This window comes from Leptospira sanjuanensis (assembly GCF_022267325.1).
GTDB classification, from domain to species: Bacteria; Spirochaetota; Leptospiria; order Leptospirales; family Leptospiraceae; genus Leptospira; species Leptospira sanjuanensis.
In genome coordinates this window covers 3,684,274-3,798,746 of sequence record NZ_JAIZBG010000001.1, presented here as the reverse complement: position 1 = coordinate 3,798,746, position 114,473 = coordinate 3,684,274, and the positions used below count along the sequence as shown (strand labels likewise).

General features: G+C 44.4%; 111 protein-coding genes and 3 pseudogenes (2 of these 114 only partly in view). 61 read left to right on the top strand and 53 right to left on the bottom strand.

The features are described from left to right. The 8 genes from gltX to LFX25_RS17215 all read left to right on the top strand — a co-directional run. Positions 1-1,250, top strand: partial view of a glutamate--tRNA ligase gene (gene gltX, locus LFX25_RS17250; RefSeq protein WP_238731335.1) — the 3' portion only. 313 nt of this gene lie to the left of the window's left edge; 1,250 of the gene's 1,563 nt are visible here — the last part of the coding sequence; its start codon lies off the left edge, out of view; it ends in the stop codon at positions 1,248-1,250. 72 nt (positions 1,251-1,322) lie between these two features. Continuing rightward, positions 1,323-1,910 carry an ATP-binding protein gene (locus tag LFX25_RS17245; RefSeq protein WP_238731334.1) on the top strand — a complete coding sequence of 196 codons (588 nt, stop codon included), beginning with the start codon at positions 1,323-1,325 and terminating at the stop codon, positions 1,908-1,910. A 2-nt stretch (positions 1,911-1,912) separates the two neighbouring features. Next, a complete protein-coding gene (locus tag LFX25_RS17240; protein ID WP_238731643.1) occupies positions 1,913-2,755 on the top strand; it encodes a DUF455 family protein in 843 nt (280 codons plus the stop codon). A gap of 112 nt (positions 2,756-2,867) precedes the next feature. Beyond that, complete coding sequence (locus LFX25_RS17235) at positions 2,868-4,010, top strand: LIC13341 family surface-exposed protein (RefSeq protein WP_238731333.1); 1,143 nt, start codon at positions 2,868-2,870, stop codon at positions 4,008-4,010. Further along, positions 4,007-4,657, top strand: coding sequence for an FFLEELY motif protein (locus LFX25_RS17230; RefSeq protein ID WP_238731332.1), 651 nt, complete (start codon positions 4,007-4,009; stop codon positions 4,655-4,657). The genes LFX25_RS17235 and LFX25_RS17230 overlap by 4 nt, the downstream gene beginning before the upstream one ends. Further along, positions 4,654-5,382, top strand: a complete 729-nt coding sequence (locus tag LFX25_RS17225) for a flagellar motor protein MotB (protein ID WP_238731331.1) — start codon at positions 4,654-4,656, stop codon at positions 5,380-5,382. Before LFX25_RS17230 ends, LFX25_RS17225 begins: the two co-directional genes overlap by 4 nt. Positions 5,383-5,392: 10 nt before the next feature. After that, on the top strand, positions 5,393-5,821 hold the full coding sequence (locus LFX25_RS17220; protein WP_238731330.1) for an LA_2478/LA_2722/LA_4182 family protein: 429 nt from the start codon (positions 5,393-5,395) through the stop codon (positions 5,819-5,821). Positions 5,822-5,823: 2 nt separating this feature from the next. Beyond that, positions 5,824-6,816: a M14 family zinc carboxypeptidase gene (locus LFX25_RS17215; protein ID WP_238731329.1), complete on the top strand. Its 993-nt coding sequence runs from the start codon at positions 5,824-5,826 to the stop codon at positions 6,814-6,816. 123 nt (positions 6,817-6,939) lie between these two features. Here the strand turns inward: LFX25_RS17215 and LFX25_RS17210 are convergent, their stop codons facing one another. The 5 genes from LFX25_RS17210 to LFX25_RS17190 form a co-directional block, all read right to left on the bottom strand. Then, positions 6,940-8,169, bottom strand: a complete 1,230-nt coding sequence (locus LFX25_RS17210; protein ID WP_238731328.1) for a pyridoxal phosphate-dependent aminotransferase — start codon at positions 8,167-8,169, stop codon at positions 6,940-6,942. Continuing rightward, complete coding sequence (locus LFX25_RS17205; protein ID WP_238731327.1) at positions 8,166-8,405, bottom strand: DUF2905 domain-containing protein; 240 nt, start codon at positions 8,403-8,405, stop codon at positions 8,166-8,168. Before LFX25_RS17205 ends, LFX25_RS17210 begins: the two co-directional genes overlap by 4 nt. Before the next feature lie 87 nt (positions 8,406-8,492). Then, entirely contained in the window at positions 8,493-9,218 is a 726-nt protein-coding gene (locus LFX25_RS17200) for a hypothetical protein (protein ID WP_238731326.1), read from the bottom strand. A 98-nt stretch (positions 9,219-9,316) separates the two neighbouring features. Next, positions 9,317-10,867: an FAD-dependent oxidoreductase gene (locus tag LFX25_RS17195; protein ID WP_238731325.1), complete on the bottom strand. Its 1,551-nt coding sequence runs from the start codon at positions 10,865-10,867 to the stop codon at positions 9,317-9,319. Further along, positions 10,864-11,433, bottom strand: coding sequence for a hypothetical protein (locus LFX25_RS17190; RefSeq protein WP_238731324.1), 570 nt, complete (start codon positions 11,431-11,433; stop codon positions 10,864-10,866). The genes LFX25_RS17195 and LFX25_RS17190 overlap by 4 nt, the downstream gene beginning before the upstream one ends. 87 nt (positions 11,434-11,520) lie before the next feature. On the opposite strand from LFX25_RS17190, the gene LFX25_RS17185 reads away from it, so the two are divergent. The 3 genes from LFX25_RS17185 (at position 11,521) to LFX25_RS17175 (ending at position 13,992) form a co-directional block, all read left to right on the top strand. Beyond that, the gene (locus tag LFX25_RS17185) at positions 11,521-11,754 is read left to right on the top strand and encodes a ferredoxin (RefSeq protein ID WP_238731323.1); all 234 of its coding nucleotides are present in this window, start codon (positions 11,521-11,523) and stop codon (positions 11,752-11,754) included. Positions 11,755-12,062: 308 nt separating this feature from the next. Next, entirely contained in the window at positions 12,063-13,601 is a 1,539-nt protein-coding gene (locus LFX25_RS17180; protein WP_238731322.1) for a PAS domain-containing sensor histidine kinase, read from the top strand. A gap of 1 nt (position 13,602) precedes the next feature. Further along, positions 13,603-13,992, top strand: a complete 390-nt coding sequence (locus tag LFX25_RS17175; RefSeq protein ID WP_118955159.1) for a response regulator — start codon at positions 13,603-13,605, stop codon at positions 13,990-13,992. On the opposite strand, the gene LFX25_RS17170 is transcribed toward LFX25_RS17175, so the two are convergent. The 8 genes from LFX25_RS17170 to LFX25_RS17135 form a co-directional block, all read right to left on the bottom strand. Then, positions 13,974-14,972: an NAD-dependent epimerase/dehydratase family protein gene (locus LFX25_RS17170; protein WP_238731321.1), complete on the bottom strand. Its 999-nt coding sequence runs from the start codon at positions 14,970-14,972 to the stop codon at positions 13,974-13,976. The two genes, LFX25_RS17175 and LFX25_RS17170, sit on opposite strands and share 19 nt — an antisense overlap. Continuing rightward, positions 14,969-16,435 (bottom strand): NADP-dependent isocitrate dehydrogenase, encoded by a 1,467-nt coding sequence (locus LFX25_RS17165; RefSeq protein ID WP_238731320.1) that lies wholly within the window; start codon positions 16,433-16,435, stop codon positions 14,969-14,971. Before LFX25_RS17165 ends, LFX25_RS17170 begins: the two co-directional genes overlap by 4 nt. A gap of 619 nt (positions 16,436-17,054) precedes the next feature. Further along, positions 17,055-17,237, bottom strand: a complete 183-nt coding sequence (locus LFX25_RS17160; protein WP_003005890.1) for a hypothetical protein — start codon at positions 17,235-17,237, stop codon at positions 17,055-17,057. A gap of 214 nt (positions 17,238-17,451) precedes the next feature. Further along, positions 17,452-17,865, bottom strand: a complete 414-nt coding sequence (locus LFX25_RS17155; RefSeq protein ID WP_238731319.1) for a nucleoside-diphosphate kinase — start codon at positions 17,863-17,865, stop codon at positions 17,452-17,454. 9 nt (positions 17,866-17,874) lie between these two features. Then, complete coding sequence (gene coaD / locus LFX25_RS17150; protein WP_238731318.1) at positions 17,875-18,357, bottom strand: pantetheine-phosphate adenylyltransferase; 483 nt, start codon at positions 18,355-18,357, stop codon at positions 17,875-17,877. Further along, on the bottom strand, positions 18,354-19,565 hold the full coding sequence (locus LFX25_RS17145) for an argininosuccinate synthase (RefSeq protein ID WP_238731317.1): 1,212 nt from the start codon (positions 19,563-19,565) through the stop codon (positions 18,354-18,356). Before LFX25_RS17145 ends, coaD begins: the two co-directional genes overlap by 4 nt. Before the next feature lie 55 nt (positions 19,566-19,620). Continuing rightward, the gene (locus tag LFX25_RS17140) at positions 19,621-21,024 is read right to left on the bottom strand and encodes a DUF2779 domain-containing protein (protein ID WP_238731642.1); all 1,404 of its coding nucleotides are present in this window, start codon (positions 21,022-21,024) and stop codon (positions 19,621-19,623) included. 158 nt (positions 21,025-21,182) lie between these two features. Then, on the bottom strand, positions 21,183-22,340 hold the full coding sequence (locus LFX25_RS17135) for an ACP S-malonyltransferase (RefSeq protein WP_238731316.1): 1,158 nt from the start codon (positions 22,338-22,340) through the stop codon (positions 21,183-21,185). A 101-nt stretch (positions 22,341-22,441) separates the two neighbouring features. On the opposite strand from LFX25_RS17135, the gene LFX25_RS17130 reads away from it, so the two are divergent. From LFX25_RS17130 to LFX25_RS17085, 10 genes are all read left to right on the top strand, one after another. Continuing rightward, complete coding sequence (locus LFX25_RS17130; protein WP_238731315.1) at positions 22,442-23,671, top strand: AraC family transcriptional regulator; 1,230 nt, start codon at positions 22,442-22,444, stop codon at positions 23,669-23,671. A 42-nt stretch (positions 23,672-23,713) separates the two neighbouring features. Next, on the top strand, positions 23,714-25,618 hold the full coding sequence (locus tag LFX25_RS17125; protein WP_238731314.1) for an AMP-dependent synthetase/ligase: 1,905 nt from the start codon (positions 23,714-23,716) through the stop codon (positions 25,616-25,618). Between the two features lie 259 nt (positions 25,619-25,877). Then, entirely contained in the window at positions 25,878-26,807 is a 930-nt protein-coding gene (locus tag LFX25_RS17120) for an ABC transporter ATP-binding protein (RefSeq protein WP_238731313.1), read from the top strand. A gap of 6 nt (positions 26,808-26,813) precedes the next feature. Next, positions 26,814-27,542, top strand: coding sequence for an ABC transporter permease (locus LFX25_RS17115; RefSeq protein ID WP_238731312.1), 729 nt, complete (start codon positions 26,814-26,816; stop codon positions 27,540-27,542). Then, positions 27,539-29,581, top strand: coding sequence for a motility-associated ABC transporter substrate-binding family protein (locus tag LFX25_RS17110; RefSeq protein WP_238731311.1), 2,043 nt, complete (start codon positions 27,539-27,541; stop codon positions 29,579-29,581). The genes LFX25_RS17115 and LFX25_RS17110 overlap by 4 nt, the downstream gene beginning before the upstream one ends. Then, positions 29,578-30,675, top strand: a complete 1,098-nt coding sequence (locus LFX25_RS17105) for a DUF4340 domain-containing protein (RefSeq protein WP_238731310.1) — start codon at positions 29,578-29,580, stop codon at positions 30,673-30,675. The genes LFX25_RS17110 and LFX25_RS17105 overlap by 4 nt, the downstream gene beginning before the upstream one ends. Beyond that, positions 30,672-31,289 carry a hypothetical protein gene (locus tag LFX25_RS17100; protein WP_238731309.1) on the top strand — a complete coding sequence of 206 codons (618 nt, stop codon included), beginning with the start codon at positions 30,672-30,674 and terminating at the stop codon, positions 31,287-31,289. Before LFX25_RS17105 ends, LFX25_RS17100 begins: the two co-directional genes overlap by 4 nt. Then, positions 31,286-32,683 (top strand): UDP-N-acetylmuramate--L-alanine ligase, encoded by a 1,398-nt coding sequence (locus LFX25_RS17095; RefSeq protein WP_238731308.1) that lies wholly within the window; start codon positions 31,286-31,288, stop codon positions 32,681-32,683. The genes LFX25_RS17100 and LFX25_RS17095 overlap by 4 nt, the downstream gene beginning before the upstream one ends. Then, positions 32,680-33,705, top strand: coding sequence for a phenylalanine--tRNA ligase subunit alpha (gene pheS / locus LFX25_RS17090; protein ID WP_238731307.1), 1,026 nt, complete (start codon positions 32,680-32,682; stop codon positions 33,703-33,705). Before LFX25_RS17095 ends, pheS begins: the two co-directional genes overlap by 4 nt. A gap of 1 nt (position 33,706) precedes the next feature. Then, a complete protein-coding gene (locus LFX25_RS17085; RefSeq protein ID WP_238731306.1) occupies positions 33,707-34,129 on the top strand; it encodes an acyl-CoA thioesterase in 423 nt (140 codons plus the stop codon). Positions 34,130-34,345: 216 nt separating this feature from the next. Here LFX25_RS17085 and LFX25_RS17080 read toward each other — a convergent pair whose 3' ends face one another. Then, on the bottom strand, positions 34,346-36,385 hold the full coding sequence (locus tag LFX25_RS17080; RefSeq protein WP_238731641.1) for a gamma-glutamyltransferase family protein: 2,040 nt from the start codon (positions 36,383-36,385) through the stop codon (positions 34,346-34,348). 255 nt (positions 36,386-36,640) lie between these two features. Between LFX25_RS17080 and LFX25_RS17075 the strand changes: the two genes are divergently transcribed. Next, positions 36,641-37,255: an MORN repeat-containing protein gene (locus tag LFX25_RS17075; RefSeq protein ID WP_238731305.1), complete on the top strand. Its 615-nt coding sequence runs from the start codon at positions 36,641-36,643 to the stop codon at positions 37,253-37,255. Here LFX25_RS17075 and LFX25_RS17070 read toward each other — a convergent pair. The 3 genes from LFX25_RS17070 to LFX25_RS17060 are packed head-to-tail and all read right to left on the bottom strand — an operon-like array spanning position 37,252 to position 40,289. Continuing rightward, positions 37,252-37,689: a hypothetical protein gene (locus LFX25_RS17070; protein WP_238731304.1), complete on the bottom strand. Its 438-nt coding sequence runs from the start codon at positions 37,687-37,689 to the stop codon at positions 37,252-37,254. The genes LFX25_RS17075 and LFX25_RS17070 overlap by 4 nt on opposite strands. A 2-nt stretch (positions 37,690-37,691) precedes the next feature. Then, complete coding sequence (locus LFX25_RS17065) at positions 37,692-38,957, bottom strand: acetyl-CoA acetyltransferase (protein WP_135590091.1); 1,266 nt, start codon at positions 38,955-38,957, stop codon at positions 37,692-37,694. Between the two features lie 21 nt (positions 38,958-38,978). Next, positions 38,979-40,289 carry a 3-hydroxyacyl-CoA dehydrogenase family protein gene (locus tag LFX25_RS17060; RefSeq protein ID WP_238731303.1) on the bottom strand — a complete coding sequence of 437 codons (1,311 nt, stop codon included), beginning with the start codon at positions 40,287-40,289 and terminating at the stop codon, positions 38,979-38,981. Between the two features lie 273 nt (positions 40,290-40,562). On the opposite strand from LFX25_RS17060, the gene LFX25_RS17055 reads away from it, so the two are divergent. Further along, positions 40,563-41,102: a DUF1564 domain-containing protein gene (locus LFX25_RS17055; RefSeq protein WP_238731302.1), complete on the top strand. Its 540-nt coding sequence runs from the start codon at positions 40,563-40,565 to the stop codon at positions 41,100-41,102. A 144-nt stretch (positions 41,103-41,246) separates the two neighbouring features. Here the strand turns inward: LFX25_RS17055 and LFX25_RS17050 are convergent, their stop codons facing one another. The 3 genes and pseudogenes from LFX25_RS17050 to LFX25_RS17040 all read right to left on the bottom strand — a co-directional run bounded on the left by LFX25_RS17050 (position 41,247) and on the right by LFX25_RS17040 (position 44,326). After that, positions 41,247-43,229 carry a M48 family metallopeptidase gene (locus LFX25_RS17050; RefSeq protein WP_238731301.1) on the bottom strand — a complete coding sequence of 661 codons (1,983 nt, stop codon included), beginning with the start codon at positions 43,227-43,229 and terminating at the stop codon, positions 41,247-41,249. A gap of 215 nt (positions 43,230-43,444) precedes the next feature. Continuing rightward, positions 43,445-43,747 (bottom strand): annotated as a pseudogene (locus LFX25_RS17045) (DUF4269 domain-containing protein); the annotation flags it as partial. A 45-nt stretch (positions 43,748-43,792) separates the two neighbouring features. Further along, positions 43,793-44,326 carry a helix-turn-helix transcriptional regulator gene (locus LFX25_RS17040; protein WP_238731300.1) on the bottom strand — a complete coding sequence of 178 codons (534 nt, stop codon included), beginning with the start codon at positions 44,324-44,326 and terminating at the stop codon, positions 43,793-43,795. Between the two features lie 260 nt (positions 44,327-44,586). Between LFX25_RS17040 and LFX25_RS17035 the strand changes: the two genes are divergently transcribed. The 3 genes from LFX25_RS17035 to LFX25_RS17025 all read left to right on the top strand — a co-directional run bounded on the left by LFX25_RS17035 (position 44,587) and on the right by LFX25_RS17025 (position 46,807). Beyond that, positions 44,587-45,123, top strand: a complete 537-nt coding sequence (locus LFX25_RS17035) for an ankyrin repeat domain-containing protein (protein WP_238731299.1) — start codon at positions 44,587-44,589, stop codon at positions 45,121-45,123. Further along, complete coding sequence (locus LFX25_RS17030; RefSeq protein WP_238731298.1) at positions 45,120-45,509, top strand: hypothetical protein; 390 nt, start codon at positions 45,120-45,122, stop codon at positions 45,507-45,509. The genes LFX25_RS17035 and LFX25_RS17030 overlap by 4 nt, the downstream gene beginning before the upstream one ends. Before the next feature lie 164 nt (positions 45,510-45,673). Then, positions 45,674-46,807 carry a sensor histidine kinase gene (locus tag LFX25_RS17025; protein ID WP_238731297.1) on the top strand — a complete coding sequence of 378 codons (1,134 nt, stop codon included), beginning with the start codon at positions 45,674-45,676 and terminating at the stop codon, positions 46,805-46,807. Positions 46,808-46,909: 102 nt separating this feature from the next. On the opposite strand, the gene cyoE is transcribed toward LFX25_RS17025, so the two are convergent. Together cyoE and LFX25_RS17015 are read right to left on the bottom strand one after the other, a co-directional pair. Continuing rightward, positions 46,910-47,776, bottom strand: coding sequence for a heme o synthase (cyoE, locus tag LFX25_RS17020; protein WP_238731296.1), 867 nt, complete (start codon positions 47,774-47,776; stop codon positions 46,910-46,912). A gap of 14 nt (positions 47,777-47,790) precedes the next feature. Beyond that, positions 47,791-48,744 carry a COX15/CtaA family protein gene (locus LFX25_RS17015; RefSeq protein WP_238731295.1) on the bottom strand — a complete coding sequence of 318 codons (954 nt, stop codon included), beginning with the start codon at positions 48,742-48,744 and terminating at the stop codon, positions 47,791-47,793. A 177-nt stretch (positions 48,745-48,921) separates the two neighbouring features. Between LFX25_RS17015 and LFX25_RS17010 the strand changes: the two genes are divergently transcribed. The 6 genes from LFX25_RS17010 (at position 48,922) to LFX25_RS16985 (ending at position 53,830) form a co-directional block, all read left to right on the top strand. Next, a complete protein-coding gene (locus LFX25_RS17010) occupies positions 48,922-49,071 on the top strand; it encodes a hypothetical protein (RefSeq protein WP_118954732.1) in 150 nt (49 codons plus the stop codon). Positions 49,072-49,104: 33 nt separating this feature from the next. Then, complete coding sequence (locus tag LFX25_RS17005) at positions 49,105-49,944, top strand: SCO family protein (RefSeq protein ID WP_238731294.1); 840 nt, start codon at positions 49,105-49,107, stop codon at positions 49,942-49,944. 10 nt (positions 49,945-49,954) lie between these two features. After that, positions 49,955-50,956, top strand: coding sequence for a cytochrome c oxidase subunit II (coxB, locus tag LFX25_RS17000; protein ID WP_238731293.1), 1,002 nt, complete (start codon positions 49,955-49,957; stop codon positions 50,954-50,956). Positions 50,957-50,965: 9 nt separating this feature from the next. After that, positions 50,966-52,570: a cytochrome c oxidase subunit I gene (gene ctaD, locus LFX25_RS16995; RefSeq protein ID WP_238731292.1), complete on the top strand. Its 1,605-nt coding sequence runs from the start codon at positions 50,966-50,968 to the stop codon at positions 52,568-52,570. Continuing rightward, complete coding sequence (locus LFX25_RS16990) at positions 52,557-53,207, top strand: cytochrome c oxidase subunit 3 family protein (protein ID WP_238731291.1); 651 nt, start codon at positions 52,557-52,559, stop codon at positions 53,205-53,207. The genes ctaD and LFX25_RS16990 overlap by 14 nt, the downstream gene beginning before the upstream one ends. A gap of 314 nt (positions 53,208-53,521) precedes the next feature. After that, entirely contained in the window at positions 53,522-53,830 is a 309-nt protein-coding gene (locus LFX25_RS16985; RefSeq protein WP_238731290.1) for a hypothetical protein, read from the top strand. Here the strand turns inward: LFX25_RS16985 and LFX25_RS20870 are convergent. After that, positions 53,765-53,953: a hypothetical protein gene (locus LFX25_RS20870; RefSeq protein ID WP_319937428.1), complete on the bottom strand. Its 189-nt coding sequence runs from the start codon at positions 53,951-53,953 to the stop codon at positions 53,765-53,767. The genes LFX25_RS16985 and LFX25_RS20870 overlap by 66 nt on opposite strands. Between LFX25_RS20870 and LFX25_RS16980 the strand changes: the two genes are divergently transcribed. The 5 genes from LFX25_RS16980 (at position 53,918) to LFX25_RS16960 (ending at position 58,617) form a co-directional block, all read left to right on the top strand. Next, on the top strand, positions 53,918-54,601 hold the full coding sequence (locus tag LFX25_RS16980; protein WP_238731289.1) for a hypothetical protein: 684 nt from the start codon (positions 53,918-53,920) through the stop codon (positions 54,599-54,601). The genes LFX25_RS20870 and LFX25_RS16980 overlap by 36 nt on opposite strands. A gap of 85 nt (positions 54,602-54,686) precedes the next feature. Continuing rightward, positions 54,687-55,235, top strand: a complete 549-nt coding sequence (locus LFX25_RS16975) for a CarD family transcriptional regulator (protein WP_010573325.1) — start codon at positions 54,687-54,689, stop codon at positions 55,233-55,235. A 39-nt stretch (positions 55,236-55,274) separates the two neighbouring features. Continuing rightward, on the top strand, positions 55,275-56,309 hold the full coding sequence (locus tag LFX25_RS16970; protein ID WP_238731288.1) for a PIN/TRAM domain-containing protein: 1,035 nt from the start codon (positions 55,275-55,277) through the stop codon (positions 56,307-56,309). A gap of 61 nt (positions 56,310-56,370) precedes the next feature. After that, a complete protein-coding gene (gene pckA, locus LFX25_RS16965) occupies positions 56,371-57,963 on the top strand; it encodes a phosphoenolpyruvate carboxykinase (ATP) (protein ID WP_238731287.1) in 1,593 nt (530 codons plus the stop codon). 333 nt (positions 57,964-58,296) lie between these two features. Beyond that, positions 58,297-58,617 carry a phasin-related domain-containing protein gene (locus LFX25_RS16960; protein ID WP_118954740.1) on the top strand — a complete coding sequence of 107 codons (321 nt, stop codon included), beginning with the start codon at positions 58,297-58,299 and terminating at the stop codon, positions 58,615-58,617. 216 nt (positions 58,618-58,833) lie between these two features. Here the strand turns inward: LFX25_RS16960 and LFX25_RS16955 are convergent, their stop codons facing one another. From LFX25_RS16955 to LFX25_RS16940, 4 genes are all read right to left on the bottom strand, one after another. Further along, a complete protein-coding gene (locus tag LFX25_RS16955) occupies positions 58,834-59,520 on the bottom strand; it encodes a hypothetical protein (RefSeq protein ID WP_238731286.1) in 687 nt (228 codons plus the stop codon). 6 nt (positions 59,521-59,526) lie between these two features. Then, complete coding sequence (locus tag LFX25_RS16950) at positions 59,527-61,356, bottom strand: CHAT domain-containing protein (protein ID WP_238731285.1); 1,830 nt, start codon at positions 61,354-61,356, stop codon at positions 59,527-59,529. Between the two features lie 142 nt (positions 61,357-61,498). Continuing rightward, positions 61,499-62,227, bottom strand: a complete 729-nt coding sequence (locus LFX25_RS16945; protein WP_238731284.1) for a hypothetical protein — start codon at positions 62,225-62,227, stop codon at positions 61,499-61,501. Between the two features lie 35 nt (positions 62,228-62,262). Beyond that, on the bottom strand, positions 62,263-63,168 hold the full coding sequence (locus LFX25_RS16940) for an RNA polymerase sigma factor (RefSeq protein ID WP_238731283.1): 906 nt from the start codon (positions 63,166-63,168) through the stop codon (positions 62,263-62,265). A gap of 37 nt (positions 63,169-63,205) precedes the next feature. On the opposite strand from LFX25_RS16940, the gene LFX25_RS16935 reads away from it, so the two are divergent. After that, entirely contained in the window at positions 63,206-64,105 is a 900-nt protein-coding gene (locus LFX25_RS16935) for a M23 family metallopeptidase (RefSeq protein WP_238731282.1), read from the top strand. Between the two features lie 212 nt (positions 64,106-64,317). Here the strand turns inward: LFX25_RS16935 and dnaE are convergent, their stop codons facing one another. Together dnaE and gatB are read right to left on the bottom strand one after the other, a co-directional pair. Then, a complete protein-coding gene (dnaE, locus tag LFX25_RS16930) occupies positions 64,318-67,836 on the bottom strand; it encodes a DNA polymerase III subunit alpha (RefSeq protein ID WP_255717869.1) in 3,519 nt (1,172 codons plus the stop codon). 257 nt (positions 67,837-68,093) lie between these two features. Beyond that, positions 68,094-69,554, bottom strand: coding sequence for an Asp-tRNA(Asn)/Glu-tRNA(Gln) amidotransferase subunit GatB (gene gatB / locus LFX25_RS16925; protein WP_238731281.1), 1,461 nt, complete (start codon positions 69,552-69,554; stop codon positions 68,094-68,096). Positions 69,555-69,673: 119 nt separating this feature from the next. Here gatB and LFX25_RS16920 point away from each other — a divergent pair, with 119 nt between their 5' ends. The 4 genes from LFX25_RS16920 to LFX25_RS16905 all read left to right on the top strand — a co-directional run bounded on the left by LFX25_RS16920 (position 69,674) and on the right by LFX25_RS16905 (position 72,474). After that, positions 69,674-70,450 carry a ParA family protein gene (locus LFX25_RS16920; protein WP_238731280.1) on the top strand — a complete coding sequence of 259 codons (777 nt, stop codon included), beginning with the start codon at positions 69,674-69,676 and terminating at the stop codon, positions 70,448-70,450. Then, complete coding sequence (locus LFX25_RS16915; protein ID WP_238731279.1) at positions 70,443-71,303, top strand: hypothetical protein; 861 nt, start codon at positions 70,443-70,445, stop codon at positions 71,301-71,303. The genes LFX25_RS16920 and LFX25_RS16915 overlap by 8 nt, the downstream gene beginning before the upstream one ends. A gap of 66 nt (positions 71,304-71,369) precedes the next feature. After that, positions 71,370-72,236, top strand: a complete 867-nt coding sequence (locus tag LFX25_RS16910; RefSeq protein ID WP_238731278.1) for a toxin-antitoxin system YwqK family antitoxin — start codon at positions 71,370-71,372, stop codon at positions 72,234-72,236. A gap of 4 nt (positions 72,237-72,240) precedes the next feature. Further along, complete coding sequence (locus LFX25_RS16905; RefSeq protein WP_238731277.1) at positions 72,241-72,474, top strand: hypothetical protein; 234 nt, start codon at positions 72,241-72,243, stop codon at positions 72,472-72,474. 185 nt (positions 72,475-72,659) lie between these two features. Here LFX25_RS16905 and LFX25_RS16900 read toward each other — a convergent pair whose 3' ends face one another. Both LFX25_RS16900 and LFX25_RS16895 read right to left on the bottom strand, forming a co-directional pair. After that, positions 72,660-73,664: an LIC_10230 family protein gene (locus LFX25_RS16900; RefSeq protein WP_238731276.1), complete on the bottom strand. Its 1,005-nt coding sequence runs from the start codon at positions 73,662-73,664 to the stop codon at positions 72,660-72,662. 7 nt (positions 73,665-73,671) lie between these two features. Beyond that, entirely contained in the window at positions 73,672-74,688 is a 1,017-nt protein-coding gene (locus tag LFX25_RS16895) for a hypothetical protein (RefSeq protein ID WP_238731275.1), read from the bottom strand. Positions 74,689-74,812: 124 nt separating this feature from the next. Here LFX25_RS16895 and LFX25_RS16890 point away from each other — a divergent pair, with 124 nt between their 5' ends. The 7 genes from LFX25_RS16890 to mtaB all read left to right on the top strand — a co-directional run bounded on the left by LFX25_RS16890 (position 74,813) and on the right by mtaB (position 83,056). Further along, a complete protein-coding gene (locus LFX25_RS16890) occupies positions 74,813-76,186 on the top strand; it encodes an ABC transporter permease (protein WP_238731274.1) in 1,374 nt (457 codons plus the stop codon). Position 76,187: 1 nt separating this feature from the next. Continuing rightward, positions 76,188-76,865 (top strand): ABC transporter ATP-binding protein, encoded by a 678-nt coding sequence (locus tag LFX25_RS16885; protein ID WP_118954754.1) that lies wholly within the window; start codon positions 76,188-76,190, stop codon positions 76,863-76,865. Between the two features lie 128 nt (positions 76,866-76,993). Next, on the top strand, positions 76,994-77,833 hold the full coding sequence (locus LFX25_RS16880) for an ATP--guanido phosphotransferase (protein WP_238731273.1): 840 nt from the start codon (positions 76,994-76,996) through the stop codon (positions 77,831-77,833). Positions 77,834-77,969: 136 nt separating this feature from the next. Beyond that, positions 77,970-80,516: an ATP-dependent Clp protease ATP-binding subunit gene (locus tag LFX25_RS16875; RefSeq protein WP_135570876.1), complete on the top strand. Its 2,547-nt coding sequence runs from the start codon at positions 77,970-77,972 to the stop codon at positions 80,514-80,516. A 2-nt stretch (positions 80,517-80,518) separates the two neighbouring features. Next, positions 80,519-80,944, top strand: a complete 426-nt coding sequence (locus tag LFX25_RS16870) for a hypothetical protein (RefSeq protein ID WP_118954756.1) — start codon at positions 80,519-80,521, stop codon at positions 80,942-80,944. 32 nt (positions 80,945-80,976) lie between these two features. Continuing rightward, positions 80,977-81,762: a tetratricopeptide repeat protein gene (locus LFX25_RS16865; RefSeq protein ID WP_319937427.1), complete on the top strand. Its 786-nt coding sequence runs from the start codon at positions 80,977-80,979 to the stop codon at positions 81,760-81,762. Further along, a complete protein-coding gene (mtaB, locus tag LFX25_RS16860; protein WP_238731271.1) occupies positions 81,743-83,056 on the top strand; it encodes a tRNA (N(6)-L-threonylcarbamoyladenosine(37)-C(2))-methylthiotransferase MtaB in 1,314 nt (437 codons plus the stop codon). The genes LFX25_RS16865 and mtaB overlap by 20 nt, the downstream gene beginning before the upstream one ends. A 106-nt stretch (positions 83,057-83,162) precedes the next feature. On the opposite strand, the gene LFX25_RS16855 is transcribed toward mtaB, so the two are convergent. Next, entirely contained in the window at positions 83,163-85,265 is a 2,103-nt protein-coding gene (locus LFX25_RS16855) for an ATP-binding protein (RefSeq protein ID WP_238731638.1), read from the bottom strand. Beyond that, positions 85,262-86,011 carry a response regulator transcription factor gene (locus tag LFX25_RS16850; protein WP_238731270.1) on the bottom strand — a complete coding sequence of 250 codons (750 nt, stop codon included), beginning with the start codon at positions 86,009-86,011 and terminating at the stop codon, positions 85,262-85,264. Before LFX25_RS16850 ends, LFX25_RS16855 begins: the two co-directional genes overlap by 4 nt. A gap of 114 nt (positions 86,012-86,125) precedes the next feature. Here LFX25_RS16850 and LFX25_RS16845 point away from each other — a divergent pair, with 114 nt between their 5' ends. Further along, a complete protein-coding gene (locus LFX25_RS16845) occupies positions 86,126-87,430 on the top strand; it encodes a sugar transferase (RefSeq protein ID WP_406600508.1) in 1,305 nt (434 codons plus the stop codon). Here LFX25_RS16845 and LFX25_RS16840 read toward each other — a convergent pair. Then, positions 87,425-88,087 (bottom strand): class I SAM-dependent methyltransferase, encoded by a 663-nt coding sequence (locus LFX25_RS16840; RefSeq protein WP_238731268.1) that lies wholly within the window; start codon positions 88,085-88,087, stop codon positions 87,425-87,427. The two genes, LFX25_RS16845 and LFX25_RS16840, sit on opposite strands and share 6 nt — an antisense overlap. 109 nt (positions 88,088-88,196) lie before the next feature. Between LFX25_RS16840 and LFX25_RS16835 the strand changes: the two genes are divergently transcribed. Both LFX25_RS16835 and LFX25_RS16830 read left to right on the top strand, forming a co-directional pair. After that, complete coding sequence (locus LFX25_RS16835) at positions 88,197-89,753, top strand: hypothetical protein (RefSeq protein ID WP_238731267.1); 1,557 nt, start codon at positions 88,197-88,199, stop codon at positions 89,751-89,753. Continuing rightward, positions 89,750-90,886: a tetratricopeptide repeat protein gene (locus LFX25_RS16830; RefSeq protein ID WP_238731266.1), complete on the top strand. Its 1,137-nt coding sequence runs from the start codon at positions 89,750-89,752 to the stop codon at positions 90,884-90,886. Before LFX25_RS16835 ends, LFX25_RS16830 begins: the two co-directional genes overlap by 4 nt. A gap of 25 nt (positions 90,887-90,911) precedes the next feature. On the opposite strand, the gene LFX25_RS16825 is transcribed toward LFX25_RS16830, so the two are convergent. After that, complete coding sequence (locus LFX25_RS16825; protein ID WP_238731265.1) at positions 90,912-91,880, bottom strand: metalloenzyme; 969 nt, start codon at positions 91,878-91,880, stop codon at positions 90,912-90,914. 63 nt (positions 91,881-91,943) lie between these two features. Here LFX25_RS16825 and LFX25_RS16820 point away from each other — a divergent pair, with 63 nt between their 5' ends. The 5 genes from LFX25_RS16820 to LFX25_RS16800 are packed head-to-tail and all read left to right on the top strand — an operon-like array spanning position 91,944 to position 96,232. Then, entirely contained in the window at positions 91,944-92,876 is a 933-nt protein-coding gene (locus LFX25_RS16820; protein WP_238731264.1) for a hypothetical protein, read from the top strand. Then, positions 92,873-95,005 carry a hypothetical protein gene (locus LFX25_RS16815; protein WP_238731263.1) on the top strand — a complete coding sequence of 711 codons (2,133 nt, stop codon included), beginning with the start codon at positions 92,873-92,875 and terminating at the stop codon, positions 95,003-95,005. Before LFX25_RS16820 ends, LFX25_RS16815 begins: the two co-directional genes overlap by 4 nt. 14 nt (positions 95,006-95,019) lie before the next feature. Further along, positions 95,020-95,625 carry a hypothetical protein gene (locus LFX25_RS16810; RefSeq protein ID WP_238731262.1) on the top strand — a complete coding sequence of 202 codons (606 nt, stop codon included), beginning with the start codon at positions 95,020-95,022 and terminating at the stop codon, positions 95,623-95,625. Next, the gene (locus tag LFX25_RS16805; RefSeq protein ID WP_238731261.1) at positions 95,625-95,819 is read left to right on the top strand and encodes a CopG family transcriptional regulator; all 195 of its coding nucleotides are present in this window, start codon (positions 95,625-95,627) and stop codon (positions 95,817-95,819) included. Before LFX25_RS16810 ends, LFX25_RS16805 begins: the two co-directional genes overlap by 1 nt. Beyond that, positions 95,816-96,232, top strand: a complete 417-nt coding sequence (locus tag LFX25_RS16800) for a hypothetical protein (protein ID WP_238731260.1) — start codon at positions 95,816-95,818, stop codon at positions 96,230-96,232. Before LFX25_RS16805 ends, LFX25_RS16800 begins: the two co-directional genes overlap by 4 nt. On the opposite strand, the gene LFX25_RS16795 is transcribed toward LFX25_RS16800, so the two are convergent. The 4 genes and pseudogenes from LFX25_RS16795 to serC form a co-directional block, all read right to left on the bottom strand. Then, positions 96,194-98,083: a glucanase gene (locus LFX25_RS16795; RefSeq protein WP_240009058.1), complete on the bottom strand. Its 1,890-nt coding sequence runs from the start codon at positions 98,081-98,083 to the stop codon at positions 96,194-96,196. The genes LFX25_RS16800 and LFX25_RS16795 overlap by 39 nt on opposite strands. 10 nt (positions 98,084-98,093) lie before the next feature. Further along, entirely contained in the window at positions 98,094-98,531 is a 438-nt protein-coding gene (gene rpiB, locus LFX25_RS16790) for a ribose 5-phosphate isomerase B (protein WP_118954770.1), read from the bottom strand. Between the two features lie 148 nt (positions 98,532-98,679). Further along, on the bottom strand, positions 98,680-99,285 hold the full coding sequence (locus LFX25_RS16785; protein ID WP_238731259.1) for a hypothetical protein: 606 nt from the start codon (positions 99,283-99,285) through the stop codon (positions 98,680-98,682). 74 nt (positions 99,286-99,359) lie between these two features. Next, positions 99,360-100,486 (bottom strand): annotated as a pseudogene (gene serC / locus LFX25_RS16780) (3-phosphoserine/phosphohydroxythreonine transaminase). Between the two features lie 125 nt (positions 100,487-100,611). On the opposite strand from serC, the gene LFX25_RS16775 reads away from it, so the two are divergent. Then, positions 100,612-102,285, top strand: a complete 1,674-nt coding sequence (locus LFX25_RS16775) for a P83/100 family protein (RefSeq protein ID WP_238731258.1) — start codon at positions 100,612-100,614, stop codon at positions 102,283-102,285. 276 nt (positions 102,286-102,561) lie between these two features. On the opposite strand, the gene LFX25_RS16770 is transcribed toward LFX25_RS16775, so the two are convergent. The 4 genes from LFX25_RS16770 to flgB all read right to left on the bottom strand — a co-directional run bounded on the left by LFX25_RS16770 (position 102,562) and on the right by flgB (position 104,958). After that, positions 102,562-103,095, bottom strand: a complete 534-nt coding sequence (locus LFX25_RS16770; RefSeq protein ID WP_238731257.1) for a hypothetical protein — start codon at positions 103,093-103,095, stop codon at positions 102,562-102,564. Between the two features lie 516 nt (positions 103,096-103,611). Continuing rightward, the gene (gene fliE / locus LFX25_RS16765) at positions 103,612-103,995 is read right to left on the bottom strand and encodes a flagellar hook-basal body complex protein FliE (protein WP_238731256.1); all 384 of its coding nucleotides are present in this window, start codon (positions 103,993-103,995) and stop codon (positions 103,612-103,614) included. A 2-nt stretch (positions 103,996-103,997) separates the two neighbouring features. Then, positions 103,998-104,459 (bottom strand): flagellar basal body rod protein FlgC, encoded by a 462-nt coding sequence (gene flgC / locus LFX25_RS16760; protein ID WP_003001718.1) that lies wholly within the window; start codon positions 104,457-104,459, stop codon positions 103,998-104,000. Positions 104,460-104,526: 67 nt separating this feature from the next. Next, complete coding sequence (flgB, locus tag LFX25_RS16755; RefSeq protein ID WP_118954774.1) at positions 104,527-104,958, bottom strand: flagellar basal body rod protein FlgB; 432 nt, start codon at positions 104,956-104,958, stop codon at positions 104,527-104,529. Between the two features lie 123 nt (positions 104,959-105,081). On the opposite strand from flgB, the gene LFX25_RS16750 reads away from it, so the two are divergent. From LFX25_RS16750 to LFX25_RS16740, 3 genes are all read left to right on the top strand, one after another. Further along, positions 105,082-105,372, top strand: coding sequence for an STAS domain-containing protein (locus LFX25_RS16750; protein ID WP_118954775.1), 291 nt, complete (start codon positions 105,082-105,084; stop codon positions 105,370-105,372). Positions 105,373-105,448: 76 nt separating this feature from the next. Further along, positions 105,449-105,796, top strand: coding sequence for an LIC10301 family lipoprotein (locus tag LFX25_RS16745; protein ID WP_238731636.1), 348 nt, complete (start codon positions 105,449-105,451; stop codon positions 105,794-105,796). A 29-nt stretch (positions 105,797-105,825) separates the two neighbouring features. Continuing rightward, positions 105,826-106,887 (top strand): tetratricopeptide repeat protein, encoded by a 1,062-nt coding sequence (locus LFX25_RS16740; RefSeq protein WP_238731255.1) that lies wholly within the window; start codon positions 105,826-105,828, stop codon positions 106,885-106,887. A gap of 180 nt (positions 106,888-107,067) precedes the next feature. Here LFX25_RS16740 and LFX25_RS16735 read toward each other — a convergent pair whose 3' ends face one another. The 10 genes and pseudogenes from LFX25_RS16735 to LFX25_RS16690 form a co-directional block, all read right to left on the bottom strand. Further along, positions 107,068-107,490, bottom strand: coding sequence for a YbaN family protein (locus LFX25_RS16735; protein ID WP_238731254.1), 423 nt, complete (start codon positions 107,488-107,490; stop codon positions 107,068-107,070). Between the two features lie 113 nt (positions 107,491-107,603). After that, on the bottom strand, positions 107,604-108,212 hold the full coding sequence (locus LFX25_RS16730) for a hypothetical protein (protein WP_238731253.1): 609 nt from the start codon (positions 108,210-108,212) through the stop codon (positions 107,604-107,606). A 732-nt stretch (positions 108,213-108,944) separates the two neighbouring features. Next, positions 108,945-109,142 (bottom strand): annotated as a pseudogene (locus tag LFX25_RS21005) (WGR domain-containing protein); the annotation flags it as partial. A gap of 96 nt (positions 109,143-109,238) precedes the next feature. Further along, on the bottom strand, positions 109,239-110,276 hold the full coding sequence (locus LFX25_RS16720) for a dienelactone hydrolase family protein (protein WP_238731251.1): 1,038 nt from the start codon (positions 110,274-110,276) through the stop codon (positions 109,239-109,241). Positions 110,277-110,749: 473 nt separating this feature from the next. Then, the gene (locus LFX25_RS16715; protein ID WP_238731250.1) at positions 110,750-112,150 is read right to left on the bottom strand and encodes an NAD(P)(+) transhydrogenase (Re/Si-specific) subunit beta; all 1,401 of its coding nucleotides are present in this window, start codon (positions 112,148-112,150) and stop codon (positions 110,750-110,752) included. Between the two features lie 4 nt (positions 112,151-112,154). Continuing rightward, complete coding sequence (locus LFX25_RS16710) at positions 112,155-112,439, bottom strand: NAD(P) transhydrogenase subunit alpha (protein WP_000434762.1); 285 nt, start codon at positions 112,437-112,439, stop codon at positions 112,155-112,157. A 67-nt stretch (positions 112,440-112,506) separates the two neighbouring features. Next, positions 112,507-113,259, bottom strand: coding sequence for a 7-cyano-7-deazaguanine synthase QueC (gene queC / locus LFX25_RS16705; protein ID WP_238731249.1), 753 nt, complete (start codon positions 113,257-113,259; stop codon positions 112,507-112,509). A 15-nt stretch (positions 113,260-113,274) separates the two neighbouring features. Continuing rightward, entirely contained in the window at positions 113,275-113,655 is a 381-nt protein-coding gene (gene queD, locus LFX25_RS16700; protein WP_238731248.1) for a 6-carboxytetrahydropterin synthase QueD, read from the bottom strand. Positions 113,656-113,741: 86 nt separating this feature from the next. Continuing rightward, positions 113,742-113,888, bottom strand: coding sequence for a hypothetical protein (locus LFX25_RS16695; protein ID WP_046690929.1), 147 nt, complete (start codon positions 113,886-113,888; stop codon positions 113,742-113,744). A gap of 342 nt (positions 113,889-114,230) precedes the next feature. Beyond that, positions 114,231-114,473 carry the final stretch of a hypothetical protein gene (locus tag LFX25_RS16690; protein WP_238731247.1) on the bottom strand. 1,518 nt of this gene lie beyond the right edge of the window, so only the last 243 of its 1,761 coding nucleotides appear in the window; its start codon lies beyond the right edge, outside the window; its stop codon occupies positions 114,231-114,233.

The window sequence follows — 114,473 nt, the reverse complement described above, 5'->3', positions numbered from 1 at the left end:
AAAAAGCCTACCGTTGTTTTTGTACTCAGGAAGAATTAGAGGCCAAGAAAAAACAAGCCGAGGCGATGGGAGTTCCGTACGTCTACGACGGACTTCACGCGAACATGTCCGACGAAGAAGTGGAGGAAAAACTCAAACAGGGAAGTCCTTATTCGGTCCGTTTTAAAACTCCCGCCAAAACTCTGATCGTCAACGACATCATTCAGGGAAAAGTGAAGTTCGAAACGAAACTGATCGGCGATTTTATCATCGTAAAGTCGGATGGATTTCCCTCCTACAACTACGCGGTCGTTGTAGACGACGCGTTGATGAAGATTACGCACGTCATTCGAGGCGTAGGACATCTTTCCAATACACCGAGACAAATCCTGTTATACGAAGCGCTCGGCTACGAGGTTCCCGAGTTTGCGCATGCCTCCGAGATCGTCGGGATGGACGGAAAAAAACTTTCCAAGCGTGCGGGCGCGACTTCCATTCTTGCGTTCCGGGACTTGGGTTATCTTCCGGAAACGTTCCGAAATTATATGGCGCTTCTCGGATGGACTTCCGCGGACGGAAGAGAATTTCTTCCCGGCGACGAGTTGGAAAGAATCTTCGACGTACATCGTTGTTCCAAATCTCCGTCCACGTTCGACGTATTCAAAAAACCGAAAGCGGAAGACGAGGTTGTAACGAACTTTTCCGACCTCGCGCAAATCGCCGAAGCGATGAACCCGAAATCCAAACTCAATTGGTTATCCAATCGAACGATTAGAGAATTAGACTTACCGAAAGTCGTAGAAAACCTTCTCCCTTTTCTAAAAGACAGAAAGGATATTCCGGAAGAAGTGAAAAATGTAGGTAACCCCGTGCTTACTTCGATCGTCGAATCTGTAAGAGTATATCTGGACAACCTGACCCAGGCTCCGGATTACATCGCGGAATTCTTCGTAACGGACCTAAGGATTCAGTCGCCGGAAGCGGCCGGATTTATGAAGGACGGGGACGGGCCGAAAGTGGTCCGAGAATTCTACGGAATGCTGAAGAATGGAAATCCGAAGACCGATGAGGACTATAAGAACCTAATGTCCAAGGTCGGAGAAACAACCGGACAGAAAGGAAAAACTCTCTTTATGCCGATTCGGGCTACAACCACCGGAAAGTCAGCTGGGCTGGAGTTACCGATATTATTCCCCCTTTTAGGGAAAGAAAAACTCCTACAGAGAATTGAAAAAACAGCCGGAGAAGCAGGAATTTCGTTGTCGTCCTGAAAAAAACCGGTATATTTTGCTCAAATCGCCTGCTTTAGGCTGTTATTTTTGAAAGTGGGCGCTGGAACGGAGATGAGAGATTCTGACGAATCATTACTGGTAAAACACAATGGCGGGTCGTACGTTATGTTTCTTCCCACCGATTTAACCAGCATCAAAGAACTTAGGTTCGCTTTGAGAAACTCCCTGTCGGAAAACCGTTTCTCAACCAAAGACATTACCAATATAGAATTGGCCGCCGACGAGGCTCTCACCAACTCCATTTCCGCTAACGTCAAAGTCAGTTCGGATGAAACGATCATTTGTCGTTGGGTAATCAAAGATAGTAAATTTACGATGTGGATCATGGACTACGGTTCCGGTCTCAAATCCGAAAAGTTAGAATCCATCATGAACGATTCACGAATTTCAAATCTCAAAGACTATCTCAACTGTATCAAACAACATCAAGAAAAGAAGTGCGAGATTCTCCCTTGGAAAGGATCTCAAATCCCTCACAGAAATATCGGAAGAGGACTTCAGATCATCCAGTCGTTGATGGACACTTTTAAAATCATGTATCACTGCGGAGAAGGTAAAATTTCTTCGAATCCCGACGAGAAGAACATTCAAGGTTCGATCATTGAACTCGGGTTCGACGCTTCCAAACATCCCGCTTGACCATGACCTTAAACGAGTTCGCCAGACAGGTGCTTCTCGGCCCGAGCCTCGAAGATAAACTTTTTTCACCTTCCGTTCCTCCGATCGATATTCGTTCTTTAGAATATACTGATTTACCGTCATTGCCGGTCCGCGGACAAAAGATCGCGATCTCCGATCATAAAAGCAAGATTCCGAGACTCGAGCAGTTGTTTAACGAAGAGAATCGAATCGTTACCCTCCATCATTTTGCCAATCACGAGCTCATGGCGATCGAACTCTTCGCATACGCCCTTCTAAAATTTCAAGACGCGTCGTCCGGCGTGCGTTTCGGATTGTATCGAACCCTTTTGGAAGAACAAACCCATCTGAGGCTCTATCTTTCCGAAATGAAAAAAGGAGGAATGGAACTCGGAGACCGACCGCTGAATTATATCTTTTGGAAACAGATTCCAAGAATGCAGACGCTCGAAAAGTTTTACGCGATCATGGCGATTTCCTTTGAAGGAGCCAATCTTGATTTTTCAAAAATTTATACGATGGCCTTTGAACGATTCGGAGATTTCGAAAAGGCGGACATTATGAGGAAAGTCTACGAAGACGAAATCAAACACGTTCGGCGCGGGGTTCGTTATATCAAAAAAAGAATGTCTGATTCCGAAAACGAATGGGACCACTACCTTTCGTTGATCGAGTTTCCGTTTACTCCAAGAAGGGCAAAGGGGTATCATTACTTTCCCGAGACCAGGATTGAGGCCGGTTTTTCCCAAGAATTTGTAACGAAATTGGAACTTTACGAAGACGAATATACCGGACGAGTCAATTCACGGATCTTAAAGGAAGTCTTGGATAGAACCTATCCTTAAAAAACTCAGCGCCTTCGCTCTCTAAGGATCGCTCGGCAGGTCTTGAACCTAAGTTAGGCTCCTCGGAAAATCATAGACAGGCCGTTTTCCCTCCCGGATTCTGTAATCGAACATGAATCCAATCTCATCTCGTTTTCGGAAAATTCTTTTCGGTCTAATCGCGCTCGTGTTAGCCGTGGGCTGTTCTGCAAAGACCCCTTCCGATTCTCAAATCCTAGATCTGTTATTGCCTGCCGGTGATCGAAAGAATCCGGATGTCGTTTTAAAAAAAGTAGGGAACTTGGACGAAGATCCCGAATTGGAATCCTTTGCCTTGGTCCGCAACGGAACCGAAGAGGTTCTCGGAGTTTTTAAAAGGAAAGGAGGGGAATGGTCCTTGCTCGGTAAATTCTCCTTTGCGCTTTTGAATATCGGACCGCTTCACTACGACGCTTCCAAATCGGCTTGGCTCCCCGGAGAAGGCGACACTCAGACGAGAGAGGCGGGTTACGTAGTTAAGAGAATTCTAATGGACGAACTTCCCGGCGACGGATTCAATTCCCTCTTTTTGGAGGTGTTGAGCGAAGAACCTCCTCTCGGACTATTTTCCGTTCCGTATACGATCCGAAAGGGACAAAAGATTTTGGACGGCTTGGTTTCATTAAAAGATCATGAATTTCTAATTAAATCCAAACGGATCGATTTCGATTATAACAAGGGCGAAAAGAATATCACCATTTTTCCGTCAAACCGAAGTTATGCGCAGAACTTCATCTTCAACGGCTGGGAAATGGTTCCCGATATTCCGAGAGTCGCGGTTCCTTCTCTTCTTTCTTTGGAAGCTCCGAACGAATGGAAAAAGGGAGTTCCGGGAGAAGCGGTTCTTTGGTTTAAAAATCGGGGCTCTTACGCGGGAGTCACGTATCTTTCCCTTTCGTTTCCGGACGGAGGAAAGGTTGGCATCGATACGACTAAGGAAGGACAAAGAATTTATTCTCCGGGTTCGAGCGTTTTTTCTTCGACCGGAAAATATATCAATTCCTCCGTTCCTCTCGTTGAAATCACGAAAGAAGGTTGGGGAAGGAATCATAAATACGGAATTCGATTTACTTTAACGCCGGATAAGGACGGAACTCCGAGCGTCCTGTTTCGATCCTCGACTCGAATGGGAAGAGATGTCGTCAATCTTCCGAATCAATTCGGATCGATTCAAAAACAAACCGATCAACAAGGATTCGTTTCCTACAAATTGGAACTGGTTTCGAAAAAAGAATGAGCGATCTCGCGGGTAAAAAACTAAAAGCGGCCCGAGCCGAAGTCGTCCGAGCGCAAGTGGAACGATTCCGCGTTTTTTACGCGAGTTACTTTCATTTGGAAGAAACCATTCCTATGGTGGAATATTTTTTCGAGAAGATCTACAATCTCGAAGGAAGGGAAGTTTGGCTTCAGCTCGCGATGGATACATACCAAAAAGTAAAAGGAATGATGAAGGAAACTTCCCGCGAGAATATCGAATATTTGATCGAACTCAACAATCTTACCGAAGAGATGGACACGATTCTCGCAAAACATCTCGTAGACGGAGGTTGGGACGGAAAAAAACTCAGCAGGGAAGAATACGATCTTTACTACAGTCAAATGGGTCATTATCATGAAAGAATGAGACAGCTCGAAATCGTATTAAGAAATTTGAAAGTATTTTACGAGCTCGCGCACAAGCCCATCAGCGCTTATCTGATCAAGCCGGCCCGTTTTATGGCCTCTTTGCTCGGAGTTTCCGCTTTGTTTCAAAGCGTGGAAGAAGCGTATAACGCGACTCTTCCGGTTTCCGCGAACATCTTCAATTCTTTTTACGAAGAAGTGGAAAAACGGGAAACGGAGTACATTCATAGTTTGCTCGGAGAAAATCGTAAGGAAGCATGAGCCGACTTCGCAGACAGCTTCTGGAAAGAGGTCGCCGCAAGGAAGAATCTCACGAAAACCGAGAGCGTTGGCTTTTGACGTACGCCGACATGATCACTCTGCTGCTCGGATTATTCATCATCATGTATTCCATTTCTCAAGTGGACCAACTCAAATTGAAGCAGGTCGCGGACGTGATTCGAGGCGGCTTCGGTTTGGGAGAATCCTTCTTTCAAGGAAGCAATGTAACGATCGAGGAAGATCCTCTTCTTCAACCCAGAACTTCTTTGTATCGGTTTTGGGAAAGAATCAGCTACGCTTTGAAGCGGCTGAAAGAAAAAGCCAAGCTCAATATCGGAATCCAGGAAACGGAAGAGATTAAAATCATTCTGTTCGGTTCTTCTTTGGGAGAAGGTCGGTTTCAGCCGGACGAGGAAATGATCTTCGCCTTCCAGAAAATTTCGGAGTTGTCGGCCGCAATGGATGTTGATATCACTCTGAAGGTTCAGATTCCTTACGGAGACGAAGCGGCGCAGAAAGGGTTCCGAAACGCATGGGAATACAACGCCTTCCGCGCAGAATTGATTGCGGATTCCTTATCTAAGAATTATAAAATCCCTAAGGAAAAAATTTCCATCGAAGCCTCCAGCGGTTTTAAACCGGTGGAATCTTCCGCGGCGACGCCGGAAGGAAAAGCCTCCGGAGAAAGAGTCGAAATCTACATTCGCAAAAAAACGGAACATTGAGCGGACCAATATGAAACTGAAAAAAACAAACATAACATTCTTACTTTTTGGAATATTATTTTTTTTGAATCTATCATTTTGCAAAAAAACAAGCAGTCCCGAGGGAATCGTGGATGAAAAATGGAGAGAGGAATCTTCCGAACTTGTTTCCGCATATTGTCAAAAAATCGCGACCTGCGCAGAAGAAACTTCTTCCGAGCTCAAAGATTCTGCAAAATCGTTGGTTCAGGAAAGATTGAATCCGGCGAACTGCGCGGAAAAATTCCGCAAGTCGAACGCGTATCTGCTCGCGAACGAAAATCCGGAAACGATCAAACAAGCGGTCCGCGGTTGTTTTCAGGCCGCGGCATCCGAATCTTGTGAAAGAATTCGAAAAGGCGTTTTGAAACTTTCCGAAAATTGCAATCGATTGCAGATTATACAATCCAAACGTGAATAAAAATGCTGCGCGGTCTTAAACGGCTCAATCGTTACGATAAGAAGATTCTGAAAATTCTTAAATTGGGAGGCAAACTCGCGTCCTTAAGCCAAATCGGATTTTCCAGAAAAACCTCGGAGGGTTTTCGTTTTCCGATACAAGCCTTGCGAATCGGAACGGAGAAAGGCCTGAAAGAACATCCGGTCGGGATCGTTGCAGGAGTTCACGGTTTGGAGACGATCGGAATCTTGATCCTTCTGGATTTTTTGGAATACATTCTTCATCCCGATTCCACGGGTTATCTTTCGGAACTGAAAAAAGGAAAGTTAGGAATCGTAATTCTTCCGATCGTCAATCCCGGCGGCGTCGCTTTAAAACAAAGATCCAATCCGGCGGGAGTGGATCTGATGCGTAACTCCGGAATCGACGCGGTAAAACCGTTGCCCTTTTTCGGAGGTCAAAAAATTTCCAAACGTCTTCCTTACTTTCGGGGAAACGGATTGGAGCCGGAATCGAGAGCGTTGTTTCGCCTTATTCAAGAATCGTTCTTCGGGGTCGAGAACGCGGTCATCCCCGTTTTAGATTTGCATTCCGGTTTCGGAACCATCGACAACGTTTGGTGGCCGTACGCTTATACGAAAGAACCTTGTCCCGATACGGCTTTGTATCGAAAGATCGGAGATCATCTCAAAAATCATTGCGGTCATATCCATTTTCAATACGGACCCCAGAGCGAGACGTATACGACTCACGGAGATTTGTGGGATAAGTTTTACGATCACTATAGAAATTTTCATGCTGAGAATTCAGCCAACTGGAAATCGAAACTTCTTCCTTTGACTTTGGAAGTGGGAACTTGGTCGGACATAAAGGAAGACCCGTCAAAGCTTTTCCGCAAACGCGGCATTTTCAATCCCGCTTCGTTTAACAAAATCGAGACGGTCGGAAGGTATAGAGGATTTTTGCGGGACTTTGTCCGGCTTGCTTTGACCAGACCGAAGGATTGGGAAAGTTGATTCGGGCGCTTCTGCGCCAACATTTCGTATAACAAAAGTGCTACGATCGACGCGCAGACCAGGCTTGTTTCGGGCTTCGGCTAACGCCTTCGGTTGTCTCTCGCGAGACAACTGCTTTGCACCCTACACATCCTTAGCGCGGGGATCGTACAAGAAGAATCCGGCGGAACAAAACGAAACGATCTTTTGAATTCCGGATTCGAACGTTTCCGTTTCGGTCAAAAGACTGAGGACGATTCTTCCGCTATTCTTTTCTTCCGGAAAACCGAACATTTCTCCCGGATGAACATAAACTTTTCCTTCTTTTAATAAACGAAGTGAGACTTTTTCTTCGGGGAAGAATGTTTCGCTTTCTAAAACGCAATACCAACCTGAACTCGGAAAATCGCATCGAATCTTGGAAGAACGTTCAGGATCGCTCAAGGTTTGTTTTAAAAACGCGAGATTTCTTTGAATTCGTTTTAGGATCTGCGATTGAATCAAATTCTTCCATTGAAGCAAATCGGAAAGGACGTTTTGAACCGGGGTATTTACGGACAAATACGTATCCGATATCAATTCCAAATATTCTTTCGCTTTTTGTTTCCAAATCGGGGGACCGCTCAGTAGAATCCAGGAAAGTTTCATTCCGGGCAAACCGAGAATTTTGGATAAACCGTTTACGCTGATCGCGGGAATTTCCGAATCTAAAATCGTTTTATGAGATTCTTGGCCGTAAACGTAATCCGAAAAAACTTCGTCTATTACGATCGGTAAATTATAATTTTTGAATGTGTTTTTCATCGAAGCAAAATCGGATTCTCCGAAAATTGCTCCCGTGGGATTGTTCGGACTGACTACGAGTAAAAGTTTCGCCTTTGCCAGGTCTTGCGCTTTTAGATCGGCTTCCTTAAGTTTCCAGGCGTTTTCCTTTTTCGTAAAATAGGAAATCGTTTCAAGACCTTCCATCACGGAAAGAAATTCGAAGAGGGGATATCCGGGAGCGGGAATCAGAATCGAATCTCCGGGATCACAGAACAACTTAAACAAATAAGAATATGCCTCGGAAGAGGAGGAGGTTAGAAATAGATCTTCCGGATCGATTTCCAGCCCTTTCGACCGGTAGTAGTCGACGATTTTTTTTCTCGCTTCGAGATTTCCCTTCGGATCAGGGTGATAGGCGATCAAATCCGCCGTATAAAAGCTATGTCGAATCGCATCGGTAGGATATTGGAAACCGGCTTGCGTAGGATTCGACGCGGTTAGATCGAAATAGGAAATTCGATTTTTCTGATAATGGGAAAGAACTTCCGCAAATTCGTTTTCTCCTTCCTGAAATGAAAACCGCGAACTGAAAGAGAACGGCTCTTTCATGGGGAACCGCTTTTGAACTTTTGGATCAGAAATAGAATCAAGGAAATCAGAACACTGATCAAGATGGACGTAGTGAAAGGAAAGTAGAACTTAAAATTTTCCCGTTCGATTCGGATATCTCCCGGTAATTTTCCCAAAAACTCAAAAATAGAAATCTTACTTCCGTACAGAAATAGTAAACCCAGAAATAAGAACAAAGCGCCTAAAACGAGGAACGGTTTCGCGAAACTTTCCATATACGTTATCGATTCTAATTTTAAAGTTCGGGAAGTCAAGGAGCATTCGTTCGTTACAAAACGCATGCATCTTTTATGATGTGATTTCTATTTACGAATCGGGACCGCGTCGATCGTTTCGATTCGAATTCGAATGTCTTTTTCGGGAAGCAGAAACGGAATATACGTTTTTACGAACACTTCCCCGGAGCGGACGATTGCGACTTTTTCTTTGGACATCTCCATAAAGATCTTAAAATACATTTCCTTGACTCCGAATTTCAGTTTCGAAGTGGTTCCTTCCACGTAAAACGGATGCAGGGAATTCTTTTCGTAATAAATTCTTCCCTTAAAATGCCGAGTGGAAAGTTGAAGCGGACTGATCTCCACGACGTAACTCTGACGATTTTGAAACGAAACGGGTCCGCTTATGCTGAAAAGATAATGTTCGTCGGATTGATCGTCAAAGATCGGATAGGTCGGAGAGGATTTTTCCGGTTCGTAATCTTTCGGCGGTAAGGTCACTCCATTCTTGACGTAGTTTAATACGACCACTACGGGTCGGTCGTAGTAATATTCCACTTTTCTCGTTAAAACTTTGGAAACGGAGATTTCTTTTCCGGTCGAAGGATCGGTCTCGGTGATCGTAAGATTTCTTTTGTAATCGATTCCTTTAAACGAAGAGATCGACTTTCTCGAATTCTCCCTGATTTTTGCGAGGATCGGTTGTAGGTCTTCTTTGGCAAAGAGGCTCGGAGTTCCGAACCAGGTCAGTAAAATGGTAAAAAACAAAACTGCGACTTTTGTCCGTTGAAAGCGGCGTAAAAATTTCATAACTCTTTTCGGATAACGGAGCAAGATCTTAAGCCTTCCGTATTCGAATGCAAGAAATTATTTTACTAAGCCGCTTTCTTTCTTAAAATCGATCGCGTTTAATTTTCGAGAATGAATTTCGCAGCTTGTTTGCTGAAAGCCATTATCGTGTAACTTGGGTCCACCGAAACTCCCGTCGGAAACACGCTTGAGTCGGAAACGTAAAGATTCTTCAATCCGTGAACCTTATGTTTCCAGTCTACGACGGAACGCGACGGATCCTGACCCATTCTGCATCCGCCGGCCGGATGAGGAGCGGCCATCATCATGGAAGCGGGACTTAATTCGAGTTGATCTACTTTATCGATTTCTTTTTCGGAAAGAAGTTTTGTTCGTTTAAGATCCGGTAATAGAATCCACTTCGCTCCCGCTCGAAAATTCAACTGAACTTGTTTTCGAATGCAATCCTTAAGGAATTCTTTCGTAAGTTTTCCGAAGTTATACGTGACCGTACGTTTTCCGGAAGAACTTACGGATATGTTTCCAAGTTCCGAAGGAACGTCGTCGATCCAACCGATCGTTCCTCCCAGTTGCGGAAGTCGTTTCATAATTTCTCTGTGTTCCGTTCCGAATCCGGGAATCAAAGCGGCAAGGCTTCCGGGTTGAAGCTGATTTGCCATAATCAAAAATCCGCCTTCGATATAACTCCCGTCTTTTCGAAACCGGGCTAAACGAAATTCTTCCACTCCGAACGCGGAAGGAATGTTTCTCCATTGAACGATGGGTTCGTCATAAAACGCATGAACAAAGGGAGAAGGGTTAATCGCAAGATGTTCACCGAGTGCGGGAAGTTTTTTCTTCCATCCGTTTCTAAGTAAGAATGTGGAACTTCCGAATCCTCCGGCGGCGATCGCGAAGATCGGAGCCTCGAATTTTAAAGTTATTCCCGATTCTTTTCCTGATGGGCGATCGATCATCACCGCTTCCAGATATTCCACCGTGTTCCCTTTGAGTTCCAATCGTGTCGCTTTACAATCCGCATAGACATCCGCTCCCAAAGCCATCGCTCTCGGAATATGCGTCACCAATTGACTTTGTTTCGCTCCGTACATACATCCTTGCATACAATGCCCGGACTTTTGACAGTTCTTTCTTGCTTGAGGAACCGGATTCCCTTCCCAACCGAGGGACTTGCAGGCCTTTCTCACAAGCTGATTCATCTTATTATGATATTCTTCTTTGGCGGGGTGAACGTTTAAGGTTTCATCCAATTCTTTCCAATACGGATTCAGATCCTCCGGAGAATGAGCGTGAACTCCGTATTGTTCTTTCCAAAGATTGAGTCGATCATCGGGCGTTCTATAACTATCGGCCCAATAATGAACGGAGGCGCCGCCTACGTTTTTTCCATAGACGAGATTGATGGTTCCGGTCGCATCCGTTGCCATGTTTCTTTCGGCGGAAACTTTTCCGGCCATATTGAGTTCATGATTATCGAATGTGCCGGTGTGATAGTAACCGCCTTCTTCGATGAGGACGACCTTCTTTCCGTTTTTGGAAAGTTCGTATGCGAGCGTAGCTCCTCCGCACCCCGTTCCGACGATGACAACGTCCGCCTTTACGGTTCTCGAATCTCCGAGGTTTTTCCATTCGTAAACTCGGCCGCTCATAATTCCCCCAGGATTTTTTTATAATAGATTCTGGATTCGCTTAATTTTTCGGGAGGATTACCGAACGGTCCGTCATACGAAATCGCTTTGAAGGAGGATTCGTGTCCGTAATATACCAAGAAGATCGGAAGTTTAAGATTTACTAATGCAGCTCGAACAATATCCGAATCGGTCGTTTCCTGCGAACGAAGAAAGTCCTTTCTGTCTTCTTCATTCATTCTTGAAAAACGACTCCAGTATCCGCTGAACAGCGGAAGATATTCCAAAATGAGAATGAGGGACTTGAAGTCGTCGGAGATCGTCGGATCGACGAAAAAGAATTCTTCGTCGAGTCTGCGGATCACTTCGGTCTTTTCCAAATCGGGAAACCCTGGTTCCGCGCGTAATAGAGTTTGTGCGTAAGCGAGAATGAATTCGGCTTCCGATGAGGAGAAGAATAACGTCTTAGGAAGGGAGTCGTTTTTGGAACGGCTCAGAAAAATACTTCCGATTCCGATGCTCAACAATCCGCCCAACCCGAAACCGAATAGCTTACGTCTCGATATTTTTTCCGTCCATGCACTCATAACTTCGGTGAGTATCCTCGTGTTGAAACGGGTGTCAATTCTGAAAAGGGGGTTGACGAAACAATCGTTCGATAAACTTTGTTAAGCATGGCCGATAAAAACGATAAAGTCAAACAGAACGCACCCGGTAAATATTATATCGATAATAGCTGCGTTCCTTGTAACGACTGTTTGGAAGAAGCGCCGATGCTTCTCAAATATACCGACGACGAATCCAAGGTTTATTTTCACAGACAACCCGCGAATCCGGAAGAAGAAATCGCTGCAAAGAAGGCGATGGAAATCTGTCCCGTGGAAGCGCTAGGAAACGACGGGGAATAAAATCAAAAACTTGTCGGATTTATGTCCGACAAGTACATCCGCTTTCTTTCTTTTTCCTCGATCCTTATTCCAGATTTCCGCAAATAGCCCTTTCCCTTCATTCTAAGGTTTAATTCTTTCGAAAGAACTGCTTACCAATGGCAGGCCGGCGTTCCGTTATTCCGCAATAAACTTCGCATAACGATTTCTTCCTTTGAAATCGAGCGTTCCATTGCCGATAAAAAAGGTAAAATTCTCCCTTCCCGATTCGTTATGGATTGTCTTTTATGAAATGGAACTTATTTTAAGGAAAACCTACGGTAGTTACATTGAACGACTTTGATATTCAATCGGCCGATATGTATAAATTTATCGTCGAGAAAAGTCCCGAGTTGATTTGTATCCACGAACCAGACGGGGTCTATCGATACGTAAGTCCTTCCGTAACATCGATGTTAGGTTATCAACCCGCGGAACTCATCGGAAAAAATCCGTACGATTATTTTAATCCTTTAGATCGGGAGAGAATCTTAAAAAATTCTCATGAACCGGTGCGTCAAGGCGATTCGATCGGAATGGTCGAATATCAATTCCTGAAAAAAGACGGAAAATACGTTTGGCTGCAGACGATTGCAAAACCGATTTACGACGATCAAGGAGAAGTGACCGCTCTTCTTACGACTTCCAGAGAATATCAAGGATTGAATACGATTCCGGATGAGACGGAAAAAAAACAGGCTCTCGACGACATCCGTCTTTCTGAGGAAAAATTCTTCAATGCGTTTTATTATTCGGGCGTCGGCATGGCTCTCGTTTCCCTGGAAGGAAAATGGCTCGAAGTAAATCCGAGTCTTTTGGAGATCATCGGTTATTCTCGCGAAGAGATTTTAAAACTCACGTTTCAAGACATCACACATCCCGATGATCTTATGGCCGATCTAAGTCTGCTTCAGGAAACGTTGGACGGAAAACGGGATACTTATCGAATGGAAAAGCGTTACTTTCATAAGAATGGAAGTACGATCTGGGTTTTATTGATTGTTTCGCTCGTACGGGATGTTCAAAAAAAACCGATGTTTTTTATCTCTCAGATTCAAGACATCACGGATCGTAAAAACATGCTTTCGGCATTGATTGAAAAAAACGAAACGCTACAGGCTTTGAGCAATCACCTAACGGAGAGAAATTCTCAGTTGGAGGAATTCAATCAAATCGTGTCGCACAATCTCAGGGCTCCGATCGGAAACATATTCACGTTATCCACAATGCTCCGCGAAAAAGACGGAACGGACAAGGACGAGCTTCTTGAATCCTTGGAAACAAGCGCCAAAGATCTGATGGTGACATTGAACGATATCGTAGAAGTGATCAAAATCCGGAAAAATCGGAACATCGATAAACAACTGGTTGCGTTCAAAGACGCTTTCGGTAAGGTGCAGAGTCTTTTATCCGCACAGATCAAAGAAATGGACGCCACGATCAGCGCAGATTTTTCGACCGCTCCCGAAATTCTTTATCCGCGAGTGTATTTGGAAAGTATTCTCTTGAATTTACTGAGTAATTCTTTGAAATATTCGGATCCGAGTCGAAAATCGGAAATTTCGTTCGTCTCATTTGTGGAGGAGAAAAAAGTCTTTTTAGTCGCTAGAGATAACGGATTGGGAATCGATCTTAAAAAGTATGGTCATCAAATCTTTAAGATGAATAAAACCTTTCATCGCGAAAAAGAGGGTCAAGGCATCGGGTTATTTATGACTAAGAATCAAATTGAGTCCCTCGGGGGCGAAATAACGGTTGAAAGTTCTCCGGGTAAAGGTACTACTTTCATCATCAATTTCAATAAGTATAATGATTTTGAACAACGGTAATATGAACTTCTGGTTGATCGATGATGATTCCATCTATATCATGATTGCAAAGCGATTCCTGGAAAAAGACGGCAGAGCCTCCAAGCTGCGTGATTTTCAAGACGGGGAAGTCGCCCTTCAAGAACTTCAAACGTTGAGTTCCGATCGGGAAGAACTGCCCGACGCGATTCTGTTGGATATCAACATGCCGTTTATGGACGGTTGGCAGTTTTTAGACGAATTCAAAAAAATTCAAGGCGACCTCGCGAAAAAAATCACGATCTTTATGGTCAGTTCCTCCGTGGATGAAAGGGATATCGTAAAGGCGAATTCTTTTCCGGAAGTAAAAGGTTATCTTTCCAAACCCCTCACTCAGGATCATATTCAAAAACTCTACAGCGATTTGGCGTAAAGCCTCACCCAATCCGACGTTTTTTTCAATGCAGTTTCTGTTTCAATCTTAGGTCGATACCCTAACAACGATTTTGCTTTTTCGATCGAGACCGGATTCTCTCTTAAAATAAAATTCACTCCTTCTTTGGTTGCGGGAGGTTCTTTGTCGATTAACTTGTAAGTGGCGCCCATCAATAGAATCAAACCTTTCAAAAACCAAGCGGGCGCGGACAAGGGTTTGGAGAGACCGGCGGATTCAGCAAGTCGATCAAAGTATTCGCGCCAGGTCATCGTAGTTCCATCGGTGATGTTGAAGGCTTCTCCCCAAGCTTGTTTTTCCAAGGCGAGAAGAGTTCCTTCCACAAGATTGTCAACGTAAGTCAGATTGATTCTTCCTTTGCCTCCGTTCGGAAGAGAGAAGAGTTTTTTCTTCATCAGTTGGATCGGACGTACTACCCAAGGACCGGAACCGGGGCCGTAAACGTCTCCGGGGCGAATAAAAAGAATCCCGAACTTGGGAGGATCGTTGAGTTTCAGTAAAGCGGATTCTCCTTCGATCTTGGTGATACAATACGGATTTCCTTCTCCTCGAAACGGACCTTGTTCGGTTACAAAGGGCGGGTAGGTGAATCCGTAAACCATTACGGAAGAATAATGGACCATTCCCTTGGCACCGGCCTTTCTCGCGATTTTTGCAAGTTCGACGGAAGAATATACATTCACTTTTCTGAATTCTTCCAGAGAACCGCCTTCGCGTACGATGGCCGCGGTATGAAGAACATAGTCCGATCCTTTTACCGCTGCGGCAAGCGCATTCGAATCGGAAGTGCTTCCTACGATTACCGTGAAACCTTGTTTACGGAGTTCGTCCGCGCGGACCGGATCGAGTTCGATGCCTCTGACTAGGATTCCTCTTTCGCGCGCGATTTCGGCGAGACGTTTTCCTATAAAACCGCCGATCCCTGTGATACAGACGGTTTTTCCCCGGAGGTTTTTCATTCTCCTTGGCCTAAGGAGAAGGCTCGTTTACCGTCGAAGTAATAGAGGTTTTCGGTTTTTACGGTATCGAAACCCGCCGCGTCGAGTTTCAAAAGAAGTTCGGCGACTTGTTTGTGAGAGATCGGATGATAGGAAGGATCTTCCTGTTTGATCAATGCTTCCTTGCTTACGAATCTGCATCTCCAGTGATCGATCAAAAACGTTTCCGGCTGACCGTCCGGATAAACCTTCACTCCGCGATTGGTGATGATTTTCAACGTCAGATCGTCGGATTGATCCTTGAGTTTTTTGCCGAGTTCCTCCGGATCGTTTCCGATCCAATCCAGGAAGATATCGACTCCGACGAGATCCTTCTTTTGAATCGTTCTCTTATATTCAGGAATCGTAATTTTCTTCGCTTTTCCGAAGGAAACCGGTTTGAATTTTTCGGGAAGATGTCCGAGATTTCCGATTACCGCTTCCGCGAATTCTTTGGTTCCGACTTTGATTCGGCTGACTCCGGGTTTGAAAATATCGCCCGTATGAATTCCTTCTTCGATCGTCAAAAGCCATGCGTTGTTGATTTTGGCTGCGATGTCAGGTTGTCCGATATGGACGAGCATCATCACTGCCGCATTCAAAAGCCCGGACGGATTTGCGAGATTTTTTCCTGCGATGTCGGGCGCGGAACCGTGGATCGCTTCGAACATCGAAACGATCTCTCCGATATTGGAGGATCCGGCCATTCCGACGGAGCCGGCGATTTGCGCTACAATGTCGGAGATGATATCTCCGTAGAGGTTTAACGTTACTACCACGTCGAAGTTCTGCGGTCTGTCCGCAAGATTGGCCGCGCCGATGTCGATGATCTGAGAATTCGCTTCGAGTTCCGGATATTCTTTCGCGACTTCTTTAAAGATATCGTGGAACAAACCGTCCGTCTGTTTCATGATATTGTCTTTTACCATCGCGGTCACTTTTTTGCGGCCGTAGGCGCGTGCGTATTCGAACGCGTAACGGATGATTTTTTCGGAACCTGGACGCGAAATGAGTTTAAGACATTGAACCGTATCGTTCGTTTGTCTGTGTTCGATTCCCGTATAAAGATCTTCTTCGTTTTCACGTATGATTACGATGTCGAGAGAGGGATGTTTCGTTTCGACGTACGGATATAGGGAGAAGCAGGGTCTAACGTTGGCGAACAAACCCAATGTGGTTCGAACCGTCACGTTTAAACTTTTGTAACCGCCTCCTTGAGGAGTGGTGATCGGCGCTTTTAAGAATACTTTCGTTTGTCTGAGAACGTCCCAAGCTGGCGGTTTGATTCCGGAAGAATGTCCTTCCTTATATACTTTTTCGCCGATCTCGATTTCGATCGGATCGATTTTGGCTCCGGCCGCGTTGAGAATTTTGAGAGTGGCGTCCATGATTTCAGGACCGATTCCGTCTCCGTGTGCGATTGCGATTTTGGTTTTTTCGGACATTCTCGTCTCCTAATACTTCAAATAGATCGAGAATGGAATCAACGGTCAATTCCCTTCCGTAACGGGAAGAATGGAACCTGCAGAAAACGCCGAGGTTTTGACAAGTGAAATCGAAGTTGGATAGTTTGTCGGGACATTGATTTGCAGCTTCGGTTGAAGTGTGGGAACTCCTTCAAGTCGTGTCTCTCATTTTAGAAATGTAGGAACTACCACCGATCGTCGCATGTCTTAAGAATGTCCCGATAAAATGTAGGAACTCCATCAAAATCACTGCGCAATCATTTCGAAGAACCGGAAACTTTTCTTAGGAAGGTGTGGGAACTCCTTCAAAGCAGATTTTGCGCTGAGAGCTTGTCCCGAAACCGGGAAATAAATCTTAGTAGTTTCTACAATAGGCTTATAATCAGCTCTTTAGATTTTCGAAAACCTTTCTGCTGATTGAAAAACGCAGGAGTTCCCACAGTCTTCGATTTCGGGATAAACTTTAAAAAAAAGAGGGTAGCCGCTTTCTTAAAACGAGAATTCGTTCAAAAAAACGAAAAAGGAAACATCGAATTCTAAGGTTGGAAATTTAAAGGACAAAAATCAGAGAGCGTTTGCAAGTCAAAATATCGAACGATCACTCGATTTCGAAATCCGATTCCGAATCCACTAAGAATTCTTCTCTGGAGTAGATCAGCTCCATTACGTCGTCCATCCAATCCGGAGTTCCATGGTTCGGATCGCCGAACGGATCGTTGGCTCTGTACTGTTTCATGATTTCGCTGTGTTTTTGGAGCTGTTCCCGAGTGCTTGCGTTCATATTAGAATTGTCGGTTTAAAGAACCTTTTAATAACAGATTTCGGTAAGAATTAATAATTTCTTTCCAAAAAGTACAACCAAAAAATCGCTTATTTTTGATTCGTTTTAATCCGAAGTCGAAAAAATGAATCGAAAATCCTGAAATTAGAAAGGAAATCGGAGCCTAACGGACGTCAGACTGAATCGCTCGCGAGGCTCCGGGAAGGTTCAAAGTTTAGAACAATTCGTTCCCTTTGAAGAAGAAAGAAATTTCCAAAGCCGCGTTATCGTCCGAATCGGAACCGTGGACCGCGTTCGCTTCTTTGCTTTCCGCATAAAGAGCGCGAATCGTTCCCGCAGCCGCTTCTTTCGGATCGGTCGCTCCGATCACTTCTCTCCAATGAAGAACCGCGTTGTCTCTTTCAAGAGCCGCCGCTACGATCGGTCCGGAAGACATATAGTTGCAAAGGTCGTTGTAAAACGGACGGGCCGCATGCACTTTATAGAATTGTTTCGCGTCTTCGAGAGAAAGTTTCAGGTATTTTAAACCGAGGATCTTGAATCCTTCTTTTTCGATTCTCGCGAGAATGTTTCCGACGTGTTTGTTTTTTACTCCGTCGGGTTTGATCATGATGAACGTTCTGGACATTTTTTTTCCTTATTGAGAGAGTTTTTTAAGTAATGCTTTGCTGACGATCTCGGGAACTTGGTTACTCACGTCCCTTCCGTGTCTCGCCACTTCCTTTACGATCGTGGAAGAAATGAAGGAATATTCGCTTGAGGACATGAGAAACACGGTTTCCACATCCGGGGCTAATTTTTTGTTCATTAAAGAAATTGCATATTCGTAATCGAAGTCGGTTACCGCTCTCAATCCGCGGATGATGCTCTTTGCCCCTACTTTGGTGCAGTAATCGACCGTGAGACCTTGAAACGTATCTATTTCAAGATCCTTGATACCTTTGGTGACTTCGCGGATAAATCCGAGCCTTTCCTCGACGGAGAACAGCGTGGACTTATTCGAATTTACGGCGATCGCAATGATCACTTTGTCGAAAAGTCCCAAGGATCTCTGAAGAATATCCAAATGTCCGTTTGTCAACGGATCAAAGGAACCCGGATAAATCGCTAAGTGTTTCATTTTTTGCGTAGCCTAGCCGTTTCTTGAGCGGGTAATCCGTAGATGTTGATGAATCCTTCCGCGTCTTTCTGATTGTACAATTCCTCTTTTTCAAAGGTCGCCATTTCCGGGTTGTAGAGGGAAACGGAGGATTTTCTTCCCACAACGGAACAGGTTCCTTTGTAGAGTTTTACTTTTACGGTTCCGGTTACGTATCTCTGGGTTTCAGCGATAAACGCGCGGACCGCCTTCATTCTTGAGGAGAACCAATGACCGTTGTAGATCAGTTCCGCGAACTCGATGGACAATTTATCCTTATGATGCTGCGTGTCCCGATCGATCGTAATCGATTCCAAATCTCTGTGTGCTACAAATAACACGGTTCCGCCCGGAGTTTCGTAAACTCCCCTGGACTTGATTCCGACGAGGCGATTTTCCACGATGTCCACTCTTCCCACTCCGTGTTTGCCTGCGAGCGTGTTGAGCGTATCCATCACTTCGAGAGGATTCATCTTTTGCCCGTTGACCGCGACGCAGTTTCCTTCCTGAAAATCGAGTTCCAGATATTCGGGAGCGTCCGGCGCTTTTTCGGGAGAAGTCGTTAGGAGAAACATGTTCTCGTTCGGCTCTCTATAAGGATCTTCTAATATTCCGCCTTCATAAGAGATGTGCATGAGATTGCGGTCCATGGAATACGGTTTTTCCGCGGTGACCGGAACGGGAATTCCCTTCGACTTCGCGTATTCGATCAGATCGGATCGACCGCCGAAATTCCAGATTCTCCAGGGAGCGATGATCGTTTTTTCGGGAGCGAGAGACTTAACTCCGAGTTCGAAACGAACCTGATCGTTTCCTTTTCCGGTCGCTCCGTGTGCGAAGGCGTCCGCGCCTTCTTTTTCGGCGACTTCCACCATCGCTTTTGCGATCAGAGGTCTTGCTAAAGACGTCCCGAGAAGATAACGCATTTCATAAAGTGCGTTTCCTTGAATCGCGGGGAAGATAAAGTCGCGCGCAAATTCCAAACGGAGATCTTGGATATAAACTTTGGAAGCTCCGGTTTTGATTCCTTTTTCTTCCAGACCGGAAAGTTCTTCTTTTTGGCCTACGTCTGCGGTAAAAGCGATCACTTCGCAACCGTATGTTTCTTTCAGCCAGGTGAGAATTACGGACGTATCCAATCCACCGGAATACGCGAGGACGATTTTCTTAACAGGTTTGCTTTGCGCCATTCTGAGAACACTGAAAATCCATCGGGGTCTGTGGACAACCGGATTTTCCCCGTTCTTACGTCGTTTCGATCCATTCTTTGATCTTACGAAGAATCAAAACCATCGCATACGTGTCGAGTTTGCAGTATTCGATAAGATTTCTTTCGATCTCCGATTTTTCGGAAGCGGGCATCGGTTCGGTTTTGACGCGGAGGAATTCCGAATTTGCCGTCTGCCCCGATTGAATCCCGAGATTCTTATAAGACTGGCCGGTGATCACGGGAAGAATGGTCTTCAAGGAAGTGCAACCCCTTTGATCGGGATGGTAATAGTCGTATTCCCAGAACGGTTTTGCGAGATCCGTGAAGTCGTCCAGGATGGATTTCACCCAGGGTTTGTATTCCGGAAAAGCTGCGGCGGATTCTTCCAAACATCTCTTTTCGAACTTATCGTTAAAGCAGACGATCGTTCCTCCCGGTAAAATCCATTCTTTCAGTTTTTCTAATATTCCTTTTCGAGGATCGACGATTCCGTCCTCGATGTAATGATAACTTTCCGGTTCCTTTGAAAGATCGTCTTTGATTACGTGAAGAGAGAATAAAAACGGAACGTGCTGGAACGGATACGAGTTTTGATACACTGGAATCGGAGGATTGATCGTTTCGAAATCCAGAAAATAAATCGGGTAACGGATCTTTCCGAAAAACTCGGAAAAAACTTTTTGATTCAAATACGGAATTCCGCTTTGCATCGTTTGAATCTGCGTTTTTTGACGGGAAGTCAAATGTTCCGTTTCTTGAATGTCTTTTAAATGGAGAATTCCCTGATCGTAAAGTTTACCGGATTCTTCTTTTCCTTCCCGAAGCGTAAAAATATCTCCGGGAACTTTCGGTGCGAGACAAACCTCAGGATACGAACAGTTTCTCGGGTGGGAACAAAGATTGCTCATCGAACGGGACGGCAGATTCTTATTGGAAAGAAGTTCGTGCAAAGTATAGGCCGTTTCTTTCGTTTCTTTTGCTTTGAGCGCGACTTCGGCTGTAACGTCCTTACGCACGAAGAAAGAATCGATCCGAATTTCTCCCTGATAAAGAAATTTGGAATTTACGAAGATCAAAGTGCATTTGGAAATCGGGAAACCCGATTCTTCCGCTACGAATTTTTGATATGCGATTTCCGTAATATGTTGTTTTTTGAACGAGCTCGAAGCCTTGAGGACGGCGATTTCGAAAGAACCGGGGATTTCCTCGTTAGGAAGAATGTATTCCGCTTTCATGGAAAATTTTTCCGTTTCCAAACACGCGGATCGGACTCCAATCCCCGATTTTAAGGTTCTTCTGGTTTCCGCTTCCGAATAACGGACGTTTTTCGACTTAGGATAAAAGGAATGGGAAAGATCGCGCAAAAGCGATTTTTGTTTCGGTGAAATGTATTGGTGTTCGAAAGGATCGAAATCCGCGCGTCGCTGATACGTGTTCAGCCAGAGATGATACTCGCAAAAAAGTCCGGTGGTAAAATCGGCCTTCGTGAGTTTCGGAATTTCCTTTTCGGGGCGTTTAAGAGATAAGAGGACGGAGACCCATTTCGGAATGAGTTTCCGAAATGGGATCTTTTTCAGAATCGATGTTCTTCGGTTTTTCAGGCCAAAAGAACCTTGATATCCTTAGGACTGGAAACCGCGTAAATTTTGTTTTCGGAAGTTCCCATGTTCGCTTGAGTCAGTTTTTGACTCACAACGCTCGGCCCAAAGTCGATACCTGTAACGTTAGACGTGCTTGCAAAAGCCTTTACAGCCTTGTCCCAATAAAGTGTTTTGATCAACATTTCTCGGAAGAGCGGAAGGCCGATTCCCGCATCGGACTGCATGTTTCTTCCGTCGAAAATGGAATAAACCGGAACCTTCAGATCGGAACCTTTGAAATCGAAGCCGATTCTTTCCATATCGAGAGGAACGGTTTTATTCGTCTCTTCCATGTGGGGAGAATGGAAAGGAGCAGTGGTTCTCAGATATACGAACTTCACTTTTTTCTCGTCCATTTCCGCTTTGAACTTCTTACGGAGTTCTAGAAGCGATTCGGGACTTCCGGATACGATGTTGGAATCGGGAGTGTTGAAAAGACTTACGTAGATCGCTTTGTTTCCGCTCAAACCGAGAGCGTCGTTGGTTTGTTTCACTCTGTCTTCGAGTTCTTTTTGAGTGTAACCGATCACGGCAACCATCGGAGCGGGTTGTTTGTCGCCGACTTCTTCGTTCGCTTTGAGCAACGCTTCGGAAGGATTGTAAGGTCCGACGAGCTCCTGCGCTCTGTATCCGATATACAATACGAACTTTAAGAATTTCACATAGGCCGCGTTAAAATCGGCGCCTTCTTTTCCAAGAGCGATTAACGCGGAGGAGATGACGCCTTGGCTATGTCCGGTAACTCCGATGGAGTTTGCGATCAGTTCGGGAACGGGAAAGCCTTTGTTTGTGAACGCGATGTAGTTTGCGATTTGAGTGAGGAAAATTCCCACGATGGAAACGGGTGCGCTGCAGAGATAATTTTCATCCGGCGCAGTATCCGGGCTTTTTACCCAGCTTTCGAAATCGTAACCGCCGTAGAGGATCTTTTTGTCGAGCTTAGGAACTTCCTCCGCGATGGCTTTGAAAGAAATATCGAAGAATTCTTTAAGAGAAGGTTCGGATTCATAAAGTTTGGAGAGTTCTTTCAAGAAAGGAGATCCTTGTCCTCCGAATTGAAGGAAAAGTTTTCCTCCGGATGTCTTGACTTGGTTCAGAAAATTTGCGATTGCCATGAACTTTTGTTTTCCTTAGGTGTTTAAGGATGGATCGCGTTTCATAGTCGGTTCCGCAATTCTTTTTTGCAGGTCGTAGTCTTCGAATTGACATAAAAAAAATGATATTGGCAGAATTAAACGTAAGTCTAGTTTTGCGAATCGGTAGCCCGATGTGGATTGAATTGTACGGATATGCGAGCGCGTTTTGTTCCGCGTTGATCGGAATCATGCTGGGACTGAATCGTAAGAAGTCCCCCACGTTTAAGATCGGAGCGTTTTTGTTTCTGTCGATTTCGATTTGGCTCGTACAACTTTATCTGTTTACTTCGGGTAAGTTATTCGAGTTTCCGGCGTTGATTTTCTGGCACATTCCCTTTGCGATCGCAACGGGTCCGCTTTTTTATCTCTTCATTCAATCCATCTTCAAAATGGAATACTTACAGCGGGACCCAACCCCCCTGTTTACTTTGTCGGAAAGATCAATGCGCAAGAACCCGTTCCGGTTTTGGGACCGGTTCTTATGGGATCGCATTCAGTGGTTTCACGTTTTGCTCGTGTCGCTCCTGACCGCGTTATTTCTCCCGGTCGGACTTTTATCGACTCAGGAAAAACTCGAAATTTTCCGTAAAAATGAATCGGTCGTTTCCCCGCTCTTCAAAAACTATATTCTATTTTTCTTAAATATGAGTTATCTCGTTCCGGGCGTTTATATCGCGTTCTCGTTTCGATTTTTGTTTAACGCGAGAATTCTTTTTAACGCGGGTCAGGAACGATCGTTGTCCGTTTTTTATCTGATCTTAGGCTGGTTCGGGGTTTCAAAGCTTATCACGTTCGGCGGATTCATCCAGGGAGAATTCTCCTTTTTAAAAACGTTAGGCGCCTTTGGGTTTTCGACGGGCGTTTTTTTGATCTTTATCCTTCTGTCGCGTTATCCGGACTTTTTGGAAATTCTCCGCAGAGGGATTCGCGAAATTAGAAGGAAACAAAGCAGGATCAATTCCGATCTGAAGAATTCCGCTTTGGAAAAGATCAAAGTTCTTTTTGAAGAGGAAAAAATTTATCTGAACGACGAGCTTTCCCTCAAGTCGCTCGGAAATCAGCTTTCTCTTCGGCCGGATCAACTTTCGCAGGTCGTCAACGATTCTTACGGAATGAACTTCAATCGGTTTTTGAACTATCATCGGGTTCGGGAGGCGATTCGGATTTTGGAAAAAGATCCGGCAGCGAAGATCATTCACGTCGCGATGCGTTGCGGGTTTAACAGCAAGAGTTCGTTTAACGAATCCTTTCGCAGGGAAACCGGAACGACTCCCACGGAATATCTTCGAAAAAAGGGTATGGAATCATGAATCCCGTCGACCCTAGGGCCGTTTCGATGTATTTTCTTTTGCATGAACCATGCAAACTTTAAGAAGTATAAAAATCTCGCGCAGGTATTTCGAGATTCCGTTCAGAAGTATCAAAACGAAAAATCCTTCCTGACTAAAAATACGAAAGGAATTTTCGACGGCCCAACTTACGGGGAACTTTATGACGACGCGCTTTCTCTCGGTTCCTATCTGATCGAAAACTGCGGTTTAAAACCGCAGGAGAATGTCGCGATCATCGCGGACAACCGTCTGGAATGGATTCAGACGGATCTCGCCGTTTTGTTTTCAGGGGCCGCGGACGTTCCCCGCGGAAGCGACGCGACGATTCAGGATATGGAATATATTCTTTCCCATTCCGATTGTAGAATCGTATTTATAGAAAATGCGAACGTATTCAAAAAACTGAATGTAATTCGCGACAAGCTTCCTCGTTTGGAAGCGGTGATTCTGATGGACGGAACTCCGGAACTTTTCAAGGAAGGAAAGGTTCTTTCTTTTCGAAAGGTTTTGGAGGAAGGAAGAAGTCTTTCCAAGGAAAAAATCTCCGCACGCATCGATCGAATAGAACCGGACGATCTTTTGACTCTGATTTATACATCGGGAACGACCGGGAATCCGAAAGGGGTAATGCTGACGCACGCGAACATTCTTTCGCAAATCCGGAACATACCGCTCGGCTTGGAGAAAGAGGATAAGATTCTTTCCATTCTACCCGTTTGGCATATCTTCGAAAGAATTTTCGAAATCGTTTCGATTACTTTCGGATGCAAAACCTATTATACGAACATCCGTTCCCTCAAAGAGGATTTGCAAATCGTTAAACCGAGTTTTATGGCATCGGCTCCAAGACTTTGGGAAAGCATCTTTCAGGGAATTCAAACGAAACTTCAAGGGATGAAGGGAATTTCCAAAATTCTTTTTGCGGCCGCGTTGAAAACGAATCGGATTCGATACAGAAATTTGGCCGTCCTAAAAAACAGACAACTGAAGTTGAATCCTGAATTCTTTGGCGTATCCATATTCAAAAAATTGATTTCGCTTATCATTTTAGCTTGGATCGCGACTCCCGCAAAACTTCTCGACATCGTCGTTTTGAAAAAAGTGAGAATGGCGACGGGCGGAAATCTCAAGGCCAGCGTTTCCGGCGGTGGGGCCCTTCCTCTTCACGTGGACGAACTCTTCAACGCGATCGGAATTCCCGTACTCGAAGGATACGGACTTACCGAAACCAGTCCGATTCTTTCCATGAGAACCCCGGACGAACTGATTGTTGGAACCGTCGGAAAGATTTTTCCGGAAACTCAAATTCGGATCGTGGATATTACAACCGGCAAGAATATTTATCCGGGTTCCGATCCGTTCGGTAAAAAGGGGGAATTGATCGTAAAAGGACCGCAAGTGATGAAAGGGTATTATAAAAATTCCGAGGCAACGGAAAAGGTTCTTCAAGACGGTTGGTTTAAAACGGGGGATCTTGCGCTGCTCACGGCCAATTCTTACTTAAAGATCGTGGGAAGAATCAAGGAGACGATCGTGCTTTCCAACGGTGAAAACTTGGAACCGGTTCCGATCGAAGCGAAACTCCAGGAATCTCCTTTGATCGAATCCTGCATGGTCGTCGGTCAGGATAAAAAATTTCCGGGATTACTCGTCGTTCCGAGTTTGGAAAACCTAAAGGAATACGGATCGGATCTGAAAACGATCTCGTCGAACGCGGAAGTCAAAGCCCTGATTCGTTCCGAAATTTCCAAAATGATAAGCGACCAAAACGGTTTTAAATCATTCGAACGGATCGGCGGCTTTAGCCTGCTCGACCGTCCCTGGGAAAAAGGGGAGGAATTGACCGCAAAACTTTCTCTCAAACGATTTATGATCGCGGAAAAATATTCCAAACAGATCGAGCAGATTTACGAAAGTGGAAAGTAAAGGCAGATAAACAAAGGCCGTTCCGTCGGCCCGTCACTCATTTAACATCCACCCTTGGAACAATTATACGTTAGGTCCGGTCGAAACAAACCTACGCAGATTGTTCCGTTTTTGAGAATCCAGGATAACCGCGCGGTCGAGAAAAGGGGTTGACCCTATCCGGGAAAATTTTTCTATTTTTCCTGAATCCAAAATTCCATAGTATCGGACTTCCTGCGTATGAAAACTACGAATGCTCCCGATAGCAGTTTAAACAAAGATGATCAAAGTCAAAAACCTATCCAAATTCTATGGCAAGAAACTCGCTATAGACCGTCTGAATTTTGAGTTGGGAGAAGGGGAAATCGTCGGACTTCTCGGTTTGAACGGAGCCGGAAAAACCACGACGATCCGAATTCTTACCGGCTACTTGATCGCGTCCGACGGGATCTGCGAGATAGACGGAACGAACACGTTCGAAAATCCTCTCGAAGTAAAAAAGAAGATCGGTTATCTTCCCGAAACTCCTCCGTTGTATCCGGAACTTTCCGTCGAAGATTATCTCAAGTTCGCGGCGAGGATCAAACAAGTGTCTTCCGAAACGATCGATTCCGAAGTCGCAAGAGTTTGCGAAAGAACGTTTCTAACCGACGTCCGCGGAAGCAACATCGAAACTCTTTCGTTGGGATTCAGAAAGCGGGTCGGGATCGCGCAGGCGCTTTTGGGAAATCCGAGAATCATCATTCTTGACGAACCCGTTTCGGGACTCGATCCTAAGCAGATCGTGGAAATCAGAAATCTCATTCACTCTTTGAGAGAAGGACATACGATTCTTCTTTCGAGTCATATTCTTCCCGAGGTTTATAAAACCTGTACGCGCTTTTTATTTTTGCATAAGGGAAGAATGGTATATCAACGCGATCGAAAACAACTCGAAGATGAGATGGAAAAACTTTCCGGTTTGGAAGTCACTCTTTCCGGCGCCGACGCGGATTCGGGAAAAAAATATCTTTCCTCTTTACCCGGCGTGAACGCGGAAAAACTTCAATCGATCGGAGAAGATTCGAGAGGAAACACGTTTCTCGTTTCCACTTCTCTCGAGCGCGAATTTAAGGAAAAACTTTTCGCTTCCGCTTCTTCCGTTCCGCGTTTGGAATACATCCGCAAACAGGAAGTCACCTTAGAACAGATCTTTATGAATCAGGTTTAAGAAACGATGTTTCAGAATATTAAATGGATTTTTTTCAAGGAAGTAAAGGTGTTCTTCGGAACCTTTATGGCTCCTTTGGTTTTCGGCGGAACCGCCTTTTTGAATTCCTTGTTCGTGCTGATCCTGAATTTTAACTCCGGCACGAATTATGTGGACACGACGGTGATCACGTTTCTTTCGTTTATGTCCACGATCATCATCGCGATGCTGATCCTTGCGATGGGAAGCATCACGGAAGAAAAGAACAGAGGAACTCTCGAATTTCTTTTTACTGCTCCGATCACCGATTTGGAAATCGTGGCGGGTAAGTTCGTGTTCGGTGCGTTTATCTGCTTTTTGATTTCGGTTTTCGTAAACGGGTTGTTTCCGATCTTTCTGTATTCTTTTTGGAAGGCTCCTCTTTATATCGTAGTTTCGGGAACGATCGGAGTTTTTCTTTTGGGAATCTTTTCGTTTTCGGTCGGGCTTTTCGGAAGCAGTCTCGGAAAGAATCAGATGATTTCCCTTTTGATCTCGATCGTCATTATTTTAACCCTCTGGGTTTCGGGATATTTTTCGTATCTGTTCGATTCGGTTACGAGAAAGGTTCTGTATCACCTGCACATCTTTTCGCACTTTATCGCATTTTGTAAGGGAGTTCTGCCTTTGAACGGAATCGTATTCTTCGTAAGCGGCGCGTTGTTCTTTCTGTATCTCACCGTAAAAGTTTTGGAATCGAGGAGATGGAGAGGATGAAAAAGGAATCCGTTTTGCTCAGAATTTTTCCCTGGGTTTCGCTTGCTTCCCTGTTTTTGTATTTTCCCGTTCGCGACAGCATTCAATTGCCCGCAAACCGTTGGCTCTGGCTCGGTTTTGTGCTGGCGATTCTGATCTTAGAGCCGGCGTATCGATGGATTCAAAAAAAGAATATTCAAGAAGAATGGAATTCTTATATAGCCGCCGGTTTGGGATTGCTCTCGTTCGGAATCTATCATCTGCGCGTCTTTTTGGAGGAACTCGCGCTTAAATCGAACACGACCGGATCGGGCAACGAAAGGATTCGCGAGATTCTTCTGGTGCTTTTGATCTTATCCGTGTTCGGATTTTTGATTCTTACTTTGCTCAAAGAATTAGGGAAGGATTCCGCCGGAGCGCAGAGCGTTTTGAAAACCTCCAAACAAGCGCTCGTTCGATATTTTATCATGAACCTCGCGATCGTTTTCGTGGCTTTGGTGGTGGTAAATTATATTTCCGTAATGCGAAATCACAACTTCGACCTGAGTTCCAAAGGACAATATTCCTTCGGTCCGACTGCGGTCAAAATTCTCAAAAGCGTTTCGAAAGAAGTAGAAGTGATCGCGTTTTACCCGCGCCCTCTGGAGAATTCTTCCTCAAGCGACAAAGCGAATTCCTTCTCCCTGCGAAGAATCCGCCCCGATCTCGAAATTTATTTGGATCAGCTCAAATCCCTGAGTCCACAATTTAAAGTCCGCTTTATCAACGCCGACGTGGAGTTGGACGATCTTGCGGAGTTTGGTCAGGTTTCCAACGGATTGATTCTCGTCAGAACGAAAAAACCTTTGTCCGAAGACGGAAAACAATATGCGGAACAAAGACTCGCGGTTCGTGAAAAAACCGATTTGGAGGATCTCGAACGCAAAATCGTGCAAGCCGTCGTAAACATCACGACCGAAGAGAAAAATATTTATTTCACTCAATCCAACGGGGAACGATTCTCGCCGATCTTTCAAAATCTTCCGAACGAAAAAGTGGGAATTCTTTCCAACTCCTTGAGCTTTTTAAACTTCAAAGTCAAAGGGCTCGGAATCGCCGAAGGTTGGCCCGGAAGAATTCCGGAAAACGCGGACGTTCTAATGATTACCGGACCGACCGTCGCTTTTTCCAAAGAAGCGCAAACCGCGGTTCTCGATTTTATCGAAAAGAAAAAGGGCAAGGTCTTTATCACCATCGATCCGAAAGGAACGGAAAATTTCCGTTGGCTTTTGGAGCGGTCGGGTTACGAATTCGAAAAAGGACCGCTTTCCCAAATCCAAGGACAAGCGGGAATGGTTCTTGCGAAATCCTTCCGTAAACATCCGATCGAAGAAACTCTCACGAGAAAGGAAATGGGAGCGATGTTTCCCTTTGCCGGATTTTTTGTTCCGCAGGCAACGCTTGGACCGGGCGGGAGAACGCTCGAATCGTTTCCTTTGATGGAATCCGGCGGCGATTCCATATTAGATAAAAATAATAATGGAAAACAGGATTCCGGAGAGGAAAAAAGAAACGTAATCCTCGGGATGATTCTGAAAACGATTCCGAAGTTTCAAAACGAATCGACCGAAACGAAACAGAATCCTGCGACCGGTATTCCGGAACTTACAGGTTCGGAGCCGAAAAAAGACGCAGTCGATGATCCGAATGTTTCCCCGCTTCCTGGATTAAAAACGGAGAATGGCTCCGCTTCGCAAAATACGGGTCCCTCGGCGGCGAACGCGAATTCGAAAGAGGAAGGAAGGGTCGTGATCTTTTCGGGAACTTCCTGGATCACCGATCAATTTATTTCTTACGGAACCAATTACGAACTTGCGACCTCGGCGATCACTTGGATGTATCAGGATCTTTCCCTTTCTTCGATTCAACCGAAAAAAGAAGAAGTGAACACGGTATCGCTGACGGATATTCAAAAACGTACGGTTTGGATTTTGGGAATGTTTATCTTTCCCGGTTTGATCGCTCTCATTTCGTCCGCGGTTCTGATTCAAAAACGTAGAAGAGAAGGAGCGGAATCTTGAACCGCTGGATTCTTCTCCTTCTTGCGTTAGTCGTCCTTTTCGTTAGTTTTTTCTTTTTGGATGAAAGAAAAGAGGACCAAACGGAAATTTCCGTTTGGGACATGGACGTCGACGAAATCGAGTACCAACCTCCGAAAGGTTCTTGGGGGGCGGAAGACGCCTCGTTATTTTATCCGTCGCCCGTGATTCTCAAGAGACAAAAGGGAATCAGCGAAGGACGCGAATTTTTTTCCGTTCAATCCAAGGATATCGAAACGGGAGAAACGATCCTATTCGAAGGCGGATACAATACTGAAAATATTTTCAGAGAGCTTTCCGTTTTAAAATCCAAAGGAGTAGAACCGATCGCCGAGGGAAAGATTCCCGCCTCACTGGTGTTAAACGAAAACTCTCCCCAGATCGTTTTGAAATCCTCCGGTAAAATCCGTAAAACGATCCGCATCGGTAAAAAGAAAACCGGAGATTCGACGAGAATCGTTCAGGAAGGAAACGAGATTCTCGTGATTCAAGGAAACACCGCCGATCGATTTACGAGAGGAATCGCGGAGTTCAGACAAAAGCAACTCGTCAATCTCCGTGACGAATCCGTGAGCGAAACGATCTGGGAAGAGGAAGGAAAAACGCTTCGTCTTGACAATCACCCGTTCAAGGAGCAGACGATCAAAAAGAATTTCTGGAGAAGACTTTCCGGAAAGCTGATCGCTTTGGAGCAACATCTGGGCGACGCCTGGAACAACCAAGTCGTAGGTCAGCTCGCGGAATTATATCCGGACGATTCGAACGGAGCGGGATATGCGGTCGCCAAAAGTCTGACTAGCGTTCCTGCGGACGCTTCCTTAAAGATCAAACTTTCCAACGGAGACTGGATCACGCTGCGTTATTATCCGAAGACGAATATCAATTCCGTCGATTATCGGCCGACGGTTCGTATCATAAACGGGAAATTTTCCGAACCTCCTTTTTATATCCGCGAAGATAGTTTCTTGCGGTTAAAAGAAATTGCGGCGAACTTGGACAAAGCGGAGCAGAGAAAGGAACCGTTGAATCTCAATACGATTCCTAAGAATCCGAACGCTCCGCATTCCCACAAATGATCGTAGATAAAGAACAAGACTTCTCCGAAGTTCGCACCGGCCTTCTTCAAAAAGTTTTTCAATCGCCCGAAAGCGCTTACGAACTCTATCAAAAGACGGACGGCTTCGGTTATTCAGAAATTTTAAGAACGCACTTTCTGCTTTGGATTTTGGCTCCCGCGGCAAAACTGATTTCCAACATCGTATTTTCACTCTTATCTTTTGTCCGATACGACGAGGGAGAATGGAGCCTGTTTTCCGGGGTCGTATTTTCTTTCGCGATCTATCCCGCAGTTTTGTTCTTGGTCGCGCAGTTCGACGTGTTCCGCATATTTATGAAGAAGGCCGATCGAACCAAAGGGGAAACTCTACCTCCCGCGAACATTCTTCTCGTTTCGTTTTTACCGTTCAGCGCTTCGTCCGTGTTTTGGATTTTGCCATCTCCTATGCAGGCGGTCTTTCTCGCGATTTCGTTTTTTCTTTCCTGTGTTTTATCCGTTCGAAGTTTAAAAAAAATTCTCGGATGGAATGATAAGGAAATCCTAATATTCTTTTTATCCGGCTCGGCGTATTTGTTGACCGGACTTTTGTTTCTTACCGTCGTCTACAACTTAATTAGGACCGTTCTCAATTGAAGATTTTTCTGATCGGAATCGGCGGGATCGCTATGGGCAATCTCGCTTATATGCTCAAAAAAAGCGGGCACGACGTATCCGGTTCGGACGCGGGCGTTTATCCGCCTATGTCCGATAAATTAAAAGAATGGAATATTCCATACTTTGAAGGTTTTAAAGCGGAAAATATCCAAGGTCAGGATCTGATCATCGTCGGAAACGCGATCTCCCGAGGAAATCCGGAAGTCGAGGAGATGTTGAACTCGGGCATGAATTATCTTTCGATGCCCGCGGCGATCAGCGAATTCTTTCTCAAAGGCAAGAAAGTCATCGTAGTGGCGGGAACCCACGGGAAAACGACGACTACGTTTCTGATTCATCATATTCTAAAAGAAAACGGGGTTGAACCGGGGCTTTTTGTCGGAGGAATTCGGAAGGACGGTTTTCCTGGATTCGAGCTCGGAAACGGGCCGTACTTCGTTATCGAAGGCGACGAATACGATACGGCTTTTTTCGACAAGTCCTCCAAGTTTCTGCATTACCGTCCCACCTATGCGGTGTTAAACGCTCTGGATTTCGACCACGCGGATATTTTTCCCGATATAACCGCGATCGAAACCATGTTCAAACGACTCATCAATCTCGTGCCCGGAAACGGAAAGATCTTTTATTGGAGCGGTTCGGGTTCCCTCAAAAAACTCGTTCAACACGTTCAGTTTACGAAGACGGAAGGATTCGAATGGAATCGGAAGGATTCTTTCCTTACTTGGAAAAAGCACGAGCTCTTCTGGGATGGAACGAAGCTGGACCCGGCTCTGTTCGGGGATCACAATTATAGAAACATCGAAGTTGCCATCCGCGTTTGTTCCGAAATTTTAAAGTCTCACAACCCGAACGGTTATAAAGCGGGGATCGCGAAGGCGATCGATTCGTTTCCGGGCGTCAAACGCAGACAGGACATTCTCTTTCAATCGCCGAAGGCGCTTGTTATGGAAGATTTCGCGCATCATCCGGTGGCCGTTCACGAAACGATCCACGCGGTTAAAAAAAGATTTCCCGGTTATAAGATCGTCGCCTTGTTCGAACCGAGAAGCGCGACCTCGCATAGAAACGTATTTCAAAAGGAATATTCGTATTCTTTCTTAGGCGCAGATTTGACCATTCTTACCGAGATCCATAATTTGAAGAAGGTTTCAAAGGACATTCGTTTGGATGTAAAGAAGCTCGTTCAAAAACTTTTGAAGAATTCCAAAACCGTTCCCGTTTACGCAAAAGATCCTCAAGAGCTGCTTGCAAAACTTGAGAAAATGATTCCCCAATTTACGGGAGAGAAAATTCTGATCTTAGCTATGTCCAACGGCTCGTTCGGAGGAATTTATCCCGGACTGGTCGAACTAGCGCGGAAGCACGTATGAACTTATCTCAAGAACTCGATTCAATTTATCAGGAAGCGGTCCAGAAAATCGGTTCCTCCGTTTCCGAAGAGGATCTGGATAAGAATAAGAACGATTTTATCGGTAAAAAGGGAAAGCTGACCGCGGTTCTAAAGAACGTCGCTTCCCTTTCCATCGAGGAAAAAAAGACCGTCGGTCAAAAGGCCAACGAACTTTCCAAAAAACTCGAAGCGTTCGTCGCCGAGACAAAGTCTTCCCTTAAGAAAAAACTTTTTGAAACGCAGGCCGCGTCCGAGTTTTTCGATTCGCTTCGCCCTCTTCCGAAAGCTTCCACCGGAAGTCTGCATCCGATCACTCAGATTCAATACGAGATCGAAGACATTTTCGCATCGATGGGATTCAGCGTGATGGACGGTCCCGAAATCGAAACGGACACGAACAACTTCGGTGCGTTGAATTTTACGGACGATCATCCAGCGAGAGAAATGCAGGATACGTTTTATCTGGAAAACGGAAATCTTCTTAGAACTCATACTTCCGCGATTCAAGTAAGAACATTAAGAAAATTGAAACCACCGTTTCGAATCATCGCACCCGGAAGAGTTTTTCGTTACGAAGAAGTCGACGCTTCTCACGAACATACGTTTTATCAGATCGAAGGAATGGTCGTCGGAAAGGATATTTCCGCGGCGAATCTGATCGATACGATGCAAGTTTTGTTATCGAGAATTTTCGAAAAAGAAATCAAAACCAGACTGAGACCAGGTTATTTTCCGTTTGTGGAACCCGGTTTCGAGTTGGATATAAACTGCCTCGTTTGCGACGGAAAGGGTTGTCCCGTTTGTAAACATTCCGGTTGGTTGGAGCTATTACCTTGCGGTTTGATTCATCCGAACGTTCTTTCCCACGCCGGACTCGATCCGAAAGAATGGACCGGTTTTGCGTTCGGTCTCGGTTTGGACCGCCTCGTAATGATGCGTTACGGAATTCACGATATCCGTTATTTCCAATCCGGCAATTTGAGATTCTTAAAACAATTCTAATATGATTTCCACTCCGATTCAGACTCGATGGATGGATATGGATCCGTTCGCGCATGTGAGCAATTCGGTTTTCGTTTCGTATCTTGAAATCGGAAGAGTGGATTATTGCAAACGCCGTTTTAACGTGAAAGGCGTCTTCGACGTTCCTTTTATTCTTGCGAGAATCGAAATCGATCTTAAAAAATCGATCGAAATGCATCACGCCGTCGAAGTGCAAACGAGCGTGACTCGGATCGGAAACAGCTCCTGGGATTTTCAATCCAAGATCGTGGAATCTAATACGAAAGAAATTTTTGCCGTTGCCAGAACGGTTCAGGTTACGTTTGATCACGTCACCAAGACGAGTGTTCCGATTCCGCCTAAGGTTCGCGCCGTTTTGGAAGAGGATCTTAAGATTTTCCAAAGACAAAACATAGAGGGTTGATCGCGGGTGTTCTTTCGTAAAACGAAGGAATGTAGGAACTACTACAAAAAGGGTTCCGATAAAAGCGACGCGAGTCCGTGAGACGTAATCTGTAGGAGCTCCTACAAAATGGGTCCAATCGTTAGAACGGATCACATTGTTTAAGAGACGTAATTTGTAGGAACTCCCACTTTTACAAAAGAATCTCCAAAAAAATCCCGTTTCTTCTAAAATCGCTCAACGTCCTTCCGCCCAGGATTCTTTTCTCGGATCCGCTCCACCGTAAAGTTTTCCCGTAACCGGATCCTTTAGGGAAATACAAGGAGCGCCGAAATCGTATTCCCAAACATCCCGGCCTACCACGTCGTAACCTAAGTCTTTCAGCGCCTTACCGCTTCGATCATAGATATCCTTCTCGAGCTCGATCCGGCCCGGATAATAGTTATGCGGCGAGAAGGAATCCGGCCAGTTGAGAGAACGGAATCGCGGCGCGTTTACCGCTTCTTGTGCGTTCATTCCGAATACGATCATATTCAAAAAAACTTGTATGGTAGCTTGGGTTTGCATATCGCCTCCCGGCGTTCCGAGACTCATCAGGAATTTTCCTTTTTTAAAAACCATAGACGCGTTAGGCGTAATCGTAGGTCGTTTACCGGGAAGTAGAGCGGACGGATGATTCGGATCAAGACGGAATTGGGTCATGCGAATTCCGAGCGTAATGTCACCATCGATCATCGGAGATTGTGGAAAATCGCTCGGAGTCAAAGAGAGGGAATTTCCCTGAGCGTCGATGATGCTGAGATAGGTGGTGTCACGTCCCACTTTTCCCGTTTTTTCCCAAAGGGAAAGTTGTTGGTCATTTAAGGAAGAATGGAATGTAAGAGACGATTGAAAAAAAATCAATTTTGCGATCACCCGACGTAATAGCGAAGTGTTGGGATTAGAATCGGAGGAGGTCCCGGTTGAAAATCGATTTTGATCGACAGGAGAATTATTTTGACTCGGGAAAGAATCTTTCCGCTGTTTTTGAAATTCGAGCGAGCTTAAAACACTCTTCTTTTGATAAGCGAACGGATTTCCGTGTAAAGGTGTTTTACCGAAGGCAGTAGGTCGGAAAAGTTTTCTTCGTTCTCTTGCATATTCTTTGCTGAGAAGACCCTCGTTTGGAACATTTACGAATGTCGGATCTCCGAAAAATTTTTCCCGATCCGCCATAGCAAGTTCGATCGCTTGGACCACGGTATGAACGTATTGCGGAGAATTGTGTTCCATCGATTGCAAATCGATTCCTTCTAAAATTTGAAGAACGATCGGAATGACCGCGCCCTGATTCCAAGTTTGATTGGAAAAGATCGTATAAGGACCGTAAGATCCCTGCAACGGCTTTTCCCAACCTCCCGAATAAGTCGAGAGATCTTTTGGGGTTATAGTGCCGTCGTTTTCTTCGTGCGCCTTTATGATTTTTTGCGCGATCGGTCCTTCGTAAAAATACGTTCGCACAGCTTCTAAGGCGCGGTTTCGATCCGCGCCGAAACGTCTCGCCTGAGCTTCTTGTTCAGCGAGTTCACGTAAGGTTTTTCCAAGAACGGGTCGTTTGAAAATTTCCTTATGATACAGCGGTTTCCACCATCGATTTTCCAGATAGATTTCGGAGTTATACGGAAGAAGAAACGTAAATCCGAGTCTTTTGAAGATATTCATGTTCAGATTTCGCATCAATATTCTGTGAACCGGAAAACCTTGTTCCGCTATTTCGATTGCAGGAGCGCTAACTTGTTCAAAACTCATCGTTCCGTATTTTTTCAAAAGAGCGATGATGACGTCGGGCGAGGCGGGAACGAGTTGGGAAGAATATTTCAAAGTCGGAATATACGTATGTCCTCGGGATTGAAAGTATTCGATGGTCGCTCTGCTCGGAGCCTTTCCCGCGCCGATATAACTTTCCACCTGCTTTGATTTTGAGTTGTAGTAAAGGAGGGGGGCTACGCCCGGAAAAGAAGCTTCTTCTCCTTGCGTGACGTTTAACACGAGTAAGGCGGCAATTCCGGCATCCGCGGCGTTGCCGCCTTTTTCTAAAATTTGAAGGGCCGTTTTGGTCGCCAGCGGATGTCCGGACGCAACCATCAGCTTCGAACCTTCCGCGAGAGGTCTGTTTTCGTGATACGGATCATAAAATTCTAATATTTCTTTCGGTCTGGAAAAGGTGAAATAGAAAGCGTAGAGTAATGCGGTTCCGATGCCGACGATCAGGGTGAAGTATTTTAGAATTCGATTCATCCGATTCTCCCTTTGAATTTCCCGTTCTGAGGTTGTTTGCAAGAATCGTTTTCCGATTTATGCAGCTATTTTTCGGTCAAAGTATAATTCTTCCGATAAATGAATCCAGTGAAAAAACGGAGTGGAAAAGAAAGACGAAAGAACGCCTAATGCGTGAAAGGACCGACTTTGGTTGATTGGAAAAAGTGTTGTTTCGAGTTGTGTTCGATCATTGGGAAACTTTTCGGTCGTTTTAGGTTGTACTTTGTAAATACTATGTTGCGTTTATTGATTCAAAGTTTGAAGTTTTTACTTTTCGGAGATTCGAGAGATCGTTATGCTTCTACGTTTAGAATAAATCTATTCTTCGTATTTTGTTTTGGTTTCTTCTCCATTTTTCCCCAATCATCCGCGACCTGTTTATCCGGAAATTGTAAGAATGGAAGAGGGGTTTTGATCGATTCGTTTGGAAACGAATATAAAGGAACTCTTATAAACGGAAATTTAGAAGGATACGCAGAAGTTAAATTCAAAAACCGCGGAACTGTTTCGGGAGTTTATAAAAATTCTTCCCAAAGAGGCAAGGGCCGATGGACCGATCCTGAAACCGGAAACGTCCTGTACGGAACCTGGGTGGAAGACGGGGACTGCAACGAAAATGGATGTAAAACCTGGGCAAAGTTTATCCCGGATTCAGAAGTGGAATGTATCTTTCGAGGAAACTTTCGACGAAACCGAAAAACAGGAAAGGGCGCGTATACGTGTATCAACGGAGAAAGTTTTGAAGGAATCTATAGTAACGATTTAGCGAACGGATACGGAAAATTAAAATATTCCGACGGAACCGTTTTTGAGGGAGAATTTAAAAACGGTCACCCGCTTTCAAATTAGATTTCTTCGTCGGTCGTATAAGCCAAGATCAAAGAAGAAATCAGCGTTAACAAAAACTGAGAAAACACCCAAAGCCAAACGATTAGACTTGGAAGAGCGTTGATGAAATTTAAAATGGAGATCGCTGGTCCGACATAGGCCGCGAGGGAAAAACAAATCGCAACGATCAACCCGCCGACGATTCCGGTCGGAAGAGAATCTTTCGCGAGACGAATGATAATTCCTAAAAAGAAAACTTGGATCAGGTCGGCGACGATCGGCCCTACCCATAAGATCATTCCAACGGATTGGAAAAAACCTTTATAGGCAGGGTCGTAGTAAAAACGCGAAAAGAGCAAACTGCGAAGCGGAACGGAAATTACTTCCCAAAAACCGAAGGCGATAAACAGCCTTAAAAGAAATTGATTCCAATCTTTCGCAGTTCTTAAACTCATTCTTATTTTCCTACGATGAAAACCACGTTCGTCGTTGCGGACCCGCCGATATTCAGCATCAATCCGTTCTTAGCGCCTTCTACTTGGTAGTTGCCTGCAGTGCCGGTAACTTGTTTGTAGAGGTCGAGCATCATTCTAACTCCGGAAGCTCCCACTGGGTGACCGACTCCGATCAGTCCGCCGGACGGGTTGATCGGTTTTTTACCGTTGATGTCGATCACGCCGTCTTCGATCGCTTCGTGTTCCTTACCGGGTTGTGTGATCCCGAAAGCGGAAATCGCTGCATATTCGGAAGAAGTGAAACAGTCGTGAGTTTCGAAAACGTCGATGTCTTTCACTCCGAGTTCCGCTCTGTCGTAAGCGTCTTTAACGGTTTGTCTGGTCCAAGGGAGAATGTATTTGTCTCCTTTAGATTCGGCAACCTTCGCGTCGAAAGTAATCGGAGCCACTCTGTGTCCCCAACCTTTCAGTCTTGGGATGGAAGTGATCTTCTTTCCTCTTTTTTTAGCGTATTCTTCAGTGTAAGATTTATTCGCGAGAACCACCATCGCCGCACCGTCGGTTACTTGAGAACAATCGGTGATGCAAAGTCTTCCACCCACGGCCATATTGTATTCTCCGCCGCGAGCGTTCGCGTGTTCTTTGTTCATGAACCAAGAACGTGTTTGCGCCTTGGGGTTTCTCTTCGCGTTGTCGTAGTTGATTCTTGAGATTTCGGCTAACGCGCCCATGAATCTTTGTTCCGGAAGTTTGTATCTCTCGAGAATTACGTCCGCGAGTTTTCCGAAAAGTTTCGGGAAAGGAAATTGAACTCCTTTCGCTTCTTTTTCGTAATAAGCGGCTGTTCCTAAAAAGTCACCGCCTACGGAAGAACTTACCGTTTTCATGATCTCGATTCCGAGAACAATTGCAACGTCGTAGTCTTTTGCGCGGATTTTTGTAGCGGCCGCGTCAAGTGCGATCGACCCGGAAGCACAAGCGGCTTCAAAACGTCCGCCAGGAATTCCGTAGAACGCAGGATCGACTTCGGTTAAGAATGCGCCCAAGTGACCTTGCGTCGCATATTGTTCCGCGTCGAAGTTTCCTACGAAAATTCCGATTCGATTTTGTTTATTCAGTTTTTTGATTTCATCGGGTGTGATTCCGACAGCCGCAAGTCCGTCTTGAACGGCTTCGCGCATTAAGGACATGAAGGTCTTTCCTTCTTTGGTCCAGTTTCTTTGAAAATCGGTTTGTTCCCCGCCGAGGACGTAAATTTTATCGCTCATGGTGATACCTTCTCCCCTAAATTATCCTTTGAAAAGTGAACGAGCGTCAAGCTTTTCCTTCAGCTCGTAGAACGGCTTTCCTGGTTTCGCTTTTGCTAATACTTCAGGAACCGGAAGTTTTGCTTTTTCGATCAGTTGAATCGCATCCTTAGGTCCGCCTAAAAAATCGACGAATGCGGAAGCGGGAGCCCAGTTGAATCCCGTTCCCATCGCGAGGTCCGCCATTTCTTTGGTGTCTACGACTTCGCCGACGATCGAGAGAGAGTAACTAACGTATCTTGCGATGAAGTATCTCGCGAGGTCCGCTTCAAAACCTTTCGCTTCTTTTACGATGTTCATTGCGCCTATGTAGTCCGCTTCGGAAATTCTTCGGTTCGCCTGACGAATAAAATCAATGTCGAATTTAGGAACGGGCTCGTAAAGATCGGCGCCTATATTATAGACTAACTTTTCTTTCTTGCCGTCCGGAGTTTTGGACATCTTGTAAAGACCGCCGCCCGCTTTTCTTCCGAGGTCGCCTTTATCGATGAGCTTTTGGAAGTAACCCGGCATTTTAAAAGTAGAATGAGCCGCGTCCTTAGTCATCTCATAGAGGTTATCCACGATCGCTTTGTGAACGTCGAGTCCTACGAAGTCCGCAGTGTCCAGAGGTGCCATTGCTCTTCCTGTGTAACCGCTCATGATCGCGTCCATCAGAGCGATCCCACCCTTATCGGAATATTTTTCCGCAATTTGAGCGACTTCGTTGATAAGCTGAAATCCGATTCTGTTTCCGGCAAACGCGGGAGTATCGTTCGTATAAACGACCGCGCGGCCAAGAACCTTATCCAGATATTCGCCGAGTTGTTTGAGAACTTTCTTATCCGATCCTTTGTGGGAAACGAGTTCGCAAAGAATCATTTTGTAAGGAGGGTTGAAGAAGTGAGTTCCGAAATAATGCTTTTGTCCGTCTTCGTCGAAGGCTTTGGAAAGTCTTTCGATGGAAAGTCCGGAAGATACCGTGGAAACGATGGTTCCGGGTCTTCTGGAGCTCGCGATTCTTTTGTTGATCGGTTCTTTAACTTCGTAACTTTCCGCAACGAGTTCAAAGACCCAATCCGATTCCGCAACGGCTTTTTCCAAATCCGCGTCGTAAGAACCGGGAATCAGTCTTGGACGAATCGTATCCGTCTTGACCGAGCCAATCGCTTTTTCAATCCCTTCTTTCGCTTTGCTTATGTCCCGAGCAAGCATGTGGACTTTTGCCTTTCCGAATGAGGCAACGATTGCCGCTGAACCGGCGCCCATAGTACCATTCGCGCCTAATACTGTAACTGTTTTTATCTCTCTCATGAAACTATACCAATTCTTGGATTTTCAATGGAATAGAACCTGTTTAAAACAGCTAGGCGGGGAGGAAAGGTTTTTTTCACGCGAATCGGACATAGAATTGTTCTAAAACAGAACGAATGTTCTGTTTAAATCGGCTTAAAAGTCTTATAAAGTTGCTCAGAATGATCGGAAAGAACGGTTCTTTAAAAAACTCAAAGTTTTCTTGGCGGTTTCTCAAAGGTTCTTTTTTTTCAAAATCGCACTTGGGAAACAGAATTTGGAACCGTCCCGAGTATGGGCGTATTACTTTTAAATTCGAATCACACGATTCGATCCATTCTCCGTGAAAATCATTCGGAAGTTGTTACTTTGCTTGTTCCGAAACGAACTTTGCTCGGACTTGATGAAAAACAAAAGAAATTTCTGCCGAAACGAATTCCGTTTCTTTTGAAGAGATATGCAAAGTATCTTTCGTCTACAAAACGTTTGAGTTCTAATTCACGGAAGACGTTGTATCAGCCGAGTTTTGGAAAAAATCAAATGGTGAGAATGAATGTTCGAGTCGGTACAGGAAGTTGGGCTTTGTTAGGTTTGTTCGCGCAGGTTCACGGTGTTTCCCGTTGTTATCTTTTTAATTTTCTTGTGAATTTGGATCGGGTCGGGGTTGGAGAATCTATCGTGAGTACGATGAATGAGGGAGGTCCCACATTTCATTCGAATTACAGTTATATCCTCCACCTCGATCTATTGGGTAACCGGATAACCAGGTCACTAAAATGCGACCCAATCGACAGTTTTTACGTCTTAAATTATCAAGAATGGTTCGATTCTTGATAACAAACCCTTCTTTCCTTTCGAATCAAAGGGAAAACGATCTAAAAAAAGCAGGCGGAAAACGAACATAGCCCGCGGGAAAAACTTTAGGATGAAAGAGGGAAATAAATTTCACGCCCCTATCCCCTAAAGATCGTTTTTATTTCACTGAAGAATAATCTGATCGACCTTATTCTTTCTATATTTCACGAATGCGTTTCCGTTTTGCGTGTAACCGAGATATTGGCCGCTCTTTTGAAATTGTTTTCCAAAAACTCTTTCCGCCGAGCCTCGATCCGTTCCGATCGCGACTCCCTTATCCAGTCCGGGACTATTGTCTCCGTACGCGTTTACTTGAAGAACCGATCCGATGCTCAAAAGAAAAGAAGTCTCTTTCTTGCTATAGATATAAAATTCGCTGCCGGAAGATTTATCGACTTGGATCTTATCCGGTTTTCCCCAGAGTTTTAATAAGTCTTCGAGTTTATCTCCCGGACCTACTCCTCCGACTTTAAAGACGTTTTGTTTCGGAGTTTGCGAAGGATCGGGAAGGGTAATTCCGTGAAGATCCGCGGTGTATTTCGCCCAACCGGAAGAAGAATCGTAATTCTCCAGATAATACATCGCGAGTTGTTTCGTTTTCGGAGTCTTTTCCTTGTAGGATTCAAGAAGAACATAATTCAAAATCGGAGTGAAGTTTTCATAAACGTAATCCGGATCGAGTTGGGTTTTTTGACGGATCGAATTTCCGATTCCTTGTAGATATGCTTGAATGTCCGGATTTGATTTTGCCTTTTCTCCGAAGGATTGAACGCGTTTGTCCACCATCGTAGCGACGGATTTGAACACTTCCAACGCTTTATCCTGATCGTCCGTCCAGTACAAAACCACGCCGAAGTTATTCGCAAGAGGAATGGAATTCTCCGCTCGAACCGTATTACCGGCGAGCGATTTTGCCACGTTCATATCGTTTTCTTCGGTGGAATAGGAAAGAAGAACGGCGTAGTTCGAAATAAAATACGGATCTTCGGTTTTAACGATCACCTTTTGATAGGCTTCTTTCGCTTTATTGTAAGCGGCTTGATTTCCGGGGATAGCTCGCATAACTGCTCTTTTGCGAAGTCCTCCGGGGAAGATCATCGAGTCGCGGAAGGAAGGCATATCGATCACAGGTTTAATTTTCAGATCGTCGTTGCTCGCGGTCGCCATCCAAATCTTATGAAGGCAAACCGCGTAAGATTTTTCCAAATGCGTGTTTCCCGGAAATTTAGAAAGGGCCTTTTCCAGATTGGATTTGGCCTGATCTAGATTCTTTCCGAACTGAATATCGTCGTACGTTTTTTCCAAAGTTGCAAGAAGTGAATAGAGTTCCTGTTTATCTCCGCTGAATCTCGAAAGACGATCGTTCGGAGACGGATGACTCGTAAAATACAAAGAGGTCATCGATTCCGGACTTACTTTATCCAGTTTTTTGCTCACGATGTATTCTTTGTATTGATTGTCGATGTCGCTCATCAATTCCAAAGTGCGGATCATATATTCTCCGCCGTAACCGGCTTTGTTAAGAAGTTGAAACCCCGTTTGATCCGCGTCAACTTCCTGTTCTTGGGAGAATTTCACGTTGTTCAACACCGCTTCGCCCGTCGGATTCTCTTTGAGCTGATAGAATTTCTTAACCGCATTGAACGTGTGTTTGTTGTAATAGTGCGAAAGCTCGTGCGATAAAACTCCCGCGATGTATCGTTCGCGGTAAAAGCTCATCTTGTCCTTTGCGTCCGGTTCGGAGTTCGTAATCACCTGATCCAAAATATCCAACGTCCCGGAGTTGATGCAGAACTGACCGCCCGCCATAGCGAACGCGTTAAACGAATTGTCTTGGATCAGATTGTAAACGATCGGAAACGTAGGATTGCCGGAAGAATCCGCAAGTTTGCGAAACGCCGTATCGATCGGCTTCTTCCAATTGTTGTGGTCTTTGAGAACTTTGCGGGATTTGAGAATCGCTCCATACTGATAGGCACTCTGGCGGACGATTTGCGCGTAGAGTTCCGCATCGAAATTGATCGTGTTGTTTTTTTGAGCACCGAGCGTTAAACAGATCGATAAAGTTCCGGCGGTAAGGAGCAAGGATTTGAAAGATTTTTTCATGTTCTAGAGACCTATAAGAAAAAATTTTTTTATACGGGATCACTAAGATCGTCAAAAAATTTCACTTGTCAAGCTGGATTCGAATCTCTTTTTTAATGCGAAAAAAGCGCGTATATTGCCGCCGCTTCTACATTTCATGTATCCGAAAATGAAAAAAACTCGGACGCGAGAATGAAATTTCTTAAGTCTTCATCCGAAAAAAGACGCAGATCAAATCATGTCTGATAGGGATTTCCTTTGAGTCTAAACGGATCGCAAAACGCGTGTTCAGTTTTTATTTCTTCCCTTTTCCAAGCGCACATATATTCCCGAAAGCGCGTTCCCGCAATGGAAAGAATTTTGTGTTCCACTTGAAGATGTACGAATCCCATCTGATCGATTACCGGAATCGTTTGTCCGAAAATTTCATATGCGAATTCTTTTGTATAAAAACGGACAGCGATCGAATCCGGGTTTTGAAATTTTTTTCGTTCCAGTTTAAAATCCCAAAAAATGGAAAAGGAAGAAGTGCGGACTTCGGAGAAAGATTTATAAAAACCTCATTCTTTCGTTTGCGTATAAGATCAATCCTCTTCCTCTTCGGGAAGAAGCGGAGAAATGAAGTAAGCGATGAATTCAAGTTTTCCCGTCGTTCCCGACTTTTGATAAATGGAGAAGGTTTGATTTTCGATGGTTTTAAGACTTTTTCCCCGAATTGCCGCGATTTGATGATTGGACATTCCACGGAGCAGAAGAAGCGCGATTTCCTTTTCCTTATCGGTGAGGTTCCATTCTTCCAATTGCCTTTGCAGGGATTCCCAAAAGGACCGATTGGTGTGAACCAAGAGCTGATTCTTATTTTTTAAACCTTCGATGGCGACTTTCGCGGATTCGATGTCCGCTTGCGTATGTCGGATTTCCTGGAATAAAAAGAAAATTCCAACGATCGATAAAAGTCCGAAGGCGGCTTCGATCGATGTGAAATAAGCCTGGGATCTTTCGATCCAGTTTATATCGAATAAATACGTTAGGATCTCTTCCAAGATCCAAAGTAAAATTAGAAAAACATAAAGTGAAAAAAAGTAGAACCGCTTTTCTTGGGGAAACCAGAGTTTCATGCTAACCTTTCGGAAAAATTTCCATCGACCGTTTTAAAACTCAAGTTTTCTTTTTGCGAATTCCCGGTTTCTGTGTTCGTTCGGATTAAATTCGATTCCTTTCGTTTTCCGAGTCAATCGGAATAAAGACGTTTCGGAACTCATAGGTGAAAACCACTAAACGAAAAATCGTTTCTGAGTAGTTCCCGCAATTGCCGTTTCCACCTATTGTTCACATTTCAAGAAACGTTAGAATGTTCCGGTATTCGAGGAAAAATTTCATGAAACTTTTGAATTTCATTCTCAACGAGTTTGGAAATATCTTTTTTAAAACGGACTTCCTTCGGGCGAGGGTCTCGTTCTTGGCGGCAGGTTTTTTCGTTTGGTCCGGTTGTATTCTCCCGCAGGAACGATTCATTCCCGATTCGAATCTGAGTCCCACGGATTACGTTTACAAAGGCGATTTGCAGGGTTTAGAAAATTCTCTGCGAGCCGGTAAGGGAATCAATCAACGGGATCAATTTTTCCGTAATTACACTCCTTTGATGGTAGCAGCGAGAGAAGGGGAATATCTGATCGCGGAATATCTCGTTCGAAACGGCGCGGACGTGAATGCGAGAACGCGTGACGGTCATACCGCCCTCATGATGGCAGCATTCAATCGATATCCTGAAATCGTAAAACTTTTGATTCGTTCCGGAGCGGATATTCACGCTACGACCGTGCAGGGGCACACCGCTTGGAGTGAAGCTACATTAGAAGATTCTAAAAGAGTTCAGGAGATTCTTCTGCAAGCGGGAGCCGGTAAAAAACAATGAAACCGATTCGACTTTTTCTTCCCGGCATTTTTATTTTATTTTTTGAAAGTTGTACGCTCGATACGACTCGATGCGAAGAAGGTTGTGATCGTCAACTTTCCACTTGTCTTTTAGTCGCGTTTCAAGGAGGTCAAAACAATCAAACGTTACCGATCTCCTTACTCTGTTACGAGCTTTGTGATATGTGCAAAGATAAATGCGGAACTCGAAGTTCTTCCAACGGTAGTTCTAGAACCCGCGGCCCCAGCACGGGTACGGGCGGTCGAACCGGAGGTGGAAAAAGCAGTGGAGGAGGAGGTCATAGCGGCGGAGGCGGCGGCAGCAGCGGGGGTGGTGGAGGTCACGGCGGTGGCGGACATGGGGGTGGAGGAATTCTCACGCTGTAAAAAGTTATTTCATATTCGATCGGGTTGTTTACAATCAATCGTATCGAATTCCGATTTATCATTTTACCTCGTTTGAATTCTGATCGGATCGGTTTGATAAATTCGTCTTATGATATTCGAGGAAACTTTTTTGAAATCCTTGTCGTTTGCCGGAGTTGAGTAGGATGGGCCTTTTGAGATTTACCGATCATATTTATAAAGAGAAGGATTATCTGACTCGCAATAAGGCGTTTCATCTTTTTATCTTCAACGTAGCATCGGTCCTGCTGGGCCTATTCGTAAACTCGTACATTTGGTTGACGAAAGGATATTTTCTGCGGCCCGGTTTTTCGATCATGATGATCGCCTCTCTTCTTTCCCTGGTCTTTTTGCTTCGGAAAAAGTTCGAGATCGCGTTGAAAATCGTATTGATTGCAAGCGTCGTATCCGTCAGCGTCGGGTGGTTTTTCGGAATTTCGAAAGAAGCCATAGCCCTGGACGAGGCGAATCGGAATATCGTACTTTCGATATTTATTATGATTTTCTTATATTTTACGAACGTAAAACAAACTATTCTCATCGCTCTATATTGTTTGTTTTTGATTTTTGCGGAAGAATTTTATTTGGAACAGAATAATAACATGATTCACATCGCCGATCGTATCGCGTTGTTTATCATGTATTCCATCATTGCGATCATCGCGGTAAGAACGCTTCACGGTTCGGTGAAGGAGAAAAACGAGTTGATTCAGGAAATTCACCATCGTGTGCGGAATAATCTTCAGGTACTTTCCGGTTTGGTGGAAATGCACAGCGGTTCGGACAAGGGCAATCTTCAGAGTATCCTTTCGGATTTTCAGGATCGTATTCTTGCGATTTCGGAAGTGCACAATTATCTGTATAAGTCCGAAAATTATTTCGACATCGATTTCGCGGAGGTGATCGACGGGATCATCAAAAACCTCTCCGATAAACTCGGCAAACGAACGGTAAATATCGAAAATTCGACCGAGCGAGTTTACTTAAGAATCGAGAGCGCTCTTCCGTGCGCGATGATCTTCAGCGAACTACTTTCCAATTCCTTAAAACATGCGTTTCCCGCGGAAAAAGGGACCGTGAACGTTCGCTTTCAAAAGGAAGGAAACAAGTATCGTCTTCGGATTGCGGACGACGGTTCGGGAATTTCCGATTCTAAGGTTTGGCAAAAACCGAAAACTTCGGGTTTTACTTTGATCCAGATTTTAACGAAACAGATTAAGGGAAGTTTTGAAATTTTTTCGGGCTCCGGTTCCACCGCGATCCTTGAATTCAACGCCTAATTTCGGTAAGGCGGCAAATCTTGTTCGATTGAAAAAGGTCGATGCCCTCGTTGCGATATTGCGCAACGTTTTAGATCGATCCGTTTTACTGATACGAGTTCTTTAAATAAGATGATCGACTACGATCATGATGTTTACGATGAACAAATGAAGAATGGAAAAGAAAAAGAACTTTCTCGCGGATTGACGTTCCGGTTTTTGAATCAATTGATACGAAAGAATTCCCATCCAAATGCAAACCGCAATCGCCGTGAACAAGTATAAGTATCCCATCGAAGGTTCGAGAAAATAAAAACTGATACACGAAGCGGAATACAAAATCGTATAAAAGAAAATCGACTTCGCCGTTTTATCGATTCCTTTGACGACGGGCAGCATCGGAAAATCCGCGTCCGAATAATCGTCTTTGAGAAAAATCGCTAAGGCCCAGAAATGCGCCGGGGTCCATAGAAAAATCATCGTGAATAAAATCCACGCTTGAATCGGAAGAGAATTTCCGATCGCCGCATAACCGATCAAAGGACCGACGCAACCCGCAACGCCACCGATTACGATGTTTTGTGTGGTTCTCGGTTTTAAAAGAATCGTGTATAAGAAAACGTAGGAAATCAGCGCCGCAAACGCGCAGAACGCCGTGAGAAGATTTACGTAAACCGTAAGGAGATAAAAAGAAATTCCGGTCATCGCAAGGCCGACGAACGTAGCTTGAACGACGCCGATTCTCCCTGCAGGAATCGGACGATTGGATGTGCGTTTCATCTTCGCGTCCCGGTCCTTTTCGATCACCTGATTGAAGATAAACGAAGCCGAAGACATCAAAAACGTTCCGAAAAGAGTTATGGCAATCAAAAACCCGGAAGGGGATTGTTCGCCTGCTAGATATAAACCCGGAATGATCGTCGCCAAAACGAGGGTCGTAACTCTCGGTTTGATCATTTGATTCCAATCGGATAAGAACGTATTTGTCATATCGTATCCTGAAATTATCTTTCAGGCCTCCGTTCGTTTTCCGATGTCAGAAAAACGGCGCGAGAAAGCAGAGAAAGATAAGAAGAAGTCAGCAGTAAAACCGCAAAACCAGTATGCAGCGCCGTCACAAGTTTGGGAAGTCCGAAAAACACATTCAGAATTCCTAAAATGATTTGAGCGACCAGAAGATACATCGAAATCTGAAGAAATCGTTTGGAAGTTGTCGGGAATCTTTTCCAAATCGCGAAGCCGAGCGCGATTGCGAGAAATAAAGCCACCGTGTAGGCGCCGAATCGATGGATCACCTGAATTTTTACGATTTCCAACGGATTGTCGGGAAGCCATTGTCCCCAGCAAGTCGGAAAATCGGGACATGCGAGTCCGGCGTAATGAGAACTAACGCGTCCTCCCAAAACGATTTGAACCGTGATTCCGATCAAAAGAAGAAAGAATAAGATATTATCTTTTCTGAATATAGAATCGGCCTTGACGAACGTTTTCCTTTGATGTAGAGCCTTTCCTCTCGAATCGATCGCGACCGTGAGAATGACTAAAAAGAATGCGATCGCGTTTAAAAGATGCAGGTTAACGGAAGTAGGGTCGAGTTTTAACGTAACGGTCAATCTTCCCAGATTGATCTGCGAAATTAAAAGAAGAACCGCTAAACCCAAATAGATTCCGAATTCTTTACGGAGAGTCGCATCGACAAAAGTCCAGATTGTAAGTCCTAAAAGAATCAAACCCAAGAAACCGGAATAATAACGATGGGAAACTTCCATAAAAATCTGAAAGTCGAAGGTCGGGAAAATTTTCCCGAAACAAAACGGCCAATCCGGACAAGCAAGCCCGGAGCCGGTCGCTCTCACCAAAGGTCCGTAGAGCAAATTCAAAAAAATAAGAATGCTCAAGAACAGAGAGATTTTGTAAAATAAATGAAATTTAGATGAAAGGTTCGAGTTAGCGCTCATTCTTTCCTGAAAACCCTCTCAGGCTTCTAAAATACCATACTCGAAAATCGGTCCTTAAGGGCAATGAAAGTAAAAATTAAATATTACTTCCAAAAAAAGAGATTCATTCGAACTTGTCCTAGAATCTTTCGATTTTCATCTTTAAGAGAATGAGAATCAATTACAGGAGCCTTTTTCATGGCACAACACGATTATAATAAACCTGGATTCTGGACTTTCGTAGTAGTTCTCGTAGGAAACTTAGTATTCTTTACTTATCTTTCTTTCTTTCATCCGGGAGTAAAAGAACATTCTTTGAATCTTCCTGCGAACACTCAGGCTAAATAATATCGGAGAACGATCTCTCCGGAGTTTACGAACTTGATCTTTAGAATTTCCCTAATCGCAGGGATTGTATTTTGTTCATTCTCAACTTCTCTGTTCGCTTACGATCCTGCCGCTCGGTTTGATAAAAACGAAAAGCCGAAAGAATTGGAAGGGGTTGGAGTGAAGGAAAGGTTGGGAAATCAACTCGATCTTTCACTTCTTTTTCGAGACGAAACGGGAAAGCCGGTTCCATTCGGTTCTTTTTTCAAAAAGGACAAACCTGTTCTTCTTTCTCTCGTTTATTACAAGTGCCCCACTCTTTGCAACTTCCATCTCAACGGAATTACCGATACGTTAAAAAAGCTGAACTGGCAGGTGGGAAACGAATTCGAATATGTCGCCGTTTCCTTTGATCCGAAAGAAACCGCGGAACTGGCACAAGCGAAGAAGAACGCTTACATAAAAGAATATTCTCGCGGCGATGGAAGAGGTTGGCATTTTCTTACGGGAGATCAAAAAGAGATTACGGCTCTTGCCGAGTCGGTCGGATTTTCCTATAAATGGAATCCGGAGAACGAACAGTGGATTCATTCTTCCGTTGCTTATGTCATCACTCCTTCGGGAAAGATTTCCCGTTATCTCCATGGGATCACGTTCGATGAAAGAATGTTGCGACTTTCTCTTCTGGAAGCGTCCGACGGTAAAATAGGGGATTTCACGGACCAGTTCGCCCTTTTTTGCTTTCAATTTGATCCAGGAAAAAATACTTATACTTTGTACGCTTATAATATGATGAAGTTGGGTGGTTTCTTCACTCTTCTTATTCTGGCGGCGTTCTTGATCCCATTCTGGATCAGGCATAACAGAAATTCCGAACTCATTAGGAAGGAGTAACTTCAAAAAAATGACCTGGTTGAACCTCATTACGGCAACAAGTTTCATGCCGGTTCAGGCTTCCGAAGTAGCAAAGAATGTAGATAATCTCTATCTCTTTCTACTCGTATCCAGTCTGATCTCCTTTGTCATTCTCATCGGGGGAATGACTTGGTTTATTTTCAAATACAGGAGAAAGACCGACACTGATAAGACTGCCTATATTACCCACAATACTTTGGCAGAATTCCTTTGGTCCTTTATTCCCTTAGTAATCATGATCGTGATCTTCTGGTGGGGTTGGGTGATTTTTGCCGATCTCAGAAGAGTTCACGATAAAGGCGATATCGAAATCCACGTAACCGCTAGACAATGGCAATGGACTTTTAAATATCCGAACGGAGTTACCGTCGTTTCTCCTAACGCGACCGAAAAGTTGAATACCCTTTTTCAACCGAATGGGATTTACGTTCCCGTCGGAAAAACGGTTCGTCTCGTTATGACTTCTCAGGATGTTCTTCACTCTTTCTATGTTCCCGCTTTCCGGAATAAGATGGATGCGATCCCGGGACGTTATACAACTTTGACGTTCACTCCGACTGAAAAGGGAGATTTCGTAGTTTATTGTACTGAATTTTGCGGAACTTCTCACTCGAATATGCTTTCCGCGATTCGTGTCGTGGATTCGGAAACGTTCGACAAATGGTACGCCGCGGCTGGAAACGTGGATCTTTCCAAAGTTCCTCCTGCGGAACTCGGTAAAAAACTCTACGCAGAAAAAGCTTGTGCGGGCTGTCACTCGATCGACGGTTCCCGTCTGGTTGGGCCTTCTTACAAAGGTCTTTTTGGAAGCGCGAGAGAATTTGAAGCCGGTCCAGGTGCGAACGCAGATGAGAATTACATTCGTAAATCGATTCTTCAGCCGACAGCTCAAGTCGTAAAAGGTTATCCGCCTGCGATGCCTTCTTATCAGGGACAGCTTTCCGACGACGAAATCAACGCTCTGATCGAGTATATTAAAACCCTTAAATAGGAGAGGAATATGTCTACAGCAACTGCAAGTCATACTGACAACTACCTCAACCACGAAAAGGGAATCTGGTCCTGGCTCACTACGATCGATCACAAGCGGATCGGGATCATGTATTTCTTTGCGATTATGTCATTCTTCCTATTGGGAGGGATTTTCGCTCTTCTGGTTCGTCTTGAACTTTTTACTCCGGGACAAACTCTCGGTTTCGTAACTCCGGACATTTACAATAGAATGATGACTTACCACGGCGCCATCATGGTGTTCATGGTAATCGTTCCCGGAATTCCTGCAATCTTTGGAAACTTCATCCTTCCGATCCAACTCGGAGCAAAGGACGTCGCCTTCCCAAGACTGAACCTCGCAAGCTGGTATATCTTTATGTTGGGAGCGGGAACCGCTGCGTTCTCCCTTTTTACCCAAAAAGTGGATACCGGTTGGACGTTCTACACTCCCTATTCTATTTCAAATTCCGTTTCTAACGGTGTGATTATGCTGGTGATGGGGGCGTTCATTATGGGATTCTCCTCGATTCTTACGGGGCTGAACTTCATCGTAACCACTCATAAACTAAGAGCTCCCGGAATGACAATGAACCGTATTCCTTTGATGGTTTGGGCGCTTTACGCGACTTCCATCATTCAGGTTCTTGCAACTCCGGTTCTTGCGATCACTCTTCTTCTGCTCGTAGCGGAAAGAACTTTGGGCGTGGGGATTTTCGATCCTACTCTCGGCGGGGATCCGGTTCTCTTTCAGCACTTCTTCTGGTTCTATTCTCACCCAGCGGTTTACATCATGATTCTTCCTGCGATGGGTGTGATTTCGGAACTCGTGACCACTTTCTCCAGAAAGATTATCTTCGGTTACACTGCGATTGCGTATTCTTCTCTTGCGATTGCCGCGGTTTCTTTCTTGGTTTGGGGACACCACATGTTCGTTTCCGGTCAGTCCGAGTTTGCAGGGGTTTTATTCTCCTTTATCACGATGCTCGTGGGAGTTCCTACGGCGATTAAACTCTTCAACTGGATTTCGACGATGTATAAAGGATCCGTTCGTTTGGACGCTCCTATGTTGTTCGCGATCGGATTTATGTTTCTCTTTACCATCGGCGGTTTGACCGGTGTGTTCCTCGCTTCCACAGGGATGGACGTTCACTTTCATGATACGTACTTCGTGGTTGCGCACTTTCATTATGTGATGGTGGGTGGAACTTTGATGGCGGTGATGGGCGGCTTGCTCTATTGGTTTCCAAAAGTTACCGGTAAAATGACTTCCGATCTTTTAGGAAGAATTTCCTGGGTCTTTATCTTCACCGGATTTAACGTAACCTTCTTTCCGCAGTTCATTCTTGGTTCCATGGGAATGCCGAGAAGATACTACGACTACTTACCCGAATTTACGAGCCTCAACCAAATTTCCACAGTGGGATCTTGGCTGATCGGAGCGGGATTCTTGGTGGGACTTGCGGCCGTGATTCACGGATTGATCGCAGGAAAAGAAGCGGGACCGAATCCTTGGGGTGGAAAAACCCTCGAGTGGACGATTCCTTCTCCACCAACTCACGAAAACTTTGAAAAAACTCCAACAGTAACGGGGGGACCTTATGAGTACCGCTAAGCACGCGGAATTCCATCATGCTCATCACTTTGATAGTGCTGAGCATCAGTACGACGCTTCTAAACAAGGAATCTGGTTATTCCTTGTTACGGAAATTCTAATGTTCGGCGCCCTTTTCGTGGGTTACACCATTTATCATTCCTTGTATCCGGAAGTGTTCCACGCAGGAAGCCATCACTTGTCCGTTCCGATGGGAGCATTCAACACTGTGGTTCTTCTTTTCAGCTCGTTTACGATGGCGCTCGGGATTCATTACGTTCAAGTGGATAAAAAGAAAGAAGCGATCATCGCACTTGCGATAACCGTTCTTTGCGCTCTGACGTTTATGGTTGTGAAGTATTTCGAATATTCCGCGAAGATCCATCACGGACTTCTTCCTGGAAAATATTTCACGAATACGGAAATGCCGGACGTCAAAAACTTGGCGATGTTTTTCGGTTTTTACTTCGTAATGACCGGGATTCATGGATCCCACGTTTTGATCGGAGCCGGATTGATCGTTTGGGTGATGATTAAGGTGATCAAAGGAGAAGTGAATTCTTCCTACTACACACCGGTAGAAGGCGTTGGTCTTTTCTGGCACGTAGTCGACTTGATCTGGATCTATCTCTTCCCGCTTCTTTATTTGGTGGGTTAACGAGTATATCGTTCCGACTCAACGAACAATCGTCGTAGACGATTCGATTTTCAGCGAAACCCTGGGCTTTAAAACCCGGGGTTTTTTATTTTAGGAGAGCGTAATTGAAGAGAGACATAATCCCTTCATCAAGGAGGCCCCGAGAGTTCCAATTTCGATAAGCTGAATGTTTCCCAAGGGTAATTTTTTATATCTTAAAATAACGAATGAAATAAGTCTCTAATACAAAAGTAATTTCCCTATCGATCGCCTACAAACTTTCCCTAAAAAACCAAACAAGGGTCGGAACTCCGTCTGTTATCCAAATAGCTCCTATGAAAATTCGATGGATCAATGATGAAGTAAAACCGGTTCCGGGTTCGCCGAAATGGGTTCAATTCACCGCGAAATATCCGTTCTTATATTTAATACCGACGGCCGTTCTATTTACGTACGCGCAATATTGGAATCGATGGATTATCGATTGGGAGACGGGGAAGGATGAAAGTCTGTATCTCGGCAAATTGAAACTTCTCTACGACCTCTTTGGTCGAAACGGTGTCGTTGGATTTTATCTCCTAATCGGGGGCGGATTTCTTTGGGTTTTCTGGATTTTTGCCATCGCCAAAAAACCCGAAGGTTAAAATCGAAACTTCTCTTCGAATATCAAATTTTTTCGACGGAAATTGGGCATTTAATCCGATTTTAAAAATAGAATCCAGGATTCCTGAATGCAGAATATCGATTATTCCAGAAGACTCAAACAATCTTCGATCCGAACTCCGGTCCGAGAAACTTCCGATTTCGACAGAACCATCCAAACGGTTCAACACAGTAAAAAGTCGGGATCGCCGATTCAAATTTTCTCCTCCACTCGTTCGGCATTTGTTCTATTATTAGGTTCGATTTCACTTTTTACCGCGGGGCTTGTCGTAGGACTTAAGCTCGATCAAAAGGAAGAAACCTTCGCACAAAACGAACTTCAGACGTTTCGAAACGTATCTTCTCAGGAAAAAAAGAATTCGAACGGAGGTCTTCGCTCTTTGTTTTCTTCCTCGAGCGAATCGGAATCCGTTGAATCGCTGAAAAATCCGGAATCTCTTTCCAAACTCAATTCAAAAGAGAATTCTTCCGGGAACGGGCACGATTCAAAACTTCTGTATCCTCCGCAAACCGGAGAAACGAATTATCTGGTTGTAGTTCCGACCTCGGATTCTTTGCAAGCCGTCGAGCTCGGTAAAAGACTATTGATGGCCCGCAACGAATTCAAAGGAAGAATCTTCCGCTCCTCCAAAGGCGAACTGTATCTCGGTTATTTTTATTCCGAGGAAGAAGCGAAAGAGGCTATGGAAAAGGTTCAACCTCTGAATGATCCTGCATTTCATTCCGCAAAAGTTCGTTCTCTCAAACTTTAGTAGCCTTTTGGGATAATTTTGTTGACTTTCGCCAAATTTATGCTATTTTCTTAGGCAGAGTTTTAACGGAAGTTATCATACTTACTTGGCTGCCAAAAAGAAAAATTCCGAAATCGAACACAAGGTAGGCGACTACGTAGTCTATCCCATCCATGGAGTTGGGGAAATTCTCGAAATCTCCAAAAAGAACATCCTTGGTAAAAAGAAGGATTGCTACGTTCTCGAAATCCAGGGTAGTAAGATGAAGGTTATGATACCTGTTGATAAAGCAGAACAGGTTCGAATCCGCCCTATCATCGATAAAAAAGAGATCAAGAAAGTCATCGCACTCCTGAAAAAGGACGAAGTCGATACCGAAGAAGACTGGAAGATCCGCTACCAAAATAACCTCAACAAGATCAAGTCCGGATCGATTTATGAGGTCGGAGAAGTCTGCAGAAACCTATTTCGTAGAGCGAATGGAAAGGAACTTTCCATAATGGAAAGAAAGCTTTACGAAAGCGCTTATAATCTTGTGAAAATGGAAGTTGCATTGAGCAAAGGTGTTACGCAAGAAGAAGCGGGGAACCTCGTGTCCGACGTTTTAGCGAGCACTCTCTCTCCTAGTGAAAGAAAGGCCGAAGAAGAAGAGTAAAATTCCGCAAAAACTCAAATACAATTAAGGATTTGAGTTATGATTCATTTCTATAAAGTACTCACGTCTCTATTCCTATCCGGAATTACATTTGCCGTAACCCACAAGCAAGCCGGAGACCTTTATTTAGCCGGTTCTATTGCCGGAGTCGTTCTCGTAGTTTCCCTAATTCTTCTTTATGGAGAATCCAGTCTTTTCCCAAAACTCAAAGCAGACGTTCTTTTTTGTGCCGGACTCGGCGCTCTACTCGGACTTGCAATCGCTTGGTTTGTGGGAGAAGTCGTTCACTTTACCGAATTGAATGTGGCGCTTTACTTTTTGTTCGCGCTGTTCGGAGTTCTTGCGGGTATTTCCTTTGCAAAAGAACCCGGTCTCGGAATTTTCGGAGGCGGTGGAGGTCAGGGCAACGGCTTCGGAGTTGGCATTGAAAAGGAAGAAGTAAGAGACAAAATTCTGGATACTTCGGTCGTGATCGACGGAAGAATTTTGGACATCGCAGATACGCACTTCTTGGACGGCCCGCTGATTCTTCCTAACTTCGTATTGAGAGAGATCCAGCTCATTAGTGATTCTTCCGATCCGATCAAAAGAGCGAGAGGAAGAAGAGGTCTGGAGATGTTGAACAAACTTCAACGTAAAGGATCGATCGAAGTTAAAATCACGTATAAGGATTATTCCGACACCCGCGAAGTCGATGCGAAGTTGATCAAGTTAGCGAGGGATACCGGCGGTAAAATCGTAACCAACGATTTCAACTTGAATAAAGTTGCCGAACTTCAGGGAGTTAAGGTTCTAAACCTGAACACTCTTGCAAACGCACTGAAACCCGTGGTTCTTCCCGGAGAAGAACTTGGAATTCAGGTGATCAAAGAAGGAAAGGACGAGAATCAAGGAATCGGTTATCTCGAAGACGGAACGATGGTGGTGATCGAAAACGGCGGTCATCTCGTCGGAAAAGAAGTCAAGGTGACAGTAACTTCGATCATCCAGACGGCAGCCGGAAAGATGATTTTCACGAAAGCCAATCCGAACGGGGCGGGAGAGAAGGGAAATCGCCAGCCGCATTCCCCTTGAATCAGTTGACTTTCAGCTTTAGCGTAAAATAATTGAAATAGAATTCCCAAGGAGCAATCAAATGCAGGCCCAGACTCAGGTAAAAGGCTTGAAGGAACTCGGAATCGAACCTTCTGAAATTTTCCATAACCTTTCCTATGACGAAATTTATGAGCACGAGAAAAAAAACGGAGAAACCGTACTTTCCAGCAACGGAACGATGATGGTAGACACCGGAATTTTCACCGGTAGATCGCCGAAAGACAAGTATTTCGTAGATGAACCTTCCTCGAACGGAAACATTTGGTGGAGCCACATCAATTTCAAAGTATCCGAAGCGATCTTTGACGAGCTTTATAAGAAATGTGTGAACTATCTGAGTCACAAAAAACTCTACGTTTTCGACGGTTATGCGGGAGCAAATCCTGAGACAAGAGTAAGCCTGCGCGTGGTTTCCGAAAAAGCTTGGCAACACCACTTTTGCACGAACATGTTCCTTCGTCCTACTAAGGAAGAATTGGCGGGTCTCGATCCTGAATTCACGATCATCAACGCTTGCGGAATCAAAAACGAGAACTTCAAACAACACGGAATGAATTCCGAAGTGTTCGTAATCTTCCACCTCGCTAAGAAAATTTGTATCATCGGTGGAACCGAATATGGCGGAGAAATGAAAAAAGGTATTTTCTCCGTTATGAACTACAAACTTCCGTTACAGGGAATTCTTAGTATGCACTGTTCCGCGAACGTAGGTAAAGACGGGGACACCGCTCTTTTCTTCGGTCTTTCCGGAACCGGTAAAACGACGCTTTCCACCGACCCGAACCGTAAACTGATCGGAGACGACGAGCACGGTTGGGACGACAACGGAATCTTCAATATTGAAGGCGGCTGTTACGCTAAGGTGATCAACTTAGATCCGAAAACCGAGCCGGACATTTACGAAGCGATTCGTAAAGACGCTCTTCTCGAGAACGTGGTCTACGATCCTCAAACGAAAGTTGTGGATTATTCTTCCGCCGCCAAAACCGAGAACACTCGCGTATCGTATCCGATTTTCCACATCAATAACATTCAGGTTCCTTCCAAGGGTGGACATCCGAAAACCATTATCTTCTTAACGTATGATGCGTTCGGAGTTCTTCCACCGGTTTCCAAACTGAGCATCGAACAAGCGATGTATCACTTCCTTTCCGGTTATACCGCGAAAGTTGCGGGAACGGAAAGAGGAATTAAAGAACCGACCGCTACTTTCTCTGCGTGTTTCGGAGCGGCGTTCATGACTCTTCACCCGACTAAGTATGCAAAGTTGCTCGGTGAAAAAATGAAGAAGCACAACGTAAGAGCGTATCTGATGAACACCGGTCTTGTCGGTGGATCTTACGGTGTTGGAAAACGTATGAACCTTCCTTCTACTCGTAAAATCATCGACGAAATTTTGAACGGAAACATCGAGAAGTCCGAGTTCGTAACTCACCCGATCTTCCAAGTTTCTTATCCGAAGACGATTGACGGTGTCGATAGCGCTATCCTGGATCCAAGAGAAGCTTGGGCTGATAAAGCAGCTTACGACGAAACCGCTAAGAAGTTAGGGGAGATGTTCATTAAGAACTTTAAGCAATATGCGGAAGGTTCTAAAGACTTCGACTTTACCGCTTTCGGTCCTAAAGTTTAAGACTCGATTTTTACAATCGAACTTTGAAAAAAGGAGATCCATTGGATCTCCTTTTTTTGTCCTTCGAGAGTTTAGTAAAAAAGTTTTTTCCAAGCGCCGATATCTTGTGATCGTTTGTATTCATTATCGAATTATGTCTCAATATTCTCGAAATCGAGTTTCCCTAAAAAGAATTTCAGTTTCTGTTTCGGAAATTCGTAAACTCAAACCTAATCAGCGTAATTCGGAGCATACAAATTTGAGAATTCTCCCCTCGCCAATTCTCACTTGACAATTTATTGTGCGCCGCATAAAATTGGTTTATTCTCAGTGTAGAAGACAGAGGAAAAAATTATGGAAAAAGAAATCAAGGAAGCGCTTAACTTTGCGATTGGAGCTGCGAAATCTCTCCGCGAGCAAGCTGACAGCATTCTCCTGAAAGTTGAAAAAGAATTTAAGGAACTTGCATCCAAAGGAGCTCAAGATCAATCCGAGGTTGCCAACAACCTTAGAAAGTATATCGAAGACGCTCTTCACTCGGTGGAAGGTGTTGCAGGTCAAGTCAACTCGAAGGTAGAGGAAGTAAAATCTAAAGTTGGCCAAGGCGTTTCATCTGCAAAAGCGACTTTGAACGGATCTTCAAAAGCTAAAGCAGACTCTACCACTAAACAATAATCGTTTTCCTTCCTGTGTTTTCAATGCAGGAAGGATTTTGTTCCTCCTCTTTTCTCCGCGTAACGTCAAACAACACCTTTGATAAAGAAAATTCAATTTTGAAAGATTTTAAAATCTGCCTTCTTGCGCGAAATTTAAATCGTTAGAATGATAGATTTGAAATCGAAAATTTTCGAGTCTTTGGGTCGGAATTCTTCAAAATCTTGAAAGCTGCGATCAACTTTCGATCGCTTTTAACAGGTCAGGGGCCGAATTCAGATCGAGCCTTTGGATCAGTCTGTAAATAGCGGACTCTTTTTCCTCTTCCATAGGAATTTCGAAAGAAGTATTCATCATCGCGACATTGCATTCTATTTTTCTTTCGATCAATCGTTTTAATAGATCGCGTTTGGTTTGAAATAATTCTTCCGTTGAAATTCCTTTTTGAAAAAAGGTTTCTTCGATTAGATCCAAGGTTTTGTAATCGGATGCGATCGCCGAGTAAGTGAACGAATCCAACTCCATTTCGCTTAAAAAGGATTCCCAGAGTTTGGAACTTTTGCGTTCCATGTTTCGGCACTCGTAACCTTGACAGATGGAAGAGCCGTAAAAGGAATAATTTTGACTCAGAGGATCTCCGCTGAAAACCGGATGAATCATACATCCGATTTTTTTTCCGAATGCACCGAGGAACGGGCAGTTATACGTGAGTTCGTCCTTTCTTCGGATCGATTCTTCTTTTTTTTCCCGGACCTTTCTGTAATCGGCCATGGTCCACGGTTTTTTGAAGTCGACCGCGGCTTTGAATTCTTCGGTTCTTTCGAGAATCAACGTTCGAATTTCGTCCGGACTTAAATCCAGGTTGAAAATTCCGCAACAGGAACCGCATGAAAAGTTACCCCGATCGGGTTGGCAAAGACTCACAAAATATTAAAGATTTTGAATGGAGTTTTTTTCCGATTTAAAGCCCGGAAAACTAAGTTCTAAATCCTTCGTTTCGGGATTTTCGATTACGCTGCAGAGCATCGGTACAATCGTCATTCGGTTTTCGTTGAACACGATCACTTTGCCGCGGAATTTTTCGATCTGTTCTCCGATGTAATCCTGTTTGACGACGGGCGCTACAACGAGAGAAGTTTCCGGTTTGATGCCCCGAAAAAAGAGATGATTATTCGAATTGGTGGAAACGAGAAAGATACTCGTTTTTTCCAATTCTTCCAATTCCATCAAAAGATTTTCGTAATAATACTGAAAGGAGATCAGATAACCGTCAGCCGAATCGCGGAGAATCTGTCCTCTTCTGTAAAGGTCGATCCATTGAATCATTTTTTGAATCGTATCCTTGTTCACCTGCAACACTTCCTGAATATTGCTGATCAACGGGCTGATCTCCAATTTTCGAAAGTCGGCGAGACACTGGTAGATAAGCTCCCACCACTTTTTGACTTCCACCGCGTCGTCCGGATTGTTCGGAATGTATTTTCCCAAAGAATGATGTTGGTGATCGCTGAAAATGATTCCGCCCACGATCTTGGAAAATTCTTCGAATGAAAAAATCAGGGACTGAATCAGTTCGAACGATGTTTCCCTTTCTTCCTTTTGTTTTTGGATAAAGTTCGAATAGGAAGAGGCGATGTTCGAAGGATAGAATTTGTTGATCAGAGACGGGTTGATGATCTTTTGAATCGGTTTTCCTTTGGTCGGGTCCATCATCACTTGTTGATTTGGAATTCCGTGCAGGGAATAATTTGTCCAAGTCAAGTCGTTCGTATCGAAAATTCTTCTGGCGTATTCTTTTGCCAAGAAGAGAGATTCCCCGATGCTTCGATCGCTGAATAGATACGTATAAAACTGAATCGTGAAATCGATCGTGTTCTGATTGTCGATGATTTCCCAGTTGGTTCCGATGAAACTTTTGATCCCGGACATCAAGAACGCTCCGGCGAAATTGTTCATCAAATCCGAGTTAAGAGTTCTGGACGCGTTCGAGTTGGACTGACATGAATTGGAAAACACCAAATCGGTGTTAAAGCCTGAGTTTTTGATTTCTCTCGCTTTGAGAATTTTGCCTTCCGAAATCAGCCATCCGTTTTCCAGAGGATCGTCGGAAAAGTAAAGATGTCCGGAGTAGTGAATGATATTCTTTCCCTTAATCAAGGAAAGAAGTTTCAGCTTTGTTACTTGCTTTCCTCCGATGAACTCGATTTCCAAGCGGGACGGAGAAACTTTCTCGCTCAATACTTTGAAAAGCTGTTCCCCTTCTTTTTGGGCCCATTCCAAATCCTCCGTCGGATCGGCGATGATGAGCATTCTCAATTTTTCTTTTTCTTTAAAGGTACTTTGACTGGATTCTCCACGGACGGTTTTTCCGATAAAAAATTTATCCGACAAAAAGCACGTTCCGTCGTGTAGTAGTTCCCACGGAATCACTCCGAGTTTCGGATCCATGTTTAAATGGAGATATTTCTCCGTGGTAAGTCTGAGTTTCTCCTGAATCGGAGCGGGAAAAAATTGATCGTAAAACGTTTCACCGAGGATTTTCAGCTCGTGAAGAATTTCTGTCTCAAGGGTTTTGTGGCTCATTCCTTTGGAATTGACCGCATTGGAAACACGAACCAAATTTTCGATTTCTTTAATATACTCTAGAATGAGGTCTTCGTCGATTGTCGACTGTAGATGGGATTCCGATCCGCTTCCGGACGTATCTAGGATATTGAATACGTTTACGGTTCCGACTCTATCGATAATCAGGTTCAGCATGGTTCAAAATCCAGGATCAGATTATAACACTGGATTGTTTTTTCCAGAATTCTTTTTATAAGGAAAAATAAAAACGAAAATCCCTTACTGCGTTTTGGAATTCACGCAGCAATCGAAATTTATTTCCTAGGATTTTTCCGGTTTAGGCTTCTAAAAGAATGAAAAGATCCAAAGACTTGGAGTTCTCTTTTCCTTGAAACTCGACTGTGTATTTTCCCTCTCTCAACCCGGAGAAATTCGCGATTCCTTCGTTGTTAAACTGGTTGGAAAGAATGAATCGCGTATCCTTGTACAGATTGACTCTTTGAAAAGAATCCGCGTCCGGAGATTCGATCTTAACGCTTAAGAATGCAGTTTCGGGAGTTTCCTGAACGAGTTGATACGTAAATTTAGAGTTATCGAGAACCTTTTCCTCAAAAACGACAAACTCGGACGGATCTTTTGTCAAAGCCGAACGCATGGAAGGCGCGTAGTCGACTCTTGTGTTAATTTGAAGAGATTCTACAAGACTTTCAAAGATACGGGCGCCGGACTTCCCCAGTTTTACGACAATGGATTCCTTGGTAGGAGCCTTTCTCGCAAGTTCAAGAGTGACATAACGTTTTAAATACTCGGGCACTTCTTTCGAAAGATAGCCTGATAGATCGGCCTTTTGCAGATCGATGGCTTCTTGAAGTTCGGAAAATTTTCCGTTTTGAGAAGCTTCTTTTAAATACGACAAGGTCGCCGCGCTAATACCGGCTTGGATCGACTCTTCCAGTTGGATGAGCTGGTTCTGCAGATTTGTATCTTTATCTGCATTCGCTTCTTCTCCATTCAATAATGAGAGCAGAAGCTCGTTTTTTTGGTTCAATTCAGATCCCGAATCCATTTTGGTTCTCCAATAGCATAAAAAGACGGAATTTTTTAAAAATCCAAATCACTAAAATCTAGCTTTTTCTGAATTTTTTCAATTAAACGTAGAAGCGTCACACTTACGTTTCCTTCCGAAATCCCGATCAGGTCTGCGACTTCGCGGTAAGGGGTTCGTGCGAGAAAATGACCTTTCTTCTTCTTTTCCAAGAGCTTCTTGCGTTGTTCGTATTTTTTCTTTAAAGCATGAGACGTTTTATCCACTTCCATCGGGAGAATCGGTGCGATTTTCGCGGTGTTCTGTTGTTTTTCTTTTAAGTCGAGAATGTTCAAATAAAGAGACGTAATTTTGTCTTCCATTCTTATATTCTCTTCTTCCCGATTGGAAAGTTCCGACCGCAACTGAAGAATTTTTTCTTTCAGCGCATCCGTGGATAATCCCGTTTTTTCCAAAAGATATTGAACTTCGTCTTCGTTTAAGTTGAGATAATAAATATAAGAGAGTTTGAAAATAACCCGTTTATCGACTCCGATTTCCTGCAAGGCTTGGTTGAATCGATCGGAAAGTTCGGTCGCTTCTTCCTGCATTTCAGGTCGGTTGTCGGGTTCGTCCTCGATGGTGGCGTATTCTTTCCCTTCTTTGCTGATCTTCCCTAAATTGGTGACCTTGAGTTCGCGTTTGGTTCTTTGCCAATCGATCAGCATGTTTCTGAGGACCGAATAAAACCACGTTCTGAAACTGGATTTTCCCTTAAAGCTGCCGAAACGGGAACCGGTTTTCAGCCTTTCGAACGCATAGATAAAAAAATCACCCGCGTCGTCTTCGCTCAGATGAAAGATCTTCATCGGGAAATTGTAGATGTCTTCCGAATAGATTTCGAAGAATTGTTTAAGAGCTTCTTCTTCTCCGTCTCCACAGCGAGAAACCAGATCCAGGGTTTTATCTTTTGACAAATTCATTTTGTATGAGTTACTTGCACTAGGGTTTGGGTCCTGAATGAAAAGATTTCTCTTAATCGCCGTCTGGACCGCGTTCCATCTGAGCATGGAAGCGGAAAATAATAAAGTAATAAATTATCTTGTCCCCGTCAAAACCGATCAGCTGGAAAACAAAATCACCTCGACTTTCGGGGAATCCAGAGGGGATCACTTTCATAACGGAATGGATATTTCTTCCATGAACGAATCCGTCCTTGCGATGGCCGACGGAAAAGTTTTATACAGTCGTTATGCGGAAGACCATCCTTTTGAAGACGAACTCGGAACCGGAAACTCGGTTTGGCTGGACCACGGTTCCGGAAATTTTACGGCCTATTACCATTTGAAAGACGGCCGAATTTCGAAGCTGTTAAAACCGGATCTGATCAAGGCGGGCGAGAAAATCGGTGTTACGGGAAACTCCGGTCACTCAAGCGGAGCGCACCTCCACTTTGTTGTACTTCGTAAATACGGTTTGGAAATTCTGGACCCTCTTAAATTTCTTTCTCCGATTCCCGATAGCTCCGTTCCGGAGATCTCCAGCCTTCTCGTGCACGTAAACGGAAAGTTTACGAACATCAACGACGGGGACAATATCAATCTTTCCAAAGAATTCCCGTTTACGGTTTCGATCGTAGACGCGGGCGAGAAAAAATCCCAAAGAAGGGGAATTACCAAGGTTCAATATTTTTTAAACGGAGAAGCGCTCCGCTCCGCGGACTTCGGCGCTTTGCAGTATTCTTCCTCCGAATGGAAGAATCCGAACGGATATTCGTTTACGAGTTTATATCACAAAGACCAATATTTGATCGGAAATCTGAATCTGAAATCCGGTGAAAATACGATCAAGGTTGTGGCTTGGGATTTTCGAGGAAATATGAACGAAAGAAGTTTCACCTTCTACGTTAGTCGTCTTTGAGAAAGAGTTTTTGATTTAAGCCGCGGCAAGGTCCGCTGGACCGCATGGCGGATTTAACGAAGCGATTTTTGAAACGATAAGATTGTTTTATCGAAGAAGGTCGCAGACAAGCCCGATTCTAAAATTTTTTACTGATTCGATCGGTTTCGGAAAATTACGGAAACTAACTCTAAAAACGGGGACGAAGAATTACGTTTTCGTAATGAATCGGATTAACCGACGTTGCCTGCGACTTGGTTTCGGTTGATCGGCTTGATCTGTTCTCCGACCGAATAAAAAACCGTACTATCGCCCAATAGATCCGCCAATCGGAGAAAGAGTTCGCTGATCGGTTGAATCGAATACGCGTCGTGCGCTCGAATTACGCTCTTTTCCTCCTGGTTTTCCACGATGTGAAAGTAAACGGAGGATTCTCCTTTATAACAAGCGAGGAGAGCGTATAGTTTAGGAATGAGTTCCGGATCTTCCGTATGTCTTTCTTCCAAACGAAGGTGAAGCGATTTTTCGAGTTTGTCTTCGATCGTCGAGTCGTCCAAGATCTCGATGCTGTTCACCTTGATCTGCCCGCGGAGTTCTGCATCTCCGACTTCGATCTTATCCAAATCCCCTTTGATGAAGATCGCTTGATCTTCCTTTATGAATTCCTTATATTTCTGATAGGTTTTTGCGAAGGCGACACATTCGATCTCGCCGGTCCGATCTTCTAATTTGAAATTGGCGAATTCTTCGTTGCGTTTGCTCAGCTTGATGTTTTTGGATGCGATCACTCCCGCGACTTCCACTTTGGTTCCCGACTTGAGATCGTCGAACTTTTCGATCGGAATGGTTTTGAGGCTCTTGAGTTGTTTCTCGTATTTATCGAGAGGGTGACCGGATAAGTAAAGTCCTGCCACGGTTTTTTCCCGTTTGAGCTTTTCGTCGATTTCCCATTCGAGCGCGTCCTTCGGTAGATTGAGCGTGAAAGAACTTTCCGCGCCGCCGAACAAAGAGAACTGGCCTTCGTTGGCTCTTTCCTGCTCTTTTTGCGCAAAAGTAAGAATCGAGTCCACCGATTCAAAAAGACATTTCCGAGTATAACCGAAAGAATCCAAGGCGCCCGCTTGAATCAACGCTTCGAAAACTTTTTTATTGATCAATCTCGTATCGATGTTTAATGCGAAGTCCTGCAAGGTCTTAAAATTTCCGATCTTCGTTCTTGCGTGAATGATGCTGTTGGCGGCGGTTTCTCCCACGCCCTTCATCGCGGATAAACCGAAACGAATCGTTGTATCGTCAATCACACTGAAAGAAGCTTGCGACTCGGAAACATCCGGGTTGAGGATTCGAATTCCCATCTCCCGAGCGTTGTTGATGTATTTTACGATATCGGTCGTCTTGCCGTGATCCGATGCGAGAAGTGCGGTCAAATATTCGATCGTATAATTCGCTTTGAGATATGCGGTTTGATACGTGATGATTGCATACGCGACGGAGTGGGACTTATTGAATCCGTAACCACCGAAACGTTCCAATTGTTCGAAGAGATCCTTGGCGACTTTTTCCTGATTCCCTAATTTAACCGCGCCTTCCACGAACTGGATTTTGAGCTTTTCCATCAGGTCGGCTTTCTTCTTCGCCATCGCTTTTCGCAACATGTCCGAATCACCTACCGAGAATCCTCCGACCACGCGCGAGATACTCATCACCTGTTCCTGATAGACGGGGACTCCGAACGTTTCTTTCAGAATCGGTTCGCAGGAAGGAAGAGGATAGGTGACTTGTTTTTTGCCGGACTTACGATCCAAATATTCGTCCAACATTCCTTCACCCATCGGACCGGGACGATACAACGCGATCAGGGCCACGATCTCGTCAAAATTGCTTACCTGACTTTTAGCGACCAGATCCGTGATACCGGTGGATTCTAACTGGAAGATACCGAGTGTATTCGCTTTTCTTAATAATGCGTACGTGTTCGCGTCTTCGTACGAAATCTCGTCGAGGTTGATCCGAATTCCTCTTCTTTGTTCGATGAGTTTGATTGCGTAATCCAAGGTCGTTAAGTTTTTCAGACCCAAGATATCCATCTTGATCAAGCCGATGCTTTCTAGGTTGTTCTTATCGTATTGAGTTACGATAGAACGGAAACCGGGCCTTTCTTTTTCCGCGACCGTGGAAAGAGGAACGACTTCTTCCAGCGGATACGGAGAAATCACAACGCCTGCGGCGTGTCTTCCCGGCTGACGATAGTTTCCTTCGAGTCTTTGCGCGATCGCAAAAATCTTATGATTGATATCGTCTTTTTCGGAAAAGTTTTTCAGCTCCGAAGAGGTGTTTAAGGCTTCGGCGATGGACATTCCGAGTTTGTTCGGAAACGCCTTTGTCATTTCGTTCGCTTCTCCGAACGGAAGATTCAGCACGCGAGCGACGTCTTTCAGCGCGGCCTTTGCGGCCAGAGAATTGAACGTGATGATCTGTCCGACCCTTTCTTCGCCGTATCTTCTACGGATGTAATTGATGACTTCTTCCCGTCTTTCCACGCAGAAATCGGTATCGATATCGGGCATGTCCTTACGATCGGGGTTTAAGAATCTTTCAAAGAGAAGATTGTGTTGGAGCGGTTCCACGTTCGTGATTCCGAGCGCGTAGGCTACGATCGAGCCCGCGGCGGAACCTCTTCCCGGTCCGACCGGAATTCCGTTTCTCTTTGCGTAGTTGATATAATCCTGAACGATTAAAAAGTAACCGGCGAACTTCATGTTTTTGATCGTGTTGAGTTCGAAAACGACCCGATCTTTTATCTCCGGAGTAAGACTCGGATACTTGCGTTCGATTCCTTCCCAGATCAATTTTTCCAAATACGAGTCCGCGTCGTATCCGTCCGGAACTTCGAATTCGGGGAGAAGATAATTTCCGAACTGAAGTTTTAAATTTACTTTATTACTGATTTCTAATGTGTTATTGAGCGCTTCCGGGATTTCGGGGAATAGCCTCGCCATCTCGTCCCTATTCTTGACGTAGAATTCTCCGTTGAAGCCGAATTCCATCGGGTCGGTGATGCGTTTCTGCATTCCGATTCGGAGCAGAATGTCCTGCGCTTCTTGGTCGTTCTTTTTTAAAAAGTGCGAGTCGTTCGTAACGACGAGCGGAATTCCGGTTCTTTTTCCGAAGTCGTAGATTTGTTTTGCTACGGTCATCTGCTCGGGAATTCCATGGTTTTGGATTTCCATGTAGAAATCCTCTTTGCGGAAAATTTCGTTCAGTTTTCCCGCGAGTTGGAACGACTCGTCGATTTTTCCTTCGAGAATTTTCCGGTTCACTTCTCCCGCTAGACAAGCCGTTAAACAGACAAGGCCGTCGCTGTGTCTGTCGAGCAGATCGTAGTCGATTCTCGCCTTTTTATAAAAACCTTCGGTGTAGGATTTGCTGGAAAGACGTATTAGATTTTTGTAACCTTCTTCGTTTTTTGCGAGAAGGATGAGATGATACGCGTTTCCGTCCGCGATCTTTACCATCTCCGTTTCCTGTTTGCGGTTCGGAGAAACGTAGAATTCGCTGCCGATAATCGGCTTGATTCCCTGTTTCATCGCCTCGTTGTAAAACTCGACCGCTCCGAACATGTTTCCGTGGTCGGTCATTGCGACCGAAGACATGCCGCATTCCTTGACGTGCTGCATCAATTCTTTGATTCGAATCGCGCCGTCGAGCATGGAGTAGTTTGTGTGCAGATGTAGGTGGGCGAAATCCTGCATTGTAAGGGACATAATAGAATTTCGACTCGTCTCCAGTCAAGAGTCTAATCGATCAAAATCTATAAGTTAGACCAAAATCCGAAACGTTTCAGAGGATAGAATTTTTGAAAACGTCTCGGAAAATAGAAGCGCGTATTTTAGGAAAAATAACTCCGGTCGGAAGCAGTAAATCAAAAGCCGTGCTTTGGCACGGCTTTTGATTTTAATTTCTAAGGATAAACTCCTCGGAAAAGAAACGGAATCTTTTTGATGTCGGTTTAACCTTTCGGAGGAAGAGGTCCGAGTTTATCAAGAAGCATTTGGTTGACCAATTCGGGATCGGCCTTGCCTTTGGAAACCTTCATCACGTAGCCGACGATGGCGCCTAACGCACGATCTTTTCCGCTTTTGTATTTTGTGACCGCGTCCTGATTGTTTGCGATCGCTTCGTCTACGATTCTTTCTATTTCCTTATCGTCCCGAACTACGATCAGATTTTTTTCGGTGACGATCGTTTCCGCGTCTTTGTTCGAGGTAAGAAGTTCTTCGAAAACTGTTTTCGCGATTTTACCGGAAATTTTTCCGTCAGCGATCAATTTAACGAGTCCGCCGATGCGTTCCGCAGAAACAGAAAATTCTGATATTGTAATGCTTTCTTTGTTTACGATTCCGAGAACTTCGTCTTTGACCCAGTTGGATGTTTTTTTTGCATCTCCGGAAACTTTCAAGGCGTCCTCGAAGTAGTCCGCGATTTCCCGTTCCGCGGTTAAAACTTCGGCGTCGTATTTCGGAAGCCCGAGCTTTTCCACAAAACGATTCTTTCTTTCGTTCGGAAGTTCGGGCAATCTTTCGCGAACCGCTTCCACGGTTTCCTTTTGAAGAATGATTACCGGAAGATCCGGATCGGGAAAGTAACGATAGTCGTGACTCATCTCTTTCGTTCTCATCGTCACAGTTTTGTTCGCGACTGAGTCCCAGAGTTTTGTCTGCTGTTGAAAGGTTTTACCTTCCAGCGTCATTTCGGTTTGCCATTCGACTTCGTAGTCGATCGCGGCTTTTACCGCTTTGAAAGAATTGAGGTTTTTGATCTCCACTCTCGTTCCGTATTTATCCGAACCTTTGGGACGGATCGAAACGTTCGCGTCGCAACGAAGAGAACCTTCCTCCATATTGCAATCGGAAACGCGGATGTATTTCAGAACGGCTTTTAGAGAATTGAGGTAATAATACGCTTCGTCCGAAGAACGCATGTCCGGTTCCGAAACGATTTCGATCAAAGGAGTTCCCGCTCTGTTTAAATCGACATAGGATTGGGGAACGTTCGGATCGGCGGAGTGAATCAGCTTTCCCGCGTCTTCTTCCATATGAATTCGAGTCAGACGAACGAAGCGGGGAGATTCTTCCCCTTTGATCGTAAACGTGACCCCGCCTCCCGTGCAGATCGGTTTGTCGAACTGGGAGATTTGATACCCTTTCGGAAGATCGGGATAAAAATAATTCTTACGATCGAATTTCGTAAAGAGTGTGATGTCGCATCCGAACGCGAGTCCGGCCATGATCGCTTTTTCCAGCGCCGATTCGTTCAACACGGGAAGCGCGCCCGGTAAGCCTAAACAAACGGGATTGGTCTGAGAGTTCGGAGGAGCGCCGAACTTGGTCGCGCTTGTAGAGAATATTTTCGATTCCGTGTTGAGCTGCGCGTGAACTTCCAGCCCGATGATCGTTTCAAATTCTGCCAACTGTATCTCCTTTTCCGGATTGTCATCCAAAACCGATTGAGGATTCTATCCCTAATCCTTGGAGAACGATCTCTAAATGTAGTCTCGGGAAAGCGGAATCTACGGGCAACGGATTTTTTATGAAACAGATCCTCTGTATAGCAAACCAGAAAGGCGGAGTCGGCAAAACGACGACCGCGGTTCATCTCGCTTTCGGCCTCGCGCTCAAGGGAGAACGAGTCGTTCTTTTGGATCTGGATGCACAGGGAAACGCCACTTCCGTTTTTATCGAAGGGGATTCCCTCGCTTCCAATGCAGACGATGGAAGAGAAAAAAGTCTGTATCGAATTTTTAGAGACGGCGGAAATCCGAACGACGTTTTGATGCCGACTCGGATCGACGGACTCAAGATCGGTCCTTCTCATTCTTCTCTTGCCGAAGTGGACGTGATGCTTTCCGGAAAGATCGACGGATTTTTTCACCTTAGGGATTCGTTGGAAACGATCAAAGACGAATTCGATTATGCGATCATCGATTGTCCTCCGAGTCTTTCCATGATAACACTCAACGCGTTTGTCGCTTCCACCGGCTTACTTGTTCCGTTACAGGTTTCGAAGTTTTCCTTGGACGGAATCGAAGCGATCTTGGAAGCACATAAGAATACCGTAAAACGATTCAATCCTTCCTTAAAAGTGTTGGGTGCGTTGTTGACGATGTTCAATCCGAGAACGACACTTTCCCAAACTCTCGAACCGATGATCGAACCTTACTTGAAATTATTTTCCTCAAGAATTCCTCCTTCGGTCAGCGTGGAAGAGGCGCATATGTTAAAGCAGACTCTTTTCGAATATCAACCGAAGGGAAAGGCGACCAAATCCTATCAAGGTTTTGTGGAAGAGGTTTTGGCCCTTGCCTAAAAAGGATTTATTAAAACAAGCAGCGGGCGCGCACGTTCGCAAAACCTTAGGCGGAGAATCTGCAAGCGAATCCCCGAATCCTTCGACTTCTTCCGAATCGACGCTGAAGAATTCTCCCGTTGCCGAATCGCAAATGCCGCAAACGGAAAGTCCGCGATCCGTTCCGGAAGAAGCGGCTTCCGAAAAAGAATTCGTTTATTCCGGAAGCGAAACTTCTCACGTCGAGCAAACTCAAAACCGATCTTATAACAAAGAATCCGATTCCTCCGAAACGAAAACGGACGAATCTTTCGCAGCGGCCGATCCACGGGAGAATTCTCCCGTTCGGAATTTATCCTCTTCCGAGGCAAGAGAGGAAAAACATTTGCCCAAAAAGAACCACCTCCACAGGATAAGCAGTGTCATGAGATTGGAAGACTATACAAGACCGGAATCCTCCGAAAGAGAAGGTTCCTCGCGATTTTTAAAGATTGCCGGGGTGATTCTTCTGGCGCTCGCCGTTTGGTTTTTCTGGCCCGCGAAACACGAAATCTATATGGACATCGATAAGATGACTCCCGAAAAAGTTTCCGGAATGAGTTCTCAAAAAGAATATCATTTCTCTCATGGACAAGACTTCTTCATCTATTATAAAAAAGGCTGGTCCACTCCGAAACGAGTTCGTTTAACAATTTATCGCACAGACGGCGGAAAGGAAGAATTCTCCGTTCAAGAAAAGGACTTCCGTAAGAGTTTTGAAAAATTTCAGACCTACTACGACGATACGTTTTTCGATCAGCAGGGATCTTACGAAGTTGAGATTCGGGACGAAGACGGAGAATTGCTCGTAAATAAGAAGTTTACCATCGACTAAATTTTGAGTCGATCTATATATTATAAAAATAGAATGTATTTAGAATCCGAATTTTCCAGCGAAAAAATGATTTTCCCCATCTCGAAAAACGTTTCGATTCAAAAACGCAAGCCCGAGACGAAGTTCGCTGTCGTTTCGAATCAAGAATTCGATTCTGCGGTAAAACTCGCTTCGGCCTTGAACGTTAAATCGGTTTCTTCCCGAAAATTTTTCGGTCTTTCGTTTCGGAAAAATCTGTTCCTTTTAACCGCGATCGTCTTATCGTTCGGCGCGTGCGTAAAGGAACCGCTTCCCGCAAACATTCCCGCGGGCGCTAAGTTTCAAAAAGAATTCAACGCATACGTTCTTACCGAGCCGGGAAGAAGACGCATTTACTACGATAACGGAAAGATTTATCAAGATTGCTCCGTAAATGAACTCGGATTGGAAAACGGACTCTGCCGCTTCTATTCCAAATACGAAGATCGTATATTAGCGAAAGGAAATTTTGAAAACGGGGTTCGCAGAGGAGAATGGATTTGGAACTTCGACAGCGGCAACTTGTATATCCGTCAGAACTACGGAAAGGGTCCGCGTAAACCCGAAGTGATGATGAGCGGGGACGAAGGAAACGAAGACGGTCTCTACGAAAGATTCTACGAGAACGGACAAGTCGAACTCAAAGGAAGTTATTCGGAAGGTTATCGAAATAATCTTTGGCAGAAATACTTTCCGGACGGCGAACTCGAATACACGGGCTATTATAAAAACGGCAGAAAAATAAGAACCTGGTTTTATTATTATCCGACCCATAAAACAGAAGCGATCGAAGTTTTCGACGATACCGGCGGTTTTCTTTCAAGAACGACTTATCTTCCCGACGGAACGATCAACTGCGAAATCAAAAAAGGTTCGAATACAGTTTGTCAGTCGTTGACTTCCGTTAAAAAATAAAATCGTGAAGACGATCTTCGGAATCTTCTTTCTTTTAATCGTTTATCTCAGCGTTTATTTTTCGCTGACCGTTTTTAATCTCTGGATTTTACTTTCCACGTTCGCTGTAGTTCATATCGGCTTGTTTCAGACCTTTCGAGAACGGCTCAATTCGAGGTTTTATCTCGTTTTATCGGTTGTTCACTTAATCGCCGTATTGTGTTTGAATTTGTATTTTAGGCAACCGGCAGCCGGTTAAAAAAATCTCATTAGCAATTCCGAACCGAATGTTATAGTTTGAAAAAACGACGCTTCCGGAAAAAGGATCGGCGACTTTTAGAAAATTATCGAAACGGAAATGTTAAGGTTTCTTAAAATTGCCGTGGCGATACGAGCCTTCGAAACATTTACGTTTTGAAAGCTCGTTTGAAGTTCGGGAAAATCTCACAATCCTCTGCTCGAAGCGAAATCGAGAACCCAAGTGTTCATCGATAAGATCGAAAACAAAAGAACCACAAACAAAATTACGCCCAAAATCGCGAACGTGATAAAGATCGTGTTTCGAATCACGCGGAATTGAAGATAACTTACGGATAAAGTAACGTTACCGGTCGGGGTAAGTTCGTCGCTCTTTCCCATTCTGAAATAATTGCGGATGTAAAACAGCATCATAAAAACGAGAAGCACGATCAGAAGAATTCCGAACTCGAACGAATAATGTTTTTGAAGAAGGAAAATCGGAATGTAGATCAGATTTCCCAAAAGAATTCCCGCGGCCATGATCGCCGCAAAATGAAAGAACATCGGAATCCACGAAATTTTAGAGGAAGAAGTCGATTGGATTTCTCCTTCTTCTCCGTTTTGAGCCGTTTTCAAAACGCCGAAACGATCCGCTTTTTCTCCGTAGACTTTGGAAATCGCAAAGATCATATAAATCAAAAGCACGAAAAGAGAAAACAAGAACAAGGAAGAGACCGCTCCGATCACGGGGGTCTGCGGTATGCTTCTCATCGGATGCTGCATGGACATCAAAACCGGAAGAATGGAGATCAAATACAGACTTCGGTTTAAAAAAACGTAAAACCAAGCCTTATAGTGGAGACTCAAAAAGGAAGTTACTGATAAGAATATTAGAAATCCATAAATAAAGAGCATGATCTTCTGCCCGAGAAGAATCCGATTCATCCGATCCACCGTGGCTTCGAGTTGAGCGTCGGTAGGAATCGTTTTCTCGTTCAATTCCTCCAAAACCTTGGAAGTGAGCCGGATCTTGGAGATCAAACCTCGTTCGATTCCCCATTGCGGTTCGAGTTCTCTTCCCGATCCTTCGAGTAGGGCTTCCATGGAATCCATATCTCTCGGATCGTAAAAGACAGGTTCGAAAGAGATATTCACGAGGCAGAAAAATAAAATGAGAAACGGTATGATTTGAGCGAGTTTTGTTTTCATGGTTTTGTTAAAAAAGAAATACGAAGATTGCGGTCATTGCGATTCCCAAAACTCCGAGAGCGATCAGGATCGTAATCAACAATCCCGAGTCTTCCGAGGAAGAATTTTGCGAAGAGCCTTTGACGGAGGACGATTTGCCCGAAGTCGAAGCGATCGGTTTTTCACCCGTGTAAGGACGAACCTTGATCGAATTCTCTTCTTCATAAATTTTTCCGAATATATCCGAACCGATCTGAACCACGGTTTCGTTTTCAACTCCGTTGTTCTTGGAGGAAACGACCGTTCCCGGAACCGGACGAATTTGTCCTTCGGGTGTTTCGAGTTTCATTGCTTCGATAATGCCTTGGGAAGAAGTATCCGATTTTAAAAGTTGGATCATGATTTTGTCGCCGGGTTTCAACGTATTGATTTGAATCCCGGAAACGGGAGAAAGAACGTACTTCATAGGGATCACACGCGAACCGGGTGGAATGGACTGTTCCGGCGTTTCAACGGGTCTGCTCATTTCCGCGGGGGAAGAAGGTTCCATAGAAGGAAGATCTTCGTCCGTTTCAATGGATGAATTTTCGAATCCGAAACTTTGGTTTTCTTCTTCGAGTTTGGAACGATCTACGATGACGTAAAAAATCTGAATGACCGGTTTGGAATTACCGGCCGCTTGATTGATGACTTGATTCAGGATGTAAGAAATCTTATCGTTATCCTTGCTTTTAAAGTAATGCATCAGCTGTTCCATAAAGTCGTCCGACTTTCCGTTCGCTTGGAACAGTTCCATCAACTTGTTCGTGAGATTCTTAAGTTGTTTGCCTTCGTATTTCAGTTTTTGGCAAACGTTGACGACGTCTTTGTGAGTGGAAACGGATAGTTGAACGGAACCGATGTTCTCGGATTGGCCGACCGCAACTACTTCGATCTTATCCATCTTCGCCTGTTGGATATCGATCACGCTGGTAAATAAAATATGAATGGATGAGGAAGGATCTCTAGAGATAAATTGAAACGAATAAACCTGATTGGAGCTCATGTATTTTTAACTTAAGAAGGCTCCGTTTGGGAAACTTTCTTCTTTATTTTTGACATTCTGGTTCGGATTCAGAGAATTGTCAAACTAAGGAAGGATTTCACCTTCTAATTTTAAGAGTTTTTTGATGAAGTCAAATTTGTTCCGGGGTTCGTTGATATTTCTGGTAACCTCCCGTTATATTCGGGGGTCCCGGGTCGCAGGTCTCCTCTCCTTAAAATCTAGACTATCGTTCATTGTGATGACGGTAGGCGTTTCTCTTTTGATCGTTGTCTTATCGATCTTCAACGGCTTTCAAAGACAGGTAAAAGAATCGCTCTGGCAAGGCGGTCCTCATATCACGATTGAAAACAATTTCGATTCCGGTGATATACAGAATTATGAAAAGATAGTTTCTTGGTTAAGCAAGAATCCTTATTTAAAAGATAGGATCGTTTCCATCGGTGGAAGCATCACGAGTCACGGTCTGATTCAAAATAGCAACTCTTTCATTCCGATTATGGTGCGCGCTCTTCCCGTCGAGAACATTCAGGATTTAATCGGAAATCGTCTTCCGAATTTTCCGCGCATCGTTCATCACAATCGCGAAGAAATCGCGCGTTACAACACGGACAATCAGGTCTTGATCGGAAAAGAGATGGCCGGTCTGTATAATTTCGACTTAGGCGCGAATCTTACTATGGCTGTTCCGGGCGGAAGATTTTCGCTCGGAAAAGGCGTGGACGTTTCGATCAAAACGTTTCGAACCGTTGGATTCTTTAAAACCGGATATTATAATTACGATACACATTACGTTTTTCTTTCGCTTCCCGTGGCGCAAAAATTCTTTAACTTGAAAAACTCGGTAAATCAAATCGCGATCAAAGTGAAGTCGCTCGACGATCTGCAAAACTGCAAACGCGAGATCTTAAAAGAATTCAGAGATCCGGAATTCGAAAACGAGATCGGTTATTCCGCTTCTTTCAGCGTAAGAACGATCGCGGAAGAACAGGAGAATTTCTTTACCGCGTTGAAACTCGAAAAAACGATCATCTCCATTATCGTTTTCTTATTCATCATTCTCGCCGCGTTGGGAATGGTTGCGAGCGTTTACAGTTTGGTGCGGGCAAAGCGGAAGTCGATCGGAGTCTTAAAAGCGCTCGGCTTGCCTTCCTCCGGAATCCTGTTGATCTTCACGTTGAACGCGATGGTCGTCGGAGTTCTTGCTTCTCTTGTCGGAGGAGTTTCCGGCATTTTTATCGCGGGCAATTTGGAAACGATCGTAAACGGTCTTTCCGAACTCATCAACATGGTGGGATTTTATTTTTATCATTCCGAATGGACGAACGTGGAGTTGGTTCCGAAGGACGTATATTACTTCGATCATATCCCGGTCGATATCGATATTTCATTTATCTTTATGGTGACGACCGCGGCCACGATTCTTTCGGGAATCGCCGGTTATTTTCCGGCGCGATGGGCCGCCGGTTTGAATCCTGTTGATACGATAAGGAACGACTAACGTGAGTCTGATCAAAGTAAGAAGTCTAGTAAAGAATTATCATATTCTCGATAAGGAATTTAAGATTCTCGATCATCTCGATCTCGATGTCGAAGAAGGCGAGATCGTTTCCGTGGAAGGAAAGTCCGGAATCGGAAAGTCAACCCTCTTGAACATCTTGGGTTCGATGGATTCATCCGATAGCGGAGAAGTGAACGTTTGCGGAGTCGCGCTCGATCAAATTTCTGAAACCGGAAAGGAAAAGTTTCGGGCGGAGAAAGTTTCCTTTATCTTTCAACATCATCTTCTGCTTCCCGATTTTACGGCTCTGGAAAATGTCAGCATTCCTCTGTTGATCAACGGAGTTCAACCGGGAAAGGCGCGACAACTGTCCATCGATATGTTGGATCGCGTGGGACTCAAGGATCGTCACGACAACTTTCCTTCACAGCTTTCGGGCGGTGAAAGCGCGAGGGTCGGAGTAGCGAGAGCGCTCGTTGCAGGAAAGAAGCTCGTGCTTGCGGACGAACCGACGGGAAACTTGGATCGTGAAAATTCACGGAACTTGATGGCTTTGATTTTGGAACTTCAGAAAGAGCTTCGTTTTTCCATGGTGATCGTAACACACGATATGGAACTTGCGTCGCTGGCTCACAGAAGGAACCAAATGGCGGGCGGGAAACTGCAGCCGATTTCTTAAAGTAAAGGTTGAATTGTCGTTTTATTATTTGGTCCGACAAAGCGTCAGTGTGAAATCCCGTTTTTGTGGGAACTCTTACATCGTTTAAGATAGAATCGGCTTGCACCGTAGTTCCGACCTTTTTCAAAATGGAACCGACAATTCTTATGTCTTCTTCCGAAACCTGTTTATACTGCGGAACTAACTCAACGATTTGGAACGAACGTGGAAAGATCGGTTGTGTCCATTGCCTCAAACTCTTTCGAAAAGAATACCAAGCGCATCTGAGAGAACGGGACTTTGAACTTTCTTCGCGATTTTTACAGGGAACGGAACTCGAGAATTTTCTTCGGTTCGAATCCCTCTCGGAATCCCAAAAAATTCTTCAGTTGGACCGGATGGCTCCGCCCTTTACCTACCGACTGAGAATCGGCCGCAATCTCCAGGGGAGAATCTACCCGACCGCCGCCGATCCAGGTCTATCGAAAATCAAAAACGCCGGAGTTCCGACCCAAATCCTAAGGGAGTTCCTCTCGAACACCTTAGAGGTCGATCCCGCTCTGCTCAACGGGAAAGAATTACCGACCCGCCTTTCTTGGGGGGAAGGGACTTTATTTTTCGGGGATGAAGAACATCTTCGTTGGGAAACGTTTGCCCCGACGGTTTCGGAATTATTCCGACAAATCGAAACTTCTCCCCTAAAAAAATTAGAAGATCAAAAAGTTTTTGATTACGATCCGGATTTCGGTTATGTCACTTCCTGCCCGACAAACGCGGGATCAGGGACGAAAATTAGTTTGAAATTGTCTATGCGGTCTTGGAAAAATCGAAATTCTTCCTCGTTCAAAGTTCCCGGCTTTTTAGAGTTTTACCTTGAGAATTCTTCCGAATTCGCAGTTTTTTATCTGAAAAATTTTACTTTTTCTCAAAAAAATTCCTTTTTAAAATTAGTTTATTATTTAGCCTTACAGGTGGAACCGGCGTTGTAAGCCCGGAATTTACTCGAACTTCCGATCCTTTTTCGAAAACGTTCCGATACTGAAATTAAAAGCAGAGTTCCACTCTCGGGTGGGAATTTCGAAGCGAATTCAGTCTAATCATTACAAATAAAACTAAGGCGCTGTTATGCTGGAATTTACTAAAAGAGCCAAAAGAGTCATCAACGAGATCGCTCAGGATGAGGCCAAGCGTCTTGGTAGCGACTATATCGGGCCGGAACACATTCTGCTCGGTCTTCTGAAAGAAGAAGATTCGGTCGCTATCAAAATCCTGAACAATCTGAACATTAACCTCAACGAACTTCGTAAAGAGGTGGAACGAAGAACGCGCGAAGCTTCCGGAGCCTTGCTCATGGACGTCGCCGGCGGTCAGGATCGATATCAAAAAATTATCGAGCTTTCCAAAGAAGAAGCAAAACGACTCAAACACAATTACGTCGGGACGGAACATATCCTTCTCGCGTTGTTAAGAGACAACAACAATATCGCGGGCGGCGCGTTGTATTCTTTTAGCGTAAATTATAATGTTATAAAGAGCGAAATCTTACGTTTGCTCGGCGCTCCTCCTACGAGCTCCGTAGGCGTAAGCTCCGCGGCTCAATCGGGACCGCAGGGAACTCAGCCTCGTCAGGAGAAAACCAAAACTCCGATCTTGGACGAGTTCGCACGCGATCTTACGCAGCTTGCGAGAGATAAGAAATTGGATCCGGTTGTGGGAAGAGCGACCGAGATTCAAAGAGTCATTCAAATTCTTTCCAGAAAAACGAAGAACAATCCGGTTCTCGTCGGAGAATCCGGAGTCGGTAAAACCGCGATCGTGGAAGGACTCGCTCTTGCGATCGTAGAGAAGAGCGTTCCCGATCTGCTGTTCGAAAAGAGAGTTCTTTCTTTGGATCTTGCGTCTTTGATCGCGGGAACCAAATACAGAGGAGAATTCGAAGAGCGTCTGAAAAAGATCATGAAGGAAATCACTTCCTCCACGAACATCATCATCTTTATCGACGAACTTCACACTTTGATCGGAGCCGGAGCCGCGGAAGGCGCGGTGGATGCTGCGAACATTCTCAAACCCGCTTTAGCGAGGGGAGAACTTCAGTGCATCGGCGCGACCACAAGCGCGGAATACCGCAAGTATATCGAAAAAGATTCCGCATTGGAAAGAAGATTCCAAGTCGTGAAAGTCGCGGAACCTTCCGTGGACGACGCGATTCAGATTCTCCAAGGTTTGAAAAAAGCGTACGAAGCTCACCACAAAGTGAGATACTCCGATAAGGCTTTGGAACAATCCGTAAAACTTTCTCACAGATATATCAACGATCGTTATTTACCTGATAAGGCGATCGATATCATCGACGAGGCCGGTGCCAAGGCGCGTTTGGCGAACTGCGCGCGTCCTCAAACGATCAAGGATCTCGAAGAGGAAATCAAATCTCTTGCGACTAAAAAAGAAGAATTAGTCCGCGCCCAAGAATACGAAAAGGCCGCCGGAGTTCGCGACGAAGTGAACCGGAAAAAACAGGCTATGGAAGAAAAGATCCGTTCTTGGCAAGAGAAGATGGAAGACTTCGCGGTCAACATCGAGGAAGACGATATTCTTTCCGTAATCTCATTATGGACCGGAATTCCTTTGGAAAAAATGGAAGAATCCGAATCCGACAAACTTCTCCGCTTGGAAGATGAACTGAAAAAACGCGTCGTCGGTCAGGGAGAAGCGATCGAAAAAATCGCGAAAGCGGTTCGTCGTGCGAGAACAGGATTCAAGAGCGAAAGACGTCCTACCGGATCTTTCATCTTCTTGGGACCAACGGGAGTCGGTAAGACCGAGCTCGCAAAAGCTCTTGCAAACTTCCTCTTCGGAAACGACGATGCGATGCTTCGTGTGGATATGTCCGAATATATGGAACCGCATGCGGTCAGCCGTTTGATCGGAGCGCCTCCGGGTTACGTAGGTTACGATGACGGAGGTCAATTGACCGAGTTCGTCAGAAAAAGACCGTACTCCATCATTCTTTTGGATGAGATTGAAAAAGCGCACCACGACATTTTCAATATTCTCCTTCAGATCATGGAAGAAGGAAACTTGACCGATACGAAAGGACGCAAAGTCAACTTCCGAGACACGATTATCATCATGACTTCCAACATCGGCGCAAAGGAAATTCAAGCCGGAGGAAGACTGGGATTCGAAGATCGTAAGGACGAAGCGCTGAAATACAAGTCCGATCAGACTCGCGATCAGTTGAAGAAATACTTCAATCCTGAATTCTTGAACCGTGTGGATGAAGTGATCTACTTCGGATCTCTCACGAAAGAAAACATCATGGCGATCATCGATATCATGGTGATCGACACGAACAAACGTTTCCGTGAAAAAGCGATCGAGGTTTCCATTACTCAGTCCGCGAAAGACCATATCATGGATATCGGTTACGACGAGAAGTTCGGTGCGAGACCGTTGCGTAGGGTTTTCCAAAGAGAACTCGAAGACCACATGGCGGTTCAAACACTCAAAGGGGCTTACAAGGAACCGACTAAAATCGAAATCGATTTCAAAGAAGGTAAACTTGATTTCGTTGAATCTGCTTGGACGGACTACAAACCGGCAGCTAAAGCCGGAGGAGACGACAATTCTTCCGGCAATCCTGAAAGGTCGGAAGAGATTGCCTTAGTGTAAGGATGCCTATACTCATCCCTGTATTGATTCTGATTTCCTATCTTCTCATTCGGAAGATTTGGTTTCACCTTAGGAAAATCAGAACCATTGCAGGGATCGAGAAAATTTCCCTCTGCGTTTTCCATCCCGATTTATTTCTTCCCGAGGTACGGGTCTTCTACAAGTATTACTTTCAGGGCGGGGTTTATTACGGCTCCGGATACATGCTTTTGACCGATTTTCTCGGCCAGGAAGAATATTCCATCTACCGAAACGGCGACGGACTTCCGGTCCTTGAAATGGAAGATCAGTCGGTTCTTTCCGAAGAACAGATCGAACACTTTCTTATGCAGAAGTATCCGAGCATCATCGTTTATATCGATCCGGTGGAACCGTTTCATTCTCTCATCGACTGCATCAACGCAAAGTCCATGAGTATGACCGCATAAATTTTTAGAGAGTATCAGTAATGCAGATGCGTATGTTTCGATCCTTAATTCTCGTATTGTGTTTCGCGATTTCGGCGAACTTCTCCCAGATATTCGCGCAAACCGGAGAAGAGTATTCCCAGGCTTTGAAAGAATTCGAAGGCCGGAACTACGAAAAGTCTTTGGAAATCATTCGAGTTCTGCATGAAAAAGGCGGACGTACCTACGAATCGCATTATTTGGCGGGTCATTGTCATTTTGCATTGGGAAGAAGCAAATCGGCCGCATCTCACTGGTCCGAAGCCCTTTCGATCAAACCCGGAGACGCGGCCGTCAGTCTGGACTACGCGAGATATCTTTTAAACAACGGAAGAGAAGACGACGGTTTGCAAATCATCGCACGCGCTTACGAGCTCAATCCGCGCAACAAGGACATCCGCCTTCTTTTTGGAACCGCGCTTCTTTACAACGGAAAGGCGAGAGACGCTCTCAGCATTACAGAAAAGTTGAAGGCGGAAGATTCGAACGACTATCGTCCTCTCGTGTTGGAAGGGCAGATCTATTATTATCTCGGAAGCATCGAAAAAGCGGAAGTGAGTTTGAAGTGGGCGAACTCACTCGTTCCAAACAACGCGAACGTATTGAACAATCTCGCGCTTGTTTATGAGAAGGCTTCCAATCAGGAAAATAAAAAGGGCAAATATTCCAATGCGAAGAATTATCTGAACTCCGCAAAGGAACAGATCGAATCGGCGCTCAAATTAGAACCTGAAAATTCTCACTTCAAAGATAATTTAAAAAGAATCGAAGTCAAACTCAATGCTCTCTCCAATAGCTGAACAAACGGTTCTATTCAACACTCTCGGCTGTCGTCTTAATTTTTTCGAGTCGGACGGTTTGTTCGCGTCTTTGACCAAACACGGATATCGTTCCGCCGAAGCGGAAGAACATCCGGAAGTCGTCATCATCAATACTTGCACCGTAACGAATAAGGCCGATTCTAGAAATCGAAATACGATTCGCAACGCGATCAAAAAGTTTCCGGGCTCTCAAATCTGGGTCACGGGTTGTTATGCCGAAACCGATCGGGATTCCATCGAAGCGATTCCCGGAGTTGCGGGTGTAGTCGGCAACACGGAAAAATCCAAACTTCCGGCGATGATTTTAGAGAGGAAAGGTTTGATCGATTCGGAAGAATTGATCCGAGTTTCTTACGATCGATTTTCCTATTCGGACGTTTTACCGAACGGACATACACGCGCTTACTTGAAAATCCAAGACGGATGCAATCGTAAATGTTCCTATTGTAAAATTCCTCAGGCGCGCGGTCTTGGGGTTAGCAGAAGGTATCAGGACGTTTTGGATCAAGTCCGTTTTTTACAGGACAACGGAGTCGGAGAAATCGTTCTAACCGGGGTCAATTTAGGCTGGTTTCGCGACGGAGAAAACAAAAAGGCCTTCAATAAAATCCTCGGAGACATCTTAAACATTTTAGAATATTCAAGAATTCGAATTTCTTCGATCGAACCTCCGGACGTAGGAAACGAACTCGCGGAACTGATGAGTCATCCGCGTTTTACTCCGTTTTTGCATATTCCTCTTCAAAGCGGAAGCGCCGAAATTCTCAAACGAATGAAACGCACTTATACTGCGGAAACGTTCCGCAAACGCGTGGAAACCGCGAAGGAAAAGGTTCCGGGTTTGTTTTTGGGAACCGATGTGATCGTCGGTTTTCCCGGAGAAACCGAAGAAATGTTTCAAGAAAGCGTTAGGATGGTTCGTGATCTCGGATTTGCTAAAATTCATGCGTTTCCTTTTTCCGTAAGAAGAAATACGTTGGCCGAAACGTTTCACGATTCCGTAAGCAAAGAAACGAAGAAAGAAAGGGTTCACGCGTTAAACTCGCTTTCGAGAGAACTTCATCAAAAATACGCGATCGCCGAAGTCGGAAAAATCAGAGAAGCGATTCTGGAACAAGGCGGCGTCGCGGTTACGGACAATTATCTCAAAGTGAAACTGAGCGAAACGGAACTGAAACCTCTCCAAGTCGGCCAATTCTTGAACGTGGAACTTCTGCAATACGAACCAGAGGCGGACAAAGAAGGAACATTCGCCGGTAAGGTTTCTAAATAAACATTCAATTCTTTTCTTTTTTTCCTCGGAAAATATTTCTAAAATTTATCCTTTTGGTAAAATTGCGTCGTGAACGAATACGATCGGGATCGATGTAGGAACTCCTTCATTTCTCTTCTGGAAGAAAAATTTCCACAAAAGCTTCGTCTCCATTTAAAAATTCTAATGTAAGATAGCCGCCGAAAATTTTCAGCAAGGCGCTATGAATTCTAAGTCCTTGTCCCGCCGATTCCAAAAATTGCGTTCCGCTTGTGTCGATCCTATTTTTGATTCGGATTAGAATTCCATTTTTACTTTCTGCGTTCTTTAAGAATGCGACGGAAATTTTTTTATCCGTAGATTCGCCCGAATATTTCACTGCGTTTCGAATCGATTCTCTACAAGCGTAAAAAAGAATTTCCAAGGCTTCCGGTTTGGAAATCGGAAATCGATCTTTGAGTTCGGGCGCATATTTCCAATCAAACCAAGCGGCTTCGAATTCGGAACCGATTCTTCGGATCAATGCTTCGATCAAGCCGAGTCTTTCGATTTCCAAACTCGTATCGGGAAGTTCTCTTAAAAAACTGGAAACTCGTTTGTGCAGATCGGTCAACAATCGGATTTGTTCGGAGACCTCGCTTTCGTTTTTCATGTGTGAAAGAATAAGAATCGAAGAATGAATTTCGGGAAGAATTTCGTCGTGAAGAATTTGTCTCGTTTTGTAATCCGAGATTCTCTGTTCTTCCATGTGTTTTCGCTGCAAGGAACTTAAAACAAGCGAGTTACTTTCGGTAAAAAGCGAGGATAAAATCCAAGCCACGGCGGCTTTTGCGGTTTCGATTTCCTCTTCCGCGTATAAACCCCCGTCTCTTTTTTGACCCAAAAATAAAAGACCGTCTCCCGAATGATCGTTTTCCACCTTGATACAAAGCGCAAAGTCCGAATGATTTTCCCGTTCCAGATAGGCGAGGCCGTCCTTTTCAAAAATCAAATTCAAATTCTTGAATGTATTTACGTCTACATCCGCGCCTTTCGGGTTTTCGTATCCTTCGGCTGCGCCCGCGCTTGGATAACGGAGAATCATATCCGCTATAAACGGAATTCTGCTTTCGTTGATAAACAAAGCGGAGGAGGTTTCGAGAATTTCCGAACAAAGAAGGTTGAAGGATTTTTGGAATTTTTCCTTTAGATTTTTCGAGTTTTCAAGAAGGTCGTCGTCCTTGATTTCCTCCGTTTTTATGATGGAACTCAAGACGGAACTATTTTCCAATCGCAGGTCCTTGCTTTTTTTCAGAAGAAACGTTCTTGCCGCGCAATAAACGTAGGAACCGGTTAGGAACAGTTCTATTTTAGTGAAATGGAATGTAGCAGCTACGAAGTAAAAAAGAGCCAAGATGAAAAAACCGAAATTTGCGTTTCTCCATTCTTGGCGTAAACTGATCTTGGGAAGAATTCTCCCGGTAAAAATTTCGTACGAGATCAAAGCCTGTCCTAAAATCAAAATTGCGATCGTTACAAGAAGTTGAATTCCGATTAAAAAACCGTAAAACGATCTCGGGTCGTTATCGGATCGAGAAACGGGATCTCGAATGATTCCGATGCCGCCTCCTAAAAATAGGAAAAATACGAGAACTGAAACTCCGAAGAGCAAAAGGGATACTGCTTTGAGATACGGAACGGCTTTGTTTCTGGCGAATTCGGGAAGAATCCGTTTTGTAATTCGAAACGAAAATAAGGCGAAGATCGGGACTACGATGCAGAACAGAATATAAAGGAGATAGGAAAGTCGAAACGCAAACGGAACTACATTCCAAAAATGGAATAGAGATACGTTCGCGGAAAATTTGCGGCTCCAAGAATAAAAGAAAACGACGGCAAACGCCTGTGCGCTTAACAAAAGCCAAAAGAAAATTCTGTAGATCCGTTTTTCCCGCAAAAAACCGAGAAACCAAACGACTATAAAAAACCATCCGAACGGAATCAGAATCAAACCGAAGATTCCAGGAAAAAAATAAACCGCGGAGTAATTGGAAACTCGGATCAGACCCGATTCTCCGATCCAGGAAAAAAATCCGAACAAGGCCGATACGGATAATAGAATGACGATGGTAAACGTTGCCGATCTGTCTCTTCGTTCCAAGTTGACGAACGTCGTCGAAGCGAGCCAAAAAAGAATCGAGGACAAAAAAAGAAAAACGGAACAGATAAAAATTTCCGGATTCGGATTCAAGCGAGTTCCCAACGAACCCATTCGGTTCCGTTTTTGTAATAGGCGCTTCCGTCTTCTTCCCATTGAAGAAATCGATTTTCTCGTACGATCAACGCCGCTCTGGTTCGAGCGACTTTTTCGTCCGCGTTCGATTCGTTTAAATCCCAAGCTGCGTAAATTTGTCCGTTGATTCGGCTGATCGTTCTTTTGTCTTTAAACCCAAGCCGAGCGGCGATCTGTTCGTTGCTTTGACCTTCGGCTAACATCTTTGCTACGATTCTTTCGTTCGGTTCAAGGATCGCCATCGGAGAATTCTCATCCTGATTTTTTACTTCTACGATTCTGGATTCGATTTCGGGATCGATAAAACTTTTACCGTCGTATGCAAGTTCGAGTAAAGGAACGATCATCTGGGGCAAAAGATAATTAGATTTTCTGACATACGCATAATGACTGAGAATTCCGGCCTTGCGGAAGGTACGGAAATATTCGTCGCTGTCCTGTATGGAATAGATGACGACGGGTTTTCTCGGAAATTCTTTGCGGATCGCAACGATCGTTTCGATTCCGTTTAATGTTCCCGCTAATCGGACATCCATGAGACAGACATCGTATTCTTTTTTTAGGGAAAATTCGATGGCTTCTTCTCCGGTTCCGCAATCGTGGAGAACGGCGAACTTACCGGATTCGTTCAGGCCCGTTACGAGGGACTTTCTCAGTTTTTCGTTGTCTTCCACGATCAGCAGATTCAAAGGTTTGTCTTTCATACACGAACGACCCGATTTTAAGTTCTTACAACCGTCACTGTCAAGCACTTGAGTGCGTAAGAATCCGCACTCGAGAGGATGAATGACGCACGGAATTCTGTTAGATTCTTTCCCATGAAACGAATCATCGAAATAGTTTTATCCGCGATCGCATTGGCGATCTTTTCTCCCGTTATAGTCGGAGTCGCTTTGTTGATCCTCCTCGCAGACGGTCGTCCGATTTTCTTTTGTCAGGAAAGACTCGGCCTTTTGAAAAGACCGTTTCGAATTCTAAAATTCAGAACGATGAAAGACGGAGAAGTTACGAGCCTCGGTTATTGGCTGAGAAGAACCGGTATCGACGAACTTCCGCAGATTTGGAACGTTTTGATCGGTGATATGAGCGTGGTTGGTCCGAGACCTTTGACAAAGTTCGACGTGAATCGTCTCGGATGGAATCGTCCGTTTTACGACATTCGATGGTCGATGCGTCCCGGCATCACGGGGCTTTCCCAATTGTATTCCGGAATGGGCGCGCGCGTCTCCTTTTGTTTTGATCGTTCTTATCTGAATTCGAATACTCCGGGTCTCGACGTGAAAATCGTTTTCGTAACGTTCGCGATGAACGTGTTCGGTAAACAAAGAATCCGTAATAAACTCAAAATCTCTTTAAAAGACAGAAAGATAGGAGTTCGCTGGAAACAATGGAGGGAACATTTTAAAGGAAACGAAGTCCGTCCTCTTCCGAAAATCGACTCGGAAACGTTGGACCTTCGTCCGAATGAAATGAGGTCGATCGCATACTCGCTCGCCATATTTCAGTTAGGCGAAGCGGGCGAAGGGAGAATCGCGAAGGAAATCGATAAAACCATTCTTTTCGGAATCGACGATTTTTACAGAGAAGCTCTGAAACTTTTCGTAAAGGAAGAAGGCAGACACGCAAGAATCCTAGGCGAATGTATCCGCGCATTAAAAGGGGAATTGATAGAATCCAATTGGACGGAAAGATTGTTTTATTTCGGAAGAAGACTTCTCGGAGTCCGTTTGAAGCTGATGGTTCTTCTCGCTGCGGAAGTGGTGGGAATCTGTTTTTATCACAAGCTTGCGGATAAGATTCCGAACGGTTTCGTCAAATCCGCTTTACTCGGCATCGTGAAGGACGAAGAGAAACATCTTAAATTTCACAGCGATTTTTTCCGAATCAGAGTCAGAAACTTTTTTACGAAATTCGTGTTCCGATGGCTGTGGAGAACGATTTCGTTTGCCGCTTGTATCACGGTGATTTTGGATCACAGAAAAACGTTTCGTGTATTGGGAATTTCGAATTGGAAAACGTTTCTGAGGTTTCAAGAGATCGCAAGAAGCACCGAGGATTGTATTCTTGAAGGTCTGAGTTTGAAGTTAAATCACGGTTTTCGATTTAAGGTCGTTTCTTTATGAACGGATGAATTCTTCCGGAGTATCTTCTTCTTCTCTAAGATCGTAAAAGCCGTATTCGAAGTCCTTGCCAGCAACGACTTCGAGTCCGTAAACATATTCGGAAATTCTTACGTTCTTAACGATGTCGAGATGATACAACTCCGCCAAAAATTTCATCTTGTCCAAAGAGATCTTATCGTTGATTTTCGGACCGATCGAATATTCGTTCTTCACCCAATCCAAGACGATCAGTTTACCGCCTCGGCGAATCGATCGGATCAACCCGTCCATCGCAAGGCCCGGATCGGGGAACGTCGATAAAACCAAGGACGCGAAAACCGCATCGGGAGTGGGAATCCATTCCGGAAGCAAAGGATGATCGGATTTTTCGATAAAGAACGGAGTAAAATTCGTAATCTCCTCTCGATTCTTCCAATGTAGAACTTCGTCGATCAGATCCTGTTGGCATTCTCCCCCCCAAATCCAAGCGTCTTTGGGAAGTTGTTTTTTCAATTCCAAGGTAAAATAACCGAGTCCCATCCCAAAATCTACTAAGTGATTCACATCTTTGAAGCTAAAATGTTTGAAGACCGTTTCGGGAGGAGTTAACTCGCGGCGTTTGCTGGAGATCAGAAAGTGCTGATACTCGGAGTTTTCGTAATAATCCAGATCGCCCATAATTCCTACTTGGATTATGTCTAATCGATCGTTTTACAGATGTCAAATCCGAATTGGTGTTAAATAACGAGGTTTCGACTGTCGATAGTATAACCAAGACATTCCTTTTATGAAAAGTCGTACCCGGATTCTATTCATTTTATCGTTCATCGCGTTGACGTCCTTTGTAGGGGCTCAAGACAACGTACTGAATCAGAATCAGGTGGAAAATTACAGCGTCGCAAATCTGATCAACGCCGAGATTTTAAAGAAGGATGAGAATTCCATCCGCATTTCCTGGGAAGCTCCCCGCGAAACCGGCGAAATCATCGTGGCCCGTTCTTCGAGCATGATCGATACCGCGGAGAAATGTATGGTCGCCGATTCTCTCGGAAAATATCCGAGCGGGATCGCGGGCGGAGTGACGCAAATTTACGATTACAATCTCAAACCGGGAACGTATTATTATGCGGTGATTCTCGCGCATCACGTTAAAAAGAATACGATCAAACTGATTCCGGGAAGAAACTTTACTACGATTCCCGTCGTCATCGAACACGCGTTGACTCCCGGAACTCCGAGCACGGAAAATAAAACTCCCGAATTACCGGACGACGCGAGAATCACGGATCTTACCGTAAAAAAAGAGGGAAAACATCTCCGTTTGAATTGGTCTCCGTATGAGAAGGCGATTCCAAACGCGACTGTTTATACGGTTTATCGTTCCGCGGAACCGATGTCCTCCTTATCTTTGATGAGAAAAGCGGAGAAGCTGACCGAGTTGAGTCATCCCGAATCCACGTTTCTGGATCAGGACTTGAGCAAGTCAAAGACGATTTACTATGGGGTCAGTGTTCGCTCCGGCGCAAAGGAAATTCTTCCCTTAGTGAACGGACAATCGTTTACGAGATTTTTTTACATCGGCGGTCCGAATAAGGACAACGGAAGCGGAGAGAATATTGCAAATCCTGAATATTCCGAAGATCAAATGCACGTCACCGATCTGACCGCGACTTTAGACGATCTCAACGTGAAACTCGAATGGAAAGCCCCGGAAAAGGCGGATGAAAACACGGTTTATACGATTTATCAGGCGCTGAAACCTTTGAGCGGTGGAACCGCGACCTTTCTCGGCGGTAACGTGCGGAAATTAGGCGAGGTCAATCACCCGGACACGGCCGCACAGATTAAGATGAAATCACTGGATTCCAAGATTTATTTCGGAGTTACCGTTAAACATCAGGACAAGGAAGGATTCAATCTCGTAGAAAACGAATCCTTCGTTGCGGTCAACGGAGACAAGAACGAGGTCGTCGATAATTCTTCCGAAAACAATAAGGATCAAAAAGTTCAGGATGAAAACAAGGATCATCAGCGTGATCAGCGAAACGATGAGGACGACTTTTCCGGTACGGACGACGATCTGGATAAGATCTTAAGAAAGACCTACTGGAAAAAGGAATATTCGGAAGCGATTTACGAATTGAAACCGTATACGGGCAACGGCAATTCCGCCGACGTACGAGGAAAGGCGAAGTTTTTCACTGGACTCTCCCATTACAAACAAGGGAAATATAAAGAAGCTCTGAAGTATTTCATCAATAAAGATAGTAAATTTTACAATGCAGAACGTTCGGAATTCTGGTCGAAACGTTGTCTGTCTCGGATCTCCGGAGGAAATCCATGAACCGCTCCATCATCTTAATTACTGGATTCTTATTCATCTGCGCCGGTCTTTTAACGGGCGTCTATCAAACAACGGTTCAGGACGAGGACTCCAAACGGAAGAACGTTCTAGAAAGAATCAAAGAAGGCGAGGAATATCTCAAACAAACGAACGCGAAGGCGGCCGAAAAAGCGGTGGATATTTTCTCCGAACTTTCCGCGAGAGAAATTCCGGAAGAACATTCCTTTCGCGTGAAATACGATATGGGAAGGGCCTTGGAAAGAAACCAAGACAGCCTTCTCGCACTCGGAATTTATCGCGAACTCAATCAGAAAGAAGGATTGGGAAGAGACGAGCGTTCAAAAGTCGCTTATTCGATGGGAAATCTTTTATTGCAGCTCAACAGAGACGAGGAAGGAAAGGGACATCTCGAAGAGGTGCTCCGAATATCGGCGGACGCTAAACTTCGTTCCAATGCGTTATCCGCCATCGCCGACTATTATATGAAGAAGGGAAATTACGATCTTTCCCGGAAAAATTACGTTCTCGCGTTACAGGAAGATCCTGAAAACGTAAAGGCCCGTGTTCGTTGGGGAAAATCATTGCGTAGAATGGGCAAGGATTGGTCCGCCTACGACGTATATGACGATTATGCGCAGGCCGGATTCTACTTTGATCCTGAAAAAGAAAAGGTCAGTTCCGAGTTTAGAAGCGGTATTTTGGAAAAGGCCAGACAACTTTACGTCCGCAAACAATATTACGGCGCGATCGATGCGTTCAAAAAGGCTCTCGAAATGGGAGTCAGTCCGAAAGCGGAAGAACAAGCTTTGTTTTATATCGCCGAAAGTTACGAGGCCATCGGTAAATCCGATTCTTCTCTTCAATTCTTGAATCGAGTTCTCGGAAACCAGGACGGTTCCTTGGATCAAACCGCGCTCTTCCGTAAAGGGACGATCTATTTTAAAAACGGAAAGTATGAAAAAGCAGCGGCGTTGTTTCAGGAAGCAACGGATAAATATCCGGATTCTCCCGTGGGAAGAAAAGCGAGCGCTTGGAAAAAAGAATCTCTCGATCAAGTCGAGGACAATCTTCACTACAAGGAATCCGATAAGACGAAGAGCAAAGAGGATTTGGAACAGGAACGATTCGACTGATCGAATTAGAATTTTCTAAAATTCCTCAGACTTCCGTCTTGATAAACTCTTCGTCCTTGAGTTCGATTTTGATTCCGAGAATATCGTAGATCGCCATCGGAATATCCACGATCGCTTTGATTTTTTCCTTTAAGGTCGAAGTGTATTTCCCGTAAAGTATGGTGGGGACTTGGTTGACGGTATGAACGTCCACCGTGAGATCCTCTAAGTTTCCGTGATCCGAAGTTACGATCAATTGGTCCGATTTCGGATCCAACGCTTCCGTAACACCTTTTAAAAAAGATTCCAATTCTCCGATGTATTTTTCAGCCGCTTCCCAGTTCATCTTATGTCCGACCTTATCGGTCAGAAAAAATTCATAGATACAAAGGGTATAATCTTCTTCTTTACAATTTTGAACTATGGACTTACCGGTTTCAAAAGGATTTCGAACACGAAAGAGATCGTCGGATTCTTCCAAAAAACCTTGCGAGAATTCCCTTAAGTATTCGTGAGTTATGTCCATGTAAAGGCCTTTGCCGTTCCTAAGGTCTTCCATGGTTTTTAAAGGGCGATCGCTCGCCATTTGAATCAACGTCGAAGCCGAAACGTGGCGAGGATTCTTTTTGATATGCTCCGCAAATGCGGGAGAATAACAGTTGAGAAGATCGGCCTTAAATCCGTGTTCGTCTAAAACGCGTATGATGGAATATTTGCTGATGATCTTCTTAAGAGTGAATGTCGGAAAGCCGCTCAAATGTCTTTGTAGCACTTTGCACGCGTTAATGCCGGTCCAGAGGGAAGTCTGACCGGTGGCGCTTTGAGGAAGGCCTTTGATTCCTAAGGAAGCGTCCGTCTTGAGAAAAACGGTATTCTTAAGAATTTCGGAGGATTCTTCCGGAATCGGTTTATCCGCCAGGGGTAAAAAGTAGGATTTTGCATATCGAGCAAAGGGGTTGGTTGCCGGATCATTGGGTCCGAACCCGATTCCGTCGATGAACATATAAAAGATCATATCAGAAAATTCCGCGCGGTTTTCTTCTTTCAGGTTAGACCAAAAGGGCCGATACTAAGAACAGTGACGTCCAACCTTTACAGAAAAATCGTCTTAGCCCTAACACTGATTCTATTAGGGCTGATTCCCCTTTCCATCCCTTTTTTCATAGAAGAATGGAAAGAGGCCTCCATGGCGTTTCCTCTAAATCCGGCGGGCAATGAGGGTTTTTTAAAACGGGAAAGGTTTCTCAAAGTTTGGACCGAAGCGAAAAAAGCGCCTTTGTTCGAAGCCGGTTCCAAGATAGAATACGGAATCAGAAATTTTCGTCTTCCCGCGCAAGCGAAGGAACTCGCGGAAAGTCTTCAAAAAAATTTAGAACTGAAATCGATCAAAATCTACGATTCTTCCTTTCATATCGTTTACGCGAGCGAAGAAACGAAGGAGATCTTCAACGGAGATCTTAGACTGGGAGATTTGAAAATTCTTCCGTCCGAAATCAATTTCGACAGCTCGGGAGTTCCGATTTACAGAAGCAAGGACGGAGAATGGTTTCTTTGGATGAAAGGTTTTGCGTTGGGCAGACAACTTTCACTTCCGTTTAATATAAGGGATAAACAGGTTTATTGGATTTTCGAATCCGGAAGAATCGGAAACGATTCCTTGATCGGCTCGAACGATCTCCGTTCCTTGAATTATCCGGACAACTTGGAAGAAATATTAGCGGAATTTAATAAACGTCCTTCCGAATGGAAGGATCGCCCTCTTTGGGAAAAGAATAAGATCGCCAACCACGTAGTCTTTCTGTCATACGATAAGGGTTCGCGCATGAAACAGTTGTTTCAGATTCTCGTCTTTCTATGCTTTTTGTTGGGAACTTGCGGACTGGGAATCATCGCTTCCACATTAGTTCATTCCATCGTCGTCGAAAAGGAATTCGATCAGAAAGAAAAGATTCTCAGAGTCAGGGACGTATTTCTAAGAATTTTACTGCTTCTGAAACGGGAGGCCCCATGACCGGACTCAAACTCAGAATCTCGATTTTGATTCTTTCGATTCTCAGCTTTTTTTATTACATGCTCGTTCCTTATTTTCCGGAAGGAGTATATTACAAAGATAGAATCAACTCCGTCTTCCTGAATTTAAACGAAGAATTTCACAGACTTGAATCGGGACTCAGTAACGCGAATTCGCCCGCGGATTTGGAAAGTCTTCAGTTGGAATTTCCGATCGTTTCGGGTTTAAAATTCGTCACCGAATCCGAATTGTCCGCACGCAAGGACGCGGAAGGGAAATTACTTGCGGAAACATTAAAGGAAGGCGCGAGCCGTTTATTCTTTTTGAAACCTTCGCTCGTGTTTTGTCTTCCCGATGTGGAAAACAAACGTTTGATTCTCGCCCAGCTTAGAGAGGATTTACTGCGCGTTTCCTTTTCGGGAACCGAATCGATTCTGATCCCCGATTTAAAATTCGGAGGATATGTCGAACCGGGAAAACAAGTGCAAGGTTTGAGCGGCGATCAGATTTCCTCCTTGTTGATCGGAGGAATCAACCGATCCAAAAGCGCGGTGAATCGGATTCAAATCGGATCGGTTCCGTTTATCGGATATTATTATGCGACACCGGAAAACTCGTACGGATTCCTCAAAGGAATTCTTATCTTAAAACCGGGAAGCGACGGGATTTCGTTCTTATTCCTATCCGGCTTTCTCGCTCTTCTCTTTCTCATCGATTTGATGATTCGAATTTTAAGAATCAAGAAGGATCTATTTTCCGATCACGAGGGGAAGGAGATTCAGGAAATCGTAGGACAGATTTCCAAAGGAGTCAACGGACTTCAGCTCGCCAAACAAAAAGCTTTGGAACTTGCGGAAAAGGACAAGGTGGAAGAAATTCGAACTTTGACTTCGGAGGAAGTCGACTTCGATTTAAAAAGTCAGCCGATCCATCTGAAGGAAGTAAAACGCGAAAACGAACCGTCCATCTTCGTGCTACCGTTCGAGTTAAAGGGAGAAGGATATATTTCTCCCGCCTTTTTACGCGATCCCGATAAATTCAAAGCCAATCCCGTAATTCCGCCGGAAATCGAAAAGAAACGTTCGGAGATTTTCAACTCGGAGTTGCAAAGTCTGATTTCCAAGGTCAACGAACCGATTCAGGAAATACCGAAAACTTCCGTCTCGGCCGAAACCGTTGTTCACGGCGGACAAGCCGCGCACAAATCGGAAGAAGAAGCGCGTGGAACTCATTATCTTGAACTCGGACCTGGCTATATGAAATGGCTTGCCTCGCTTCCGATCCGGGATCGAAGAAAAATTCTCGAAGTATTGGACGAACTCGGCTACGGATTGGAATCCGAATATTCATTTATTCTAAAATACTATATGTCCGTGTTTTCATCCTTGAAACTTTCCGGTTTTGCGATCCATTACTACGACCGCCGCAACGGAAGTTACAGCCCCTTCGTAACCTACGGACTCAAGACCCGCACCTCCGAGAACATGATCTTTCTTTACGACGATCAATATATCGGAAAAGAATCGGGAACGTATTCCATGATCGGAATCACCGAGGAACGAAAGACGGATCGTTTTTTTCGAAAGAAGTTCGATCCGATCGATTTGGAATCCTGCATCACCATTCTTACGATACCGTTGTCCAACTTCGGAATTCCGTTCCGATTCTTTTTGTTTTTTAAAGACCCGCCGACGGAAGAGAACGCGCAGGAAATCGAAAACTTGATCTTTCATTCTTTGGAACCGGTTGTTCCCGCGTTTGAAGAATACGATCGTAAGATATTGGGAGAACTATTCCGCGACAAGAGGGACGTAGTTTCCTCTCGGATTCACCTTATGAGAATCGCCACCGACGGTGAACGAGGAATCACGAAATCGTTCCGAGTGGAATTTCACGGAAAGGATTTTAAGAAACTCGAATCGCTGCGTAGAAAAGTGATGACTCAGATTTCGGAAATCATCGGACCGGAAGACATGTGTTTTGGAACGGGAGTCGGCGCGTTCGGTTTATATACGAGAAAAGATTTGGAAGAGCAGGTTCGTTCTTTGATGGATCAAACGGGAAACGATTACGATTTTGTCGTGGACGTTTATCCCGAGAACGGTAAGAATCTCTTCACTTATCTCTGAGCTTTCGGTTTTTTATGAACCCTTTCACTCGATTTGTGATCGTTTGGAGTTTCCTTTCGATCTTTATTTCTCCTTCGAACGCGACCGAGGAAAACCGTAAAGAATGGAACCGTGCGGTCAAAGAAAGAATTCTTAAGATGAACGCGGCTCAGGAAGAGACCGAGTCGATTCCGTATCTTGAAAAGTTCGTAGAAAAAAATCCCGCCGATCTCACCGTAAAACTTTGGTATGCGAGAGCATTATTCTATCGCAAAGATCTGGAAATCCCTGGACACTCCGAAGATATTTTTTCCAGAATGGAAAAGCTCAAGAAGATCAAGGAAAACTATCTTCTTGCCGCAAAGACGTTCGAGGAAGTTCTGGAATATCTCGCTCAGGCGACTCCTAGAGATCCAGATCTCGGCAAGTGGCATTTTCTTTGGGCCATGTGCGAATGGTATGCCGGAAGAGAAGATAGAGCGATTCAGATTTTTAAAAAGGCGTTCAAATACGATTTCAGACTCAACGAAGCGAACTACAATATCGCGAGCATCTACCAAGCCTTAGGTCAGATGAAAGACGCGGATATTTATTTTCGATTGTATCTTAAAAACGATAAGGAAATGAGAGAAGAGAACTGATGGCGAGAGTCGATAAACGGTTTCAGCTTTTAATGACGGAAGAAGAACTCGAACTTCTGAAAAACGAAGCCGAAAAAAGAAATCTATCCGCCGGAGAAATGCTTCGTTTGTCCTTACGAAACGAAGTCTATCGATCCGATTCTTACGAAAGACTCGAAGCTTTGAACGTCCTTTCCCGCTTAAAAGAAGAATGAAATATTATCTCTCCAAGTCCTTGTTGGAAACCCTGATCGGCGGTCCTTCCGATTTAAAAACGATCGTCGTCGAATCGATCGAAAAACTGATCAAGCAGCAGCATCTTTTTTATACGGGAACGGTTTCGATTCTTCCTTTGCTGGAACAGGAGAACGATCCGATCAAACGGGAGATTCTCTGGAGCCAAACCAAACGTCTTTGTTTGGGCGTTTTGGATTTTAGACAGGAGAATCTTTCCCTCGCTCAAAAACTTTCCAAGGAGTTCGGAAACGCCGCATGGATTTGGAACGAGATCGCGATCGCGGTGGAAAAGGATTTGGACGGTTTTATCACCGTGGATAAAAAACTTCCCGATCAGAAGTTGATTCAGATTTTACTCGCTCAGGAAATAGACTTCGACCGGATCGCTTAAAGGAGAAACCTGATCCTTTCCGGTTTGAAAGTGGTAGAACTTGTTGTAAGCGCTGATTCTGAAAAAATACGTCGTTCCTTTTTTTAAAAAAAGCTGGTTCTTTTCCAAAAGAATTTCCGAGTTTAAGGACACCGTTCGGTTGTCCACGCAAGCCGACAGTTTATTATAATATTCTTGTATATTTGCCGAAGTTTTTCCGGGAGGAAGTCCGGTGATCGGGTCCAAATAATCGCTCGCAGGATGTTTCGGGCGCGTCTTCCTATTCGGAGTTTCCGCCGATTCGGAAAAGGTTCCGCGTATGATTCCCACCATTCGATCCGGATGAATTCCGTAATGGATAAAATATCCCCCGCCGTTGATCACGTCCCTTTCAGGATTGGATTTCCAAGTCAGACAGACGCTCGGACCTCCGTCATCCACGGAATTTTCCGCGACTTTCAAGCCGATCGGCCGTACGGGAGGATTGGTTTCGCGGAAGGTCAAGGCCAGGTTTTTGAGTTCCGGCGTTTGCGCTCCGCTCGGATCGGCCTTGAATTTGACTCTCCATTGGTAATATCGAAACGGAAGAAGGTCTTCTTTGTTTTCGGAAATTCCCAAAAATTTACGGATCGGGTTCTTAAAGGAAATCTTATAGAGATCGGGTTCGATAGAATCTATTTTATAAGTTTCTAATTTTCTTAAGTCGAGTGCGATCCATGCGAGCGATTCGGAAGTTGGAGTGAACGGAGTCGGAGACACACGAAAATAAAGTTCCATCGCGGTGGAGGAGGGAACCACAGCCTTGAACTGAACTTCTTCCAAGAAGGAGCTGGAAAATTTGCTTTTGTAAACGGGAGAAATGCCGGTTCCGAATTTGGATTCGGTCGTATGCGTTTCGGGATCGAAATCCTGACCCGGAAAGGAGGAATCTTCCGAACTCGGATTGGGTTTTCCTTTGAACACGGAGAAATTCTCCATCCATCCGTAATACGAACCGGCGATCCGAAAGGAGGTCGTATCGTCCGGATGAAATCCGATCCGAGTCAAATTCTTGTTTGCGGGAATGTTTCCCCGCGCCGTTTCTTTTCCGTTGAGATACAATACGATTTCTCGATCGGACGGATTGAAATAAAGAAGAACACGATTCCATTGATTCTTTTTTAAAGTCGCGTTCGATGTAAGCTGCAGGGATAGAAAACGTTTTTCTTCCGTTTCAAAAAAGGAATAGAATCCCGCTTTGAGACGATCGTCCGAAATTTTTAAATCCCAGCCGTAAGTGCTTCCGGAAGTTTCATAGAGTCTCGAAAGGAGGGTCGCATCTTTCTCAACGGTTCCCGGAAGAAAATTAAAGCCGATATAAAAATCCTCCGTGAGATCCTTGGATGTCAGAAGACCCGAGTTGGAATGCGCGATTTTGATTCCGGTCCGTTTTCCGGAAAACCGGGCGCTTCGTTTTGAATGAAACACGTTTTCGGAATCCGGCAAATACGAAGACGTTAGAACTTTATAATTTCCTGATAGATCTTTGAGACTGGACGGATCTCCCGATTCGAAACTCAGATACAAATCGGACCCGGCGCTTCGATTTCGCGTTTGGAGTTTAAGACTTCTTTGATCGTCTTTTCCGGAAAGTTCCAATCCGTTCTTTTGCAATTCCGCCAAAGAAAGAATCCTGGTTTCCGCAAAGACGGATACCGTGAAACACAAAACGAAAAATACGAAGAGGGATAAACGTAAAGCAGAGGAACGTAGAACGAATATTGGCGGAACGAGAATTGTTAAACGAATTGAACGAAAGAACGGAAGGAGAACGCGGGATGAAAAAGCCGGAGGGAACGCGCTTCCGATTTTAGAATTTGAAATCGATCCCATCCGGTTGGTGTTAAGAATTTAAGGTTTCGAGTTGGTTGACTCTTCTTTCGTGGCGTCCGCCTTCGAATTGAGTGTTTACCCAAGTGCGAACGATGTTGAGCGCCAGTTCTTTACCGATGATTCTTCCGCCCAAAACGAGGACATTTGCGTTGTTGTGGCGTTTGGACATTTCGGCGGTGAACTGATCGTGGCAGAGCGCGGCTCTGATTCCGGGCAAACGGTTTGCGGCGATGGACGCTCCGATTCCGGTTCCGCAGAGGGCGATCAATCCTTCCACGTCTTTGGAAAGAACTTTTTTACAAGCGTCCGAAATGACGATCGGATAATCTACGGACGTTTCGTCTTTGGTTCCGTAATCTACGATTTCTAATTCTCCCGCGAGCGAATTGCGGAGAAATTCCTTGAGCTCAAAGCCTCCGTGGTCCGAGGCGATTCCGATTTTTTTCATGATCTATATTTTGGTTATGTCCCGACTTTCTTCAGGTTTCAAGCAAATAATTCTCCCGACATTTAAAACATTCCGAAACAAGGAGAGAAAACGAATTTCGTGAAAGTCGTCGTATAACGTTGTTCCTAAAACGGACAGGAAAGAGCTTTTAAAGTACAGAATCGCGATACGTTTTCGGCATCGCGTCCCAGAATTCGATCTGAAGCAGAAATAGCGAGAGATAGATCATCGAAAAGTTTTCTTCCGAGATTTTTTCTCCTTTCAGCGCAAAGCCGGTTGCGTCGTTCAAACGGATTAAAAGTTCTTTCTTTTGTTTGAGATGTGTCGTGAGAAGTTCCCATTCGATCGAGTTCAAGGACCTCGTTTTATCGTCCGAAAGAACGTAATTCTCATAATAAGAATTCAATTCCCCGTAAAGGGTAAGATGATTGCTCCAATCCAAAAGAAGTTTGGAAAGATCCTCTTCGGTCAATTTCTTTCCTTGGATACAAGAGACGGATTGGAATCTGGATTTTCCTTCCTTGTATGCGATCGTCTCCGCGATCCTTTTCTTTTCATCCAAAGGAATTGCGGACTTGAACAGATTGGAAAGTTCGGAAGACGAAGCCTCGTTCGTAAAACATTCCTGAACTCCGACCTGCGTGTGAAAATTCAATCCGGATGCGGAAAGGTTTCCGGCGGAAATGGAGACGCAAATTCCGATCCAGGTCAAAATAAGAACCTGACCTAAAACCCGGCCGGAACCTTGCGGCATATTTTTTTTGCGAAAGCGAAAACGAATTTTTCGACACGCCGTAAAAAGAATCTTTTGAAACGAAAAAGGTTTCATCAAGCCTTGGATTCGAATTCCTTCATAAAGGAGACGAGTTTTTCCACTCCCGCAAGAGGCATCGAGTTGTAAATGGAAGCGCGGAAACCGCCGACCAGCCTATGTCCTCCGAGTCCGTGCAGACCGTTCTTTTCCGCCTCGTCCAAAAACTTCGCGTCGAGATTCTTATCCTTAAGAAGGAACACGGCGTTCATCTTGGAGCGGGACCGCTTTTGAACCGGACAAGTATAAAGAGAAGAGGAATCGATAAAGTCGTAGATCGATTTCGCCTTTTGCTCGTTGACTTTTTCGATCGCTTCCACTCCGCCCCGGTTCAATAGCCATTCGAACACGAGTTTGGCGATATAAATGGAATACGTGGAAGGAGTATTGTAAAGGGACTGATTCTTTACCATCGTCGCGTAATCCAAAAGGATCGGGATCTTTCTTCCCGAAATTCCGAGAAGATCGTTTCGAATGATGATTAAACTCAGACCCGAAGGTCCGATGTTTTTCTGAGCGCCCGCAAAGATCACTCCGAAATCCTTAACGTCGATTTTGCGGGACAAAAGTTCGCTGGTCATGTCCGCGACAAGAGGAATGCTTTTGATCTTAGGGATTTCCGGATATTGAGACCCATAGATCGTATTGTTGGAAGTGATATGAAGATACTTCCCTTTTCCGGAAAGACTCGCGTCGGTTAAAACGGGAGTGTCCGTGAAATGATTTTCGGCGGCATCATAGATAACGTTGACACCGTTGAACTTGAGACCTTCTTCCCAAGCTTTTTTCGTCCAGATTCCCGTGTGAGCGATGTCGAAACTTTCCCCTTCCTTGAGAAGATTGAGAGGAAGTGCGGAGAAGTGCAGCGTCGCTCCTCCCGAAAAGAATGCGATCGAGTAGTCGCTGCCGATGTCCAGCAATTTGCGTAGTAAGACTTCCGCCTCTTTGAGAACGTCTTCGAAAAGAGGTTCCCGGTGGCTGACTTCCATGATCGACATTCCGGAACCCTTATAGTTCAAGAACTCCGCCGCTGCTTTTTCCATCACTTCGTTGGGGAGCATCGCGGGGCCGGCGCCGAAATTGTAGATTCTTTCCTGGAACTGATACATACGGCTAGGGTTGCAGAGGGGAGGCTGGGGATCAACTTTCTTACAATAAAGAAGACTCCCGATCGGGAAAAATCCTTGTCTCAATAGAATGCTTGAGGATAGGATATTTCCTGGTCAAAAGGCCGCTTTCTCTTCGGGAGATCAAAAGGAGTAATTTAGAATGTTCAGGATTTTGATAGCGATTATATGCTTCGGTTTTTCCTTCTCTTTATTTTCTCAGGATAATTCCAAACTCGGAGAGAAAGAAGTCCGCTCCTCTCAAAGAGTTCAGTTTATCAACAGATCTTCCGCCCGCGCCGGTGAAGAAGTTCGAGGTACGAACGAGAAAGTCGGATCGGGACTTGCGGAAATTCTGAAGAAGGAACCGGACAAATCCCACACACAAGGCGGAATCAGTGCGAGCAGAATCGCTCCCGAAGAAAAGAAATTCGGAGCGGACATTCTTTACATTTCCGAAGACGCGGATTACGGACATATTAACTCGATTCAACGGATTCTTACCGGATTCGTAAAATCCACATTCGGATACGACGATAAGAATTCCGAAATTCTCGCCACATACATTCTGTTCTACAACGCGATTCATAGAAAGGATAAGGCCTACATCGGAAAGAAATATTCCAATTCCGTAATGAAGTCCTTGAACGCGAACAACATCGGGATTTCGAAACGTTATACGGAATGGCCCGGAAAAACGCAGATCGTAATTCCTCTCGTTGAGGATATTCTCGGAAAAGACGTTCACACGGACGAATTGGAAGACGAGGTGAACAAGGAGTTCGACAAGAAGAAGGAAGGACAATCCGAAAAGGATAAATTTTCCGATCTCCAAAACGAGAAGAATAAAAAGGATCTAGAGGAACTCAAACGCAGAAAAGAAGAGAATCAAAACAAACAAAAGGAAATTTCCGATAAGGAAACGAGGACCGATAAGGAACTTCAGGATCTCAATAAAGACCCCGTAAAAAATAAAACTCAAATCGCAGAAAAGAAAAAAGAAAAAGAACAGATTCAAAAAGAGAAAGAAGCCGTTAAAAAAGAAGAACAGAAATTAAAAGAGAAGGAAAAGGAAGTCGTTAAGAAGGACGAGGATCGAAAGTCCAACAGCAGTTCTTCGAGTTCATCCAGCTCTTCCAGTTCTTCTAAATCCGATTCCAAGAGCGATTCGGGAAACAAATCCGGAAGCGACGGTAAGTCTTCTTCGGACGATAAAAAGACCGAAGCCGAGTTGAAAAAGGAACTAGCCGAAACCAAGAAAGAATTAGAAACCAAAAAGGAAGAGGAAAAGAAGAAGGAAGAATTCGATAAGAACGTCGTGGGCGGTAAGATTCTTTTCTTAAAAACCTTAAAGTATTTGGACAAAGGACATTATAACAACGAACTTCAAGTTCTCGATCCTACCAAAGACGATACGATTTTCCGCGGCGATTTTAATAAGATCTGCGGTAGAACGTTTGAGATCGTGGACGGAAAGGCTCTTGTAATCGGCTTTGAAGACGGCCACTCTTCCAGTCACAAGTTGATCCTGATCGATCAGGAAACTTTGAAACCGACTCTTTCCGCGGAAGATAATATTTTCTGGAGATCTCCTATGATCGTAAAGGGAGACGAGATTTACGCGTTCGAGGAAGTTCAGGAGAAGTATTATCTTTCCCGTTTCGGCAAAGACTTGAAGAAACAAGCGAAGTCTTCCGAAGAGATCAGCCCGAATTCGAACGTCACTTTCTACGGAGAAAAGATTTATGTGACCGGTAAGGAAGAATCCTCCGGAAGCATTCAGATCACGGTTTTCAACAAATCGGATTTGAAGCTGATTAAGAAGATTAAGCCTTAGAACGCGATCCGTAGAGAGCGTTCTGCTGAGTTTAACGCGATCCGTTAGAGAGCTTTCTGCGTTCTACTGAGTTCATCGCGTGTTATTGATTCTTTAAATTAACCGGGACTTGATAACCCGGTTTTCACAAAACCGTCGAACCCTTTCATTTAGGTGACGGTTTTTTTGTTTTAGAAGGGGTTGGGAAACATCGGATTGATAACTCAGTCCTTTGGTATTACAGATATTCTAAAACGAATTTTGTTCCTGAACATCTGCGATTTTAGATTCGAGAAATTATTTTTTCTTTTTTGCCGGCGTGATTGTAGAAATTTCTTCCAAAAATTTTCGAATATTTGCGCGCGCGGCGTTTTCGTTTGCGAGACGTAATCTAACAACCCCGATGAATGCGTCGCTCATTGTCGCTTCGCCTGCCACATCGATCAATGTTTCTTTTACGATTTCGTCTTTTTTACGAAGTGTATATTTTACTTTCGTGTTTACTTTAAAAGTTGTGCCGAAGGAAGGTTGATCCACATCAACGATTTCGATTTTTAAATTCCAATTATCACCTAATGTCTCTTCAATTTTTTCAAATAAATTAGCATCAATAATTGAATCTTTTACAGCCAGCGTGAAGTTTTCATCGGAGATTTTAGACTTCCAAAAAGGAAGTGTCATGCTTCCACCATTTGACTGCTCAATGAAGATTTTTTCTCCAACTTTATTAGGAGATTTAAAATCTACTACTTTCATTCCTTCTCTTGTTGCAGGAAACGCACAGTTTCCTATAACAGCAACGAACATTAAACATATTATTCTTTTATTCATTTTTAATCCTTTCGTGACTAACGTTTCATCTCGACCAAGTCAATTAACCTTTTTTAAGAAAAATTGTCATTTTTGAGATAAATATATTAACATATAATCACAGAATACCAGATGTATGGTGGTGTTATTTTTGACAATGGAAAAAATTCAAAAATAAGTTAAAACTTGTCCTAAAACCTGAAAAATTGTAGGAACTCCTGCGTTTTATCTTTTGGTATTAGGAGACGCTCTAAATCAAGCAGTGAAATTTAAATGCTACGTACTCTAAAATACATCGTTAGAGTTTTATGTTCAAGAATCGGGGTTCGTATTTCATTTGAGGGTAGACTTATCTATCGCGATTTTTTTAGAAAGATGTTATGTGCATCTTTCTAAATTGGAGTAATAATAATTCATCGGACGAAATACTGCTTCTTCTTTTTGAGTGTTCACGGTATCGAAAACCGAAATCCCGTGGTGTCAAAAAGATCAAAGTCGGAACTCAAATCGCATTTATGCAAATCGCGAAGTCAATCCTTATCTCAGAGAAGTCAATTCTCTGTAAGCGCGAACGACTCCGTCTGCGATCGTCTTTGTGAACGTCAGAGCGACTCTCGCTTTTTCGGAAGCGATCATCACTTCGTGCGCGTCGACCGAATTCGGATCAAAGACCATCTTCTGAGTCATTTCGTCCGCTTCCACTTGAAGGTCGTTCACCGAAGTCAGAGCATTCTTCATCGCTTCCGAAAAACTTTCGGCGACGTAGTCCGGGGAAACGGGTTGTTTTACGTCTTTGTAATGTCTGTCTTCCGTAGTGGAGACTTTTACGTTGTCCCCTTTCGGACTGAGAGGGTGCGGTTTGTTTCCCGTATAGCCGGAATTGTACGTATACCAAAGAGAAGAATTGGAATTGATTTCCATGATTAAGCCCTACCTATTTCCAACGCTTTGTTGAACATCGCTTTGGAACCGTTGATCATCTGTACGTTAGCCTCGTAGGATCGTGAAGCCGAAATCATATCCGTCATCTCGGTTACGATATTTACGTTCGGCATCTCGACGTATCCTTTCTTGGGACCGATCTGAATCGAATCGGGATGAGTCGGGTCATAGACCAGTCGAAGAGGAGTCATATCCTTTTCGATTTTCATCACCTTCACGCCTTTTCCTTCTCCGGGAGAAACTCCGAACGGATACACCGGGCTATTCCATCTGGTTCTCAGATTGATCGGAGTCATCACGACTCGATCCCTTCGGAAAGGACCGTCCCCGTTCGTATTTCGAGTCGTTGTCGAGTTTGCGATGTTGTTCGAGATCACATCCATTCTCAGACGTTGTGCTGATAAGCCGGTTGCGGAGATGTTGATCGATGAAAAAAGTCCCATGGCTAACTTCCTAAAGCGTAAAATTATGTCTCATTATAATGAATTCAAGTAAATAAATTCCGAATTTTTAAGCCATTCTCATGACTTGTTTCAAGTCACGGTAGTTCTGGTTGATTCTTTCGGACATCATCATGTATTGCATTTGGGAATTGGAGGCTTCGACCACTTCCTTTTCCACGTCCACGTTGTTCCCGTCGGCTCTCATAGTCGTTAAGTAATCGATATTCGCTTTCGGCTGAACTTCGCGGTAATCCAGGGGTTTGAAAAATTGAATGTGACGGTCGTCCGAAATTTGAGTCGGGACTTCTTTCATCGCTTCGATTTTTTCGGAGTTGATCGCCCGTTTGATCATCGATTCGAAAATCACTTCGGAACGTTTAAAATGCGGAACGTCCGCGTTTGCGATATTGTCGGAGATCACTTTTCTTTTAAAAACGGAATTATTCATTCCTCTTTCCAGGAGGTCCTGGGTTTTCATAAAATGGGTTTTCTCAAACATTATTTTTCTCCCCTCCAAAAAATCGGTTGAATTTGCGATTTCCAGGAGAGATTTTTTTAGGGTAGAGGTTTTTTTTATCCGAAACTTACAAGAGTATACGGAATACCTTCTAAGCGAATGAGCATGTCAGAAAACCCCGAAACAATCGAGATCACCCCGGACCTTACGATCCTCTTTAACGATTATTATGCGTTTCGCACGATGTTGATGGATGCGATCGCCAAAAAACCGAAAAATATCGTTTTGAACCTCGGGGATATTCCCGTTATGAATTCGATCTCGATCAGTTCTCTCGTTTGGTTTTTAAAGAATGCCCGTTCCGAGGGGATTTCCTGTACGATCAGCGCGATCCATCCCGATCTTCTCAATACGTTCGAAGTGCTGAACTTAAAAGAATACTTGGACGCTCAATAGATTCTTCCGTTTTTCGGCGTTGCTGTTCCGGCGATTTTCATTGGACACCGGAAGCCGAATCTCTATGTTTGAATCTATGAAAAAAATCGTTCTTATTTCTACTTTGATTCTTCTTCTTTTCTCGGCTTGTAAAAAAAAGGAAGAGCTGATTTTGGGAGATTGGGTCAAAGTCAAAAATTGTCCGGCAAAAGGAGAATGTCCGAATCCCGATAAGGACAAAGGAAGTCATCTTTTGATTCTTCCCGAAGGTCTTGCGAAATACGATACGTTCCATCTTACTTATAAGATGAAGGACGACGACATTCATTTCAATCTTGCGGATCTCGCGTTCGATTTGGAATACAGAATTCTGAAAGTGGACGAAAGGGAATTACAGCTCCTCAACAAGAAAGAAGATCGCATTGAATATTTTGAAAAGAAGTAATTCGGTCTTTTTAAGATAAAGAATTCCCTATGAGCCGTTTGCTTTCTTTATTATCGATTTTGATTCTTCTCTTTGCGGGAGGAATTTTCGCGGACGATGAGGATGAGAATCTTCCGGGGAATTCTTCTCCCGCTCCGAATTTTGATTCCGGAAATCCAGCGGACGCCGCCCGGAAAAGAGTTCAGATCACGGCTTTAAATACGGAAACGGTGAATTTGATCCGAGCCAATAACTTGGCGAGAGCGATCGTCAATATCGACAAGATCAAAAAGTTGGATGAGAATACGGTAGAATATCATTATCTGAAAGGTTCTTATCTTTACGCGCAAGGCAGATATCCGCAAGCCAAGACTTCCCTTTTAAAGGCGATTCAGATTCATCCGGGTCATGACCCTTCCTATTATCAGTTGGGAATGATTTTCGTTCAAAGAAACAAATGGGCAAGATCGTTGGAATACTTTCAAAAAGCCGTCGAACTTTCCAATTACAATCCGTTCTATAGAATCAATCTCGCGCTCGCTTATTTTGAAACGGGGAATTATCTGCGCGCTAAAGCGGAAGCCGAACGCGCAATCGAATTAAAACCGAACTTCCGCGCCGCGAAACTATTGTTGTTAAAATCCAATTTTCTTCTGGGTAACAAAGCGGACGCTTACGCGCAGTGTGTTGATTTCGTGAAAGAAGGTTTTATATCGCGCGAATATATGTTGATCCATGCAAGACTTGTAATGGACATTCATCAGAATTATCGGAAGGCGATTAAGATCTACAATCAATACGGGGAACTCCCGTTTCAGGAAAAAAGATTCTTAGCCCATGCGTATTACAACACCGCGAATTATCGAGCGGCGGCCGCTACGTATCAACAAGTGATTCAGTTTAGAATCGCGGACGAGGAGGATAAGATCGAATACATCCGTTCTCTTTCGTTTATCAAGGATTACAGAAGGTTGGAATCTTTCGTAACCGCTTGGCTTCAGGATGAACCGGACAAGCGCAGAAAGGTGCAAGAAGCTTTGGATATCGCAGAACTTCTGAAGGAAAACGAACCGAAAACCTTCCACATGTTTCCTTCCCGATCGCCGTATTAGGTTTTTGTTGTAGTAGTTCCTACAGATTTTGTCGTAAAACAACATTGGCCCCACCCTGAAATCGGGCGGTGGTGGTGAGGAGGCGGGAAAGAATCAGGAAATTTTTCTCTATCACGGAATCGTATTTTCTGCAACGAAAAATGACTCCGACTATTCTGTGGGAACTCCCACAATTCTCCCTTAAACTAGCTTTTTCGGTTTCGTAGGAATCCGAATCAAATAAATCACGACCAGAACACCGATCAGCGAAACGAGGATCTTAACGGCTAAGATCGGAATAAAAAAGAACACGGTCGTCCCGATTGTGATAAAGATCATCGAAATCGCGATGATCTTTGCGCGGAACGGAATCATCTTGTGGATTCTCCAGTCGCGAATATAGGAACCGAAATAGCGGTTGTTCATCAGCCAATTGTAAAATCGATGCGATGCCCTCGCGTAACAAGCAGCGGATAAAAGCAGAAAAGGCGTGGTTGGAAGAATAGGCGTAAAGATTCCTATGATTCCCAAGGCCAAGGAAACGGAACCGGCGACAAAAAGAAGGAAACGAATGATCTTGGATCGATGCAGACGAACCTCGTCGCTATAATCTTTTTTCTCCATATAACATAGAATTGAAATCGCCCGAGGACAATTCAATTCTTTTCGTCGTTTTTTCTTATCTAAGAATTCGAAGTCGACAATTCGTTAAGGATGCGCTGGAGAATCCGCGCCGTTCAATTTTCCCAGACCCGATCGTTTTCGAACCAGTCGTTGAATTGCTGAAAATAGTTCGTTTCCGAGAATTTTCTGAGGGGTTCGAGTTGGGAAGAAGAATACTGCTTTGCCAGACTGAAAAGAACGTCCAACTGCGACACGGTGTGATCCAAATCCAAAGAACTCAAATACCGCATATACAAAGGAAGATAGCCGAGGTTTTTTTGAAGCAGCCGAAGAATCGTAAACGTTCCGGTCTCGAGTTCTTCGTGGGTGGGAAGACCTTCTCCGTTTGTTTTTTCCTGATTGTATCGAATTAGAGCCTCCATATAACGCACTAAAGACGTTTCGAAAACCGGGTCCAAGGATTCGATTTCGGAGAAAAGATCCTGTTCGCTCAGAACTCGTCCCCCAACCGAAACTCCGAAGCCGAACCAAGGATCGGATTCCTCGAAGATCGGATTCGAAAGTACCAAGTTTTCAGCATTTTTGAGAATTTCTGTCCAAGCATCTACGGCTCTTACAAGCGCTGCAGAAGTAAGGTTTTCCACGGGAATTAGAACGAGATTTCCGGTAAACCCGACTTCTTTGTCCATCTCCACCGTCTGAATTGCAAATTTCGGTCTCATTTGGTTAATCCTGTATTTTATAATATTATAATGTTTTATTTAGGAATAGACTTCTTCGAAGAAATCGATACCCAAAATTCTCTGTGCGAAAATCCGGATCAAAATTTGTCCGAATAAAAGCCGATCCGCCGCTTTAATTTTAACGACTTCGCAATCTTCGTGCGAGATGAACAGATAGGCCGGTTCTTTATGGTCCGTTTTTCGTAGGGGATCGCTTAAAATCCAGTTTTGGCCGAACTCGAGGATGCAAGGAACGTCGCCGATGGAAAGTTCTTTGCTTTCCAGAGATTCGAGATATTCTTCGTTGTCTCCTTCTTCGAGAGCCTCCGATTCCCAGCCTCCTTCGTTGATCGTTCCGTTTTTACTCAAGCCGAAAAAGCCGATCGATCCTCCGCCGAGATCTTCAAAATAAATACCATTGTGAACCTGCGCGGTTTTTACGTAACTCTTCGGTAAACCTTTCGCGGGAGAATCCGTAAACGGCGGATAAGAGCGGATCGTAGCAGGTGTGGAATCCTTAAAATCCGGATCGCTGTAGTGCAATTCGGTTACGAGCGCCGTTTTTTCGGGGTCGATATAAATCTTGGAAACCTGGGCCGCAAGTTTTGCGAGAATTTCCTTGTCTTCGTTTGTAGAGACTAAAAAGGAAAAATGTTTATAAAATCCTTCCTTGATGTTTTTACTTTCACAAACTTCTTTCCATACATCGAGATAATTTGCGGAAGAATTCTCCCGATACCCTTTCTTTAATTTTTCTTTGAGAAGTTTCTCCGCTTCTTTTAGGCAGGTTTCCTCCGAGTCGAAGGTTTTCGTTTGGGTTTGACCCGCGGTTCCCGATTTACCGTACGTTACCGTGAACGAATTCCCGGAAGATTCTATATTCCAGAATTTATCCGAAGATTCGTCTTGAAAGATGAGTTGGTGTTTCACGCTCTGATTCCTGTTGATTTTGTTCGGTTGATTTTAAAATTCCGTATGTATGCCGCTTGATTCGTTTTCATTTGAATATTATGGATTCTGAATATTTTAAGGATTATACAATTGAAAAAAGTTGATCGCTTCTTGATCCGCGTTGGGCTTTGCCGCGACATCGTTTGCGTCGAATTTAGAAGACACGGCTTTGGCTTCGTCAAAACTATGATGTGTGTTCGGATAAACCGTCATCGCAATCGAGTTATTCGTTGCAGCGCTTGCACCAAGAGTCTGCGCTCTCGCGATTCTCGTGTCGCAATAACCGCCCGTGTAAAGTGGATCGGCTCCCGCCGCGAGAATTTTCAAATGTGTGTAGGGAAGATATTGGCTTCCTGAAATTCCTCCGAACGCGTTGTTTAAACCGCATCCCGGATAAAACGAAATCACCGCTTTAAACGGTCTGGAATCTTCGGTTCGAAATTGAATCGTTGAATTCGTATCGACCGTGGAAAGAACGCTACTTCCTCCGTGAGACCATCCCAATAAAACGATTCGATTGCCGTTTATGACCTTAGAACGTTTCACGTAAGCAAGGGCCGCATATGCGTCGGTCGGACGGTCGGTTACTTCCGATGTTCCGACACCGGCTCCGTTGCTGCATTGATTTTGCGGAGCGAATCTTGTGGTGAAACTATCTATGAGAAGAGTCGCATACCCTAAGTTTTTCCCGCGCCCGGCCCATTCCGTATAAAGCGAAGAAACTCCTCGGCTCGGATCGCTATTGGAGTGCGCACCCGCGCACCCGTGCATCATAACGATCAAAGGAAACGGTCCCATTCCTTGCGGCTTGGAAAAATAGGCTTCTAAGATAAATTTTTGCGTCGGGTTGTAGATTCGAAATTTGTAATCGGTAAGCTCCGCGCTTTGATCGATTATTACCGGCCCCGAAGTTAACTGAATGATTTCCAGCGCTTGAGCGGATGCGGCCGCGATCGCTAAGTCGTTTATGAGAGAAGAATCGTCTTTTTTGTTTTTCTTCCAGAATTCCAAAGTTTCCAATTTTTCTCCGAGCTGGCACTCTGTGAAAACGCCCAAGGAAAGAAGGGAAATTAGGAAGTAGATGCGGAATGTTTCGATGGAAAAGAATTTCATGGCTTATTCTGCGTTATTGGCGATGTAGGATTTATCCGAAGTCGTGATCTTTGTAAACATGAGAAAGTGATCGTTTCCGTCCTTATCGTTTTTCGAAACGATTTCTTCTTTTTAAAACCTTGGTATATCGTATCAGAATGATGATCTTCGTTCTCATCACGTTATAGAATGGATTCGGCTTTCTTATCGAGAGCGCTTCGATTTATCGGGAACCTTCTCTTTGAACGAAATCGCCTTTTTGATTTTGTTTGAAACAATAGTTCGCGCGTCGGATTCGGTTTGTAGATGTTTTTTTACCTCGATCGAGACGGAGTGAGCTATCCTCCTTGCGATTAGACTGGAAACCTAATTGTTCAAAATCGGCCAAGATTCGTGATCGGAACCTAAGGTTTTGCGGGTTCGTTCGGGAAATAAAAAAGCCGGACTTTAATCAGTCCGGCTTTCGGCGCGTTCTTAAAACAAAACGGAACTGTTTAGGTTTCTTTGAGCGCGGTAACGATTTCTTGAGTCGCTTTCTTTCCGTCTTGGAAATACATGAGCGCGTTATCTTGGATGAACAACGGGTTGGGAACACCCGCAAATCCGGGACTCAAGCTTCGTTTGATTACGATAACGGTCTTCGCTTTGTCCACGTCCAAGATCGGCATTCCCGCGATCGGACTGCCTGGATCGGTCTTAGCGAGCGGGTTAACCACGTCGTTCGCACCGTTGATGATCACAACGTCGACTTGTTCGAAAGAAGGATTGATTTCATCCATTTCCTTCATCTTATCGTAAGGGATATCCGCTTCCGCAAGAAGAACGTTCATATGACCCGGCATTCTTCCCGCAACCGGGTGAATCGCAAACTCGACGTCGATTCCTCTATCCGTTAGAATATTATAAAGATCTCTTACTGCGTGCTGAGCCTGTGCGACCGCCATACCGTAACCCGGAACGATTACGACTCTTTGAGCCATATCGAGAAGCATTGCCACTTCTTCTGCGGAAGTGCTTTTCGTTTTTCCGGCGTAGATGTCTTCTCCGCCTTTGGAGTTGTCAACCGCAGCACCGAGTCCGCCGAAGAGAACGTTCGGAAGAGAACGGTTCATCGCCTTACACATGATCTGTGTAAGAATGATTCCCGAAGCTCCCACGAGAGATCCTGCAATGATCAAAACGTTGTTTCCGAGAACGAATCCGGTTGCGGATGCCGCGATTCCCGAATAAGAGTTCAGAAGTGCGATTACCACCGGCATGTCCGCGCCGCCGATCGGCATTACGAGAAGAATTCCTAAAACGGAACCTACTACAACGACATACCAATACCATTCGATCTTTTCAGGTTCGATGACCACGTAATAGCTGAGAACGATCGAGCCGATAAAGAAAAGAACTTTTACGATTTGATCGCCCGGATAACGAACCGCTTTTTCGGAAAGCAAACCCTGAAGCTTTCCGTAAGCCACAAAACTTCCGGTTAAAGTAACCGCTCCGATAATTCCGGATGCAGCGGTTGAAATCGTAAACTGATACGATTTTAATACTTCAAGATTGGTTTTTTGGTGAAGAACTTCCATCACCGCCGCACCGGCGACGAGGAAGGAAGCAAGACCACCGAAACCGTTCAATGCCGCAACGAGCTGAGGCATCCCTGTCATTTCTACTTTTACGGAAAGATAAATTCCGATCGCGGTTCCGACGATAAATCCGGCTAAGATGTATTCGTACGCGAGGCCCTTTTCAACGAGCGCCGCCGCCACCGCTAAGAACATACCGACTGCGCCCACGAAGTTTCCTCGCACCGCAGTCTTAGGGTGAGAAAGAAGTTTCAATCCTACGATAAAAAGAACGGAGGAGAGAAGATAAACTAAATTGATGATCGATTTTTCCATATTCTTACTTTTCTTTCTTCTTGAACATTCCTAACATTCTGTGGGTTACTAAGAACCCTCCGACAACGTTGATCGTTGCAGCGACCATCGCGATAAATCCGATTATGTTGATCAACGGACCGTTCACGGAATGAAGAGAGAGAATCGCTCCGATGATCGTGATTCCGGAAATAGCATTGGAACCTGACATAAGAGGAGTATGCAAAAGAGGAGGAATTCTAGTGATAACCTCGAAGCCTACGAATACGGCTAATAAGAAGATCGTCAGGTAGCCTACGAACTGTTCCATAATAACTTTTCCTAATCAGAGATTCCTTCCTTTGGAGAGTTGAGGAAGGCCGGGTAAACCGATGGGATCACTTTTCAGAAACTCCTGTCTCCTGAAAACCTTTTTTTCTCAAGAGACAGGCGTCGCATTTTCCGCAGGCTTTGCCGTTGATCGGGTCGTAGCAGGAGAATGTAAGATGAAACGGAACCTTTAAACGATTCCCTAAAAGGACGATTTCTTTTTTAGAAAGATTTTGAAGCGGGGTTACGATTTTAATCGGAGAACCTTGGCTTCCTTTTTTGGTTCCGAGTTGAATCGCCATCTCATACATCTTGATGAACTCGGGTCTGCAATCCGGATAACCGGAATAGTCCATCGCATTGACTCCGATGTAGATGGAATCGGAACCGGTTCCTTCCGCGAGAGAAACCGCAAACGAAAGAAAGAGAATGTTTCTTCCCGGAACGTATGTGTTCGGAATCTCGTCCTTTCCGAGAGAATTCTTCGGAACCTGGATCGATTTTTGCGTGAGGGAAGAACCCAGAAACAATTCGGGTTTTAACTTTTGAATCGTGTGAGGAATTCCTAATTTGCGAGTGATTTTTTTCGCGTAGGATAATTCGATTTTATGTCTTTGTCCGTAATCAAAGGAGAGGGCTTGAACTTCCTTTCCATCGGAGATCGCCTGATACAAACAAGTTGTGGAATCGAGACCGCCCGATAAAAGAACGACTGCTTTGTTGTTGGAAGACTCCGCTTTGCCGTTCTTTTCTTTCGGGGACTTTTTCCGATCGGTGCCGGAATTCTTTCGGTTTACATTCTTCTTTTTTGCGGAATCCAAACTTGAATCCTCTTGTTAAATGGAACCTTTCGGACCTTCGTAGATGCACGCGCTTGTGCAGGTTTCGTTCAGAGTGATTTTATAAAGAAGAGGCAATAAAGGTTTGAGATGATTCCAAAGCCAGATCGAAATGTTTTCCGACGTCGGATTTTCCAAACCGGGAACATCGTTGAGATAATAATGATCCAGATGGTTTTCGATCAGAGGTTTTACGATCTTGCTGACTTCCGCATAATCGATGAGCCAACCCGTGTTTGAATCGATCTTTCCTTTTAAATGAAGTTTAAATCGAAAGCTGTGGCCGTGAAGTCGTTTGCATTTATGGCCTTCGGGTACGTTCGGAAGGAGATGAGCGGCGTCGAAGCGGAATTCTTTGGTGAGTTCGATTTCTTCCATAGGTTCCTGCCCGGTTTTGTATCAATAAATTCGGAAGATCTAAAAGAGGACCGGGATCAGGTTGAAGAGACTGAGAAAAAGCCGGTTTATTTTACCAGCTCTTTCAAAATTTCCTGTCTTTTTTGATCTTTCTGATGTTCGTTCAAAACCAACCATTCTCTTTTGATTTGTTTCGAGCTTACACCCTTAAGTTCTGCGTATTTGTTGAGAAGTTTTGCAGTTTTCTGGTTCATATCGACCAAAAAACCGGGAATCGACTCTCTGTCAAGCAACTCAGTTTGGGATGTTCCGTTCTTGATTAAAATTCATTGCCGGACTTCCGACCATACTTCGTTCAAGGGGATTCGTATGAGTTCCTACATTTGTGAAATCGATTCGGGCGCCTCTTTCTGATTTGCAATCAGAAAGACCGAGCTCGCCGCGACTCCACTTCGTTTCGGTCCTGCGGACTGCTTTGCATCGCTTTGATCTCTGGCGCGGGATTTTATCGAAAGGTCTTGATTTGTAAGAGTTCCCACATATGTTTCAAGAGGGTATTTCCGTTTACAAGTCTTCTGAAGGAGTTCCTACATTTTTCAAACCTGAAAATCGATCAAGGTTCGAAGGTCGTCCAAGGCTTGATCCGGTGGAATTCTCCCTTGAATTCGAACCTCTTCGAGAAAGAAACCGATCTTATGTCTCTTTGATTGAACAAGATTTTGAAACGAAAGTTCCGCTTTCCAAGTTGTTGGAACTCCTCGGATCGGACCTTTTCGTTCGATCGTATTCTCCTTAAAAAAAGAATCGAATTCCGCAAACAAATCCTGACCGGAATCGAC

Coding starts and splice junctions, on each gene's coding strand:
- LFX25_RS17245 (WP_238731334.1), top strand. CDS start 1,323: ATGAGAGATTCTGACGAATCATTACTGGTAAAACACAATGGCGGGTCG.
- LFX25_RS17240 (WP_238731643.1), top strand. CDS start 1,913: ATGACCTTAAACGAGTTCGCCAGACAGGTGCTTCTCGGCCCGAGCCTC.
- LFX25_RS17235 (WP_238731333.1), top strand. CDS start 2,868: ATGAATCCAATCTCATCTCGTTTTCGGAAAATTCTTTTCGGTCTAATC.
- LFX25_RS17230 (WP_238731332.1), top strand. CDS start 4,007: ATGAGCGATCTCGCGGGTAAAAAACTAAAAGCGGCCCGAGCCGAAGTC.
- LFX25_RS17225 (WP_238731331.1), top strand. CDS start 4,654: ATGAGCCGACTTCGCAGACAGCTTCTGGAAAGAGGTCGCCGCAAGGAA.
- LFX25_RS17220 (WP_238731330.1), top strand. CDS start 5,393: ATGAAACTGAAAAAAACAAACATAACATTCTTACTTTTTGGAATATTA.
- LFX25_RS17215 (WP_238731329.1), top strand. CDS start 5,824: ATGCTGCGCGGTCTTAAACGGCTCAATCGTTACGATAAGAAGATTCTG.
- LFX25_RS17210 (WP_238731328.1), bottom strand. CDS start 8,169: ATGAAAGAGCCGTTCTCTTTCAGTTCGCGGTTTTCATTTCAGGAAGGA.
- LFX25_RS17205 (WP_238731327.1), bottom strand. CDS start 8,405: ATGGAAAGTTTCGCGAAACCGTTCCTCGTTTTAGGCGCTTTGTTCTTA.
- LFX25_RS17200 (WP_238731326.1), bottom strand. CDS start 9,218: ATGAAATTTTTACGCCGCTTTCAACGGACAAAAGTCGCAGTTTTGTTT.
- LFX25_RS17195 (WP_238731325.1), bottom strand. CDS start 10,867: ATGAGCGGCCGAGTTTACGAATGGAAAAACCTCGGAGATTCGAGAACC.
- LFX25_RS17190 (WP_238731324.1), bottom strand. CDS start 11,433: ATGAGTGCATGGACGGAAAAAATATCGAGACGTAAGCTATTCGGTTTC.
- LFX25_RS17185 (WP_238731323.1), top strand. CDS start 11,521: ATGGCCGATAAAAACGATAAAGTCAAACAGAACGCACCCGGTAAATAT.
- LFX25_RS17175 (WP_118955159.1), top strand. CDS start 13,603: ATGAACTTCTGGTTGATCGATGATGATTCCATCTATATCATGATTGCA.
- LFX25_RS17170 (WP_238731321.1), bottom strand. CDS start 14,972: ATGAAAAACCTCCGGGGAAAAACCGTCTGTATCACAGGGATCGGCGGT.
- LFX25_RS17165 (WP_238731320.1), bottom strand. CDS start 16,435: ATGTCCGAAAAAACCAAAATCGCAATCGCACACGGAGACGGAATCGGT.
- LFX25_RS17160 (WP_003005890.1), bottom strand. CDS start 17,237: ATGAACGCAAGCACTCGGGAACAGCTCCAAAAACACAGCGAAATCATG.
- LFX25_RS17155 (WP_238731319.1), bottom strand. CDS start 17,865: ATGTCCAGAACGTTCATCATGATCAAACCCGACGGAGTAAAAAACAAA.
- coaD (WP_238731318.1), bottom strand. CDS start 18,357: ATGAAACACTTAGCGATTTATCCGGGTTCCTTTGATCCGTTGACAAAC.
- LFX25_RS17145 (WP_238731317.1), bottom strand. CDS start 19,565: ATGGCGCAAAGCAAACCTGTTAAGAAAATCGTCCTCGCGTATTCCGGT.
- LFX25_RS17135 (WP_238731316.1), bottom strand. CDS start 22,340: ATGGCAATCGCAAATTTTCTGAACCAAGTCAAGACATCCGGAGGAAAA.
- LFX25_RS17130 (WP_238731315.1), top strand. CDS start 22,442: ATGATATTGGCAGAATTAAACGTAAGTCTAGTTTTGCGAATCGGTAGC.
- LFX25_RS17125 (WP_238731314.1), top strand. CDS start 23,714: ATGAACCATGCAAACTTTAAGAAGTATAAAAATCTCGCGCAGGTATTT.
- LFX25_RS17120 (WP_238731313.1), top strand. CDS start 25,878: ATGATCAAAGTCAAAAACCTATCCAAATTCTATGGCAAGAAACTCGCT.
- LFX25_RS17115 (WP_238731312.1), top strand. CDS start 26,814: ATGTTTCAGAATATTAAATGGATTTTTTTCAAGGAAGTAAAGGTGTTC.
- LFX25_RS17110 (WP_238731311.1), top strand. CDS start 27,539: ATGAAAAAGGAATCCGTTTTGCTCAGAATTTTTCCCTGGGTTTCGCTT.
- LFX25_RS17100 (WP_238731309.1), top strand. CDS start 30,672: ATGATCGTAGATAAAGAACAAGACTTCTCCGAAGTTCGCACCGGCCTT.
- pheS (WP_238731307.1), top strand. CDS start 32,680: ATGAACTTATCTCAAGAACTCGATTCAATTTATCAGGAAGCGGTCCAG.
- LFX25_RS17085 (WP_238731306.1), top strand. CDS start 33,707: ATGATTTCCACTCCGATTCAGACTCGATGGATGGATATGGATCCGTTC.
- LFX25_RS17080 (WP_238731641.1), bottom strand. CDS start 36,385: ATGAATCGAATTCTAAAATACTTCACCCTGATCGTCGGCATCGGAACC.
- LFX25_RS17075 (WP_238731305.1), top strand. CDS start 36,641: ATGTTGCGTTTATTGATTCAAAGTTTGAAGTTTTTACTTTTCGGAGAT.
- LFX25_RS17070 (WP_238731304.1), bottom strand. CDS start 37,689: ATGAGTTTAAGAACTGCGAAAGATTGGAATCAATTTCTTTTAAGGCTG.
- LFX25_RS17065 (WP_135590091.1), bottom strand. CDS start 38,957: ATGAGCGATAAAATTTACGTCCTCGGCGGGGAACAAACCGATTTTCAA.
- LFX25_RS17060 (WP_238731303.1), bottom strand. CDS start 40,289: ATGAGAGAGATAAAAACAGTTACAGTATTAGGCGCGAATGGTACTATG.
- LFX25_RS17055 (WP_238731302.1), top strand. CDS start 40,563: ATGGGCGTATTACTTTTAAATTCGAATCACACGATTCGATCCATTCTC.
- LFX25_RS17050 (WP_238731301.1), bottom strand. CDS start 43,229: ATGAAAAAATCTTTCAAATCCTTGCTCCTTACCGCCGGAACTTTATCG.
- LFX25_RS17040 (WP_238731300.1), bottom strand. CDS start 44,326: ATGAAACTCTGGTTTCCCCAAGAAAAGCGGTTCTACTTTTTTTCACTT.
- LFX25_RS17035 (WP_238731299.1), top strand. CDS start 44,587: ATGAAACTTTTGAATTTCATTCTCAACGAGTTTGGAAATATCTTTTTT.
- LFX25_RS17030 (WP_238731298.1), top strand. CDS start 45,120: ATGAAACCGATTCGACTTTTTCTTCCCGGCATTTTTATTTTATTTTTT.
- LFX25_RS17025 (WP_238731297.1), top strand. CDS start 45,674: ATGGGCCTTTTGAGATTTACCGATCATATTTATAAAGAGAAGGATTAT.
- cyoE (WP_238731296.1), bottom strand. CDS start 47,776: ATGACAAATACGTTCTTATCCGATTGGAATCAAATGATCAAACCGAGA.
- LFX25_RS17015 (WP_238731295.1), bottom strand. CDS start 48,744: ATGAGCGCTAACTCGAACCTTTCATCTAAATTTCATTTATTTTACAAA.
- LFX25_RS17010 (WP_118954732.1), top strand. CDS start 48,922: ATGGCACAACACGATTATAATAAACCTGGATTCTGGACTTTCGTAGTA.
- coxB (WP_238731293.1), top strand. CDS start 49,955: ATGACCTGGTTGAACCTCATTACGGCAACAAGTTTCATGCCGGTTCAG.
- ctaD (WP_238731292.1), top strand. CDS start 50,966: ATGTCTACAGCAACTGCAAGTCATACTGACAACTACCTCAACCACGAA.
- LFX25_RS16990 (WP_238731291.1), top strand. CDS start 52,557: ATGAGTACCGCTAAGCACGCGGAATTCCATCATGCTCATCACTTTGAT.
- LFX25_RS16985 (WP_238731290.1), top strand. CDS start 53,522: ATGAAAATTCGATGGATCAATGATGAAGTAAAACCGGTTCCGGGTTCG.
- LFX25_RS16980 (WP_238731289.1), top strand. CDS start 53,918: ATGCAGAATATCGATTATTCCAGAAGACTCAAACAATCTTCGATCCGA.
- LFX25_RS16970 (WP_238731288.1), top strand. CDS start 55,275: ATGATTCATTTCTATAAAGTACTCACGTCTCTATTCCTATCCGGAATT.
- pckA (WP_238731287.1), top strand. CDS start 56,371: ATGCAGGCCCAGACTCAGGTAAAAGGCTTGAAGGAACTCGGAATCGAA.
- LFX25_RS16960 (WP_118954740.1), top strand. CDS start 58,297: ATGGAAAAAGAAATCAAGGAAGCGCTTAACTTTGCGATTGGAGCTGCG.
- LFX25_RS16950 (WP_238731285.1), bottom strand. CDS start 61,356: ATGCTGAACCTGATTATCGATAGAGTCGGAACCGTAAACGTATTCAAT.
- LFX25_RS16945 (WP_238731284.1), bottom strand. CDS start 62,227: ATGGATTCGGGATCTGAATTGAACCAAAAAAACGAGCTTCTGCTCTCA.
- LFX25_RS16940 (WP_238731283.1), bottom strand. CDS start 63,168: ATGAATTTGTCAAAAGATAAAACCCTGGATCTGGTTTCTCGCTGTGGA.
- LFX25_RS16935 (WP_238731282.1), top strand. CDS start 63,206: ATGAAAAGATTTCTCTTAATCGCCGTCTGGACCGCGTTCCATCTGAGC.
- dnaE (WP_255717869.1), bottom strand. CDS start 67,836: ATGCAGGATTTCGCCCACCTACATCTGCACACAAACTACTCCATGCTC.
- LFX25_RS16920 (WP_238731280.1), top strand. CDS start 69,674: ATGAAACAGATCCTCTGTATAGCAAACCAGAAAGGCGGAGTCGGCAAA.
- LFX25_RS16910 (WP_238731278.1), top strand. CDS start 71,370: ATGATTTTCCCCATCTCGAAAAACGTTTCGATTCAAAAACGCAAGCCC.
- LFX25_RS16900 (WP_238731276.1), bottom strand. CDS start 73,664: ATGAAAACAAAACTCGCTCAAATCATACCGTTTCTCATTTTATTTTTC.
- LFX25_RS16895 (WP_238731275.1), bottom strand. CDS start 74,688: ATGAGCTCCAATCAGGTTTATTCGTTTCAATTTATCTCTAGAGATCCT.
- LFX25_RS16890 (WP_238731274.1), top strand. CDS start 74,813: ATGAAGTCAAATTTGTTCCGGGGTTCGTTGATATTTCTGGTAACCTCC.
- LFX25_RS16880 (WP_238731273.1), top strand. CDS start 76,994: ATGGAACCGACAATTCTTATGTCTTCTTCCGAAACCTGTTTATACTGC.
- LFX25_RS16875 (WP_135570876.1), top strand. CDS start 77,970: ATGCTGGAATTTACTAAAAGAGCCAAAAGAGTCATCAACGAGATCGCT.
- LFX25_RS16870 (WP_118954756.1), top strand. CDS start 80,519: ATGCCTATACTCATCCCTGTATTGATTCTGATTTCCTATCTTCTCATT.
- LFX25_RS16865 (WP_319937427.1), top strand. CDS start 80,977: ATGTTTCGATCCTTAATTCTCGTATTGTGTTTCGCGATTTCGGCGAAC.
- mtaB (WP_238731271.1), top strand. CDS start 81,743: ATGCTCTCTCCAATAGCTGAACAAACGGTTCTATTCAACACTCTCGGC.
- LFX25_RS16850 (WP_238731270.1), bottom strand. CDS start 86,011: ATGAAAGACAAACCTTTGAATCTGCTGATCGTGGAAGACAACGAAAAA.
- LFX25_RS16845 (WP_406600508.1), top strand. CDS start 86,126: ATGAAACGAATCATCGAAATAGTTTTATCCGCGATCGCATTGGCGATC.
- LFX25_RS16840 (WP_238731268.1), bottom strand. CDS start 88,087: ATGGGCGATCTGGATTATTACGAAAACTCCGAGTATCAGCACTTTCTG.
- LFX25_RS16835 (WP_238731267.1), top strand. CDS start 88,197: ATGAAAAGTCGTACCCGGATTCTATTCATTTTATCGTTCATCGCGTTG.
- LFX25_RS16830 (WP_238731266.1), top strand. CDS start 89,750: ATGAACCGCTCCATCATCTTAATTACTGGATTCTTATTCATCTGCGCC.
- LFX25_RS16825 (WP_238731265.1), bottom strand. CDS start 91,880: ATGATCTTTTATATGTTCATCGACGGAATCGGGTTCGGACCCAATGAT.
- LFX25_RS16815 (WP_238731263.1), top strand. CDS start 92,873: ATGACCGGACTCAAACTCAGAATCTCGATTTTGATTCTTTCGATTCTC.
- LFX25_RS16810 (WP_238731262.1), top strand. CDS start 95,020: ATGAACCCTTTCACTCGATTTGTGATCGTTTGGAGTTTCCTTTCGATC.
- LFX25_RS16805 (WP_238731261.1), top strand. CDS start 95,625: ATGGCGAGAGTCGATAAACGGTTTCAGCTTTTAATGACGGAAGAAGAA.
- LFX25_RS16800 (WP_238731260.1), top strand. CDS start 95,816: ATGAAATATTATCTCTCCAAGTCCTTGTTGGAAACCCTGATCGGCGGT.
- LFX25_RS16795 (WP_240009058.1), bottom strand. CDS start 98,083: ATGGGATCGATTTCAAATTCTAAAATCGGAAGCGCGTTCCCTCCGGCT.
- rpiB (WP_118954770.1), bottom strand. CDS start 98,531: ATGAAAAAAATCGGAATCGCCTCGGACCACGGAGGCTTTGAGCTCAAG.
- LFX25_RS16785 (WP_238731259.1), bottom strand. CDS start 99,285: ATGCCGCAAGGTTCCGGCCGGGTTTTAGGTCAGGTTCTTATTTTGACC.
- LFX25_RS16775 (WP_238731258.1), top strand. CDS start 100,612: ATGTTCAGGATTTTGATAGCGATTATATGCTTCGGTTTTTCCTTCTCT.
- LFX25_RS16770 (WP_238731257.1), bottom strand. CDS start 103,095: ATGAATAAAAGAATAATATGTTTAATGTTCGTTGCTGTTATAGGAAAC.
- fliE (WP_238731256.1), bottom strand. CDS start 103,995: ATGGAAATCAATTCCAATTCTTCTCTTTGGTATACGTACAATTCCGGC.
- flgC (WP_003001718.1), bottom strand. CDS start 104,459: ATGGGACTTTTTTCATCGATCAACATCTCCGCAACCGGCTTATCAGCA.
- flgB (WP_118954774.1), bottom strand. CDS start 104,958: ATGTTTGAGAAAACCCATTTTATGAAAACCCAGGACCTCCTGGAAAGA.
- LFX25_RS16750 (WP_118954775.1), top strand. CDS start 105,082: ATGTCAGAAAACCCCGAAACAATCGAGATCACCCCGGACCTTACGATC.
- LFX25_RS16745 (WP_238731636.1), top strand. CDS start 105,449: ATGAAAAAAATCGTTCTTATTTCTACTTTGATTCTTCTTCTTTTCTCG.
- LFX25_RS16740 (WP_238731255.1), top strand. CDS start 105,826: ATGAGCCGTTTGCTTTCTTTATTATCGATTTTGATTCTTCTCTTTGCG.
- LFX25_RS16735 (WP_238731254.1), bottom strand. CDS start 107,490: ATGGAGAAAAAAGATTATAGCGACGAGGTTCGTCTGCATCGATCCAAG.
- LFX25_RS16730 (WP_238731253.1), bottom strand. CDS start 108,212: ATGAGACCGAAATTTGCAATTCAGACGGTGGAGATGGACAAAGAAGTC.
- LFX25_RS16720 (WP_238731251.1), bottom strand. CDS start 110,276: ATGAAATTCTTTTCCATCGAAACATTCCGCATCTACTTCCTAATTTCC.
- LFX25_RS16715 (WP_238731250.1), bottom strand. CDS start 112,150: ATGGAAAAATCGATCATCAATTTAGTTTATCTTCTCTCCTCCGTTCTT.
- LFX25_RS16710 (WP_000434762.1), bottom strand. CDS start 112,439: ATGGAACAGTTCGTAGGCTACCTGACGATCTTCTTATTAGCCGTATTC.
- queD (WP_238731248.1), bottom strand. CDS start 113,655: ATGGAAGAAATCGAACTCACCAAAGAATTCCGCTTCGACGCCGCTCAT.
- LFX25_RS16695 (WP_046690929.1), bottom strand. CDS start 113,888: ATGAACCAGAAAACTGCAAAACTTCTCAACAAATACGCAGAACTTAAG.